This is a genomic window from Ferranicluibacter rubi, from assembly GCF_011603255.1.
GTDB lineage: Bacteria > Pseudomonadota > Alphaproteobacteria > Rhizobiales > Rhizobiaceae > Ferranicluibacter > Ferranicluibacter rubi.
The window spans coordinates 1-114,232 of the sequence record NZ_JAANCM010000014.1 but is presented as its reverse complement, the minus strand read 5'-3'; the positions used below and the strand labels follow the sequence as shown (position 1 = coordinate 114,232).

The following is a 114,232-nucleotide window of genomic DNA, read 5'->3' as shown; positions in this document are numbered from 1 at the left end:
CACCGAACCGGTGGTCTCCTCGACCGCGGCATCCAGGAACTCGATCCGTCCGGTGCGATCGTAGTCGGAGCCGTCTTCGAGCTTCAGCTTGACGCTGACATTCGCACCCGTCGTCTTCAGGCGGCCATCCTCGATCGCCCGGCGCAGCTTCAGCAGGTTCGCACTCGATTGCGTCACATCCACATTGATCGGGTCGATCTGGCGGATCGTGGTCAGCGATGTCGTCTGGTCGGCGGTCACCAGCGCCCCGACCGTCACGGTGGACGCTCCGACCCGGCCACCGATCGGCGCACGGATCTTGGTGTAGTCGAGATTGATGCGGGCCGTCTCGAGCGCGGCCTTGGCCGAGGCGACGTCGGCATTGGCCTGCGCCAGCGTGCCCAGCGCCTCGTCCAGATCCTGCTGGCTGACCGCATCGTTGCGGCTGAGGCCCCGGTAGCGATCGACCCTCGCCTGCGCGCTCGGCACCGCGCCATTGGCCTTGGCGACCGCAGCGACGGCGCTGTCATAGGCGGCCTGATAGGTGGCCGGGTCGATCTCGTAGAGCACGTCCCCTTCCCGAACCGATCCGCCCTCCTGGAAATTCCGCTTGCGCACGATGCCGCCGACCTGCGGCCGGACCTCGGCAATGAGCGAGGCGGCCGTGCGCCCCGGCAACAGCGCCGTAATCGCGACGGAGGTCGGATGCAGCGTCATCACGCTGACCTCCGGCTTCACCGCCGGTGCATTGGCAGGCTTCTGATCGGCATTCTCGCTGCATCCGGCAAGCGAAAGGAGCACACCGAAAACGATGGCGGGCAGGACGATGCGGATATGGGACACGGGGGAAATCTCCGGAGGTGACGGAACGGACATAGGCCGATGCTGGCGCCAGACATCCCTAACAATGCGGCAATCTTCGGCAGATCCCGTTATTTTTCGTCTAGACGCACGTCGTAGCAGAGATTGACCTGCAACCCGCACGCCAGAGCACGACACCCGGTGAGATAGAGAAGGTTAAGGCGCAGCTTCGGCCTCCATCCGCTTCGGCTCAAGCTGCGCCTCGATCGCCGCCTTGTCGATCACCGACCAGACGTCCCGTATCTTGCCCTGACGATAGGTATAGAACACGTTCTCGGTGAACTGCACCTTCCGCCCATTGACGGGCAGCCCGAGGAATTCGCCGATAGGCGTGCAAGCGAACGAGAGCCGGCTGGCGATGACGGGCGCGTCTGCGACGACAAGGACGATCCGGAAGGCGAGATCCGGGATCTCGCGGAAATCCTTCTCCAGCATGGCACGATAGCCGGAGACGCCGATCCGGCGGCCGTTGTGGCTGACATCCTCGCTGACGAAATTCGGCAGCGCATCCCAGTCCTGCTGGTTGAGACAATCGATATAGTCGCGATACAGTCGGGAAAGCTCCGTGCTCGCCATGACAAATCTCCTCTTCGCTCCACATAGGGAGACGCGGCCGGGGACGAGAGAACGAGCGCGCCCACGTGCCAGAGGAGTTAGAGCACCATGTCGTTTTTCGAAGCCGTCGATCCCGTGTTTTCGACCTATGTCCTTGGCAATGCGCCGGTAAAGCAACTGGCCACCGGCTTCGACTGGGTCGAGGGCCCCGTCTGGTTCGGCGACCTCAACTGCCTTTTGTTTTCCGACATCCCCAATGATCGCATCCTGCGTTGGTCGCCGGATGGCGGTCTCTCCACCTTTCGCGCGCCATCGAACTTCTCCAACGGCCAGACCCGCGACCGCCAAGGCCGCCTCGTCACCTGCGAGCACGGAACGCGCCGGGTAACGCGGACGGAATATGACGGCACCATCACCGTCATCGCCGACAGCTTCGAGGGCAAACGCCTGAACTCCCCGAACGACGTCATCGTCGCCTCCGACGACGCCATCTGGTTCACCGACCCGATCTACGGCATCTTCAGCGACTATGAAGGACACCGCGGCGAACAGGAACTGCCCTGCAACGTCTACCGTGTCGATCCTTCGGGCAGCATTCGCGCGATGCTCACCGATTTCGGCTCGCCGAACGGCCTCGCCTTCAGCCCGGACGAGCGCCGGCTCTACGTGGCCGATACGGGCCTGCCGGACAGCGACGATCCCCGCCATATCCGCGCGTTCGATGTCGCAGACGATGGCCGGCTTTCGGGCGGCGATGTCTTCCACGTCATTTCGCCCGGTGCGGCCGACGGTATCCGGCTGGATAGCGAGGGCAATGTCTGGTCGTCCGCCGGAGACGGCGTTCACTGCATCGCGCCGGATGGCCATCTGATGGGGCGCATCCTGCTGCCGGAGCGTGCCTCCAATCTCTGCTTCGGTGGCCGCGCCCGGCACCGCCTGTTCATCACGGCAACGACAAGCCTCTACGTGGTCGCCCTCAACCGGAACGGCGCGCTCTGAGGATCCGTCAACGCCGCGATCATCGCCTCGGTATCACCGACCGGACGAGGCCGGCCGAGAAGGTAGCCCTGCACCTCGGCGAAACCTTCCCGGCGGAGCGCCTGCAACTGCTCCTCGGTCTCAACGCCCTCGGCGAGCGTCGTGGCGTTGAAGCCCGAGCCAATGCCCACCACCGCGCGGATGATGGCAAGACTGCCCGCATCCGTCTCGATGCCGGAGACGAAGCTTTGGTCGAGCTTGATCTTGTCGAACGCGAAGGAGCGCAGATAGGACAGCGATGAATAGCCGGTGCCGAAATCATCGATGGCGATCCGCAGGCCCAGCGCCTTCATCGCCCGCAAAAGCGGCAGGCTCTGGCCGACATCGGTGAGAAACACGGATTCCGTGATCTCGATCTCCAGCCGTTCGGGCGCAAGTCCGTTGCTCTCGATCGCCCGGCGCACCGTATCCAGAAGGCCCGCATCGCGAAACTGGGAGACCGAGAGATTGACGGCAATTCGCAGGTGGGCAGGCCACCGGGCCGCCGTCCGGCAGGCCTCGTTCAGCGCCCACTCGCCGATCGGCACAATAAGCCCGGTTTCCTCGGCCACGGGAATGAAGTCCAGCGGGGCCACCAACCCCTGCTCCGGGTGGTTCCAGCGGATCAGCGCCTCGAAACCCGCAAGGTCAGGGCCGTCGATCCGGTAGATCGGCTGGTAATAGAGCTCGAACTGCCCCTCCTCGAGCGCATGGTGCAGCGCCAGCTTCATCTCGTGGCGGCGCTCGGCTTCCAGGCGCATTTCGGGACGATAGATCCGGAAGGTCGAGCGGCCGCCTTCCTTCGCGGCGTAGAGCGCAAGATCCGCATCCCGCATCAGCCCGTCATCATCCGTCGAATGCTCCGGAGCGCGCGCGATGCCGATGCTGCAGGTTACGTGCTCGGCAATGCCGTCGAGATCGAACGGGACACGCAGGGCGGCCAGCAGCCGGTCGGCCACCTCCTCCGCCGAGCGTCCGTCCTGAAGCTGCAGCACGATGGCAAACTCGTCGCCGCCGAGCCGGGCCACGAGGTCGCCCTGCCGCACGATAGAGAGGAGCCGGTCACCGACCTGGCAGAGCAGCGCATCGCCCGCCGCATGTCCTTTGCTATCGTTGATGGTCTTGAAGTGGTCGATGTCCAGATAGAGCAGCGCCACCGGCGCCTTCTCGGTCGCCAGAAGCGCCGCACGCCGGATGTGATCGCTGAAATAGGCCCGGTTCGCGAGGCCCGTCAGCGCATCGTGCATGGCCATGAAGGCAAACCGCGCCTCCGATTCCCGCTCTTCCGTCACGTCCTGGGAAATACCGAGAATATACCGCAGCCGCTCGCCATTGCGGGCCGGCAACACCCGTTTGGCCGTGCGCAGGATGCGCCGCGTGCCGGAAAGATCCTCGATCGTTTCCTCGAAACTGAACGTCCCATCCATTTCGAGCGCCCGCTGGTCCTGCTCGCGAAACAACTCCATCTGCCGTGCAGGAAACATGGTCCGGTCCGTACCACCGGCGATTTCCTCCGGCGTCGTACCGAAGATGCCGCCGCAGGCGGCGTTGAACAGCACATACCGGCCGTCATCGTCCATGTCTTTGACGAAAACCGCTACCGGCAGGTTCTCGATAATGCTGTCGAGCAGGGTCTGAGTTTCGCTGACCTGCTGGCGGGCGGCGTTCACCTCCGTCCGGTCCTGAACGATCGCGAGTATAGCCTGCCGCCCCTCGAACTGAAGTTCACGCCCATAAGTGAGAACATCGAGCGCCGTCCCGTCGGCCTTCAGATGCGTCCACCGCTCGGCCCGGTCCACATCGCTGCGCAGCGTCACGGCCTCGATCATCCGCCTGCGCTCCGACGGGGGCCGGATGTCGAGAACGGTCATCCGCTCGTAGGCTCGGCGGCTGTAGCCATAAAGCGCGACGGCGGCATCGTTGACGATGAGGAAGCGATAGGTCAGCGGGTCGTAGATCCACATCGGCGACGGATGGGTCTGGAACAACATGCGGAAATCATCCGTCTGCACAGGCAGGCGTGCGGATGCTCGTAAAGCGCTTACCATCGAGAGACCCTGAAACGTGTCGCGAAGACCTGACGATAACAAGAAAAGCTGAATGAAAACAAAATGATAGTTTCGTCTAAAGTTTATGCACACGCCGCAAGTTTGTGCAACGCGCAAGCCGCAACGTGAAGACCGGCGCCGATTTGCCCGGCGAGACCATGTCGAAGGGAACCTCCGGAAGACAGGCGCATTCCATGGTGGTATTTCCACCGGCAGGCCTCTCTTGCCCTGCGCCACCCCACCCCTGCCGGGAGACGACTTCCTTGAAATCCGTTGGACGTATTGCCGAACTCTGGCGCTACCCCGTCAGCTCGCTCGGCGGGGAGAAGGTCGATCACCTCGACATCGCGCAAGCCGGAGCCGCCGAAAGCGGTATTGCCGGCAACCGGGCCTTCCTTTTGTTCGATCCGGAAACACGCGCGCCGGCATCACCGGAATCGGCCGAGCGCTGGCGCAAGGCGCTGCATCTCGTTGCACGGCTACGGGCGGATGGTATGGCGGAAATCGGCTTTCCCGACGGAACATGGCTGCCGGTCGATGCGCCGGATGTGGAAGAACGCCTCTCCACCCATTTCGGCTTTCCCGTCGGCCTCGGCGAAACGCGCGGAACGGGACAAAGCTGGCCTGTGATCGCGCCGCGTTATGCCGCAAGCCCGCTCCACCTGCTCACGACGGCATCAATGAATGCCATCGGTGCAAGCGACCCGGCGCTGATGCTCGATTCGCGACGGTTCCGCCCGGATATTCTGGTGGAAACGGAGGCGGCACCGGGTTTCGTCGAAAACGACTGGATCGGCCGCAGGATCGTCATCGGCTCGCTGGAGATCACCGCGACCGAAGGCACGAAGCGTTGCGGGATGACAATGATTTCGCAACCGGGCGTGCCGGAGCAGCCGGATGTGCTGCGCAGCATCCTGCGCGGCAACCGGCGCAACCTCGGCATCTACGCCGACATCGCCGCCCCGGGTCGCATTTCCCTGGGCGACGAGGTCTGGATCGAGACCTGACCACTGCCGATCAGGCGGCGTTCACGTCGAAGCCGATAATTCCGTCAGATCGCTCGCCGCCAATATCGCGCAGGATCGCGGAGGAGACGACGCCGCCGAGTTCGTGGGCGCTGGTGATGCCCTGGATGAAGGGCAGCTTGTGCAGCAGGAACGCGATCGACACGCAATAGAGACGGCGCGTGACCGGCGCCTCGAACTTCGGCCGGAAGGCATCGTCGAGATCCACGCCACCGGTGCGGACCGTTGCCGGCTCGTCCGGCATGTCGATCAGCACGGATGAGACGGGTGTCTTCGCCTTGCGTACGAAACCGCGGCTGACGAGGCTCGGAAACGGGATGTCGCGTGCCGACAACGTATGCTGCCCGGTCGCGTCGATGAAGGAGTCGAAGACCTCCTTCTGCCCGTCGAAGGTCACGACGGCCCCACGCTCAACGCTCTCATTGTCGATATCGGAATCCCGGCCAAGACGCAGAACCTCCAGCTTGCCCGCGCGCCGGAGAGCGAGCAGACGCCGGATCGACTGGTGCGGCACCGTTGCGTAGTCGTCGATGAATACGGTCTTGAAGTGCTTGTGGAAACGCTCCAGATCGTCCTCGTTGAAATACGGCACCGCCCGCGCGATGACCTCGTGCATCCGCAGGATGGCGTAGCGCCAACCAATGGTGCGCTGTTCCAGCTCGTTTTTCTCAGCCTCCGCAAGGTTTGCGGCCGCCCAGACGAAGGCATCCGCCGCCTCGCGATCCGCAAAATAGGCCGGCGCCAGTGTCTCCACCGTCAGCATCCCCAACCCGATCCGCCCGGCATAGGCGGGATCGGCGGCGAGCAGTTCAGCGCGAAACAGATCGAAGATCGGATCGAGCAGATCGCCGCGGCCGCTGGCCACCAGCGCATCCACCGCCTGAGGCGTGCAGATGGAGAGAGGCAGATAGGGATAGGGACAATAGAAGTCGGCCTCCGGCAACACGCCCTTGCGCGACATCAGCGCCGCGGTGAAGGCTTCGCTGCCGGGCGACGGGAAATATTCGAGTGATCCCGCCGCATCGAGATAGAAGGCGCCATGTGCCGTCGCGACCGAGATCAGCGCATCGATGGCGCTGAGCGATGTGCCGAGAATACCGACACGGCCCGGCGGAATGGTCTTTAGCACCGGCGCCGGCCAGGGCGACATGAAATAGCCCGGACGCGTTTCCGTCGTCTCCGGCCAGTCGTGGCCGGTCGCCATGACGACATGGTCGAACGCGTAATGTTTCTCCCCGTCCGGCCCTGTGGCCTTCACGGCTATGTCGCTCGCATGGAGGTCGATATCATCGACCCGGTGCAGCGCCTTGATCTCGATCACATGCCCCGCCTTCCGGCCCTGGGTGACGCATTGGCGAAACTGGTCCTGAAAGAACTCGCCCAGCACGATGCGCGGGTAGAAGGCACGCTCGGCAATCGCGCTGCGCGTGACGTTCATCCGCTCAAGCTCCGCATCCGGCTGGCGGCGCAGCCATGTAACGAGCGTTTCGTAGATCGGCGGCAGCTCGATGCTGGCAATATTGGCAAGCATGGCCTGGTCGTTGATATCGGGATGATAGGGCGTCCCCTTCCCCGGATCGGCTTCGCTTTCGAACACGGTGATGTCGAGCGGACGCGGCGAGGCGACGAGGCCGTGCAGCGTGTAGATGCCGGTCGGGCCAGACCCGATGATCGCAATTTTGACTGTCATGAAAACACCGGAACTCGACGGTTGAGGAAGAAACGCGTTTGACGGACAGGACGCCCGGCGCCACGGCCGACGTCCGGGACGACAGGTAACCAAGCCCTGCGGGGAATGTTCCCGCGATGAGCCCATGCCGCCGCCCACGGCACTGACCCACAAGATAGAGCGGGTGGACAGAAAGAAAGGGATGCCTATTTCCGCCATGAACGCAAGGAGAATGCAAATGCAAAACAAGGCTTTGATCGTAGGCGCCAGCGGCGTGGTCGGCAATGCCACCGCGAGTGTGCTGGCAGAGGCCGGGTGGGACGTCACGGGGCTGGCGCGCAAGCCGGGCCGGCAGGAGAACGTGACGCCGCTGGTCGCCGATCTTCTCGATCCCGCCTCGCTCGGCACGGCGCTGGCGGATGTCGCGCCGACCCATGTCTTCATCGCAAGCTGGCTGCGTCAGCCGACGGAGGCGGAGAACATCCGCGTCAACGGCGCCATGGTGCGCAACCTGCTCGATGCCCTGCGCCCCGCCGCCAGCGTGCGCCACGTCGCGCTCGTCACCGGGCTGAAGCACTATCTCGGTCCGTTCGAGGCCTACGGAAAGGGCACGCTGCCGCAGACGCCGTTTCGCGAGGAGCAGGACCGCCTCGACATCGAGAACTTCTACTACGCGCAGGAAGACGAGGTCTTCTCGGCCGCCAGCCGAGACGGCTTCAACTGGAGCGTCCACCGCCCCCACACCATCATCGGCAAGGCCGTCGGCAATGCGATGAACATGGGAACGACACTGGCCGTCTACGCCGCGATCTGCCGCGAGACCGGCCGCCCGTTCCGGTTCCCGGGCGTGGAAACCCAGTGGAACGGCCTGACCGACATGACGAGCGCCAACGTGCTTGCCCACCATATGCTCTGGGCCTCCACGACGCCGGAAGCGGCAAACGAGGCCTTCAACGTCGTCAATGGCGACATCTTCCGGTGGAACTGGATGTGGCAGCGCATCGCCGCCTATTTCGGCATCGAGGCCGCGCCCTTCGACGGCACGGTCCGCCCGCTGGAAGAGCAGATGGCGGATGACGCCGCGATCTGGCGTGAGATCGCCGAGCGGGAAAACCTCGTGGAGCCCGACATCGACCGGCTGATTTCGCCCTGGCACACGGATGCCGATCTCGGCCGGCCGATCGAGGTCGTCACCGACATGTCGAAGAGCCGACGCATGGGCTTCACCGTCTATCAACCGACCGACGATGCCTTCACCGGCCTCTTCGACGAGCTGCGGAGCGAGCGCCTGATCCCCTGATGCGGGGTCGGCCATAGACGCAATGCTTTGAAACACGCGCCGGGCGTCGAGGATTGCCCTTGCCGCCCGGCGCTGGTAGCCTTTCCCACAGCGATCGCTCATATGCGGACGCCGAGCCTTGGGAGGGTGGATATGGACCAGCAGAAGACGCGCCTGTTTCTGGACGACCTCGTCGTCGGCATGCCGTTCAAGAGCGGCACCGTGGACATCACCGCCGACGAGATCCGCAGTTTTGCCAGCCAGTTCGATCCGCAGCCGTTCCATCTCGATGACGAAGCCGCGCGGTCCACGCTGTTTGGCGGGCTGGCCGCCAGTGGCTGGCATACCGCAGCCCTGACCATGCGCCTGATTGTGGACAGCCTGCCCTTCGACGGCGGGCTGATCGGCACGCGTTGCGAACTCACCTGGCCGCTACCGACCCGTCCGGGGGACCGGCTGCATGCGGAAGGCGAGATCGCCGAAATCAACCCGTCAAGATCAAAGCCCGACCGCGGCATCGTGGTCATGCGCAGCCGGACGCTGAACCAGAATGGCGCTGTCGTGCAGACGCTGAGCGCGAGCCTCCTCGTCTTCCGTCGGCCATTGACGGACAGGACCTAGAGAACAGCGCCGTCCACCCGCACGACATACCGATCCCGCCCGTTCGCCTTGGCCTCGTATAGCGCCCTGTCGACAGTCTCCAGCAGCTTTTCCCGGCTGGTGCCGCCCTCCGGTGCGGCAGCCGCGCCGACGCTCAGATGCGCCATCACCTCGATGCCGCCAATGGAGAACGGCGCCCGAAAGGCATCGACCAGACGGGCGGCGATGGTCGTCAGGGAATTTTCGCAGCCGCAATCGGGGAAGAAGATCGCAAATTCGTCTCCGCCCATGCGCAGCGGGATATCGCCGGAACGGATGACGGAACGAATGCGCACGGCCGCCTGCCGCAACACCTCGTCTCCCGTCTGGTGCCCGTGCCGGTCGTTGATACCCTTGAAGCCGTCCATGTCGAGATAGGCGGCGCCGAACGGACGACCCGCGGCAAGCGTCTCGCGCATTTCGCTATCCACGAGTTCCGGCAGAGCCTGCCGATTGTAGAAGCCGGTCATCGGGTCCGTCATCGCCGCCAGCCGCAGCGCCTTTTCGCCCTTCACCATGAGGAGATTGGACCGCTGCAGTCGGAAAAGCGCGCTGGCGATCCGGGCGAACTCGCTGAGCTGACGACGCTGGCGCGTGCCGAGATCGCGCGGATCCGTATGCATGATACAGAACGAACCGACCGTCAGCCCCGGCTCCAGCTCGATCGGCGCACCGGCATAGGAACGCAGGTGCGGCTCGCCTGCCACGTAGGGCAAGGTCGCCATATCCGGCTCCAGCGTCAGATCGGGAACGACGACGACATTGCCCTCATGGACGACGTACTGGCAGATGGATTCGTCGCGCGAGCATTTTTCGACCTGGATGCCGGACTGCGCGGCGATGCGCAGCCAGTCCTGATCCACGATATTGACCGCGGCAAAGGCACACTCGAACACGTCGCGGGCAAGAAAGGCGAGATCCTTCAGCTCGGGCATGGTTTCGATGGCACGGATCCCGATGGAGCGGACGGCAGCGAGACGATCGATCTCGTTGTCTGGAATGAGGCGCTGTGACAGCACCGTCCTGCGCCGGTCTTCCTGCATGATATGTCCTTTCCCGCCCAGAGGCGGCATTGCGCCGAAGCATGTCGTCCGAAACCCTGCAGCGGTTCGGGAGAACGACATGCGCCGACGTCAGGGCCTCAGGCGGCAAAACTCCTTCGCCCGGGTGTGGCCACGACGCGCGCATGGCGCGGCTGATCCAATGCGTCCGGCCCGCGCGGGGCGGTGCGCCGGTTGAGCTTGAACAGGCTGACCAGCGCCGCCAGCGAATCCGCGCCTTCCGCCAGCGCCCGGCTGATATCCGTCGTCCGCTCGCTCATGGCGGCGTTTTCCTGCGTCATCCGGTCGAGATCGTTGACCGCCTTGTTGATCTCGCGCAGGCCGATCGACTGTTCCTTCGCCGCGGTGGCGATCGCATCCACGTTCTGGTCGATCCGGCGCACGAAAACGTCGATCTCCTGCAGAGCCGCCCCCGTCTTGCCGACGAGGCGCACACCCTCCATCACTTCCTTGCCGGAATTGGTGATCAGCACCTTGATCTCTTTTGCAGCCTTGGCCGAACGCTGGGCAAGCTCGCGAACCTCCTGCGCCACGACAGCGAAGCCCTTGCCGGCCTCCCCCGCCCGTGCCGCTTCGACGCCGGCATTGAGGGCCAGAAGATTGGTCTGGAAGGCGATCTCGTCGATCACGCCGATGATCTGGCTGATCTCGCGCGAGGCCTGCTCGATCCGGTGCATGGCCGTCACCGTCTCCTCCACGACCGCGGCGGAAGCGCCGGTCGATAGGCGCGCGTTCTGCACGAGCGTGCGCGTCTCCTGGGTGTTCTCGGTCGAGGAGTTGACGGTCGCCGTCACCTCGTCCAGCGCCGCCGAGGTCTCCTCGAGCGCCGCCGCCTGCTGCTGCGACCGCTCGGCCAGCTGCTCGGCCGCCTGGCGCATTTCCTGGCTGCTGTCGTTCAGCGCACTGGTCTGGCTGAGCACGTTCGTCAGCGTCTTCTGGAACTCAGCAATCGACGTGTTGAAATCGAGGCGAAGCCTCTCGAACTCGCCGACGAAGGGCTCGTCGAGCGACATGCGGATATTGCACTGGGACAGGCGCTCGAGCGCGGCGCCCAGTTCCTCGACGGCGTGCATCCGATCGGTCACGTCGATCGCGAACTTCACCACCTTGAAGACGCGGCCGGCATCGTCGAAGATCGGGTTGTAGGAGGCCTGGATGAAGACCCGCTTGCCGCCCTTGCCGATGCGCATGAACTGGTCGGTCACGAACTTGCCCTGGCGCAGGTTCTCCCAGAAGGTCTGGTAGTCGGGCGATGCTGTGTAGGAAGGGTCGCAGAACATGGAGTGATGCCGTCCGGCGATCTCGGCGTGATCATAGCCGAGGGCAGCCAGAAAATTGTCGTTCGCCCGGATGATCTCGCCCTGCGGCGTAAACTCGATGATGGCCTGTGCCCGCGACAAGGCCAGAAGCTTGCCCCCATCCTCCGCACTCTGCATCTTGCTCGCGGTGATATCGGTCGCGAACTTCACCACCTTGTAAGGCTTACCGTTGCGCATGACCGGATTGTAGGACGCCTCGATCCAGACCTCGCGGCCGCCCTTGCCGAAGCGCTTGTACTGCTGGCGCTGAAACGCGCCGCCTGCAAGCCCTGCCCAGAAAGCCTTGTAATCCGCGGATGCGGCTTCCTGCGGCGACACGAACATGCTGTGATGACGGCCGACGATTTCGGAGAGGCCATAGCCGAGCGCCTTGCAGAAATTCTCGTTCGCGTCGAGGATTCTGCCCGTCAGGTCGAACTCGATGATCGCTTGCGACTGACTGATGGCCTGAAGGACGGACTTCGCATCAAACCCGAGTGATTGAGACAAACTGCGCATGTGCTTCTCCGAAGTGCCGTCCCGGCCGCTCTGGTCCGGTGGCTCGTCAGGATCGGACATAAACGTAAAGGAAGCTTTGCCTAACATAGAGGCATGGCGAAACTTCGCTACCTGCTGACGAAAATTGCACTGTGGACAAGAGCAAGATTTTCGCATTTGCCGCTTTCATTTGCAGTTTTCTTTCAATCCCTGGCGCCTATTTCCTGCGATGACAGTTCCTACCGGCCGATATGCCGACAGAACAGACCCCGCCTCAGAAGGACGAGAAGACCATGAACTGGCTCAAGACCATCGCCACTGCCGCCATCCTCCACGCCGCCGCCATCGCACCGGCACTGGCCGGCGAGAACCTGTCGGCCATTACCACGGCCGGCGTGCTGAAGATCGGCACCGAGGGCACCTATGCGCCCTTCACCTTCCATGATGCCAGCGGCAAGCTGGTCGGCTTCGACGTCGAGATCGGCGAAGCCGTTGCCGCCAAGCTGGGCGTCAAGGCGGAGTTCATCGAGGGCAAGTGGGACGGACTGATCGCCGGCATCGACGCAGGCCGCTACGATGCGGTCATCAATCAGGTCGGCATTACCGAGGCCCGCAAGCAGAAGTATGATTTTTCCGAGCCCTACATCGCGTCCAAGGCCGTGCTGATCGTCCGGCAGGACAATGACGACATCAAGGGCTTCGCCGATCTCAAGGGCAAGACCTCGGCGCAGTCGTTGAGCAGCAATTTCGGCAAGATTGCCCAGAGCGCCGGCGCCGAACTGGTCGGCACCGATGGCTTCGATCAGTCGATCCAGCTGGTGCTGACGCGCCGGGCCGATGCGACGGTGAACGACAGCCTGTCCTTCCTCGACTTCAAGAAGCAGAAGCCCGATGCACCGGTGAAGATCGCCGCCGAGCAGGAGAACGCCGATTATTCCGGTATCATCATCCGCAAGGGCGAGCCGGAACTCCTGGCCGCGATCAACAAGGCCTTGGCGGACATCAAGGCCGACGGCACCTACAAGACGATCTCGGACAAATATTTCGGCCAGGACGTATCGCGCTGAATGCAGTAGCATTTCCAGGCGGGGCATCTTGGCTCCGTTGCCGGATGATGCGGTCGTAACGATGAGACAGAGCATTTGCGGTGAACAGAGTTTCACGGCAAATGCTCTGTTTCTGCATCGCGCAAGCTGAGGAGATACCGTGCCGCACTGGCTGCAACTCATGATCGACTCGCTTCCGGCCCTGTTATGGGCAGGAGCGAAGTTCACGGTCCCCCTAACGCTTCTCTCCTTCTTTCTTGGTGCGATCCTCGGCCTGATCACCGCGGTGACACGCCTGTTCGGGCCGATGCCGCTGGCCCTGATCGCCCGGTTCTACGTCTGGGTTATCCGGGGTACGCCGCTTCTCGTTCAGCTCTTCGTTATCTTCTACGGCCTGCCGAGCGTCGGCATCCTGCTCGATGCCTTTTCCGCAGCACTGATCGGCTTCACCCTGAATGTCGGCGCCTACAGTTCCGAAATCATCCGCGCCGTCATTTCCTCCGTGCCCAAGGGACAGTGGGAGGCAGCCTATTCGATCGGCATGACCTGGAGCCAGGCCATGCGGCGTACCATCCTGCCGCAGGCAGCGCGCGTCGCGGTGCCGCCTCTGTCGAACACCTTCATCTCGCTGGTGAAGGACACGTCGCTCGCGGCCGCCATTACCGTTCCCGAGCTTTTCCAGTCGGCCCAGCGGATCGTCGCCACGACCTATGAGCCCCTGATCCTCTATATCGAGGCGGCGTTGATCTACCTCGCGCTCAGTTCCGTCCTCTCCTCGGTGCAGGTACGGCTGGAGCGACGCTTCGCGCGCTATGGCGGCATGATGGAGGCCAACCGATGATCGAGCTTCGCCACATCGAAAAGCGCTTCGGCGATGCCGTGATCCTCAAGGACATCAACCTCACCATTCCCGAAGGCAGCGTCACCGCGCTGATCGGCCCGTCCGGCGGCGGCAAGAGCACGCTGTTGCGCTGCATCAACCTGCTCGAGATCCCGAGCGCCGGCACCATCCGCATCGGCAGCGAGGAGACGGTGTTCGCGAAGGGCAAAAAGCCGGGTTGGAACGACATCCAGAAGATCCGCCAGCAGACCGGCATGGTGTTCCAGAACTTCCAGCTCTTCCCGCATCGCACGGCCATCGAGAACGTGATGGAAAGCCTGACGACCGTGCTGAAATGGCCGGCCGAAAAGGCCCGAACCCGCGCAATGGAACTGCTGACCAAGGTTGGCATGGCGGAGAAGGCTTCGGCCTGGCCGGCCACGCTTTCGGGCGGGCAGCAGCAGCGCGTGGCCATCGCCCGGGCCTTGGCGCCCTCACCCCGCGTTCTCCTCTGCGACGAGCCGACCTCGGCGCTCGATCCGGAGCTTGCAGCCGAAGTGGTGGACGTGCTCGGCACGCTGGCGCGCGAAGGCACCACCATGGTCATGGCAACGCATGACCTGCGTCTGGCCTCCAAACTCGCCGATCAGGTCATCTTCCTGCAGGCCGGCGATATCGTCGAGGCAGGCCCGGCACGAACCGTGTTCGACACGCCGCAACACCAGCGCACCCGTCAGTTCGTCTCCTCCATCAGCGCGGCACAGGTTCTGTGATATCCACACCCTGTTGCGACGCGATGGTCATCGCGCGTCGCACCTGCCGGCTGTTGAGGTGAAACGCCCGTGTCGAGGCCGAAGCGGCCTCCGCGAGGCGCGCGCGTGCCGCAACGACAAACGCCTCCGCATTGGCCTCGACGAACGCGACGCAAACCTCAGGCGCAGCTGCAGATCCCCTCAAGGTCCGGAAAACATTCCGATGCACCACGAAGCGATATCCGCCATCGACGTGAAACTCGACGGCGTCAATCTCAGCCCGCCAGAGGGCGCCCATTGCAGGCATGTTTTCATCCTTGCTCAAGGGCATGGCAAGCGACGGGCGCTGCCTAACGCTCCGACGCCACGAGCGAGAAGAACGCGCCCTGCGGATCGCGGGCGTTGACGATATAGGCCGGGCCCGGAACCTCCGTCGGACCGTTGATGACGCTGCCGCCGCCTGCCACGAGGCGGGAGATGGCGTCGTCGAGCCTGTCGACCGTGATGTAGGTGGCCCAGTGCGCCTTCGACATCTGCGGCAGGCGCGTCATCATGCCGCCGACCGCCTGTCCGTCATGGGCGAAGATCCGATAGATGCCGAGGTCGCCCATATCCATGTCGTGATCGACCGTCCAGCCGAAGACGTCCGCATAAAAGGCAAACGCCGCCTCGCAATCGTCGGCATTGAGCTCGTACCAGCCGAACTGTCCCGGTGTCGTGGAGGGAACGGCGCGCGGCGACACGTCCATCGGCAGCGGCGTCATGATACAGAGTACGGCCCCATGCGGATCAGCGATGACGGCGAAGCGGCCGATCTCCGGAATATCCTCCGGCGGCCGGCGGACCGTACCACCCAGAGCCTCGACCTTCGCCACCGTGGCATCGCAATCGGACACGGAGACATAGGCCGTCCAGTTCGGCGGCACCTTCTCCGCCAGCAACTCCGGCGGGATGGACATCATACCGGCAATGCCGACCCGGCCATCGCCTTCGGGCCGTGCGGTCTCGAAGACGGTGTAATCAAAGGCTGCCATCTCGACCGTGGTCCAGCCGACCACGGCGCTGTAGAACGCCCCAGCCGCCGCCCGGTCGGTCGTCATCAGTTCCGTCCAGATGAATTTTCCGTGTTCTTCCGACATCCTGCCTCCCCGCAATGGTCGTCTTTCGCGCACATCATGCCATCCTTCGCGGTCACGATCAAATGCGCACGCATGGCGGGAAAGCGGGATCCGAAGCATAAAAAAGGGTGGAGACGGACGCGCCGTCTCCACCCTCTGAAATGTCAGACGATAATGCTGGATGGCCCTATCAGGCGACCTTGACCGGCACTTCCGTCGAGGTGCGCATGGCGTGGCTGTAGGGGCAGACGATGTGAGCGGCAGCCACCAGCTTTTCCGCGGTTTCGCGGTCGAGGCCGGGGATGTCGACGAGGAGCGAGACTTCGATGCCGAAGCCGGTACCGTCATCGCGCGGGCCGATGCCGACCGTCGCGGTGACCTTGGTTTCTTCTGGAACCTTGATCTTTTCCTTGCCCGCTACATTCTTCAAAGCACCGAGGAAGCAGGCGGAATAGCCGGCTGCGAAAAGCTGCTCGGGGTTCGTGCCCGTGGCGCCATCGCCGCCGAGTTCCTTCGGAACGGTCAGAACGACGTCGAGCACGCCGTTCTCGGACACGGCGCGACCTGCGCGGCCGCCGGTGGCAGAAGCTTTGGTGGTGTAGAGAATAGCCATTGGGGTCTCCTGTGGTCGCTTTCGACGCGTTTCATGAAGAAGATCTGCTGTCTTCCCCACCTTCATATCGCGAAATTCAATTGTACGCAACTGAATTTCGCAAATTGCATTTCTGGCCAAACCGTGTAGGGTGCCGGACATGGAAAAGATGAAGGCGATGGCGAACGAAGATGTGGTGCAAACGGCGCCCTTTGCCGTCCCCCTGCCGGTGGACGACCAGCTTTGCTTCGCGGTCTATTCGCTTTCCCACGCGTTCAACCGGACCTACAAGCCGTTGCTCGACCGCTTCGGCCTCACCTATCCGCAATATCTCGTCCTTCTCGCATTGTGGGAGCACAAGATGATGACGGTGAAGCAGATCGGAGAACAGTTGGGGCTCGATTCCGGCACGCTCTCCCCTCTTCTCAAGCGCCTGGATACCGCCGGCCTCGTCAGCCGCACACGCGACCGCAAGGACGAGCGGCAGGTCAACATCGCCCTGACCGAAAAGGGCAAGGCCCTGCAGGCGGAGGCCGGCCATGTGCAAACAGCCATCGGCAGCGCGATTGGCTGCAGCACCGATGAGGCACGCGCGTTGCGGCGCGTGCTGGAAGCGCTGACCCAGAGACTTTCCCAACCGGAGCTTTCCGAGCCGGAAGAGACAATCGACGCCGGCTGACAAAGCCTGCCGCGCGCAGCCCGTTGCGTGATGATCCGTTGACGCCACCTGCATGCCGTGATCTCCTCGCTCAGGAGGGACGGAGCGGAGGGTGCCCCAAGGGAATGGTTCGCGCGCCAGCGAAGGAAGAACAGAAGACCCGACAAAGTGCGGGTGCGCAGCCGCACGACGGAAACCGATCTCGTTCGACGCCGGATCGGCAGCCACCGGCCCGCATGAGCTGGCACAAGGCTGGCATGGCGGCGGCCTGGTTCTGCGTCCTCGTCGGCACCGGCATCGGCAGTCTCTGGCTCCTGAAGTCCGGGCACGTCGCCGACACGCTGCCCATTCTCTTCCGCATGCAGTTCAACACCGCCATCAACTTTGTTCTGACCGGCCTTGCCGTGACCGCTCTCCTTTCCGGTGCGGGGCGGATCGCGACCGGCCTCTCGATCGCCGTCATGCTCATCGGCCTCGCCTTCCTGCTGGAGCCGCTCTTTCATGCCGGGCACCCGCTCGACACGCTGCTGATCGACCCCTTCCGCCAGACGTCGCCCCATCCCGGGCATCTGGCGAGCGGCACAGCGCTCTCTTTCCTCCTGATCGGGGTCTGCGTCCTCGTCAGCGCCGTGACAGGCAGACCGACGCTCCTGCGCGTCGTTCTCGCCGCCGTCGTGTTCATGGCGGCCGCTGCCACGCTGATCGGTTACGGCCTGCAACTCATCACCGAAAGCGACTGGCCGCGCTACGGCCATATGTCGCCGCACACCGCCCTTTGTTTCGCAGCTCTCGCCCTCCCCCTGATCTTCCTGCGCGTGGAAGAACTCGACTACAACGCCTCGACCATTGCCGCCATGCTCGGTGCCGCAAGCTATCTCCTGCTCCTGGCTCTCACGCTGCTCGACCTGCAGAACGCCTTCGAGGGCAGCAGCCCGACGGTCAGCATCGATCCGGACGGAAAGCCGGCATCGCAGGCGATCCTCGCCGGCCTGCTCGTGGTCTCCGGCATCGTCTATGCCGGCCTCATCGTCTACGCCTTTCGCAGCGCCCAGCGCTCTCGCGTCATCGCCCTGCAGCTGCGCGAAAGCCAGGAGCGCATGAGTGCGATCATCGACACCGCGGCGGACGGGATCGTCACCATCGATGCCCGCGGCACGATTCTCTCGACAAACCGCGCCATGGAAACGATCTTCGGCTATCGCAGCGAGGACATGCTCGGACGCGACGTCCGCACGCTTATTCCGGACCTTATACCGACAGCGGGAAACGACGATCACACCGCGGACATCGCCTGTGCCACGCGGGAGGTCGAGGGCACCCGCCGCAGCGGCATCCGCTTTCCCCTCGACCTCTCCGTCGCCCGGATCGAACTCGACCACACCGTGCTCTACAGCGGCATCATCCGCGATATCTCCCAGCGAAAGCAGCACGAGCAGGAGATCCTGGACGTCAATGCGGAACTCGAAGAGTTCGCATGGCGCACCTCCCACGACCTGCGCGCGCCCATCGCGTCCTCCATCGGCCTCACCGCCATCATGCGCGACATGATCGGCCTGCAAGCACCCACGACGCAGCTCGTCCCTGTCATCGGACGGCTCGAACGCGGGCTGCAGAAGCTCGACGGGCTGATCGAGAACATCATCCAGCTGAAACGCAGCCGCCTGCTGGACGAGGCGACGACCTCCGTACCGCTGGCCTCCACGGTGCAGGAGACCATCGAGCGACTGCGCTTCATCGACCCGGGACGGCAGGTCTCCTTAGCGGTCGACATTCCCGAAACGCTCGTCATCCAGACCAAGCCGGCCCGTCTCCGGATGATCCTCGACAATCTCATCTCGAACGCCATCAAATATGCCGATCCCGACGAGGAGGAGCGCCGTGTGATCGTGGATGCCGCGCTCACCGGCAACGGATGGCTGGAACTCCGCGTGTCCGACAATGGCCTCGGCCTCGGACAGGGTGACGAGAACGGCCTGTTCCAGATGTTCAAGCGCTTCCACCCGTCCCGGTCCGACGGCAGCGGCCTCGGTCTCTACATCGTCAAGACGACCGTCGAGCATCTCGGCGGCACCGTGGCTTACGTTCGGCTCGACAAGGGCAGCCGCTTCGTCATACGCTTGCCCCAGAGGAACGACGCATGACCATCGGCTCACTCCTGATCATCGACGACGATGAGACGGATCTCTTCATCTGCGGCTATACCATCCAGCGCTTCGACCCCGACATCAAGGTCGTGCAGGCGCTGAACGGCCGCGAGGGCCTGGATATGCTGCGCCGGGAGCGGCCGGACGCGATCATTCTCGACATCAACATGCCGGTCATGAACGGCTTCGAATTTCTCGAAAGCTACGCCCGCGATTTCGCCCGCCAATTCAGCGATCCCGTCCCGCTGGTCGTCATGCTCACCAGCTCGCACCTCGGAGCCGACCGGCGCAAGGCGCTGCAGTATGATTTCGTGAAGCGTTATTTCGAAAAGCCGCTGACATCGGACAATCTGAAAGCGCTGGCCGAGATCATCGAGACAGGCCGGCACTGAAATCTGGCACCGACGCACAGCAAAAAGCCGGCGGAAACCGCCGGCCATGCTTTTCGCAAGACATCCGTCGAATGTCAGACGACGAGGATCGGCGACTTCGTCCGCACACGATCGTAGAGATCGATGACGTCCTGATTGATCAGGCGGACGCAGCCGGAGGAGACCGCCTTGCCGATCGACTGCCATTCCGGCGAGCCGTGCAGGCGGTAGAGCGTATCCTGACCGTCCTTGAAGATGTACATGGCGCGCGCGCCAAGCGGGTTCGACAGGCCAGGTTCCATACCACCGTTCTCGATGGAATAGGCGGCGAGATGCGGCTGGCGCGCGACCATCTCGTTCGGCGGCTTCCAGCGCGGCCATTTCTGCTTCCACTGGATGACGCCCCGGCCGGACCAGGCAAAGCCTTCGCGGCCGATGCCGACGCCGTAGCGCATCGCGCGTCCGCCCGGCTCGGTCAGATAGAGAAACCGGTCCTGCGTATCCACGATGATCGTGCCCGGCGCTTCGCCGAAGGGATCGGCGACTTCCTGGCGGTAGAAGCGCGGGTCGATTTCCTGAAAGGGCACGGCGGGAATGGCATAACCACCATCGACGACCGGGCCGTAAATGCTGGCGGCATAGGCCGAGCGCGGCGGCAGGCCAGTCATGTAGGCGGCGTTCTGCGGCTGACCGAAGGGCGGATAGCTGCCGTTGGCCGGCGCAAAGCGGTTGTCGAATTCCGGGTTGCGGAAATAGGGCCGGGTTTCGGAGTTGAAGCTGGGGGTGTTGGACGTGCTGTTGCAGGCCGACAGCGCAGCCGTTGCAGCGGCCACGCCGGTCAGGTTCAGAAACTGACGGCGAGACAGAGGGGACGTCGGACGCTTGAGCGGGCTCATAAGGGGCGGACTTCCGGTTGACGCGACAATCATGATCCGTTTCGCCAATCGCGCCAGTCCGTTGGGAGGACGGGCCCGCGCATTCGGCTTCAACGAGCACAACAGCCAAGCTAGTGCGCGGCAAACGGAGGAAAAGCAGGCTCCACCGGGTTTTTGACGACCGTTGCAACTTTGCATCCATCCGCTGCCGGCGGTTGTCACCCTTTATGGCAGAGACGTGCTGGCGCGAGGCTTGCCGCGCGACGGGAGTATGGCAGAGCAACCGGCATCAGGTCGATCGCCGGATCAGGCACACACCGCGTCGAGAACCCTGCCCCTGTCGAGCTGCATCACGAACGCGGCCGGCGGCAGCGGACGGCTGACCCAGTAGCCCTGGATCTCGTTACAGCCGGCATCGCGCAGGAAATCGAGCTGTTCCTGCGTCTCGACGCCCTCGGCGATCACATCGAGCTTGAGCTTCTGCGCCAGCGAGATGATCGCCGCCGTGATCGCCATGTCGTCCTCGTCATCCGGGATGTCCTTGACGAAGGAGCGATCGATCTTCAGGCGGCGGACGGGAAAGCGCTTGAGCGCGCTGAGGCTGGAATAGCCGGTGCCGAAATCGTCGATGGCGAGCCGCACGCCGAGTGCCTCCAGCTCGTGCATGGTGGCGATCGCCTGCGGCACGTCCTGCATGATCAGGCTTTCGGTCAGCTCGAGCTCCAGAAACTGCGGGTCGAGGCCGGTCTCTGTCAGCGTCCGGGCGACGCGGGAGACCCAGGCCTTCTCCGCGAACTGGCGCGCCGACACGTTGACGCTGACGATCAGGCTCGGCAGGCCGGCATCCTGCCATGCCCGGTTCTGGCGACAGGCGGCATCCAGCACCCATTCGCCGATTTCCACGATCAGCCCCGTCTCTTCCGCGAGCGGCACGAATTCACACGGAGAGATCAGACCCTGTTGCGGATGGTTCCAGCGCAGCAGCGCTTCGGCCGCAAAGATGCGGCCTGATGCGAGATTGAGCTGCGGCTGGTAGTGAAGCACGAATTCGTTCTGTTCCAGCGCCTTCCGCAGGGCCTCGACGCGCAGCAGCTTCGCATGCGCGGCATCCGCCATCTCGGACGAGAAGAGCTTGAGGTTGTTGCGCCCGAGCGCTTTGGCCCGGTACATGGCAGCATCCGCATTGGCGAGCAGCTCACCGGTGCTTTCCCCCTGCTCCGGATAGCACACGACGCCCATGCTGCAGGTGACCTGCAAGGTCTGCCCGGCCAACGTCATCGGACGGGCGATCGCGCTGCGGATGCCTTCGAAGCGCGCCAGCACGACCTCCCGGTCGGCCTGGAGGCCCGTGAGGAGAATGATGAACTCGTCGCCGCCGACGCGGATGATCATGTCGCCCTTGCGCACGCACAGGCTCATGCGCTGCGCGACGTTGCGCAGCAGTTCGTCGCCGGCATTGTGGCCGAGGCTGTCATTGACGAGCTTGAAATTGTCGAGATCGAGGAAGGCAAGCGCCACCCACTCGCCCTTCTCCCGCGCATCCGTCATGGCCTTTTCCATGTGCCCGTCGAGCATGATGCGGTTCGGCAATCCGGTCAAAGCATCGTGATGCGCCATGAAGTGGATGCGTTCGGCCGCCTCGCGACGCTCGATGGCGATCCCGGCCAGACGCGCGGCCATGGCGATGAGGTCGCGGACCGGATCTGCCGGCAGGCCGACCGTCTTCGAATAGAGCGCGAAGGTGCCGAGCACCTTGCCATGGAACGACAGAAGCGGCGCCGCCCAGCAGGCGCGATACCCGAAAGGCCTCACGAAATCGACATAGGGCGCCCATAGCGGGTCGTTCAGGATATCCCCGACGAAGACGGACTCGCCGCGAAAGGCGGCCGTGCCGCAGGAGCCGTTGTTCGGTCCGATCGGAAAGCCTTCGAGCGCGGCCGCATAGGTGGGATCGAGACCGGGCGCCACGCCCTTCAGGAGCCGCTGCCCGTCCTCGGTCAGCATGTATACGGCGCCCTGCACGCCCGGCACATGCGCCTCGATCATCAGGATCAGCTCGTGGAAGAGATCCGGCAGCGGCGTGTCCTTGGCGATCATCTCCAGCACGCGCGTCTGCCCGATCATCAGCTGTTCGGCACGCTTGCGGTCGGTGATATCGCGAGAGACGCCGACGGTGCCGATCGTCCGGCCGAGCTTGTCGCGCAGCGGCACCTTCGACGTCATCAGCCAGCGCTCGCAACCCTTCTCGACGGCCGCGCGCTCCTCCATGCCGATGATCGGCTCGCCGCTCGCAATGACCTGCCGTTCGCCCTCGGTGATCCGGGCAGCGACCTCTTCGTCATGCAGATCGAAATCGGTCAGCCCGACGATCTGGTGCATCTCGGAAAAGCCGTTGTCCCGCACGGTCGCCTCGTTGGCGATGAGAAACCGGCCTTGCAGATCCTTGGCGTAGATGTAATCCGGAATATGGTTGACCATCGTTTCCAGCCAGTAATGGCGTTCGGCGATGTCGGTGCGCGGGCCGTAGAGGCGGGCGGCTTCACTGGCGAGCCGGCGCGTCGCCTCGATCAGGCGCTGCGTGTGGTCGCTGCCCGAAGAACTTTCGGAGATCGTGCTACGTCCGCGTGGGGTCGTTTTGCTCAAGGCTTTCTCCCGCCAGTCATTGGCGTGCGCTGTCCGATACGAAGTGCTAACGGAAAGAAGTTATTCTTCCCTAAAGATGCCCGATCACCAGCCCCCTTCAGCGAACACGACATGACGACCCGCCGCACCCTTCTTTTCGCCCTGGCGAGCCTGCCGGTTGCCCTCGGCAGCAGGCAGACAAGCGCGGCGTCCCTGCCGGACGGCTTTCGCGGCGCACTCGACGCGACCGACTTCGGCGTCCGGCCCGGCAGGCGTGCCGACCAGTCGAAGGCGTTCCGGGCTCTCCTTGCCGAGGCCGTCGAACGCCGCCTGCCCGTCATGCTGCCACCCGGCGACTACAGGCTGTCCGGGATCACCCTGCCCGACGGCCTGACACTGGCCGGCACGCCCGGCGCGACGCGGCTGATCGCCTCGGGTGAAGGCCCGCTCCTGACAGCCGAAAACCTGGCCCGGCTCACACTGACCGGACTGACCCTCGACGGCGACGGACAGACGAGCGACCCCGGCCGCGGCCTCGTCGACCTCGACGGCATCGAGCGGCTGACGATCGACAATTGCGTGATATCGGGCCGCACGGCAGGTCATGGCCTGAACCTCAGGCGCAGCAGTGGCCGCATCCGCGACAACGACATTTCGGGCGCCCAGGGTGTCGGCATCTTCGCCGTCGATAGCCGAGGCCTCTCGATCACGGGCAACACCGTCGCCGACTGCGGCAATGGCGGCATCCTCGTTCACAGGTCGGAAGCGGGCTCCGACGGAACACTGGTCTCGGGCAATCGCATCTCCCGCATTGCTTCCCGCGATGGCGGAACCGGTCAGAACGGAAACGGCATCAACATTTTTCGCGCCGGCGACGTCATCGTCTCCGGCAACCACGTATCCGATTGCGCCCTGTCCGCCATCCGCGCCAACGCCGCAAACAACGTGCTGATCTCGGCCAACCAGTGCCTGCGCTCCGGCGAGACCGCCATCTACTCCGAATTCGGCTTTCAGGGCGCCATCGTCACCGGCAACGTCATCGACACTGCCGCCAACGGCATTTCCATCGTCAATTTCGACGTCGGCGGAAGGCTGGCAACCGTCGGGCAGAACGTCATCCGCAACATCACCGGCATCGCTCCCTATGTCTCCGACGGCGCGGGCTTCGGTTTCGGCATTTCGGCCGAGGCCGACACGGTCGTGACCGGCAACGTTATCGAGCAGGTGGCGCGGTGGGCGCTGGTGCTGGGTTGGGGCCCGTATCTGCGCAACGTCTCCGTGACGGGCAACGTCATCCGCGTCGCCCAACTCGGCTGCGGCGTGTCTGTTGCGGACGGCGCCGGCACGGCTCTCATCACCGACAATCTCTTCGAAAACGTCGGAGACGCCATCCTCGGCTACCGCTGGACGGAGAAGGCCAGCGCAGACCTCGTGGACGGAACGGCGGAAGCGTTCCCGCATCTGACGGTGACGGGAAACCGCCGCGTGTGACGCGCAAACCATCAGCAAACTTCATGCCTTGCATCAGCGCGCCGGTCTTCCATCCCCCGGCCGAAACGTTAAGGCTCGTCTGCAACATCAAGGTCTGGAGACTATCATGCTGACCATCTACGGGGTCTATCGGTCGCGGGCATCGCGCAATTACTGGATGGCCGGCGAACTCGGCATAGCGTTCCGCGCTGTGCCGGTCATACAGGCGCGCCGGCTGGTCGACCCGCTGGCGAAGACGGCGCCGCTCAACACACAGTCGCCGGCCTTCCTTGCCATCAATCCCCGGGGCAAGATCCCCGCGATCGAGGATAACGGGCTGGTGCTGGCGGATTCGCTTGCCAACAACCTTTATCTTGCGCGCACATATGGCGGGCCGCTCGCCGGCGCGGATGCCGCCGAGGAAGGGCAGATCCTCGACTGGACGCTGTGGGCCGCAACGGAAATCGAGCCCTACGCGGTCAAGATCGTGCTGGCCTATGACGCCGAGCCGAACGGCCCGGCGCGCGGCCGGGCTATCGTGGACGCTGCGACACAGGCACTGGAAACGCGCTTCGGCGTTCTGGAAACCCGCCTTTCGCAACATGCCCACGTTGTCGGCGACCGTTTTACAGTGGCGGACCTCAACCTTGCGGAAGTGCTCCGCTACGCCCAGAGCCAGACGGCCCTGTTCGACAGGCATCCTGGCATCAACACCTGGATCGAGCGCTGCCAATCGCGCCCGGCGTTCCGTGAGATGATGCGGGTGCGCGAAGTCGAGCCAGCCTAAAGGGCGGATCCGTTGCGGGGATCAGGCCGGGATCGCGCGTGTCGCGAAGGCTGCGCAGCCCGGCACATCCTCCAGCCTCTCATAGACCGGAATGCCGCGCTCGCGCGCGATCCGCACATCGTTGTCGGCCCCTTTCGAGGCGCCGGGAAAGCGGAGCACGGCATCGCAGAGCGCGAGCAGCCGGCCGGCGACCGGGTGGAAGATCTCCTCATAGAGCGCATCCCCGACCGTCTTGCCGCCGGCCGCATGCCAGATCGGCAGCGCCACCCATTCTCCGATCATCGGCACATGCCCCGCCTGAAACAACGCGTGCGACGGCGCCTCGAGCACCTTCAGATTGGCTGCCATCTTCGCAGGATCGTCATTCGTGCCGGAACGATAGGGGGCGGCAATCAAAATCAACATGGGAAACGCCTTCATGGTTTTTCTGGTATTTTCTTGTTAATTCTTGTTTGATCACGTAATATCCAGAAGAGTCAAGAAGGAGATTTCGATGCTCACCAGTCAGCGGCACGCCCTCATCCTCGATCGCCTGCGCCGCGACGGGCAGATTGTCGCGACCGCTCTTGCCGGTGAACTCGGCCTGTCGGAGGACACGATCCGCCGCGATTTGCGGGAGCTAGCGGGCGCAGGCAAGCTGCAGCGCGTCCATGGCGGCGCCCTGCCGGTGGCCCCGCCCTTGCCCGATCTCGGCGCGCGAACGCAGATCGCCAAGGCGACGAAGCAGGCACTCGCGCTGCGGGCGGTCGAGCGGATCGCCGCGGGCCAGTTCGTCTTCCTCGACGGCGGCAGCACGAACGAGACGCTGGCCCGGGCCCTGCCCCGCGATCTGCGGATCACCATCGCCACGCACAGCCCGACGATCGCCGCAGCACTGGCCGGCCACGATGCCGAGGTGATCCTGATCGGCGGGCGGCTCTACAAGCACTCGATGGTCGCCACCGGATCGGCAGCGCTTGCCGCCATCGAGACGATGCGTTTCGACCTGTTCTTCCTCGGCGCAACCGCCCTTCATCCGACGCATGGCGCCACCACGGGCGATTTCGAGGAGGCCGCGATCAAGCGCGCCATTGCCCGCCAGTCTGCGGAAACCTTCATCCTTGCGGCAGGCGACAAGCTCGGCGCGGCGTCGCCGCACCGCATCCTGCCGCTTGCCGACCTGACCGGCCTTGTGGTTTCCGCCGATATCGAGGACACGACACTCTCGCTCTATCGCGAAGCCGGGCTGGAGATCCTTCAAGCCTGAGCCTCGCGCGAGCTACGATCAAACGGCGTCGGAAAGGTCCCATCGATGCGATCCCTCTTCCTCTCCTGGCAGGCCTGGGCCATGCTCTCGGCCGTCTTTGCGGCGCTGACGGCCATCTTCGCCAAGATCGGCATCGAGAACGTCAATTCGGACTTCGCGACCTTCGTGCGCACCGTGGTTATCCTCGCGGCGCTGGGGCTCCTGCTGGCGGTGACGGGACACTGGCAGTCGCCAGTCACCGTCTCGCCGAAAAGCTGGCTGTTCCTCGTCCTGTCCGGGCTTGCGACCGGCGCATCCTGGCTCTGCTATTTCCGGGCGCTGAAGATCGGGGACGCCGCGCGCGTGGCGCCGGTCGACAAGATGAGCGTCGTTCTCGTCGCCCTCTTCGCCGTCCTGTTTCTCGGCGAAAAGCTGTCGGCGCTGCACACGCTCGGCATCGGCCTCATCGCCGTCGGCGGCGTCCTTCTGGTGCTGTAAGTGCCTAACCTTTGACCCTGCCGCGAGATGCACTAGCTCTGGTATCAACCAAGCACAGGAGTTCCCATGCCGCTGCCGACGGAAATGACGTTCATCGACCTGCCCTCGCCCGGCGGACCGGAGGCCATGGTGCTCGCCAAAGGCCCGCTGCCCGAGCTCGAAGCCGGCCACCTGCTCGTGCGCGTCGAGGCCGCCGGCATCAACCGGCCGGATGTCATGCAGCGCAAGGGGCTCTATCCCGCCCCTCCCGGCGCAAGCCCGATCCTGGGACTGGAAGTCGCGGGCGAAGTCGTTGCCATCGGTGACGGTGCCGAGGGTTTTGCCGTCGGAGACCGCGTGACGGCGCTCGCCAATGGCGGCGGCTATGCCGAATATTGCAGCGTGCCCGCGACGCAGGCGCTGCGCTGGCCGACCGGCTACGACGCCGCCCGCGCCGCCGCCCTGCCGGAAACATTCTTCACCGTCTGGGCGAACGTGTTTCAGATGGCGGATCTGGTGGAGGGCGAATCCATCCTCATCCATGGCGGCTCGAGCGGCATCGGCACGACGGCGATCCAGCTCGCCGGCGCCTTCGGGGCGCAGGTGTTCGTCACCGCCGGCAGCGGGCCGAAATGCGAGGCCTGCCTGTCGCTCGGTGCCGTTAGGGCCATCGATTACAAGCAGGAGGACTTCAAGGAGGTCATTCTGTCGGAAACCGGCGGCCGCGGCGTCGATGTCATTCTCGACATGATCGGCGCCTCCTATTTCGAGCGCAACCTCGGATGCCTGGCCACCGACGGCCGGCTTTCCATCATCGCCTTCCTCGGCGGTGCCAAGGTAGAAAAGGCGAACATCGCGCCGATCCTCTCCAAGCGCTTGCGCGTCATGGGCTCGGCGCTTCGCCCGCGCACGGCAGTGGAAAAGGAAGCGATCCGCGACGATCTGGAGGACAATGTCTGGCCCCTGCTCGACGAGGGCACCGTGGCCCCGGTCATGAGCGCCGTCCTGCCCTTTGCCAACGTCGCCGAGGCGCACCGCCTGATGGAGGAGAGCGGCCACATCGGAAAGATCGTGCTCACCCTCTGACGTAAAATCGTCACCTCACGACGTGACAATGAACCGTCATTCTTCGTAATCGCGCAGACAGAAGTTTTGTGAAGGAAGGACTTGCGCTTCTTCGAAAATCGCCTATCTTTTCCTCATGTTCAACGTAATGAAAGGAAGGTGGTCCAATGTCTAATGAGATTTCGGTACTCGTAACGGACACGGGAAGCATGGTTGCAGAAATGAGGCAGCCCTCGCTCTGAGCCTTCCTTCTACGGACTGAGCCAGCAGCCAGTCCGGGCCGTTTACGGGCCGTATTTCGTGGAAAGGGTCGCTAACGCGGCCCTTTTTCCGTTTCTAGGATTTGGTGCAGGGAATGCGTGCTCTATACTCCAGCATGACGACCTCAGTGTAAGGAAGCACTGACTGTATGCAGGCTGGCCTCCTTACATCCCCAGCCGCCCAAAAGCGGGAATCTTGAGCGCGGGCCGCGCGACATCCACGCCGGCGACGAGGCCCATGAAGTGCAGCTCGAACCCGCTGCGCACGCCGGCCGAGATCCCCACGAGGCCGTAGAGCGTGGCGTGGATATCGCGGCCATCGGCATCGATCGAGAAGAGCTTGCCCTCCGGCAGATAGTCGCGCCCGACGGCATCCGGCGGCAGCACAGCACCCAGATCGGGCACGGTGCGCAGCACATGCGCAACGAAGGTGTTGGAGTTCGGCCCCGGCCAGATGCGGTAGGCGCCGGGCGTGGCATAGGGGTAAGACTGGATCGCCGCCTCGACCTGCGGGATGAGCCGTGCAGCCTCCGCGCCCGTGATGGCGACGACCACGTTCGGCCGGTTGGAATACCAGGCGCCATCGGCCTCGCGCATGTTGCGCCGGATGGGCGTGCCCCAGCCGACCTTGTCATAGCGGTTGTAGACGCGGTCCCCCGCCCCCTTCGTCACGATCCAGGCATGACTGGCGACCGACCCTTTCAGGCCGCCCGTGGCCGCGGAAAGCACATAGATCGCTGCGTCCGCATCCGCGGTCGCTTTCGGCAGGACGCCGGACGAGGACCAGTCGGCATTGCGCCAGCTTTCCGGCCGCTCCCGGACATACCAGAGCCCGGCTGATGCGAGCGCCGGCAGGAGATAGACGACGAGGATGGCGAGCAGGAGAATACGGATCAGATTCATGCAATGTCCGGGTTTGACGGGGAAGCGCGATCGGTTATGGCAGGGAATGGAAAGCGGCGGCGTCTCGTGAGAGAGATCGTCGTGCCGGGAACGGATGGCAAGATCCGCACCGAAATGTGATGACGAGAGGCTTGTGACATGACGAATCCGGTACTGGTTGAGGTGACGCGCGGCGCTCTGGTGGAAAGCCGCCATCGCGGCATGGTGATCGCGGTCGATGGCGACGGCCGCACCGTCTTCTCCCTCGGCGACGTCGATGCCGCCATCTTCCCGCGTTCCGCCTGCAAGGCGATGCAGGCCCTGCCGCTCATCGAGACGGGCGCCGCCGACGCTTACGGGCTCGACCAGCGGATGCTGGCGCTCGCCTGCTCCTCCCACAATGGCGAGCCGGAACATGCCGCCTTGGCTGCCGAGATGCTGGCGCGGGCCGGACGCGACGTCTCGACGCTCGAATGCGGCGCGCACTGGTCCTTCAGCCAGCCGGTGCTGATCGATCAGGTGCGGGCGATGGACAAGCCGAATGCGCTGCACAACAATTGCTCCGGCAAGCATTCCGGCTTTATCTGCGCCGCCTGCCACGCCGGCGTCGATCCCCAAGGCTATATCGGCTACGACCACTTCATCCAGCGTGAGATCCGCGATGCGATGGAAAGCCTGACGGGCGCCGCCCTCGGCCACGACAATTGCGGCATCGACGGCTGCGCCATCCCGACCTATGCCGTTCCCCTCAAGGGTCTCGCCCACGGCTTTGCCAAGATGGCGACCGGAACGGGCCTTGGGCTCGAGCGCGCCAAGGCCGCACGCCGCCTGATCGATGCCTGCATGGCCGAGCCCTTCTACGTCGCGGGAACGAAACGCGCCTGTACCCGTCTGATGCAGATAGCCCCTGGCCGCATCTTCGCAAAGACCGGTGCGGAAGGCGTCTTCTGCGCAGCCATCCCAGAACAGGGCATCGCCATCGCGCTGAAATGCGAAGACGGCACCACCCGCGCCGCCGAAGCCATGATCGCCGCAACGCTCGGCCGCTTCTTCCGCGATGAGCCCGAGATCGAAGCGGCGCTTTTGGCCGATGCGACGACGTCGATGTACAACTGGAATGGTATGCATGTCGGCGATGTCAGGGTGACCGAGGCCTTCGCCCGCACCTGAGGTCAAGCCGGGGCAAGGCATCCTCTTTTTTCTTGATTGATGGCTCAATCAAAATTAAGCTTTCTCCGACAACGGGAGATGCGGATGCCGAAAGTCGGAATGGAGCCGGTGCGCCGAAAGGCTTTGGTCGATGCCGCCATCAGCGCCATCGGAGACCAAGGCACGCTCGCCGTAACCATGTCGGACATCGCCCGCCGCGCCGGCGTCTCCCCCGCACTCGCCCATCATTACTTCGGCAGCAAGGACCAGCTGCTAACGGAGACCATGCGCTCGCTGCTGCGCGATCTCCGGCGTGATACCGTATCTGCACTGGCTGAGGCCGACGACCCCCGTGCCCGCGTCTCGGCCATCATCCGCGTCAGTTTCCACGCCGGACAATTCGCACCGGAAACGGTCGCCGCCTGGCTCGCCTTCTACACCGAGGCACAGCGTTCCGAAGCCGTCCGCCGGCTGCTGGTGCTCTACGCCCGCCGCCTGCACTCCAACCTGTCCGCAAGCCTGTCGCTGCTCTGCCCCAAAGCCGAGGCATCCCGCATCGCCGAGGCGACGGCCGCGTTGATCGACGGGCTCTACATCCGCCGCGCGCTGGGCGCCGCACCGCTGACGACCGAGCGGTCGATCGCGCTGGCGGAAGACGCGGTCGATGCCGCGCTCGCACGCCTCGAAAACCGCACAGAAAAAGGACCCGTTACGTGAGCCCCGCCGAGAGCAACAAGCCGAACATCCTGATCATCATGGTCGACCAGCTCAACGGGAAACTCTTTCCGGATGGCCCGGCAGAATGGCTGCACGCGCCGCATCTAAAGGCTCTCGCCGCCCGCTCGGCCCGCTTTGCCAACAACTACACATCATCGCCGCTCTGCGCGCCGGCCCGCGCCTCCTTCATGGCCGGCCAACTGCCGAGCCGCACCGGCGTCTACGACAACGCGGCGGAATACGTCTCCTCCATCCCCACCTTCGCCCATCACCTGCGCCGCGCCGGCTACTACACAGCGCTCTCCGGCAAGATGCATTTCGTCGGCCCCGACCAGTTGCACGGCTTCGAGGAACGGCTGACGACGGATATCTACCCCGCGGATTTCGGCTGGACGCCGGACTACCGCAAGCCCGGTGAGCGGATCGACTGGTGGTACCACAATCTCGGCTCGGTCACCGGCGCGGGCGTCGCCGAGATCACCAACCAGATGGAATATGACGACGAAGTCGCCTTTCTCGCGGAGCAGAAGATCTATCATCTCGCCCGCGACATCGGCACCGCCTGCCGCCGGCCCTGGTGCCTCACGGCCTCCTTCACCCATCCGCACGACCCCTACGTGGCACGCCGCCAGTTCTGGGATCTCTACGAAGACTGCGCCCATCTCTTGCCCGAGGTCGGCATGCTGGAGACGCAGGACCCTCATTCCGAACGCCTGATCGCGGCCTGCGACTATACCAGCTTCACTGTCACCGAGACCGACGTCCGGCGCTCGCGGCAGGCCTATTTCGCCAACATCTCCTATATCGACGAAAAGGTCGGCCGGCTCGTGGACACGCTGGAGCGAACGCGCCAGCTGGACGACACGCTGATCCTGTTCTGCTCGGACCATGGCGACATGCTGGGCGAACGCGGACTGTGGTTCAAGATGAATTTTTTTGAAGGCTCCGCCCGCGTGCCGCTGATGATCGCAGGCCCCGGCGTCACGCCCGGACTGCACGAGACGCCCGTCTCCAACCTCGACGTCACCCCCACGCTCTGCGACCTCGCCGGCATTTCGATGGACGAGATCATGCCCTGGACGGACGGGGAAAGCCTGCTGCCCGTCATCAACGGCACTGAACGCGTCTCGCCCGTGCTGATGGAATATGCAGCGGAAGGATCGATCGCCCCGCTCGTCGCCATCCGCGAGGGCAAGTGGAAATACGTCCATTGCGCTGATGATCCCGACCAGCTGTTTGATCTGGAGGCCGACCCCCTCGAACTGAACAACCTCGCTCTCTCGCCCCCGACCACCGCCATCGCCGCCACGCTGGAGGCCTTCCGCCAGATGCGCGAGGCCCGCTGGGACATGCCGGCCTTCGATGCCGCCGTGCGCGAAAGCCAGGCCCGCCGCTGGGTGGTCTACGAGGCACTGCGCAACGGCGCCTACTACCCCTGGGACCACCAGCCGCTGCAGAAAGCCTCCGAACGCTACATGCGCAACCACATGAACCTCGATACTCTCGAAGAGTCGAAGCGATTCCCGCGAGGAGAATGAGGCATGGCAAGAGCGACACCGCCGTTCACGACAGCCTGCACAAGTCGATCTTTCTCCAGGGACCATTTGGCCGAAGCATGAACAGTCCGGCCGACAATGGCCCTCTAAAATAAGAACCGCCCGGAAGGACAAGACCCCATGAGAGCCCAGCCGAAAGCCTCCCACTTCATCGATGGCGCCTATGTCGAGGATACCGCGGGCACGCCGTTCGACAGCATCTACCCCGCAACCGGCGAGGTGATCGCAAAGCTTCATGCCGCGACGCCCGCCATCGTCGAGCAGGCCGTGGCGGCGGCAAAGCGGGCGCAGCCGGAATGGGCAGCGATGAGCCCGACAGCGCGCGGGCGCATCCTCAAGAAGGCGGCCGACATCATGCGGGCGCGCAACCGCGAACTGTCGGAGCTGGAAACGCTCGACACCGGCAAGCCGATCCAGGAAACGATCGTCGCCGACCCCACCTCCGGCGCCGACAGCTTCGAGTTCTTCGGCGGTGTTGCGGCAGCGGCGCTGAACGGCGAACACATCCCGCTCGGGGCCGACTTTGCTTATACCAAGCGCGTGCCCATCGGCGTCTGCGTCGGCATCGGTGCCTGGAACTATCCCCAGCAGATCGCCTGCTGGAAGGCGGCACCGGCGCTGGTCTCCGGCAATGCCATGGTGTTCAAGCCGTCGGAGAACACGCCGCTCGGCGCGTTGAAGATTGCCGAGATCCTTATTGAGGCCGGCCTACCGAAGGGGCTCTTTAACGTCATTCAGGGCGACCGCGACACCGGCCCCCTGCTCGTCGGCCACCCCGATGTCGGCAAGGTGTCGCTGACCGGCTCGGTGCCGACCGGCCGCAAGGTCGCGGCCGCCGCGGCCGGCCAGCTGAAGCATGTCACGATGGAGCTTGGCGGCAAGTCGCCGCTGATCGTGTTCGAGGATGCCGATCTCGACAGCGCCATCGGCGGCGCGATGCTCGGCAATTTCTACTCGACCGGCCAGGTCTGCTCCAACGGCACGCGTGTATTCGTGCAGAAAAGCATCAAAGAACGCTTTCTCTCTAGCCTCAAGGCCCGCACGGAAAGGATCGTGATCGGCGACCCCATGGACGAGGCGACCCAGCTCGGGCCGATGGTCTCGCGGCCGCAACGCGACAAGGTGCTGGCCTATATCGAGGCCGGCAAGGCGGAAGGCGCGACGCTCGTCACCGGCGGCGCCATCCCCAACGACGTTCCGGCCGAAGGCACCTACATCCAGCCGACCGTCTTTGCCGATGTCACCGACACGATGACGATCGCCCGCGAAGAGATCTTCGGACCGGTCATGTGTGTGCTCGATTTCGACGATGAGGACGAGGTCATCACCCGCGCCAACGCGACCGAATTCGGCCTCTCCGCAGGCGTCTTCACGAGTGACATCACCCGCGCCCACCGCGTGGTGGATCGCCTGGACGCCGGTACGCTCTGGATCAACACCTACAACCTCTGCCCGGTTGAAATCCCCTTCGGCGGCTCGAAGCAGTCCGGCTTCGGCCGCGAGAACTCGGTTGCTGCTCTCCAGCACTATACCGAGTTGAAGACGGTCTATGTCGCGATGGGCAAGGTCGAGGCGCCCTATTGATGGGCGTCGCGCTCCATCACGAGATCGTCGAGATCGACGTTCAAAGCCGTGGCGATGCGCTTGAGCACATCGACCGACCCGGTCTTCTTGCCACCCTCGATCTCCGAGAGATAGGGCTGCGAGATCCCGGCGGACGCGGCGAGATCGGAGACGGTGAGGCCGCGATATTTGCGGAAGGTTCGTATACGACTGTCGGTTTCGAACAATTCGTAAACGAGTTCGGCCGGCCACGTCTCCTCTCCCGCGTTGATACGCGCCATGATCCGGTTGGCCTCGATCGTGTCGATCATGTCCTCGAACTCGTCTTCTGGGACGAGCACGAACGCCTTTCCGTCAATCACGGTTTTATCGAAAGCTCCCATGGTTCACTCCTTGTAGACGTCGCCGCGTGGCCCGACCTTGACGACGATAACGAGCGCGGTCAAAGAATCGACGATTGCACGATCCCCACCGATGCGGATCCGCACCATGGCGCCACCCTTCAGCGGCTTCGCATCCACGCTTTCGCCTCTAGCATACGCCTCGATCTTCTCGACGATCGCCTTTCGCCGTCGGGGCTGAACGCGCTTGAGATAACTTTCGGCCTGCTTGGAATAAGCGACGCGCTTCATGACCAAACGATACAGCACCCCGGTAGAGCTTTCAATCGCATCGCAGCCCCAAGCTATATAATAAACTTCTGATGGAGCCAGTAACATGACAGAAGCAGATTTCGTCATCATCGGCTCCGGCTCCGCCGGCTCCGCGCTCGCCTACCGCCTGTCCGAAGACGGCAAGAACACCGTGATCGTCATCGAGGCCGGAGGGTCCGATATCGGGCCGTTCATCCAGATGCCGGCAGCACTCGCCTGGCCGATGAGCATGAAGCGATACAATTGGGGGTATTACTCGGAGCCCGAGCCGAACCTTAACAATCGCCGCATCAGCGCGCCGCGCGGCAAAGTCATCGGCGGCTCCTCCTCGATCAACGGGCTGGTCTATGTCCGCGGTCATTCCGAGGACTTCAATCGCTGGGAAGCGCTCGGCGCCCGCGGCTGGGCCTATGCCGACGTGCTGCCCTACTTCAAGCGGATGGAGCATTCCCATGGTGGGGAAGAGGGTTGGCGGGGCACCGATGGACCGCTTCACGTGCGGCGCGGTCCGGTGACGAACCCACTCTTCCACGCCTTCATCAAGGCCGGCAGCGAAGCCGGTTTCGAGATGACGGAGGACTATAACGGCTCCAAGCAGGAGGGCTTTGGCCTGATGGAGCAGACGATCCACAACGGACGCCGCTGGTCGGCCGCCAACGCCTATCTCCGACCTGCCCTGAAGCGACCCAACGTCTCGCTGGTCCATGGACTGGCCCGCCGCGTCGTGATCGAGAACGGTCGTGCCATCGGCGTGGAGATCGAGCGCGGCGGCGCGGTCGAGATCGTCAGGGCGAAACGCGAGGTCATCGTCTCCGCCTCCTCGTTCAATTCGCCGAAGCTGCTCATGCTCTCCGGCATCGGTCCAGCCGCTCATCTCCAATCGATGGGCATCGAGGTCAAGGCCGACCGTCCGGGCGTCGGCGCGAACCTGCAGGACCATATGGAGTTCTACTTCCAGCAGGTCTCCACCAAGCCGGTTTCGCTCTATTCCTGGTTGCCCTGGTTCTGGCAGGGTGTCGCCGGGGCGCAATGGCTGATGACGCGAACGGGGCTCGGCAGCTCCAACCAGTTCGAGGCCTGCGCCTTCCTGCGCTCGGCGCCGGGGCTGAAGCAGCCCGACATCCAGTACCACTTCCTGCCTGTCGCCATCTCCTATGACGGCAAGGCCGCGGCCAAAAGCCACGGCTTCCAGGTGCATGTCGGCTACAACCTGTCGAAATCTCGCGGCGCCGTCACCTTGCGATCGTCCGATCCGAAGGCCGACCCCGTCATCCGCTTCAACTATATGAGCCATCCGGAGGACTGGGAGAAGTTCCGCCACTGTGTCCGCCTCACCCGCGAGATCTTCCGCCAGCCGGCCTTCGACACCTATCGCGGGCCGGAGATCCAGCCGGGCGAGACCGTCACCAGCGACGAAGATATCGACGCCTTCCTGCGCGAGCACCTGGAAAGCGCCTACCACCCCTGCGGCACCTGCCGCATGGGTGACGCGAACGATCCGATGGCGGTGGTCGATCCGGAAACGCGCGTCATCGGCATCGAGGGCCTGCGCGTCGCCGACAGCTCCATCTTCCCGCACGTCACCTACGGCAACCTCAACGGCCCCTCGATCATGACCGGCGAAAAGGCCGCCGACCATATCCTCGGAAAACAGCCCCTGCCTCGTTCCAACCAAGAGTCGTGGGTGAACCCGCGGGCGTAAACGGGCGGACGGTAGATCGCAACGGCTTCCGAAATCGCCCGGTATTCGGGTGGTTTTTCCCGATCCTGCGGGATCGGAGTGATATTTGCTCCGATCCCTTGCCATTGGAAATCCGTTTTTCTGTCTTTTATCACCTGAGACTGCGATAAAGGCGGTAACTCTACAGGATAACCCATGACATCCATGTCCCTTGAAACAACTGCTGCGGCGCTGGCCCGGCAGCTGGACTGTCTCACCCTTGGCGAGAGGCTGGCGCTGGTCGCGTCTCTCGACGGGCGTGCCGTGTTCACCACCAGCCTTGGCATCGAGGATCAGGTGATCACTGCTGCCATCGGCACGGCAAAGCTCGATATCGAGGTGTCCACGCTCGAAACAGGCCGTCTGTTCAACGAGACCGTTGCGCTGATCGACACGACCGAGGAGACCTATGGCATCCTCATCAAGCGCTTCCATCCTGAGCAGGCGGATATCGACGCCTATGCCGCGAGTTATGGCCTAAACGGCTTCTATGAGAGCATCGAGGCGCGCCATGCCTGTTGCGGCGTGCGCAAGGTGAAGCCCTTGGCGCGAGCGCTTGCCGGCGCGACCTACTGGGTCACGGGGCTGCGCCGTGGCCAGTCCGGCAACCGCGCCGAGACGCCCTTTGCCGAAGCCGATCTCGAGCGTGGGCTGATCAAGATCAATCCGCTTGCGGATTGGGATATCGACACGATCCGCGCTTATGTCGTGGCAGAAGCGATCCCCGTCAATCCGCTGCACAGTCGCGGCTATCCCTCGATCGGCTGCGAGCCCTGTACACGCGCCATCAAGCCCGGCGAGCCGGAGCGCGCCGGACGCTGGTGGTGGGAAAACGACGAAACCCGCGAATGCGGCCTGCACGTGGCGGAAGCCGCTTCGCAGCCGATACCCGACACGAAGAAGGTTATGGCCGGTAGCGCCGCCTGACGCGCGCCCCGCCTGACCCCGACCGAACGAGACTGGAGACGACCCGATGTCCCTCACGCTTCCGGAAACGGAACTTCACAATCCGCAGAGCGCCCGCCCGCCGCTCGATCCGCATCTCAAGGCGCTCGAAAACGAAGCCATCCACATCTTCCGCGAAGTGGCCGGCGAGTTCGAAAAGCCCGTCATGCTCTATTCCGTGGGCAAGGACAGCGCCGTTCTCCTGCACCTTGCGCGCAAGGCGTTCTACCCCGGCCGCGTGCCGTTTCCGCTGCTGCATGTGAACACCGGCTGGAAGTTCGCCGAGATGATCGCGTTCCGCGACGAGATCGTTAAGCGTTACGACCTCGACCTGATCGAGCACATCAACCCACGCGGTGCGGCCGAGAACGTCACGCCGTTCACCCACGGTTCGGCGCTTTACACCGACATCATGAAGACCGAGGGTCTGCGCCAGGCGCTGGATGCCGGCGGCTTCGACGCGGCCTTCGGCGGCGCGCGCCGCGACGAAGAGGCCAGCCGCGCCAAGGAACGGATCTACTCCTTCCGCACGCCCGACCACCGCTGGGACCCGCGCAACCAACGCCCGGAACTCTGGAACGTCTATAACGGCATGATCCGCAAGGGCGAGAGCGTGCGCGCCTTCCCGCTGTCGAACTGGACCGAAGTCGATATCTGGCGCTACATCCAGGCCGAGGAAATTCCGATCGTGCCCTTGTACTTCGCGGCGGAACGCCCGGTGGTCGAGCGCGACGGCATGATGATCCTGGCGGAAGATCCGCGGCTGGAACTGCAGCCTGGCGAGGCCAAGCGCCAGGAACGAATTCGCTTCCGCACGCTCGGCTGTTTCCCGCTGACCGGCGCGATCCGCTCCGACGCCACGACGCTGACCGACATCATCGCAGAACTCGAGACCGCGACCGTCTCCGAACGTCAGGGCCGCGCCATCGATCGGGACCAGTCCGGTTCGATGGAGAAGAAAAAACGCGAAGGATATTTCTGATGACCGTTTCCGCTTCCACAGGCAGTCACTCTACAGGCACTCAGGCCACAGGCAATCAGGCAAACCTGCAGAATGGCCCCCGTACCACGGCCGAAACCAAGGTCTCCTCCGGCAACGTCACGGCCTTCACCGGCTCCGAAGCGCGCGCGCCGCGCGACAGCCGTCCTCTGCGCCTCATCACCTGCGGCAGCGTGGATGATGGCAAGTCGACGCTGATCGGCCGGCTGCTCTGGGACACCAAGGCCGTCAAGGAAGACCAGGCGGCGACGCTGGCCCGCGATTCGAGCGGCAAGCAGAACGATCTCGGCCTGCCGGACTTCGCACTGCTTCTCGACGGTCTCCAGGCTGAGCGCGAACAGGGCATCACCATCGATGTCGCCTATCGCTATTTCGCGACCGAGAACCGCTCCTTCATCGTCGCCGACACCCCCGGCCACGAGCAATATACACGCAACATGGCAACCGGCGCCTCCACGGCCGACCTCGCCATCCTGCTGGTCGATGCTCGCGTCGGCCTGCTCGAGCAGACGCGCCGCCACGCGACCATCGCCACGCTGATGGGCATTCGCCAGTTCGTGCTCGCGGTCAACAAGATCGACCTCACCGGCTACGATCGCGCCCGCTTCGACGCGATCAGCCATGATTTCCGCGAACTCGCTCTGTCGCTCGGCGTGCGTCAGGTCACGGCCATCCCGGTGTCCGCGCTGAAGGGCGAGAACGTCGTCTATGACGGCAGCGCCTCCATGCCTTGGTATGACGGCCCGACGCTGGTCGAGGTTCTGGAGCTGGCCACCGTCCGCTCCGGCCAGACGACCGGCTTCCGCCTGCCGATCCAGCGCGTGTCGCGTCCGGGCGAAAGCTTCCGCGGGTATCAGGGCACCGTTGCCGGCGGCTCGGTGAAGCCCGGCGACAGCGTCGTCATCCTGCCTTCGGGTATGGTCGCCAACGTCACCAAGATCGTCACCTTCGACCTCGTGCGCAACGCGGCCGTGGCCGGCGATGCGATCACGCTCGTGCTCGATCGTCAGGTTGATGTGTCGCGCGGCGACATGATCGTCGCCATCGACAGCCAGCCCCAGACCGGCGTCGCCTTCGATGCGCAGATCGTGGCGTTGCAGCCGGATGGCATTCAGCCGAACAAGCGCTACTGGCTGAAGAGCGGCTCCCGCCGCCAGCGCGTCAGCGTCGAGCCGGTCAGCCAGCTGGACCTGAAGAGCGGCAAGTGGGGGCCCTCCGACGCGCTCTCCATGAACGCCATCGGCAAGGTGCATCTCGCCTTCGACGAACAGGCCATGTTTGACGCCTACGAGCAGAACCGCACGACGGGCGCCTTCATCCTGATCGACCCCGACACCAACAATACGGTGGCCGGCGGCATGATCACGGGCAAGCGCTCTTCGCTGGGCGGCATCCATACAGAGGAAACCCGCGTCCTCCTGTCCCTGCCCGCCGATCTTGCGGACCGGATCCTTGCTAGCGACCTCGTTGCTGGCCGCCGCGACGAATTGGAAGTCCGACGCATTACGGTCGCGCGCGCGCAGGATCTGCTGGATTCGCTCGACGGCTGATGCCGGGAGGCACCTCAAGGTAAGCCTTGACCTTCCAAGCGTTGGAAGCCCTATCATGGGGACGTATCTGAAAGGAGACGTCCCCATGACCGCGTTTGACATACCCGACATGACCTGCGGCCACTGCAAGAGCACGGTGGAAAGAGCCATCCACAGCGTCGATGGCCAAGCCAAAGTGCGTATCGACCTCGCGACGAAAACGGCGGATGTGGAAACCGACGCAAGCGCCGAAGAGATCGCCGCGGCCATCACGGCTGCCGGCTATACGCCCGGTCTTCGCGCCCCGCTCTGATCAATCCGTCTACCCCCGCCTCTTCACGCGATCATTCCCGTCATGCCCCTTGACCTTCCCATGATGGGAAGCACTACCTATATCGGCAGATGACACAAGGGATGCTCCCTATGACCGCCCATACCCCGCTTCAACAACCCCTTACCGCCTCGAAGACGACGACGCTTGCCATCGACGGCATGAGTTGCGCCTCCTGCGTGGCGCGGGTCGAAAAGGCCATTGCCGCCGTGCCCGGCGTGGTTGGCGCCAGCGTCAACCTCGCGACCGAGCGGGCAACCGTGACCCATGACGCAAGCCTTGAACCGAAACGGATTGTCGCAGCGATCGAGACCGCCGGCTATACGCCAAGGCTTGCCACCCAAGCGTTTCCCATCGAGGGCATGACCTGCGCCTCCTGCGTCGCGCGGGTGGAAAAAGCGCTGTCAGCTGTGCCGGGCGTGCAGGAGGCCAGCGTCAATTTGGCGATGGAGACTGCGACCGTCCGGCTGGTCGAGGGCACGGAGATCGCCGCGATCGAGGCCGCCATTGTCAAAGCAGGTTACGCCGTGCGGCCGCAGGCCGAGGGCCAGCCGGAGACGGACGCCGGCGACCGCCAGTCGCGGGAAGCCAGACGGCTCGCCCGCGCCTTCACCGTTGCCGCCGTGCTCACCCTGCCGCTCTTCCTCCTCGAAATGGGCTCGCATGTCGTGCCCGCTATCCACGACGCTGTGATGGCGACGCTCGGCATGGACATGAGCCGCCGCCTGCAGTTCGTGCTGGCGACGCTGGTTCTCTTCGGGCCCGGCCTCACCTTCTTCCGCAAGGGGGTGCCCAATCTGCTGCGGCTTGCGCCCGATATGAATGCGCTGGTCGTGCTCGGCACGTCGGCCGCTTGGTCCTACTCTGTTGTCGCCACCTTCCTGCCATCCGTGCTGCCGCCAGGCACCGACAATGTCTATTTCGAAGCCGCCGCCGTCATCGTCACGCTCATCCTGCTCGGCCGGATGCTGGAAGCGCGCGCGAAAGGTCGCACCGGTCAGGCGATCCGACGGCTGATGGGCCTTCAGGCGCGCACCGCGCGCGTGGTCCGGGCGGACGGCGTCGTGGAGGTCGCTATCGGCGCAGTCAAGCCTGGCGATCGTGTGCTGATCCGCCCCGGCGAGAAAATCCCCGTCGATGGCGAGGTCGTGGAGGGGCGCTCGCTGGTCGATCAGTCGATGATGACGGGCGAGCCTTTGCCCGTCGCGGTCTCCGAGGGCGCGTCCGTCGTCGGCGGTACGATCAACGGCACCGGCACTTTCACCTTCGTCGTGACGAAGACCGGAGCGGACACGCTGCTGTCGCAGATCATCCGCATGGTCGAGACGGCGCAAGGCGCGAAGCTGCCAATACAGGCGATGGTGGACCGCATCACAGCGCGCTTCGTGCCCGCGGTGCTTGCCGCCGCGCTCCTGACCTTCGCGGCATGGCTCATCTTCGGGCCGACGCCGTCGCTGGCCCATGCAACGATCAACGCCGTCGCCGTCCTCATCATCGCCTGCCCCTGCGCCATGGGGCTGGCGACGCCGACTTCCATCATGGTCGGCACCGGACGTGCCGCCGAACTCGGCATCCTCTTTCGCAAGGGCGATGCGCTGCAGGCCCTGCGCGATGTCGAGGTCGTCGCTTTCGACAAGACGGGAACGCTGACGCAAGGACAACCGGAACTCACCGACTTCGTGCTCATGCAGGGCTTTGAGCAAACCGAAGTGCTGCGGCGGATCGCGAGCCTCGAAGCACGATCCGAACATCCGATCGCCGCAGCCATCGTCGCCTCGGCCGAGCGTGACGGCATCACCCTGGTGAACGTGACCGATGTCGCCGCCCTTCCCGGCTCCGGCGTCAAGGGTGTCATCGATGGCGAAGCCGTGCTGGTCGGCTCCGACCGTGCCATGCGCGACGGCGGCATCGACGTTTCCGCGCTTGCCACGCAGGCGGCCGCCCTCGGCGATGCCGGCAAGTCGCCGCTCTATGCCGCCATCGGCGGCAGGCTGGCGGCCATGATCGCCGTGTCCGATCCGGTGAAAGACGGCAGCGCCTCCGCCGTCGCGGCACTAAAGGCCGATGGCCTCAAGGTCGTGATGATCACCGGCGACAACAGCCGCACCGCCCACGCCGTTGCCCGCGCGCTCGGCATCGACGAGGTGGTCGCGGACGTCCTGCCCGGCGGCAAGGTCGAGGCGGTGAAGGCGCTCCGGCAAAACGCCCGTGTCGCCTTCGTCGGCGACGGCATCAACGATGCGCCCGCTTTGTCGGAAGCCGATATCGGCATCGCCCTGGGGACAGGCACCGACATCGCCATGGAAAGCGCCGATGTCGTGCTGATGTCGGGCGATCTCGCCGGCGTGCCGCGCGCCATCGCGATCAGCAAGGCGACGATCCGCAACATCCGCCAGAACCTGTTCTGGGCCTTTGCCTACAATGTCAGCCTGGTGCCGGTCGCAGCGGGCGTTCTCTACCCCGTGAACGGCATGCTGCTGTCCCCGATCCTCGCCGCCTGTGCCATGAGCCTGTCCAGCGTCTTCGTTCTCGGCAATGCCCTGCGCCTGCGCCGTTTCTCACCCACGATCCACGCGGAAAGGACGCCATCATGAATATCGGCGAAGCCTCCAAGGCCTCCGGCGTTTCCACAAAGATGATCCGCTACTATGAGCAGATCGGCCTGATCGCCCCCGCGCATCGCAGCGAGGCGCAATACCGGACGTACGAAGACACCGACATCCACACGCTGCGCTTCATCCGCCGCGCCCGCGATCTCGGCTTTTCCGTCGAACAGATGAAAACCCTGCTGGCGCTCTGGCACGATCGCGCACGGGCAAGCGGCGACGTGAAGGCGATCGCGCTCGAACACATCGCCGAACTCGACCGCAAAGCTGCCGCCATCGCCGCGATGACCGCAACGCTGCGCCATCTCGCCAGTAACTGCCACGGCGACGGCCGCCCGGATTGCCCGATCCTCGACGATTTCGCCGATGCGCCACCGGAATCAGACCTGCCGGAGGTCTCCGCCCGCTTTGGACGGGCGAACATCGGCTAGCCCCTTTCGGACCTTGGGCATTGTCGAGCAGCCTTCACACGATATGATGGCCCCGCATCGAACGGGAGAGCATGCATGTTTCTGACGGAGAGGGATCTGGTCGAACTCGTGGCGTTCCGGCACGACCTGCACCGCCACCCGGAAATCTCGGGCGAGGAGCGGCAAACGGCAGCGCGGGTACAGGCGCATCTGGCGGCGCTGAAGCCCGATCGCATCATCACCGGCCTTGGCGGCCATGGCGTGGCGGCGGTCTTTTCGGGCACCGCACCGGGGTCAACGCTGCTGTTCCGTTGCGAGCTGGACGCCTTGCCGATTCCCGAAATCTCCGACGCCCCGCACCGCTCCGACATCCCCGGCAAGGGGCATCTCTGCGGGCATGACGGGCATATGGCGATCATGGCAGCGCTCGCTCGCGGCCTTGCACGCCGGCGGCCCGTCCGCGGGCGGGTCGTGCTGATGTTCCAACCGGCCGAGGAAACCGGCGCGGGCGCTGCCGCCGTGCTCGCCGATCCCGCCTTCACTGACATCCGGCCGGACCTGTCCTTCTCGCTGCACAACCTGCCAGGCCTGCCGCTCGGTCACGTCGCGCTCGCCTCCGGGCCCGTCAACTGCGCCTCGCGCGGCCTGTGCGTCATTCTCGACGGCAAGACGGCGCACGCCTCCATGCCCGAAACGGGCATCTCCCCCATGCAGGCCGTCTCCCGCCTGATGCCCCAGCTGACGGATCTGTCCAAAGGCACCTTTCCCTCGGCCGACTTCGCCATGGTCACGCTGACCCATGCCGTCCTCGGCGAACCGGCGTTCGGCATCGCGCCCGGCCGCGCGGAAGTCTGGGCGACGCTGCGCACCCTGACCGATGCCGGCATGGCCAACCTCTGCGCCCGCGCCGAAGCCCTGATATCGGAGACCGCAGCGCAGGAAAGGTTGACCCTGTCCTACCACTACGCGGATATCTTCCACCATTGCGAAAACGCGCCGGAAGCGGTCGCGCATCTCCGGCAGGCATTGACCGACGAGGACATCAGCCATGACGAGGCAGGGCTGCCAATGCGGGCCTCGGAGGATTTCGGCCGCTTCGCCGCCTGCGGCCCCTCGGCCATGCTGTTCCTCGGCAGCGGCGAGGCGCATCCGGCGCTGCACAATCCCGATTACGATTTTCCCGACGTTCTGATCGAGCGCGGCGCTCGCATCTTCCTGCGTGTCATCGACAACGTATTAGAACTGTCGTAAATAATGACGCGGGACCACCGGTGCCCTTGTCTCGCCATGATGGCATCCCATCTGTTGTGCACTGCACCATGCGCCACCCCACATGTCCCGGGTCCGGCCCAGAGCCTGGAGACGGCCCATGCGAAAACTATCCGATACGATCGAGCGTCTGGCACGTCTGAAAGCCCGCCCCGAAGGTCTGCAGCCTGCCGCGTCTGGATTGCAGCCCCTCGAGATCGTCGGCACCAATCCCGGTGCGCTCACCGCCTGGTACCGCACGCCTGAAAAGACGAAAGGCGCGCCGCCGCTGGTCGTCGTTTTGCACGGCTGCACGCAGAATGCGGCCGGCTACGATCGCGGCTCCGGCTGGTCGGCGCTGGCGGAGGATTACGGCTTCGCCGTCCTGTTTCCCGAGCAGAGCCGCAGCAATAACGGCAATCTCTGCTTCAACTGGTTTGCCAAACCCGATGTGACGCGCGGATCCGGCGAGGTCCTCTCGATCCGGGAGATGATCGCCACGATGATATCCGACCACGGGGTCGATCCGCGCCGCGTCTACGTCACCGGACTGTCGGCCGGCGGTGCCATGGCAAATTCGCTGCTCGCCACCTATCCCGAAATCTTCGCAGGCGGCGCCATCATCGCCGGCCTGCCGCACGCCGTTGCCGGCAGCGTGCCCGAAGCCTTCGACCGCATGCGCGGCCATGGCCTGCCGGACGCAGGCAGGCTGCAGGCACTGCTGTCCGCCGCATCCCCACATAAAGGCCCGTGGCCGACCGTCTCGATCTGGCAGGGCACGTCCGACAGCACGGTCGCCGACACCAATGCCGGCGCGCTCATCGACCAGTGGCGCGGCGCGCTCGGTGTCGTTGACCGTCCGGAGCGGGTCGAAACCGTGGATGGGCAGGAGCGGCACATCTGGGTCGACAGGTCAGGGCGTGAGGTGTTGGACCTTTTCCTCGTGCGCGGCATGGGCCATGGCACGCCGCTCGATCCGCAGAGCGGTTACGGCGAAGCGGCCCCCTACATGCTGGATGTCGGCATCTCCTCGACGGTTCACATCGCCCGCAACTGGGGCATCATCCCCTCCTTCGAGAAGAAGACACGCCCCGCAGCATCGGCCGGAACCGGGGCCTCTGCTGCCACGCCCGGCAGACCGGAAAACGTCAAGCCCGAAAGCGTCAAGCCCGAAAGCGTCAAGGACGTCATCGAAAACGCCCTCCGGGCTGCCGGCCTGATGAAATAAGCGCCCCCGCGTCAGCAACCTTTGCGCAAACTCTCTTTGCCGACATTCCCGCTCTGGACCACTGACCGCGGCTGAGGCAATGTCGGCGCTTCCCGTCACACGACGCCGGCAACGGGCGGTGGACGGTCTGCGGTGCAGAGGCGAGAGGAGACATCGGGGGATGACGCAAAACCGATGAACTTCTTCGAGAGCCTTCTCGTCCTCCTTCTCGTCGCCATCGCGCTGCTGCAGGTCTCGCGGCGGCTGTCGGTGCCGTATCCGTCGATGCTGGCCATGGCCGGCGTTGCGGCGGCGCTCGTGCCGGGCGTTCCCTATATCGCACTGGAGCCGGAAACGGCGCTCGCGCTGTTCATCGCGCCGGCCCTCATGGATGCCGCCTTCGATTTTCCGGTCAACACCGCGCGGCGCTACTGGGCGGCGTTGATCGTCTTTGCCGTCGGCGGGGTCGTGGCGACTGCCGCCGCCGTTGCCTTCATCGGCTGGTCCTATGCCGGCCTGCCCATCGCCGCCGCCCTCGTGCTCGGCGCCATCGTCGCGCCGCCGGATGCCGCGGCCGCGACCGCCGTTCTCTCCGGCATGTCCATTCCCCGCAGCACGGATGCCGTTCTGCGCGGCGAGAGCCTGTTCAACGACGCAGCCGCTCTGCTGATCTTCGGCGCGGCGCTTACGGTGCAGACATCGGGCGGGCTCGGGCCCACCGTTGCGCTGCATTTCGTCATCGCCGCGCCGGGCGGTATCCTGCTCGGCATGGCCACGGCTTGGTTTTCCGCTCGCGTCACCGGCTATGTCGCGGGAACGCTTGGCGGCAACCTCCTGCAGTTCGTCCAGACATTCCTCCTCTGGATCGTCGCCGAACATCTCGGCCTGTCGGCGGTGCTCGCCATCGTCGCCTTCGCCATGACCATCGCGGCCAGCAGCACCAGCCGCTCCTCGGCCCGCATGCGCGTGCAGTCCTATGCCGTCTGGAGCGCGGTCGTCTTCGTGCTCAACGTCATGGCCTTTCTGCTGATGGGCATGCAGGTGCGCGATATCATCGGCGGCATGACGACCGAGAGACTGATCCATGCATCAAGCTTCATCGCTGCCGTCGTGATCACCGTCATCGTGGTCCGTTTCGTCATCTGCATCGGCTTCAACCGCGTTCGCAATGCCTTGCTTAGCGGCGATGAGCAGACGGATGTGCGGCAGTCGGTTCTCGCGGCCTGGTGCGGCATGCGCGGCCTCGTCACGCTGGCGACAGCCTTCGCACTACCCTCCGATTTCCCGCAGCGGGATCTCGTTCTGCTGGCCGCTTTCGCCGTAGTCCTCGCAACCCTCGTCCTCCAAGGCTTGACCCTCGCGCCGCTCATCCGGCTGCTGGGGCTCGACAGGCGCGAAGAGGGAGCCCGCGACATGACCGGTTTCCGGCTCGAAATCGCCTCGGCCGGGCTCGACCGGATCAGCGACCGGACAGGACGGGAGGCCGAACTGGTGCGGACCAAGTTCGCCATCGAACGGGCCGCTCTGGCCGATACAGAAGGTGCCGATGCGCTGCAGACCTATCGCGCGCTGGCGCTGGAGGCGATCGACGCCCAGCGCACGGCACTGGAGCGACTGCGAACCGGCAACCGGCTCAATGTCGACGAGTACAATCTGCTCCTGGAAGAGATCGACTGGCGCGAACTCGCTGTCCTGCCCGACGACCAGCGACGCATCGAGGAAACCTGACTGTGCCGTGCGCGGTTACCTGGTCGGGAAGAACCGATTATCGGGACGTGGCAGGCCGAGGTGATCGCGCAGCGTCGTGCCTTCATATTCCCTACGGAACCGGCCGCGCCGCTGGAGTTCGGGAACGAGCCGATGCGCCACGTCGTCCAGCCCTTGCGGCAGGTAGGGGAAGACCACATTGAAGCCATCCGACCCTTCCGCGTCGATCCAGGTCTCCATCTCGTCGGCAACACTTTCCGGCGTTCCCACGAAGGCAAGGCCGGAATAGCCGCCATAGCGCTGCGCCAGCTGCCGCACGGTCAGTCCATCGGTTTCGGCAAGCTTCAGCACCTGCTGGCGGCCCGTCTTGCTGGCGTTGGTGTCGGGAAGGTCGCGCGGCAGCGGTGCATCGAGAGGAAAACCCGAGGCATCGAGGCCGAGCGCGATCGACAGGGAGGCGATGCCGCTTTCGAAATGCACTAGACTGTCGAGCAACGCGCGCTTGGCCTTCGCCTCCTCGATCGTATCACCGATGATGATGAAGGCGGCCGGCAGGATCTTCAGGTGGTCCCGTGACCGGCCGAGCGTTTCCAGTCGCCCCTTGATATCGGCAAAAAGCTCCTGCCCGCCTGCGAGATCGCGCGGCGCGGCGAAGATCACCTCGGCCGTTTCCGCGGCAAGCTGGCGACCGGGCTCGGATTGTCCCGCCTGCACGATGACGGGCCAGCCCTGCGGCGGGCGGGCGATGTTGAGCGGGCCACGCACATCGAGGCTCGGCCCGTGATGGTCGAGCACATGCGTCCGCTCGGGGTCGAAGAACAGTCCGCTTTCCTGATCGCGCAGGAAGGCATCGTCGGCAAAACTGTCCCAGAGGCCGGTGACGACGTCGAAGAACTCGCGCGCCCGGCGATAGCGCTCACCATGCTCCACATGCTCGTCCAGGCCGAAATTGAGCGCGGCATCGGGGTTGGACGTCGTGACGATGTTCCAGCCGGCCCGGCCGTCGCTGATATGATCGAGCGAGGCGAAGCGCCGGGCGATGTGATAGGGCGCATCGAACGTGGTCGAGGCGGTGGCCACGAGGCCGATCCGCTCGGTGACGGCGGCCAGTGCGGAGAGCAGCGTGAAGGGCTCGAACGAGGTCACTGTATGGCTGCGCTTTAGCGCCTCCACCGGCATGTTAAGCACGGCGAGATGATCGGCCATGAAGAAGGCGTCGAACTTCGCGGCCTCCAGCGTCTGCGCGAAGCGCTTCAGGTGCTTGAAGCTGAAATTCGCGTCCGGTGCGGACCCGGGATAGCGCCAGGCGCCGGTGTGCAGGCTGACAGGCCGCATGAAGGCGCCGAGATGCATCTGCTTGGACATGGGCACTTCCCTTGAGTTCGCCCGGCGATAACATCACGGGCCTTGAAGCGGAAACGGCGGCGGAAACAGCAAAGGTGTCAGCGATGGTCCAGGCGATCGACCAGACGGTCGCCGAGCCACTGGATGGCGCAGACAAGCACGATGAGCACCACGACGACCGCGACCATGACCGTAGTCTCGAAGCGCTGGTAGCCGTAGCGGATGGCGAGATCGCCGAGTCCGCCGGCACCGATGGCACCGGCCATGGCCGAGGCACCGATCAGCGTGACGAGCGTGACGGTGAAGCCGGCGACGATGCCGGGCAGCGCCTCGGGCAGCAACACCTCGCGCACGATCGTCCAGCGATTGCCGCCCATGGAGCGCACCGCCTCGATCAGCCCGCGATCCACCTCGCGCAGCGACACCTCCGCGATGCGCGCATAATAGGGCGTCGCGGCGATCGACAGCGGCACGATCGCCGCCCAGGTTCCAATCGAGCTGCCGACGATGAAGCGCGTGACGGGGATCAGCGCCACGAGGAGAATGATGAACGGCACCGAGCGGAAACCGTTGACGACGGCGCCGAGCACGCGGTTCACCCACAGGTTCTCCGAAATACCGCCCTTGCCGGTCATCACGAGGGCGAGGCCGAGCGGCAGTCCGGCGACCAGCGAGATGATGCCGGAGGCGAGCGTCATCAATACGGTCTCCCAGAGAGACCGCATCAGAAGATCAAACATGATCGGCGACATGACCCGTGGCCTCCACATGGGCGCCGTGGCGCGTCAGAAAAGCGATCGCCTGCGGCAGCGAGGCGCTGGCAGGAAGTGTGATGAAGAAGCGGCCGACCGACTGCCCCTGGATATGATCGATACCGCCATGCACGAGGCGAATGGGCGCACCCAGTTCGATGGACAGCGCGGGAAGCAGCGTCGCAGCCTCGGGGCCGACGAGATCGACGCTGAGCACCGTCTCTCCGCCTGCCGCAAGCGCCGTACCGATGGCCGGTGGCAGGCTGGGGCGGATGGCGCCGAGAAGGCTCTTCGTGGTCGCGGCCTTCGGATCTGAAAATACCGACCAGACCGGCCCATCCTCGACGATCTTCCCGGCATCGATCACCGCCACACGGTCGGCGACGCCGCGCACGACTTCCATCTCATGGGTGATGAGCAGGATCGTCAGGCCGAGCCGCGTGTTGATGTCCTTCAGGAGCGCGAGGATCGACGCCGTCGTTTCCGGATCGAGCGCGGACGTCGCCTCGTCGGAGAGCAACAGCGCCGGCCGCGCGGCCAGCGCCCGGGCGATGCCGACGCGCTGCTTCTGCCCACCCGAAAGCGCCGACGGATAGGCATCGGCCTTGGCCGAGAGGCCGACGAGATCCAGCAGATCCGCCGCGCGCTTGCGCCGTTCCGCCCGGGGCATGCCCTCGATCTTCAGCGGCAGCATGACGTTTTCAGCGACGGTCTTGGCCGAAAGCAGATTGAAGTGCTGGAAGATCATGCCGATGCGGCGGCGCAGGGGCTGTAGTTCGGCTTCCGACAGCCCCGTAATATCGCGGCCCTCGATCTCGATGGTCCCGCGATCAGGGCGTTCCAGCCCGTTCAGGCAGCGGATCAGCGTCGATTTGCCGGCACCGCTGCGGCCGATGATGCCGAGCACTTCGCCCTTGCGCACCGAAAGCGAAATACCGTCGAGCGCCGCCGTCTCGCCGAAATGCCGGAAGACGCCATCGAGCCGCACGACCGGCGCCTCCGCGGCACGCTGCCCGATATCGGATGTCTCCCGGCGGTCAGCGTCAGCCAAGACGTCCCTGGCTATCGCGCTGGCAGTGATTGTCATTATCAAGTCCTTCCTCGCCGCAACGGCGAACGGCTCGCGGCAGCCGGGGCCGCGAGCCGTTTTCTGTCTCTCACGCAGTGAGCGTTAGTATGCGCTGATGCCCGTGCCCTTGTACACACGGTCGAACTCGGCCTTCACCGTCTCGTTCTGGTAGGACGAGACCAGCGTCTTCACCCAAGCTGCATCCTTCTGATCTTCCTTCACCGCGATGAAGTTGCGGTAGGGGTTGCCGTCCACCGGCTCCTGCGCGATCCGGTTTTCCGGCGTCAGGCCGCTCTTCAACGCCCAGTCGGTGTTAACAACAGCCGCGTCGAGATCGTCGATGGAACGGCCGACGATGCCGGCATCCAGCTCCTTGATTTCGAGCTTCTTCGGGTTTTCCTCGATATCGGTGATCGTCGCGAGAATGCCCGTACCCTCCTTGAGCTTGATCAGGCCTTCGTTCTGCAGCACGCGCAGGGCACGCCCCTCATTCGACGGATCGTTCGGCACGCCGACAACGGCGCCTTCTGCCAGATCCGCGATCTTAGACGTCTTGCGCGAATAGACGCCGATCGGCCAGACGCCGGTATAGCCAGCCGGCGTGATCTTGTAGCCGTGCTGCTTGATCTGGTTTTCGAGATAGGGAAGATGCTGGAAGGCGTTGGCGTCGATTTCGCCGCGCTCCAGCGCCTCGTTCGGCTGGGTATAGTCGTTGAAGACGACGGTCTCGACCGACAGGCCCTTCTTGCCGGCTTCGGCAACGACGACGCGCCAGACGTCCTCGTCCTCACCGCTCATGATACCGACCTTCACGGAGGTCTTGTCCTGCGCCAGAACCGGCGTCGGCCCCACGGAGACGAAGGCGGCAACGGCTGCGGAAGCGGCAAGCGCCAGGCCGGCGCGCCGGGTGAAGGCGGTCTTTTCGATGAGGGCGGCCAGGGTTTTCTTCATGACGGGTCTGCTTTCGGTCTTGGGAGGAGGACGCTTTAGAGAGTGCCCTGAAAAATTGCAAATGCTGCCATATGAAGCAACGAAGGATGGCCTGCCGATCGGCACTGCGGGAGAAATTTGGTCCAAAGTCTCACGCAGTCACGCAAACTCATTCTGGAAGCTCGGTAAGCCGATGTTTCTATAGAGCACCGCCGTCTGCATGCGGGGCATCACGGTGCGGCGATGTCGAAGCGGCTCGTCATCGTGACCGAGGTGAAATCATCGACCAGCACGGTTACCCGAGCGTTCCAGACACCCCCGACCGGCAGCACGAAGCCATCCGCCTGAAAAGCACCGTCTCCGCCGCGCCGGGCCTCGCGCGTGAAGGGGCCGATGCCGTTGGCGGGATTGTCGAGTTCCACCGTGACCGACAGCGGATCGATCGAATGCCCGTCGAGCATCAGGTCCCGCAAAGAAACACGAACCGGACCTGTCCACGCCGGCGTGATCGAGAGCGTCGCCATCAGGCCCTGTTCCGCGACCTGCCGCTCCTGAACGAGCGGAAACGAAGACGCCAGTGCCCGGGGTGGCGGCGTAAAGCGCCAGAGGCCGAGGACCGCAAGCACCAGCGTGCCGAGCACGACCTCCGCGAGGATACTGCGCCGGAGAAGATGCAAGGCGTGGGGCGATCCCTTTGACGCGGGGCGGGTCCAGAGGAACCGATTGACGGCTGCCAGCAAGACCAGAAGTGAGACGATGGCAAGTTTGGCGAGGAGCACCTGGCCGTAAGCCGTCGCCCACAGGTTCGACAGCGTCTGCACCTGCACGACCGCGAGCAGCAGGCCCGAGCCGACGAGCACCGCCAGAACAAACGGGATGAGACGCGAGAATAGAAGAAGTGCCGCACGATCGGGAGACGGTCGGCTGGAACCGCCGAGCGCTGCCAGAAGCGGCAGGAGACCACCGATCCAGGCCATGGCGGCGAGCATGTGAAGCACGATCGCGGGAACGGTGGCGAGACGCGGCGGTGCCGTTGCGGCATGCCCCGCCATCGCCGCCGCAAGACCCGCCAGCGCGAAGGCAAGCCCGGAAAGCCCGAGGCGGAGACGAACATGGCGGACCCGAAGCGACACCAGTGCCGCGACCATGGCTGCGGCGCCGACCAATGCAGCCCGACCATAGGCGGTGGCCGTGAGGCCGGCGGACCAGACCGCGGCCGACATCCATCCGCCCGGCGCCTCTCCGAGGGCATCGAAGCCCTGAAACGCGATCCAGACCGGCGTGGCGGCAATGCCGAGCCAAAGGGAGAGCGCAATGAGCGAGGAACCGCCCGAAACGGCATGTCCGCGCAGATGACACGGACGGAAAAGCAGGGCCGCCCATCCCGCTCCGCCGACACCAATGACGAGACCGGTCATGGCGAACAGGCGGGACGCCCAGAGACCGGCCGCTGTAACCGGGTCGGTCGCCGACGCCAGGCTCGGCCCGGTTGCACTGGCTTTGCCGACGGAAAACAACAACCCACCGCCAATCGGATGCCCGTCCGCAGACGTCACGCGCCACGACAGGCTGTGCGTGCCGGGGACAAGCCCGGAAGGAAGCGTCACGACGAGCCGCGTCGTGTCGGAGCGGACCACAGGGAGCATTTCCATTTGTCCCACGGGGTCGCTCAACCGGAAAACGAGGGGATCCACCGGCTCGGAAAACGTCAGCACGATCTGACGTGGCGCCGCCACGAGAACCGCACCATCCGCCGGATCGGACGCAACGAGCTGCGCATGCGCAGAGGCGCCCCCCGCGCTCACCAGCAGAAGCAGCAGCACTGTTATGAACATGACGAGGCCGGACACGAGCGGCTTGCAACAGTCCGGCAAAGCCTTGGCGGCGATCATTTTGCTGATGCCTCCTACCTCGAAGCGCAGCAGTGGAAATGACGAACGCAGTCCGCTTCGCCCACGCTGGCGCGTCATCAAAGTGCGACCCTCCGCAATGCCGGTTCTCCGACCCGACACCGGCCAGTCAGGGCTTCACATCGAAAGCCGGAGCCGGCTTGCCGGGTTCGCCGGTGTCCGGACTTTCGGGAATTTCGATCCAGCGCTCGGCGGCATCGCCGCACTGCTGGACGATCGGCACATAGATCCGCCCCTTCGCATCCGCGGCGACCTTTGCCTTGAAAGCGAACTCCGCGTGATCGGCTGCAGCGATCGTGCCACCCGTCCAGGTGATCTGTGCCCGTTTCGCGCTTGCACCGGCTCCTCCGGCAGAAGGCGTCACCACCGCCGTCCAGCCGGCCTTGTCCTGTGGCGCGATGTCGGAAAGCTCGCCGGGCACGGCAACCCGCAGGCCGGTCGTCGCCGCGCCGGCGCAACCATGCGGAATCTTCAGCACGAAGGTCGTCGTCTGCCCGGCCTTCACGCCTTTCGCCGCGATGGTGACATGCGCCGCTGCCGGTCCTGCAGCGAGAGCGAGGCAGGCCGCAAGCCCCGTGACACACATGGACCGAATGCGGTGCCACGCGGCGCTTCGGGAAGTTTGCTCGAGATGCCTCATCGTCTGCCTCTTTCTGCGTCTTCGCATCGCAGACCACTGCCATATCGAGACGCACGACATCGACGGGAGCGCGACATCGGATAGGCGCAGATCTAGCGCGTGACCAGGCATCAGGGAAGACGAGCCGGGACCGAGTGCCTGCGGCTATCCGGCGCGGTGCGCCTGTTACCGGTAGGCGGCGGATCGCTCAGTGAAAGCTGGCTGCTCGTCCGCGGCCGCGCCTTGGGCGGATCGCGCGCTGGCCGAACGTCCCTCGACATCCGCCCTGAACGCATCGAACAGCGCATAGCCCTGGGCCCACCGGCCATAGCCGCTGGCGATGTTGATATGTCCGGCGGCGCCGATCGTATGAAGCGGCGCTTCGAGGTCGTCCCTCAGCCGATCGAGCTCGCCCGGCGTGATGTAGGGATCGTTGAGGCTGCCGATGATGAGGCTCGGAAAGGGCAAGGGCATGGCGGGGACCGCGTCGAAGGCGAGACGTCCCGGATGCAGCGCCTCGGTCCGCCGGAGATCGCAGGGTGCGACGAGAAAGGCGCCTTTGACGTTCCGGGCCGACCGGCACCGGCTGAGATGCGCCGTCAGCAGGCAACCGAGGCTGTGGGCAATGATGTAGGTCTCGCCGCCCGCCTCGATCGCGGCATCCAGCGCCGCGAGCCAGGTTTCGAGATCCGGATGCTCCCAGTCCGCCTGCTGCAGCATGCGCGTCTGCGGCCGGTCCTCGTGCCAGACCCTCTGCCAGTGCCCTTCGCCGGACCCGAAAAGTCCGGGAACGATCAGAGTCTGGACCGCACCGCCGGTGGGCACCTGGGTCTGGGTCGAGATCGGTCCTGCGCTCTCGACCCTCGTCATCCGGGATGCCGCCCGAAACAGGCGCTTTCCTGAGAACAGGAGCCTAGTACCATGGCCCACCAGCCATGCCCCAGTAGAACATCTCTTCGGAACGATGCGACGATCGCCGCTCGTCGCCGCCCTCATCCTGCCAGCTCCGCTCGGACGTCTCACGCTCGCTCGACGATAGGTGGGTCTGCGCCGCACCGGACCCGACACCGGGGATGCCGCCGCTTCGAAAAGCCTCGATGCTCGATTTCAGGATGGCCATCATCGCTCTTACCTCGTTGGGTTGGTGCCGAACACAGCCCCCGGGAAACGGGCCGGGCCGCAAGCAGTCGTGTTGAAAGCGACCACCTGCAAACCGGCGCCATACCGGCTGCTCTGCCATCAAACCCTTTAGTCTACAATTTTGGTAGAAAGGAATTGGCGTTGCACGCGCCTCATGGAAACTGTTTTTCCGCACAGGCGGCCAAACCCGGAACAGGAGGTTTATGTTGCGCTCGGCCAGCGATGCGAGGCCCCGACATGCGTGTCGGGCAGCCGGTCGCCCCGGCCGAACAGGCGGTTTCGAAACGAGCCCTCGCCATAGGCCGTCTTGTAAAGTCCACGCTCCTGCAAAACGGGCACGATATGGTCGATCACGTCCTCGTAGCTCTCCGGCACCACCGTGCGGGTGATATTGAAGCCGTCGATCTCGCCCTCCTCGACCCATTGGCCAAGAGCCGTGGCGACCTCCGCCCCCGTGCCCACCAGCACCGGATAGCGCCCGCCGAGCGCGGCCTCCTCCAGGATGCGCCGGCGCGTCCACCCGGCAGCCCGGGCGACCTCAACCGCCGACTGGCTGGCATTCGACACGCCATAGGTGATCGGCGCATCGAGGTCGTACTGCGCGAAATCGATGCCGGTGCTGGCCGAGAAATGCGCGAGCCCGGCCTCCGGATTGGCATGCGCCAGATAGTCCGCATGCTTCTCGCGGGCGATGGCGTCCGTCTCGCCGGTGACGATGGTGATGCCCACGAAGATGCGCAGTGCATCCGCGCCGCGCCCGGCATCGGCTGCCTCCTGCCGCAACTGCCGGGCCGTCTTCCGCGCCGCAGGGGGACTGGTGGCGGTGATGAAGATGCATTCTCCGTGACGGGCGGCAAAGGCACGGCCGCGGCCGGAGGTTCCCGCCTGGTAGAGAAGCGGCGTGCGCTGGCGCGACGGCTCGGCAAGGTGAATGCCATGCGACCGGTAATAGGGTCCATCATGGGCGATGGGCCGGACGCGGGCGGGATCGGCATAGATCCGCGCCGCCTTGTCGCGCCGCACCGCATTGTCCGCCCAGCTTCCCTCCCACAGCTTGTAGAGCACCTCCATATAGTCGTCGGCGCGGTCGTAGCGGCTGTCATGTTCGGAGAGGCCGGTATCCCCCAGCGCCCGCGCCGCGCTGTCGAGATAGCCGGTGACGATATTCCAGCCGATGCGCCCTTGCGTCAGGTGATCGAGCGTCGAGAAGCGGCGGGCGAACAGATACGGCGCTTCCGCGCTCTGGTTGGCGGTAACGCCGAAGCCGAGGTTCTCCGTCACCGCGGCCATGGCCGAGATCAGCATGGCGGGGTCGTTGACCGGCAGCTGGATCGCCTCTCTGAGGGTAAGATCCGCCGACCCGCCATAGACATCGTAGACCCCGATGATATCGGCAAGAAACAACCCGTCGAACAGCCCGCGCTCCAGCGTGCGGGCCAGCGACGTCCAGTAGGGCAGCGTTGTATAGAGATGCGACTGGTCGCGCGGATGGGTCCAGAGACCATGATTGATATGGCCGACGCAATTCATGCCGAAGGCGTTGAAGAGGATCTGCTTCTTGTCGGTCGTCATCGTGCGCTCCCGGTGGTGGCACGCGTTTTCGCCCGATGGCACGGCAAGATCAAGACGCAAGGGCTGCACAAGGCCCGAACGGCGAACGCACTGTCCTGCGAATGCGAGACTGTGCCTTCGGCCGTGAATATGCGAAAACCCCAACATCGCACGCAGACTGACATCGCACACGGATCAGCACGGGAATATCATGAAGAAGATCGGCTTTCTCTCCTTCGGCCACTGGACGCCCTCGACGCAGTCGCAGACGCGCAGCGCGGCGGATACGCTGCTGCAGTCGATCGACCTTGCCGTCGCGGCCGAAGCGCTGGGTGCGGATGGCGCCTATTTCCGGGTGCACCATTTCGCCCGCCAGTTGGCTTCGCCCTTCCCGCTGCTGGCCGCCGTCGGCGCGCGCACCAGCCGGATCGAGATCGGCACCGCCGTCATCGACATGCGCTACGAAAATCCGCTCTACATGGCCGAGGATGCCGGCGCTGCCGACATCATCGCCAGTGGCCGCCTGCAGCTCGGCATCAGCCGCGGCTCGCCCGAACAGGTCATCGATGGCTGGCGCCATTTCGGCTATGCCCCGGCGGACGGCGAAACCAGCGGCGACATGGCCCGCCGTCATGCCGAGGTGTTCTACGACGTGCTGCGCGGCGAAGGCTTTGCCGAGCCGAACCCCAACCCGATGTTTCCGAACCCGCCCGGCCTCCTGCGGCTGGAACCGCATGCGCCGGGTCTGCGCGACCGGATCTGGTGGGGCGCAAGCTCGAACGCGACCGCCATCTGGGCGGCAAAGCTTGGCATGAACCTGCAGAGCTCGACGCTCAAGGACGACGAGACCGGCGAGCCCTTCCACGTACAGCAGGCCGACCAGATCCGCGCCTACCGCGCCGCGTTCAAGGCCGCGGGCCACGCCCGCACGCCGCGCGTCTCCGTCAGCCGCAGCATCTTCGCCATCACCAGCGACCTCGACCGCGCCTATTTCGGCCGCTCGGGCGAAGCCGGCGACAAGATCGGCTTCATCGACGCCGACACCCGCGCCATCTTCGGCCGCGGCTACGCTGCCGAACCCGACGTCCTCATCGAGCAGCTGCGCACCGACGAAGCCATCACAGAGGCCGACACCCTCCTCCTCACCGTCCCCAACCAGCTGGGCGTCGAGTACAACGCCCACGTCATCGAAGCCATCCTGACGCAGGTGGCGCCTGCGCTCGGCTGGCGGTAAAGCGGCGTTCCCTCGACCGTCACCCCTCCGCCAGCATCGCAACAAGCACGTCCGATTGCGAAAGGATGCCGACGAGGCGGTTTTCCGCGTCGGTGACGGGCAGATGGTGGAGGCCGCCTTCAGCGAAGAGAAGGATGGCTTCGGAGAGGGAGCTTTCGGGTGAAACACTCCGCACAGGGCTGGTCATGATGTCCTTCACGGTGCCGTTCGGCGCCGTGGCGCCGGAAACGGCCAGCTGGTAGCGGCGACGAAGGCCGATGGTCGGGCGGCCACGGGTCCAGTCCGCCCGGTCGAGAATATCGGTCTGGGTGAGTATGCCGATGACGCGGGCATTGTCGTCGGTCACCGGCAGGGCTTTGATGTGGTGGGCGCGCAGGAGCGCGTGCGCCTCCGACAGCGAGGCATCCGGCGCGATCGCGATCACGTCGCGCGACATGATCTGCCCGCACGGCGTCTGGCCGGACCGACGCTGGAACGAGCGCAGTTCCGTGCGCTTGAGGATGGTAACGAGTTCGTCGCGCTGGATGTCGAGAACCCGGTCGTAATCCTTCAGCACGGCATCGAGATCCTCGGCGGCAAAGCCGATTCGTGCGGCCGGCGGCGGGTCCTTCGTCTGGTGGGCCCCGAGCGCCGGCGCGGCAACATGTGGATAGCGGCGGCCGGTGAGGTTGTTGAAGAGCAGCGCCGCGGCGAGCAGCAGCAGCGAGTTTCCCAGCACCGGCCACAGCAGAAAACCATAGCCGAGATCGTGGATGGCCGAGCCGCCGAGAACCGCGGTCAGCGCGATCGCGCCGCTCGGGGGATGCAGGCAGCGCAGGCTCATCATGATACCGATGGCAACCGCCCCGGCCAGCGCTGCGGCGAACACGGGATCAGGCACGAGCTTGGCCACGGTCACCCCGACGAAGGCTGCGACCAGATTGCCGCCGATCAGCGACCAGGGCTGGGCGAGCGGACTGGACGGTACGGCGAAAAGCAGAACGGCAGACGCACCCATCGGCGCGACCAGTGCCGGCGAAAGGGGAAAAGTCACGGTCAGAAAGGCGCCGAGGAGCCCCGTGACGAGCAGGCCGAACAGTGCGCCGACCGCCGAGCGAAGCCGCTCCTTCGGACTGACGGGCGAAACCGGCCAGGGCATGAAGCGGGCTGCGCGGGAAAGTGTGGTCGATGTCATGCCGTCTTCTCCGCAGGGCCGGCCCGCATGAGCGGCGGCCGTGTTGATCGCGAGGGCAGAGCCTCGCTGCGTGCGCAGTGCGGGGGTGGATCGTCCGCCGTTCCGCAGGGCTACCCCTCACCCTGCCCGTCCATGTCATGCTTGCGCGCCGCGATATCCGGCGGGGTCCAGCCGCGCTCGGTTCGGTCGTGCAGCGCGCTGCGGTCGCCCATCATGGCCTGTTCGAGAACCTCCGAGATCTCGCGGGCGCGCGCGATGTATTCCTTGTTCTCGAACACCGACACGTCGTCCTTCCAGAGAGGCGCGAGCTGCCGCAGGCCCCAATTGTCCTGCTTGACGAAGACGGCCTTGCTCTTTTCCACGTCGAAGGGATGCATGCCGAGGCTCTGCAGCGCATAGCCGGCCGCCCTGACCGAACTGTCGAACACCTCGCGCACGATGTCGTCGGCGCCGGCCTCGTAGAGCTGGTAGACATGGTTGCGGTCATAGGCACGCGCGATGATGTGGATATCGGGGTTCTCGTGCCTGGCGTGTCGGACGATGCTGAGGGCACGCTCGATATCGTCAATGGCCACCACCAGCAGCCGCGCCTGCCGCAGACCGGCGGAATGCAGGAGATCCGGCCGGCCGGCGTCGCCGAAGAACGAGCGGACGCCGAACTTGCGCAGCCCGTCGATGACATCGGAGCGGCTGTCGAGCACGATGGTCTTGTGGCCGTTGGCCAGCAGCATGCGGTTGATGATCTGCCCGAAGCGGCCGAGCCCGGCGATGATGACCGAGGCTTCCTCCCCGATCTCGTCGGCCTCCCGGATCTGCCCCCGCTCGAGCCGCGGCATGATGACCTTGTCGAACAGGATGAAGAGCGCCGGCGTCAGCAGCATGGAAAAGGCGATGACCAGCATGAGGATGGCGGCGAGTTCGGAGGGCAGCACGGCATTCTGAACGGTGAAGGAGACGAGCACGAAGCCGAACTCGCCCGCCTGCGCCAGCCCCAGCGCGAGCAGCCAGCGATCCGAACCGCGCAAGCTGTAGAGATGGCCGACCAGCCACAGCACCCCCGCCTTGATGACGATGACGCCGAGCGTCAACAACAGGACGAGGCCGAGATTGGCCGTCAGCAGCGAGAAATCGATGCCGGCACCGACGGTGATAAAGAACAGGCCGAGAAGCAGGCCCTTGAACGGCTCGATATCGCTTTCCAGCTCGTGGCGGAATTCGCTGTTGGCGAGCACCACGCCGGCGAGGAATGTCCCGAGTGCCGGGGAAAGGCCGACCATGCTCATCAGCAGGGCCGTGGAAACGACGAGCAGCAGGGCCGCCGCGGTGAACATTTCACGCAACCGCGAGGCCGCGATCAGCCGGAAGATCGGGCGCGAGAGGAAGTGCCCGGCGACCACGACGAAGGCGATGGCGAGAAGCGTGACCAGCGCCACCTGCCAGCCGGGAAGGTCGGAGACGAGCGTCGCGGCATTGCCCGCGCCATGCGCTGCATGCTCGCCGCCCTGCAGGGCGGGAAGTGCCAGAAGCGGCAGGACCGCCAGCATGGGAATAACAGCGATATCCTGAAACAGGAGCACGGAGAAGCTGGAGCGCCCGCCCTGCGACTTCAAAAGCCCCTTTTCGCTCAGCGTCTGCAGCACGATGGCCGTGGAGGACAGCGACAAAATGAGCCCGACGGCCACTGCCGTCTGCCAGGGCAGCCCGAACGCAAGCCCGATACCGGTGACGACCGCCGCCGAGCCCACCACCTGCAGGCCACCAAGCCCGAGCAGCCGGGCGCGCATGTCCCAGAGCGCTTGCGGCTGAAGCTCCAGCCCGACCAGAAACAGCATCATGACGACGCCGAACTCCGCGAAATGCTGCAGATCCTGCGTTTCATTGCCGACGAAGTGGAAGACGGGGCCGATGACGATGCCGGCGATGAGATAGCCGAGCACCGAACCGAGGCCGAGCCGGGACGCGATGATGACGGATGTGACGGCGGCCGCGAGATAGACGAAGGCCTGGAACATGAAGCCGCTCATTCGGAGATCCTCGCGGTGATGCCAATGGGAGACGGCGGCGTGTCGGAAAACGTCGAAGCGTGCGAAGTGCCGATCAACGGAAGATCGTCGTCGAGAAGCTCAAGCCTCGAGACAGCATCGAGATCCAGCGTCTCGTCGCGCAGGGCCGAGAGCAGCCGGAGATAGGCTGCAATATGCGTGTCCCCCCGGCCATCGGCTGCCGAATCATGAGCCGAAAAAAGGGCAAACGGCGGCAGGAAGCGCATGCCGCAGAGCGAGGCGGTCTGCTCCAGCGGCGAAAGCAGCGTGCGCAGCCGGAAATGGTTGGAGCCCTCCTCGCGATAGGCATCCTGAGCGCCGCCGGTGGTCACGACCGGCAGGAACAGCTTGCCCGCCAGCTTCGATCCGCTCTGCCCATAGGCAAAGCCGTATTCCAGCACGAGGTCCTGCCACTCCTTCAGCAGAGCCGGCACGGAATACCAGTAGATCGGAAACTGGAAGATGACGACGTCATGTGCCACCAGCCGCGCCTGTTCCGCATCGATATCGATGTTGAAGCGGGGATAGTCCGCATAGAGATCAACGAAGGTCACCCCGTCGAGCATTCGCGCCTCATGCGCCATGCGCACGTTGAGGCGCGAATGCCGCTGACCGGGATGGGCAAACAGAATGAGGACGCGCGCCATATGTCTTCCTCGGGGCCTTCATCACGGGGGGCGACCTGAGCCGGGACACGAGGCCGGGCGGAAAGATCGACACGACAGAGCAAGGGGAGAGCCGAAACGGGGTGATGGCCACCGCAATGACCGCTGCGACAATCGGTGTTGCGGGAAGATCTTGTCAAGCGGCAAGACGGATGCGATGGTGGGGCCGAGCGTAACGCTCCCGATGTGCACATCTTATTGCCGGCCGGCGCCCTTGCGGGGACCGTCAGTCGCCGGAGAGAATGAGATTTGGCACTTTTCTTCGCTATTTTTTCGAGCCAACCCCTTTTCATGACGGACGTGTGGTGAGATAAGGAGCGCCGAAGTCACCATACCACCGCCCCAGCGGGCGACAGAGATCAAGGTTCGAGATGCAGGTTCTGGTTCGAGACAACAATGTTGAGCAGGCACTGCGCGTGCTCAAGAAGAAGCTTCAGCGCGAAGGCGTCTTCCGCGAAATGCGTATGCGCGAAGCCTATGAAAAGCCTTCCGTGAAGCGTGCTCGCCAGAAGGCTGAAGCTGTTTCCCGCCAGCGCAAGAACGCCCGCAAGCAGCTGCAGCGCGAAGGCCTCCTGCCCGGCCCGAAGAAAAAAGTTGTTACCCGCTAAGATCTGAAAGGCGCCCGTCGGACGGTATCCGATGGCGCGCGGCTGGTCTTCGAAATCACCTCGGAACGACGCTCAGCGTCGCGCCGGGGTTTTCTGCGTTTTAGCTTGCTGTCGTGGAGCAAGGCGATCCGCAGGATGCGCTCTCGTGTGTTACGGTTTGCGACCGAGCCCGCTAAAGCCGTAACGTGGCGAGGAGACAGCCGTATCCTTATGAATGCGGCTGTCTTTCACCCGCGCATCGACCGCAAGGTGCAAACCGGTCACCGCGACCGATCTGCGCCAAGCGGCTCAGCGCCTCACGAAGCCTCGTCCAACAACGTCTTGTACTGCCGGGGTTGGCAGCGGAGATATTGTGGAGCGGCCTGCACCGTCACACCGAAATGCGCGGCCGCATGCCAGGGCCAGCGAGGATCGTAGAGAATCGTCCGGGCAAGCGCGATCATGTCGGCATCGCCCGTGCCGATGATGGATTCGGCCTGCTCGAACTCGGTGATCAGCCCCACGGCGACGACGGGAATCGAGACAGCCTGCTTCACATCGCGGGCGAGCGGCACCTGATAACTCGGACCAACGGGAATGTCCTGCGCATCGCTCAGCCCACCGCTCGAAACATGGATCGCCGCGCAACCGCGTGCTTCCAGCGCCTGCGCGAAAGCAACGGTCTGCGCGCTGTCCCAGCCGCCTTCGACCCAGTCCGTTCCCGAGACCCGCATGGTGACAGGTCGTTCCGCGGGAAAAGCCTGTCGGACGGCCTCGAAGATTTCGAGCGGAAACCGCATGCGGTTTTCGAGCGAGCCGCCATAGTCATCCGTGCGCGTGTTGGACAGCGGCGAAAGGAACTGGTGCAGGAGATAGCCATGGGCGCCATGGATTTGCACGGCATCGATACCGAGACGCGCGGCCCTGCGTGCGGCATCGGCAAAGCCGTTTCGGATCCGCTCGAGACCTTCGGCATCCAGCGCTTCCGGCTTATCATAGGACGGCTTGAACGCCGACGCCGAGGGCGCCACCGTCTTCCAGCCAAGCGCATGATCGGGCGCGAGCTGCGCCCCGCCCTTCCAGGGCAGATCGGTGGAAGCCTTGCGGCCGGCATGGCCGAGCTGAATCGCAACCGGCATATCCGACCAGCGGCGGACACCCTTCAGCACACGCGCCATCGCCGCTTCGCAGGCATCGTTCCAAAGCCCGACATCGCCGAAGCTGATGCGCCCCTCCGGCGTTACCGCCGTCGCCTCGATCGTCAGAAGTCCTGCGCCCGACTGTGCGAGCATGCCGAGATGCGTCAGGTGCCAATCGCTCATTTCGCCGTTTTCGGCGGAATACTGGCACATCGGCGCAATGACGATGCGATTGCGCAACGTCAGGCCACCGAGGTCGATGGGCGAGAAGAGTTTGGGTGAAGCCATGTCGATCTCCTGAAAACATCCGCGCGGCGCGGGAACAGCCGCTGCTGCCCGGCAGCATATAGGGTGGCAAATCGCCCGTTGCATACGGCCATACGGTTCAAGACCTGTCATCCCGTGCCGGAACGTGCGCCGCCGCTTGCGAAAACCGGGCGCGCGCGCGACAACAGGGGAACGACACCGTCTGCCGCGGCAGGTCAAGAGCATTTCCGGTGACCCCGTGTTCACCGGAAATGCTCTCTTCTATTGCTTTTACCGCATTGTCTGGCACCGAAGCGATTCCGCTTCGGCTGGAAATGCTCTAGGAGGAGTGCGTATGTTCGACCACGTTTCCATCGGCGTCCGGGACATCGACCGGTCGCGCATCTTCTACGATGCCGCTCTTACCCCGCTCGGCTATGGCCGGCTGACCAGCGGCGCGACGATGCTCGGTTACGGGGATGAGCAGGTGAGCCTCTGGGTGACGCAGGCCGAACATCCGGTCCGCCCGGATCTCCGCTCCGGCCTTCACTTCTGCTTCAAGGCCTTCAGCGAAGAGGCCGTCGAAGCCTTCCACGCCGCCGCCATTGCCTATGGCGGAGAGGACAACGGCGCCCCGGGCCTGCGCCCGGAATACGCCACCTTCTACTACGCCGCCTTCGTCATCGACCCCGACGGCTACCGGCTGGAAGCCTTCTTCCACAAGCCGGACCTGTAATCCGCGACCTCAAGGCGGCGAACCGATCAGACCGGAATCTGAGCGGCGACGTCCCGATCCGACGGCCGCTCGCTCTCGGAAAGGCCGTTGGCGACACCGAGGCGATCGGCCTCGTTCCGGTTCTGGCTCATCTTCCGCTTTCCCTCCAGATGCGTGATCTGCATGCGCAGGCCGACGATGCCGCGCAGCTGGGATGCGATGAAATCCGCCGGCGCGTCGTCCACCGCCCAGGCAACAGCCCTCGGCTCCTCGTGCAGCGTCGTCAGCCGTGTCACGACATCCAGCAGGCGCTCGGCATCGTCGAAGAACTCCACCGGCCCGCGCGCCTGAACCGTCACGTAATTCCAGGTCGGCACGACCTTTCCCGTCTGCTGCTTGGTCGCGTACCACGCCGGCGTCACATAGGCGTCCGCCCCCATGAAAATCGCCAGCCCATCGCCGATGGTCGGCGTCCGCCATTGCGGGTTTGCCTTGGCGAGATGCCCGTAGAGAACACCGTGCTCTCCTTCGCTTTCGTCCAGAAAGAGAGGCAGCGGCGTCGCGAAGGGCCCGTCGGTGGTAGCCGTGACAAAATTCGCCAATCGCGCCGCCCGTATCGTCGCAAACATGGCGCTGCGATCGTCAAGGCGAAAGGCGGGCGGTGTGTACATGGCGCGATCCTCGTTATGCCCCGGAGCCTAATGCAAAACGGGACGTCGAAAAACAGCATTTGGCTGCGGCGATCAGGAAAGCGATCGGCCTCAGCCAAAATCGACCTTCGTCAAGGCAAGCGCCTCCCGGCGCAGATCGACGGCGCGTTCCGGCACGAAGGATCGCTCCAACGCCTCCTGTGCCGCCCTCCACAGGGGAACCGCACTGTCCCGCACCCGCCTGCCCTCGTCCGTCAGCCTATAGGTATAGGCCTGCTCGCCCTTCGGTCGCGTGCTCACGATCCAGCCGGCGGCCAGCAGCGGCTTCAGCGCGCGTAGCAGCGTCGTGCGCTCCATCACCATGATCTCGCCGAGTTCGGCAATCCGGATATCCGGCCGGCGATTGATGATGTTGAGAAGAGAATATTGCGAGATCGACAGGCCGAGCGGCGCAAGATGGGCATCGTAGAGCCGCGTGACATGCCTCGAGCCCCGGCGAAGGGCAAGACAATGGCACTGACGGGATTCTTCGGACATCGACATGGGTTGAGAATAGATGTGTATTTACACATCGTCAATCCTCCACTACGAAGGATGGGCAGCGTCGGGCGGTTCGTCCGGCTTTGTCGGGTTCGCCTGCCCGCAATAGACTCGACGCCACCCACAAAGGTTCTCCCATGCTCTCCAACACCGTCTCCGCATGGCTTTCCGCCAGGAACATCCACTATGGTTGGGTCGTGGTCGTAACCACCTTTCTGACCATGCTGGCGACAGCGGGCGCGATGGGCTCGGCGGGCGTCCTCATTCAGCCGCTGCACCAGGAATTCGGCTGGGATATCGCCGATATCTCCTTCGCCATGGCGGTGCGCCTCGTGCTGTTCGGGCTGCTCGGGCCCTTCGCCGCGGCCTTTATGACGCATTTCGGAGTGCGGCAGGTCGTCTGTTCGGCACTTCTGCTCATCATGAGCGGCATCGTGCTCTCCTTCTTCATGCAGGAGGTCTGGCAGCTCGTGCTCCTGTGGGGCGTCGTCATCGGCACGGGGACGGGCATGACCGCGCTGGTGCTGGGCGCGACGGTCGCGACGCGGTGGTTTTCCAAGCGGCGCGGCCTCGTCATCGGCCTGATGACGGCGAGCAACGCCACTGGGCAGCTCGTCTTCCTGCCGCTGCTGGCCGCCCTGTCGGAAGCCTATGGCTGGCGCACGGCGCTGACCTTCATCACCGGCGTTCTCGTGGTCGCCATGGTGCTCGTGATGCTGCTCATGCGCGACCACCCGGCCGATCTCGGCCTGCCCGCCTATGGCGACACCCAGCCCGGCCCCGCGCCACGCCGGGACCAGGCCTTCCTCACCACGCTCGTCTCACCCCTGAAGACGCTGCGCGAGGTCTCCGGCCGGCCGGTGTTCTGGCTGCTCTTCGGCACCTTCTTCGTCTGCGGCCTCTCAACCAACGGGCTCATCCAAACACACTGGATCTCCATCTGCGGCGATTTCGGCATGACGGCGGTCACGGCGGCCGGCACGCTGGCCGTCATCGGCATATTCGATTTCCTCGGTACCATCGGCGCTGGCTGGCTGTCCGACCGGTACGACAATCGCTGGCTACTCTTCTGGTTCTACGGCCTGCGCGGCCTGTCGCTCCTCTACCTCTCGGTCTCCGGTTTCGGCTTCACCGAACTCTCCGTTTTCGCCATCTTCTACGGCCTCGACTGGGTGGCGACCGTCCCCCCGACCGTCAAGCTGACGGCCGACAGTTTCGGCCGCGAGAAGGCGCCACTCGTCTTCGGCTGGGTCTTCACCGGCCACCAGCTGGGTGCCGCGACCGCCGCCTTCGGTGCGGGCTGGCTGCGCTCGGATTATGAGAGCTACATGCCGGCGCTGCAGATGGCCGGCCTCATGTGCATCCTCGCAGCGCTGGCCGTGGTCATGCTCCGCCGGCCCACAGCCGCAGTCCCGGCCAGCGCTTGATCCGCGAGAAGACATCCTGAGCCCAGCAACATGCCGGCCGCGTGGAATAGCATTTCCCTTCGGCCGGCATCTTCGCGAACTTCTTCTTTGTCTATCAAATGACTGGGCAATAACGTGGCAGAGGCTCGGACCCTGAGCTGCCCGTTCGCCGGGCCCATCTGTCATGCCAAGGACGGGCAGCCGGTGTCGCCACATCGCGGCCCGCCTTCCCATCGAGGAAGACGCCATGAGCCCGCTTCACGCCCTGCGCTCCCCTGCTCCCACATCTATCGCGAAAGATGCGACCGCTCTGGCGGACGACCGCGAGCGCCTTTTTGCCCGTGCCACAGCCATCGCCGCCGATCTCCGAGCCCGGGGCGCGGCGCTCGACCGCGATGGCCGCCCGCCCTTCAGCGAGATCACCGAACTGAAGGCCGCCGGCCTGCTCAACGCCCTGCATCCGCCCGAGATCGGCGGCGGCGGGCTCGACTGGGTCGATGGGCTGCGTCTGGTGCGCATCCTTGCGCGCGGCGAAAGCTCCATCGGCCAGCTGCTCGGCTATCACTTCGTCAACAGCCAGTACATTTCCTGGGCAGCCGATGACAGCGACCTTGCCTGGCGGCTGTCGTCAGAAACCGTGGCGAAGAGCCTCTACTGGGGCGCCGCCGTCAATCCGCGCGACCCCGGCCTCGTGCTGACACGGCAAGACGATCACTACGTGCTGAACGGCCGCAAGACGTTCTCCACTGGCGCCCGGATTTCCGATCGCATCAACGCCAGTGCCGCCTTCGGCGACCAGATCGCCAGCCTTGTCCTCCCCACCGACAGGCCGGGCTATATCGCCCATGACGACTGGGACAATATCGGGCAGCGCCTGTCGGACAGCGGCAGCGTCGAATTCAAGGATTTCCCGGTCCATGACAGCGATTTCCTGTTGCCGCTTGCTGCCCCGGATGCGGCACCGAAGGTGCAGGCGACCTTCAACACGCCGTTGATCCAACTGGTCTTTGCCAACTTCTACATCGGCACCGCCGAAGGCGCGCTGGCCGAGGCGCTCGACTATGTCCGCGATACCACCCGCCCCTGGATCACCTCCGGCGTCGAACGCGCCGCCGACGACCCGCATATTCTGGAGCGTGTCGGCGAATTCCGCGCAGCGTTGAAGGCGGCCGCCGCCTTGGCCGACAGCGCCGGCCTTGCGGTGCAGAAAGCGCTGGCCCGCGGGCCTGGCGTCACCGAGCGCGAACGCGGAGAGGCCGCCATCGAGGCCTACGAATCCAAGGTCAACGCGACCCATGTTTCGCTGGATGTGACCGCCCGCGTCTTCGAACTCATGGGCGCCCGCGCCACCGCGGGCCATTACCGCTTCGACCGCTACTGGCGCAACGTCCGCACCCACACACTGCACGACCCGGTGTTTTACAAAGCACGGGAAGTCGGCGATTTCGCCCTGAACGACCGGATACCGACCCCAAGCCTCTACAGCTGAGACAACTGCGCAAAACGAAACGCCGCCATCCTGCACATACGGGATGACGGCGTTTTTTCGAGCTGAGAAACGGGAAGGACGGCGTGCCTTGCGCAGCCGCCCTCCTCCATCAGAACCCGTCAGTTCTGCCCGGAGGCGAGCTTCTGCTCCACGCGGCCGAGATCGCGATAGGCGGCACCCGGATGCGGCGCGACGAGGCGCGGGCCTTCTCCGAAAAGTTTTTCGCGGAGCGTCCCCTGCCGATATGCCGTCTTGTAGACGCCGCGCTTCTGGAGTTCCGGCACCAGCAGATCGACCGCATCCTCGAACGTTTCCGGCGTCACCGCATAAGCAAGGTTGAAGCCGTCCACGTCGGTCTCCTCGACCCATTCCTGCATGAGGTCGGCCACCGTCTGCGGCGAACCGACGAAGACGGGGCCGAAGCCGCCGATACCGACCCAGTCGGCCATCTCCCGCACCGTCCACTCCTTGCCGGGATCGATGGTGGTGAAGGTTTCCACGGCCGATTGCACGGCATTGGTATAGCGAAGGCGCAGGACCTCGTCCGGCGAGAACTGTCCGAAATCGATACCGGTCCAGCCGGAGATCAGCGTCAGCGCGCCCTCGTAGGAGACGTATTTGCGGTACTCGTCGAACTTCCGCTTGGCGTCGGCATCGGTCTCGCCGACGATGACGGTCTGCAGGTTGAAGGCGAGAATACCGCGCGGGTCGCGCCCTGCCTGCACTGCTGCTTCGCGAACATTGGCGACGTAGCGCTTAAGAACGGCTTTGGACGGCGCTGCGACGAAGATGCACTCGGCATGCTGGCCGGCGAAATCCTTGCCCCGGCTGGAGGCGCCGGCCTGGTAGAGCACCGGCGTGCGCTGGGGCGACGGCTCGGACAGGTGAATGCCCGGCACGTGGAAATGCGGACCCTGATGTCCGATCGCGTGAACCTTGGACGGATGCGTGAAGATCCCGGCCTCGCGGTCGCGCACGACCGCGTCATCCTCCCAGCTGCCCTCCCACAGCTTGTAACAGACCTCCAGATACTCTTCCGCCACATCGTAGCGGTTGTCATGCTGCATCTGCCCGGCCTGCCCGACATTCAGCGCGCCGCTGTTGAGATAGGAGGTGACGATGTTCCAGCCAACACGGCCCTTGGTCAGGTGGTCGAGCGTCGAAATGCGGCGGGCGAAGGTGTAGGGGTGCTCGAACGACAGCGACGCCGTCAGGCCGAAGCCGAGATGTTCGGTGAGGTAAGCCATGGTCGGAATGAGCTGCAGCGGATCATTCACCGGCACTTGGGCCGAATGCTTCAGCGCGGCGTTCACATTGCCGTTCAGTACGTCGTAGACGCCGAGCACGTCGGCGATGAACAGCCCGTCGAACTTGCCGCGCTCCAGCGTTTTGGCGAGGTTCACCCAGTAGTCGAGGTCCTTGTAGGACGCCGACTGGTCGCGCGGATGCCGCCAGAGGCCGGGCGACTGGTGGCCGACGCAGTTCATGTCGAAGGCGTTCAGCCGTATTTCGCGTGTCATGCTTGTCTCCTTGGCCTCAAAGGGCACCGCTTCTGGGCGGCGCTACATCGTTGAGGTGGTAATTTCCGGCCACATGGTATTTCCAGCGGACTGGGTCATGCAGCGTGTGGGTGCGGGCATTGCGCCAGTGGCGGTCGAGGTTCAGCCCTTCGCGGGCCGATGCCGTGCCGGCAAGCTCGAACAGCGTATTGGTGGCCTCGATGGCGATTTCGGTCGTCAGCACCTTGGCGCTTGCCACGGCGAGCGACGCGGCGACGGCGGTCTCCTCGGTCAGATCGACCTGAGCATGATCGACCTTGCGGCCGGCATACTCCACGATGGCGGTTGCCGCCTCGATGCGGATGGCGACCTGCCCGACCCGGGCGACCGTCAGCGGATCTTCCGACGCCCGTTCAACGCCGCTGTTCGTCCAAGGCCGCGAGACCGTGCGGATGAAGCGGACCATGTCGGCAAAGGCCGCCCGGGCAATGCCGAGGTCGATGCCGGCATGGATGATCTGCCCGACGGAGCCGATCGTGCCCGGACGCTCGAAGCCCTGGTGATGCCGCACCACGGCGCTGGGGGGAACGCGAACGCCATCGAGGATGGTGGTGCCGCTGCCGGTCGTGCGCTGGCCGATGCCGTCCCAGTCGTCGACGATCTCGACGCCTTCCGTGCCCCGCGGCACGAAGGACATGGTGATCTTCTCGTCCTCATCGAGCGCGAAGATGGCGATCCAGTCAGCAAAAAGCACGCCGGTGGAGTAGAACTTGCGCCCGTCGATGCAAAAGCCGGCGCCGTCCCGCGTCAGCCGCGTATTGTAGTGCCCGACCGTCTTGGTCCCCGTTTCCGACAGGGCATTGCCGAACCGGTCGCCGGCAAGCGCGCGGCCGTAGTAGAACCGCTTCTGGTCGTCGGTGCCGTCATGGCGCAGGGCTTCGAGAATGTAGAAATGGTTCTGCGGGATCTGCCCGATCGAGCCGTCAGCCTCCGACAGGATGGCCGTGACCTCGGCCAGCACAGCGTTGGAAACGTCGATGCCGCCATATTCGGCCGGCACCGTGATCGCGAGAAGGCCGGAGGCGGCGAGCCGGTCCATCTCCGCATGCGGCAGGATCCGGTCGCGATCCCGTTCGCTCGCGGTCAGGGCGAATTCCGCGGCCAGCGTCCGGGCGACGATAAGCGCTTCCTCCTCGCTCGCGATCCTGTCTGCCGTGCGGTCGGTGTCGTGGGTGCTGAGGCGTATCAGTTTGGTCATGGCTCTTCTCCCGAGAAGCACCGCGCGTCAGGCGCGGGCCACGGCCTTGCGATTGGCAAAGCTGATGGCGAGGACGGCAAAGATCAGGAGGCCGGTGCCCACCTGCTGCCAATAGAAATTGAGACCGGTCAGAAGCAGTCCATTGGAGACGATGCTGAGCAGCAGGACGCCGAGCACCGTGCCGGCGATATTCGGCCGCCCATGCGGGCTGAGCGTCGTGCCGATGAAGGTCGCGCCGATGGCGTTGAGCAGGAAAGCATTGCCGGAAGACGGGATGTAGACGGTGACGGTCGAGGTGAGCACCAGCCCGGCAATGGCGGCAATCACCGAGACGATAAGGTAGGTGACCGCCACATGCGCTTTCAGCGCAATGCCGGAATAGCGCACCACGTTCGCCTCGATGCCGGTCGCCAGCACCACGCGGCCGAAGCGGCTCTTCGTGAGAACGATCGCCGCGACCGCGATGACGAGACCCGCGACGATCAGCGGCACGGGCACGCCGGCAACGACGCCACGGCCAAGGAACCGAAAGCTTTCGGGAATGCCGGCCGGCGGCAGGTAGACCGGATTGCCGCCGTTGGTCAGGATCTGCTGGGCGCTGCGGCCGATGAACAGCGTGCCGAGCGTCGCCAGAAACGGCGAGATACCGATGCCGGAGATCAGCACCGCATTGAAGAGCCCCACCAGTGCACCACCGCCGATGCCGGCAAGGGCTGCGATCGGCACCGGTTGCCCGGCCAGCACCAGCGAAACGAAGGTGAAGCTGGAGAAATCGATCGCGGTGCCGACGGACAGGTCGATGCCGCCGGCTGCAACCGCAAAGGTCATGGCGATGGAGACGATGGCGAGCAGCGTGAAATTGTTGACGAGGATGCTCTGCAGATTGGCGAAGGTGAGGAAGCTCGGCGCTGCCGCAGAAAAGGCGGCAAACACCACGACCAAGGCCACGACCAGAGCATAGCGGGCAGAGCGGCGCAGCAGGCCATAGGGAAGCCGGGCCTGGGAACCGGACACGAGCGTCATGCCGACGTCTCCTGTTTGCGCAGCAGCGTGGTGGCGGACACGACGAAGAGGATCAGGAGACCCTGGATGCCGCTCACCAGCGTGCTGGAAAGGTTGAGAAGCTGGAAGCCGTTGACGAGGAAGCCGACGAATAGCGCCGAGAGCAGCGTGCCGGTGACGGTCGGCACCAGCCGGCGCGAGAAGACGGTGCCGAGCAGCGCGGTCACCACCACCGGCAGCAGGAGATCGCCCGCCCCCGTCGTGCTGCCGCTAAGGTAGGACACCGAGAGAATGCCGGCGATGCCGCCGCAAAACCCGCTGAAGACAAACGAACCGGCGATAAACGGCTTGACGGAAAGACCGGACGCCCGGGCAGCCTCGGGAAACTCGCCGACGGCATAAAGCCGCAGACCCAGCGGCGTTGCCTGCACGATGAGCGCTGCGACCAGCGTGAAGCCGATGAGCACATAAGCGAGAACGGGGATATCGAACGGACCGCCGCCCGACAGCAGCGTGAGCAGATCACCGGTTGCTGGAATGACGGTGTTCTGCGTCAGCACGAGTTCCAGTCCGGCCACGACGTTCATGACAGCCAGTGTCGCCAGCAGCGGCACGATGCCCGCAAGCGTGATGGCGAGCGCATTGACGACGCCGATGGCGAGCCCCGTCGCCAGCGCGCCGGCTACAGCCACGGCATCCCCAAGGCCCGCCTGTGATAAAACCGCATAGACGGCGGCGCTGAGACCCATATTGGCGGCGAGCGACAAGTCGATGCCGCCCGTCACCACATTGCCGCCGCCGGCAATCATCACGACCGTGAGGCCGATGGCCAGAACGCCTGCAATCGCCGACTGGCCGAGCACATTACCGATATTGCCGACCGACAGGAAATACGGTGCCGTGACGGAGAAGACGATCAGCACCGCAACGAAGACGGCGAGCGACCCGCCGCGCAGCAGCAGCGTCGCAATTCGCCGCCCCGCCGTGCCGGAGGCCGCACCGAAACCGCGTGCCGGGACAGGCGTGTTGTCGCCCTGTTGCGAACCGCCGAATGGCACCGCCTCAACCGACATGACGCAGCGCCTCCGAAGACCCCGTGACGTCGGCAAGGACGGCATCGACGCTGGTCTCGCGCGTATCGAGCTCGGCCGCGATGCGCCAGCGGAAGAGCACGAGGATACGGTCGGTGATGCCCAGCAGCTCCGGCAGGTCGGACGACAGCACGATGACACCGGCGCCGCGCGCGGCAAGATCGGCGATCAGTTGGTAGATTTCAACCTTCGCGCCGACATCCACGCCGACGGTCGGCTCGTCGAGCAGGTAGATTTCGGAATGACGGCTCAGCCATTTGGCGATCGCCACCTTCTGCTGGTTGCCGCCCGACAGGGTGCGCACCAGCGCATGGCTGCCATCGGTCTTGATCTGCAGGCGCTCGATCAGCTGGCTCGCTTCCGCCGTCTCCGTATCGGCATCGAGAAGCCCGAAGCGGGTGAAGCGATCGAGGCTCGCGAGCGTGATGTTCTCCGCCACGCTGAGGTCGAGCGCGACACCATGGCGGCGGCGATCTTCGGGCACGAGAGCGAGGCGGCGACGCGCGGCCTGCGCCGGGCTCTTCGTCCAGACCGTCTCGCCCTCCACCTCGACACGTCCCGACAACGGCTGCTCCAGCCCGAACAGGGTGCGCACGAGATCCTTGGCGCCGGAGCCGAGAAGTCCCGTCAGGCCGAGAACCTCGCCGCGGCGCAGGGCAAAGCTCACATCCTCGTAGCGCCCAGGCGCCGTCAGGCCCTCCACGCGCAGCAGCGTCGCGCCGAGCGCGGCGGTCCGCTTCGGGTAGAGTTCGCCGATCTCGCGATTGACCATCAGGCCGGCGATCTCGGTGGCCGAGGTCTCCGCCACCGGCTTCGTCGCGACGTCGCGGCCGTTGCGCAGCACGGTGACGGTGTCGCAGAGATCCTCGATCTCGCCGAGGTAATGGGAGATGTAGATGACGGTGATGCCGTCGTCGCGCAGGCGACGGATAAGCTTGAAGAGCATGTCGGCCTCGCGTCGGACGAGGGCTGCCGTCGGCTCATCGAACACGAGAACCTTCGGCGCATGCAGCAGGGCGCGGGTGATCTGGACGATCTGCTTTTCGGCCGTGGAGAGTTCGGCGATCAGCGCGGATGTCGGCAGACGGAGGCCGAAATAGCGGTCGAGAACCTCGGCGGCACGCCGCTGCATCAGGCGACGGTCGAGAAACGGCGTTCCCGCGATACGCGGCTCGCGGCCGAGAAAGAGCGATTCACCGACCGTGAAGGTCGGTACCAGCAGTCGATCCTGGTGAATGAAATGAATGCCGAGCGCCTCGACGTCATGCGGCGTCAGATGATCGTGGACGACGCCGTCGATCTCGATCTCGCCGGCATCCGCCCGGTGCAGCCCGGCGAGCAGCTTGATCAGCGTCGACTTTCCCGCACCGTTCTGCCCGACGAGGCCGTGGACCGAGCCGCGCGCGACCGTCAGCGACACGCCGGAGAGAGCCTTCGTCCCGCCGAAACTCTTTTCGATCCCGGTCAACCGGATAACCGGACGGATGATCTCATCCTCTTGCGGCGACGTCATTTCGCAAACTCCTGCCAGACAGTATCAACGACACACGATCGGGGACCGCGACCCGGATGGCCACGGTCCCCTCACACGGCTGGGGAGGATCAGCCGATACCGAGTTTCTTGGTCACGTCGTTGACGTTCGCCTTGTTGGCGAGAAGTGCTGGAACATAGGTCTCGCGCGGCAGCGTCTCACCGGCCAGCAGACGGGCGACGTTGCGGATGGCGGTGCGGCCGAGTTCGGCCGGCTGCTGGGCGACGTCTGCGGCGGCCGGCGACGCCGGGTCCGCCACGAGCTGCAGCACTTCGGGGCTGCCATCCACGCCATAGGTGCGGATCTCGGTGCGGCCGGCTGCGGTCAGCGCCTGCGTCGCGCCCAGCTGCGGAATGTCCCAGGCCGACCAGATGGCCTTGATGGAACCCTTCTCGGGATATTTGTTGAGAATGGCGGTGATCTGCGTGAAGGCGTCCTGCACTGTGTTCGGAATAACATCGCGCAGCTCGGGTTCGAGGATCTTGACCTTGGGGAAGTATTTCACCACATTGACCAGCTGGTCGTAGCGGATGGCGCAGGGTGTGACACCATAAAAGCCGTTGAACACGACGATATTGCCCTCGCCGCCGATGTCCGACACAAGCTGCAGCGCCAGATCCTTGCCGATGCCCCAGTTGTCGGAGGTCGAATTGTTCAGCGAGTTGGTCGAACCGACATCGATGGTCAACACGGGAATGCCGGCATCGCGCGCCTTCTTCAGCCAGGGATCGATGACAGTCAGCGTGCCGAGCAGCTGCACGATCGCATCCGGCTTCTGCGCGATCAGCGTCTGCAACTGCGACACGAGCTTGCCGTCGTTGCGGCCGGCATCCACCGCGATCGGCTCGCCGCCGAGCCGCTTTACTTCCTCGATCTGGGCGTTATAGGCCTGCAGGTCGAAGAAATGGTCCGTTCCCGCCGTGCTGATGCCGATGCGCTTGCCCTTGAGCGAGCCTTCGGCCGCCGAGGCGAAAGCCGACGTGCCGCTGAGAAGCGTCGTGCCAGCGGCAGCAACCCCCGCGACCGCCGACCACTTCAGGATTTCGCGCCGACCAAACCAGCCGCGTGCCCCGTTTTCACTCATTTTCCCCGTCTCCACATCCATGACTTCGATAATGTCTATCGTTTCAGTAGACTGGATGGCTTTCGAGGAAGGGCGTTTTGTTTGGGAGGCTTTCGGGAGAAACGATCACTCTTTTTCGGTCGCCCGGGAAAACGCCGCGGACGCACATCGGTCCTGTCCGAAAACGGGCGGACAGGACAGGTTCGTTGGCGCTCAGACGACATTGACGACCAGCTTGCCGAAGTTGCGGCCCTCCAGCAGCCCGATGAAGGCCTGCGGCGCGTTCTCTAGCCCCTCCACGACGTCCTCGCGGTAGCGCAGCCGCCCATCGGCGATCCAGCCGGCAGCCTCCTTCAGAAAGCTGTCGCGCTGGTCGCTGAACTCGGTCTGGATGAAACCGCGGATCTGCAGGCTGCGGCTGAGCACCTGGCGCATGAAGCCCGGCAGACGATCCGGGCCGGCAGGCGCCTGTCCGTCCTGGTTGTAATGCGCGATGAGGCCGCAGACCGGCACTCGCGCATAGGTGTTGAGCAGCGGGAACACCGCCTCGAAAACGTGACCGCCGACATTCTCAAAATAGACGTCGATGCCATCGGGGCATGACGCCTTCAGCTGCTCGGCGAAATCCGGCGCCCGGTGATCCACCGCGACATCGAAGCCAAGTTCGTCCCGCAGAAAGGCGCATTTGTCCGGCCCGCCGGCAATGCCCACGGCGCGCGCACCCTTGATCCGGGCGATCTGCCCGACGACGGAGCCGACCGCACCGCTGGCAGCCGCCACCACCACCGTCTCGCCCGGCTTCGGCTGGCCGATGGTGAGCAGCCCGGCATAGGCGGTAAAGCCCGGCATGCCGAGAACGCCGAGGGCCGTGGAGATGGGCGCGGCATCCGGGTCGAGCTTGCGCAGGCCCTTGCCGTCGGACAGCGCGTAGGACTGCCAGCCGGAATGGGAGAGGACGATGTCGCCGGGCTTGAAATCGGCATGGTTCGAGGCGACCACCTCGGCCACCGTACCGCCCTCCATCACGCCACCGATCTCGACCGGCTTGGCATAGGATTTTGCCGTGCTCATCCGCCCGCGCATATAGGGGTCGAGCGAGAGATACAGAACTTTCAGAAGGATTTCGCCCTGGGATGGCTGGGGGACGGACACCTGCTCGATGTGGAAATCCTCCGCCACCGGCGCGCCCTGTGGCCGGCGGGCCAGCGTGATCCGTGTGTTGGTAAGGTCTGTCATAGCGTCTTCCTCGCTGTCTCCGCCAACGCGGCGGATCGGCGGAACGTCCACCGATTGTCAGGCTCTGACATAGGCCGTCAAGCCGAAGGTGCAACGTTTTCACGTCACCTCATGCGCCAGCCACGGGATAGCCGAGGACCCGCGCGCCATCGGCAAGAACCGCCAGCGGCTCGTAATCCGCATCCTCAAGCCGAGCAAAACCGATAAGCCCGAGGTGATCGCGCACTGCCTCTAAAGCCGGATCGGTCGCGGCGGCATCAAGCACACGCCGGATAAGCGCGACCTCCGCATCGGGCGCGGACAGGCGGGTGATCAGCGGCAGGCCCGGCCCCTTCATCGTCTCGCCAAGTACCCGTATGCCGGAGAGACGGCGGGGGTCGAAGCGGAGGATGTTGGCGTAGGTGATACAATCGATGGCCGCGATATCCGCGGCACCATCGCGGACCGCATCGATACTGGCGGCGTGGCTGCCGGTCTGGAGGCAAGCACCGAAAAAGCGGCCGTCCGTGGCCAACGGCGCGACCATCGCGCGGAAGAGATTGGCACCCGAATTGCTGTCCGGCTGGTTGATAGCAGCGCGGGCACTTTTCAGGTCGATCAGCGCGGTCGCCGCGTTGTCGCTGCGCACGATAAGAAAGCTGCACATATCCGGGCCGTCGCAGCCGGGATGGCGATAGACCGGCGTCGCGACCAGCCGCACCTTGCCCTGTAGCCGGCTGACGAAGGGAAAGCCGCAGGTCTGCGCCAGCAGCAGATCCGGCTGCAACCAGGCCTCGTCATAAGGCAGCGTCGAGAGCGCCTCGGGCACGCTTGCCAGACCCTCGGCACGAAGCCTGTCACGGAGATACTGCCAGAGCTTTGCCGTTGCCGCCGCCACGGGTTCCGGGTTCGCATACATGGCGAGGCTGGCGAGACGCGGCGCGACATTCGAGATCTGCGGCATAGGCTCCCTTCGAATGGATGACCTCACATCATCCCCGCCTCAAACGGAATGATGCGGATGCGTGATGCGGTCGTGCGGGCGCAGCAGGAAGCGGCGGGCGACATCGAGATAACCATTGTAGACCAGACCGCCATTCGCCGCCACCAGGGCTTCCCGGTCGCGCCGGTAGATGGCCGGCAGGCGATACCAGGGAAGGCCCGGCTTGCGGTGATGCAGCACATGCAGGTTGTTAAACAGGAAGACCGGCCCGAAGATGCGGCTGTTCTCGACGATGGCCGTGCGTTCCGCCTCCGCCTCAGCAAAGCGGTGCTCGGCATAGGATCGCAGACGGGTGATGGCCGCGCCGGGATAGACGAAGCCGAAGAAGTAAAGCCAGAACGGCATGCCGCAGATGGCGACGACCCAGGTGAGGACGACCGCTACCCCCACCGTATGCAGCGCCCAGATGCGCCGGCGGCCGGCCTCGTTACGCCAGACAAGCCGCGCTTCGCCTGCCAGGAAGCTCGCCAGCATCACCGCGGGCCCGATCGTCAGCCGCCCGAGCAGCGTCAGGTTCCACTGCGCCAGCCGCTTGCCCGTACGCCCGAGGCTGAGCCACATGGCCTGCGTGAAATAGGAGGATTCCGGATCTTCCACCGGGTCGGTCAGGAACTCGTCGCGGTGATGGTCGAGATGGCTGTCCTTGTAGATCGGATATGGCAGCCAGAGAGACAGAGGCACGGAGCCGATCGCATCGTTGATGCGCCGGCTCCGTGTCGGGTGATGATGGATGACCTCATGCTGCAGCGAGGCGTGCCACGCGATCAACAAACCGCCGATGACGACCACCAGCGGCAGCGGCAGCACCGCCCACCACCACGTCACCGCCAGAAAGCCTCCGTGGATGCCGACGGCGAGAAGAACTGTCGGCCATTCCACCCTTACCGATCGGGAGGCGGGTGGTGGCGTGAAGCGGTGCGTGGCAGTCTCGGTCATCGGTATCCCCCTGCTGGTTGCTTGATCTTCAGGCTGCGTCGATCGCCTGGCGCAGATCGGCGATGATGTCGTCGGGATGCTCGATGCCGATCGACAATCTGACATATCCGGGGGTCACACCTGCCGCCCGCTGGTCCTCGACGCTCAGTTGCGAGTGCGTCGTGGTCGAGGGATGGATGGCCAGCGACCGGGCATCGCCGATATTCGCAAGATGATAGAAGAGCGTCAGCGCATCGATGAACCGGCGCCCCGCCTCGCGGCCGCCCTTCAGCTCGAAGCCCACAAGCGCGCCATAGCTTCCCGGAACAAAGTAGGCCTCGGCTCTTTCGCGTGCCTGACCCGTCTGGAACTTCGGGAAGATCACCGTGTCCACCTTGGGGTGGGAGAGGAGGAAATCGGCCACCTTGATCGCGTTGTCATTGTGCTGGCGCAGGCGCAGCGGCAGCGTCTCCAGACCCTGGATCAGGTTGAACGCATTTTGCGGGCTGATGGCGGCCCCGAGATCGCGCAGCAGCACGGCACGCGCGCGCAGGATGTAGGGGTGGAAGCCGATCGCATCCGCCTTCTCGATCCAGGTCTTGCCCTGATAGCTCTGGTCGGGCTCGTTGAGGTTCGGATGCCGCTCCGCGAGGTCCCGCCACGGGAAATTTCCGCCATCGATGATCGCCCCGCCGATCGAGGTGCCATGGCCGCCGATATATTTGGTGGTGGAGTAGACCACGATGGCCGCACCGTGCTCCAGCGGGCGGATGATCAGGGGGGCCGCCGTATTGTCCACGATCAGCGGAATGCCGAAGCGCCGCCCGATGGCCGAGACCTCTGCGATCGGGAACACCTCCAGCTTTGGATTGGGCAGGGATTCCCCGTAATAGGCCCGCGTCCGGTCGTCCGTCGCGCGTGCGAAAGCCTCCGGATCCGTCGCATCCACGAAGCGGGTCTCGATGCCGAAGCTCTTCAGCGTTGCGGCAAACAGCGCCCAGGTGCCGCCGTAGAGGCCTGCGGCACTGACGATATTGTCGCCGTGACGGGCGAGATTGAGAATGGAATAGGCGGACGCCGCCTGGCCCGAGGCAACGGCCAGCGCCGCAGCGCCGCCTTCGATTTCGGCGAGCCGCTGCTCGAAGGCATCCTGCGTGGGATTGGAGATGCGGGAATAGAGATGGCCGGGGGCTTCGAGCGCAAAGAGCTTGTCGGCCGTTTCCGTGTTGGAGATCTGGAACGACGAGGTCTGGTAGATCGGCACCGCCACGGCACCGGTCGTCGGATCGAACCGGAAGCTGCCGCCATGCAGCGCCAGCGTCTCCGGGTGCCGGCTTTTGAAGGTCGGTGCGCCCGTCGGCACGCTCGGTGCTTGGCGCACGCCCTGCTGTTCTGCGACGTCTGGTGGCTGGTGGATCGTCATGACGCTGTCTCCATGGGAAGTCGATGGGATGGGGAAGTCGGATGGGATCGGGATGCCGATGGAGACAGCGTAGACGCAGGCCTAAAAATACACAGTTTTAATAGACTATTTTTTCGCGCATATGTGAAATTGCTTTCTCAAGCGCGCCCTTCCGGCGAAACGGTGCCGGCAGGACGGCCACCCGCCGCGCGTCCTTGAACGCTCTACGGCCGATCATGGTCGATGCTTTGCGTAAGCGCTCGCATCGGCACAAACACATGCTCGCGAGGCCGTGAAAAAGAGCATGCGATATCTGTCATCGGCGGGCTCCACGCTTAGTCTACAGACCTACTCATTTTCCGGGGCCTGACCCTCGGGACTTTCGGACTTGCGACGGAGCACATCTCATGCTGATCACCAGACGTTCCCTCACCGCCGCTTTGGCCGGCACGGCGCTTCTTCCCCTTCTCGGCACCCTGCCCGCCCGCGCCGCCGACAAGGTCATCCGCGTCGGCTACCAGAAATACGGCACGCTGGTGCTGCTGAAGGGCAAGGGCATTCTGGAGGAGAAGCTGGAGGCGATCGGCTACACTGTGGAATGGTCCGAATTCCCGGCCGGGCCGCAACTGCTGGAAGCGCTGAACGTCGGCGCCGTCGATTTCGGCTCGACCGGCGAGACGCCGCCGATCTTCGCACAGGCCGCCGGCGCGCCCCTCGTCTATGTCGCCCACGAGCCGCCGGCGCCCCGCGGCGAAGCCATCCTCGTGCCGGCCGACAGCCCTATCAAGACGGTTGCCGACCTGAAGGGCAAGAACGTCGCGCTGAACAAGGGCTCCAACGTCCACTTCCTGCTGGTCAAGGCGCTGGAAGATGCGGGGCTTGCCTATACCGATATCAAGACCTCGTTCCTGCCGCCGGCCGATGCCCGCGCCGCCTTCGAACAGGGCGCCGTCGATGCCTGGGTGATCTGGGATCCCTTCCAGGCCGCCGCCGAAGCCGCGATCGGCGCACGCACCCTGCGCAACGGCGAAAACCTCGTGCCGAACCACCAGTTCTATCTGAGCACCAAGACCTTCGTGGACGCCCATGCCGAAGCGCTCGACGTCACGATCGCCGCCATCGGCGAGATCGACCAGTGGGCAAAGGCGAACACCGCAACGGCCGCACAGGAACTCGCCCCCATCGTCGGCATTCCCGGCGATGTCCTCGCCATCGCGCTCGAACGCCAGTCCTTCGGCGTCACGCCGCTCAGCGACGCCGTCGTCGCTCAGCAGCAGGCGATTGCCGATACGTTCCACACGCTCGGCCTCATCCCCGCACCGATCGTCATTGCCGATAACGTCCGCAAGGGTGGCGCCTGATGGCGGAAGCCTCTCTCGCCGGATCTAAAAACGACACCTCGAATGTGACGCGGAAAAGCCCGGTCTCGGACACGGCTTCCGGAGCGGGCGGCGTCCTCTGGCAACGCCTTGCGCCTTGGGCGCTGCCGATCGCGATCCTCATCCTCTGGGAGATTGCCTCGCGCAGCGGCCTCGTCACCGCCCGCCTCATTCCCGCGCCGACGTCGGTCGCCGCCGCCTTCTGGCGGCTGCTGCTCGATGGCTCGCTTCTCTACCACACGCTCGCCTCCACCCAGCGCGCGGTGATCGGCCTCCTCATCGGCGGCGGCGTCGGCTTTGTGCTGGGCGTGGTCAACGGCCTGTGGCGGCCAGCCGAAACCTTCCTCGACAGCACCATCCAGATGGTGCGCAACGTGCCGCATCTGGCGCTCATCCCGCTCGTCATCCTCTGGTTCGGCATCGGCGAGACGGCGAAGATCTTCCTCGTTTCCGTCGGCGTGTTCTTTCCGATCTACATGAACACCTTCTACGGCGTGCGCACCATCGACCCGCAGGTCGTCGAGATGGCCGAGGTCTACGGGCTCAACCGCCGCGCCATGATCCTGCGCATCATCCTGCCCGGCGCCCTGCCCTCCATCCTCGTGGGTCTGCGCTACGCGCTCGGCTTCATGTGGCTGACGCTCATCGTCGCGGAAACCATCTCGGCCACCAACGGCATCGGCTACATGACCATGAATGCCCGCGAGTTCCTGCAGACGGACGTCGTGCTGCTGGGCATCATCGTCTACGCCCTGCTCGGCAAGGTCGCCGATCTCGCCACGCGCGCCATCGAACGGCGCGTCCTCTCCTGGCATCCGGCCTATCAGGGCCAGGAAAAGGGAACGCCATGACCCTCGCACTGAAATCTTCCCATACGGCACAACGACTGGAAACGAGACAGTCGGCACCCCCGGTCAACGGCCTGCCTTTGTCGCTGTCGAACGTGGAAAAGCGCTTCGGCGCGCTCAGCGTCCTCGAGAAGTTCTCGCTGGATGTGCCCGCCGGCCGGTTCCTCGCCGTCGTCGGCCGCTCGGGCGGCGGCAAGTCCACGCTGATGCGCCTCATCGCCGGGCTGGACAAACCGACCTCCGGCACCGTCGCCATCGGCGGTGAGACGGTCGAAGGGCTCAATCCCGATGTGCGCCTCCTCTTCCAGGAAGCCCGACTGGTGCCGTGGCAGCGCGTGGGAGAGAATGTCGGTATCGCTCGCGGGCCCGACTGGCAGGAAACGGCCCGCGCCACGCTTCGGGATGTCGGCCTCGAAGGCCGGGAAAACGACTGGCCGAGCGTGCTCTCCGGTGGGCAGAAACAGCGCGTGGCGCTCGCTCGCGCCCTCGTCAGCCAGCCGCGCATCCTCCTGCTCGACGAGCCCTTCGGCGCTCTCGACGCCCTGACGCGCATCGAGATGCACCGCCTTCTCGAAACCCTGTGGACTGCGCGCGGTTTCACCACCGTGCTGATCACCCATGACGTCGCGGAAGCCGTGGCACTGGCCGACCGCGTCGTCGTACTGCGCGAAGGCGCCGTCGCACTGGACATCGATATCGATCTCGACCGTCCCCGCCGGGAGTTGGCCGATCCGCGTGCGGTGGATCTGCAACGGCGGATTCTGGAGGCAGTCTGAAGCCTTTCCAGTGAACCGGACTTCACCGGAAAAGCTCTCCACAGGCGATCGCCGTCTTGTCCGGCGGCAATACACACAGGTGGGGCGCTCGTTCATGAAAAGCACCATTGCGGCACGTCAAGCAATCGCTTCGGAGCGCGCCGGCTCCTCGAAACATTCTCCCGACCTCGCGCGTTAACCCGTCATAAAAATCATAAGACAAGCGGTGGGAGTGAAGCATGACCGAGCAGCAGAAAATGTCCTTCGACGCCAGCCTTCTCAAGATCATCGTCGCTGCCGGCGCCGCGCTCATCACCGTGTCCGCCCCGGTGCTGCTTTTGGTCTGATGGATCGTTTTACCGGTCTGACGCGTCGGATAGTGCCGTGGGGTCTGCAACACTGATCTGAACACCAAATGAGCAAGCAGTCAGCCGAAACGGCGGCAAGCGTCCTGTGAGAATAAGCGGATAACGGGAAAGAAAAGGTTGGCTTCGGGAAAGCCATTTTTCCGCTGGTCGGAGTGGCAGGATTTGAACCTGCGACCCCCACGTCCCGAACGTGGTGCGCTACCAGGCTGCGCTACACTCCGTGACCAGCGGCGTTTCTATAGAACAGCGTTTTTCATTCCACAAGCGGCAAATCATCGGTTCAGGTCAGTTTTTGACAGGATGATGTCGCAGAGCCCAAGTGGCGTGGCGGGTGATAGAGATTTTCGGCAACGCTTGGAAATTATTGCGCATCGGCAGGGTCCGACCGATTTTCTTTGAACACGATTGGCGCTAGAGGCGTGAGCGAACGGGCGGTGCGCCTCGATGTCGGCACGGGGCTGGCGGCAGGCGGCAGGGCGTCCGGTTTCAGGATCTTTCGAAGGGGACGATATATGACCTTGCGGGTTTTCGCCGCTGCCGGCCTTGCGCTGGTACTTGCCGGATGCACGACCATTGCGCCAATGCAGCAGAACGCGGTCGAAGCCCGCTGGGCCGGACAGCCGGCCGGCATCTTCTTCGCCCAGTTCGGCCCGCCGATCGCCGACGTGCAGAGCGGCGGCGATACGCTCTATTCGTGGAAGGGCGGCTACCGCAACCGCAAGGTTCCCGCGACCTACGCCAAGAAGGCGGACGGCTCGCGCGGCAAGCAGACGTCACCGGCCCGCACCGAATATCTCAGCTGCTCGGTACAGCTTACGGTGTCCTCCGACTACATCATCCGTTCGGTTCGCCTCGTCGGCGACCGCCGCCATCCGGGCGGCCCGAGCTGGTGCGAGGAAGTGCTGGCCGGCGCCAAGGCGTCCTGAGCCAACGCGCTCAAGACTTCGTCGAGACATCACACCGGAGCGATCGACGCTCCGGTGTTTTTCGTTGCGGCTCAGTGCAAACCGCAGCTCAGGCCCTCGCCCGCCCCTTGCGCCCATCCAGCACCACCAGCAGGACGACGCCCACGAGGCCAATGACGCCGCCGAGGATGGACGTAAAACTGTAATCCCCAAGCCGCGTGCCTGCGGCAAAGACGACGGCGCTGATGCCGGCGCTGAGGAACATGTTGACGGCGATCAGCGAGCTGCCGAGGCCGGGACGGTCGGCGATGAGGTCCTGCAGATAGGTGATCGGCAGGCTGATGATGGCGGCGGCGGCGATGCCGCTGATGATCGTCTGGGCATAGATATGCCAGGTCTGCGTCGCCATGCCCTGCAGCGCCATGTAGACTGCATAGAGCGTGGCGCCGATGACCAGCGAGCGCAGCGACGTGATCCGCCGCTCGGCCGCGCTCCAGAACAGGATAAAGACGATTTCCAGAAGCGCCACGACGCCGACGACGATACCGATGTCGCGCACCGTGCCGCCGGCCTTGCCCGTGATGATCAGCGACCGCACCGCATCGTTGACGAACAGCATGGAGCAAATGAGCGCGATAGCGAGAAGCCGCAGGGCGACGCGCGGCGATACGACCTCACGCAGCGAGGCGAGGACCCGGTAGCGCGCGACATCGTCCCGGGTCCCGAGCGGCAAAGGCCGCGGCAGATAGAAGGCGGCAAGGATAAAGCAGACGCCGGCGGCCAGCGCCGCGATCAGATAGGCCGGCAGCATGGATTGCGATCCCGCCAGCGCAATGCCGACGATGCCGGGCACCAGCACCCAGGAAAGCGAGATGGTGGCGCGCATCGTCGCGTTGACCGCCACCAGCTGCGATTGCGCCAGTCCGCCGGAGGCCGCGCGCACATTGGCGAAGATCAGCGAATTCAACGCGCCGAAGACGGGCAGAAGGACGAGCTTGGCGATAACGAAGGCAGTGATCGTCGCCGAGACGTAGACGAGCGCAAAGCCGGAGATGCCGAACAGCGCGACATAGAGGATGGAGGTGCGGTAATCGCCGAGCCGGTCGGCGAAGATGCCCATGAGCACGCTTGCCGTAACGCTGACGGCAGCCGCCGCAAACATCAGGCTGGCATAGCCGCTATCGGTCAACCCGAGTTCACGGATGCCGATGATCGACTGATAGGGCTGGGTCGCCGCCCCGGAGAACCCGAAGAAGAAGATGGCAAGCGCGCTGACGCGCAGCGACGGGTCCCGGAGGGCGGTCGCGATCGATAGGCTCATGGGGACACCAGGGCGCGGAACGGCCCAGCTGGAGGAGACGGCAAATCGCCGGGAATGTGAGAATGCGAACGATCTTATACGCCCGCACCCCAAGTGCAACGGTGCGAGAGGCGCCGTTGCCTATTTTTCAGCGATGACGCCTTGCAAAGATACGCCTACTTCCAGCGGGCGGACGACTGCGGCTCCGGCACGTAATCGAAGGCCCGGTCGAAAGGATAGGACGGGCGGCGGCGCCGCTCGTTGGGCAGACGCTCGATATCCTGATTGATGACGCCGTCCGTCAGGGCCATGAGGTTCGGCTGGGCGATGGGCGCAAGCTCGGGCGAGAGATAGCCGGACTTGACCACGAGCAGCCGCACGCCCTTCGGGTCGATGCCGTGGCGGGTGAAGTCGGCGATATCGTGGTAGGGCCGCCGGCGCGCCGCGAGAATGACCGTGATGCCACCGACCGTGACGACCGCCTGCCGCGCCTCAGCGCCTGCCGGGTCGTCGAGACGGACGACGGTGGCGGAAACCTCGGCCGAAGGGCTCGCGGGATCGAGCGCGCCGCCGATCCGCAGCGACAGGGTCGCGCCCTCACCCGCCGCAAAGCAGGCTTCCACCGCAGGCCGGTCGGTGATGCCGCCGATGACGGCGCCTTGAAAATCACGTGCGATCAGGGCGTTGAGCACATCCGCCCGGTCGCCCACGCCGCCGCCCGTGGGGTTGTCGCCGGAATCCGCGAGGATGATCGGCCGTGTCTCCGTCCCCTGAGCAATATCGAGCATCTCCTCGAGTGGCCCGGTGACGGGACCGAAGCGGAAGGCCTCGCGGGCATCCCAGTAGGATCTCGCGATCTCGGCGGCGACAGCTTCCGCCGCCGCCTTGTCCGTTCCAGTCACGACGGCGCAGGCCGTTCCGCGCGGCTCGTCCGCCCAGACATAGCCGACCATCAGGTTCGCGTCCCACACACCCGGCACCGCATCGTGCCGCGACAGCGCGCCGTAGAGGCTCTTCGCCGGCTCGTCTTCGGTGGAGGTGCGCTCGCCCGGCAGCAGCACCGGCACCGGCGCCCAGGCGACACCGGGCTTTTCGCCGGTCTGCAGCGTCTTTATCAGCATGGACCAGGCCCGCACCATGGTTTCGCGCGTGTCGATATGCGGCGCGGTGCGGTAGGCCGCGAAGATATCCAGCTGGTCGATGATGCGCTGGGTGACGTTGCCATGCAGGTCGTAGCTCGCCGCCACGGGGATGTCGGGCCCGACCACGCTGCGTGCCGCCGAAATCCAGTCCCCTTCCGCATCATCCATGCCCTCGACATTCACAGCGCCATGCATGGCGAGATAGAGGCCATCGAGCGGCAGGGACGCCTTCAGCAGATCGAGGAATTCCGCCTTGAACCCCTCATAGGTCTCCCGCGCCAGAGGCCCGCCGGGCACGGCGCGGGCGTGAAGCAGCGGCAGCAGCGCGACATCGGGGTTTGGCAAAAACGAAAAATTCTCGGCCGACAGCAGATCGGGACCGCGCAGGACGCGAAAATCCTCGGGCCGCATCAGGACCGGGGAAGAGGTGCTGCACTCGGTATGGATGCCGCCGACGGCGATACGGAAGGTCATGATTTCTGGCCCTTGGATGGGTTTCGGGTTGGGCGGGAGAAAGAAGAAAGGAAGGAAAACCCTCTCTGGCCTGCCGGCCATCTCCCCCACAAGGGGGGGAGAGGACTCGCGGTCGGCCCACCGCTTCACCCTTCAACGCCTGCTGAAGGAAAGAGAGGCCCGCCCCAGGTCTTCTCCCCCCTTGTGGGGGAGATGCCCGGCAGGGCAGAGAGGGTTTTTTTCCTAAAGCTTCGGGCTCAACGGCGCCAAGGCCGCAAACCGCTGCCAGTCCTTGCGCTCCCGTGGCGTCCACGCGGCCTCGGCAACCGCTGCGAGGCGGGGGAAAACGAGGTGGTTGAAATAGTCGCGGTTGAGGAAGTGCTCCGACCAGATGCAGGCCTGCACGCCGCGCATGCGGGCCTGCAGCGCTTCCGGGAAATCGCCGACCGCCTCGTACGTGTAGGTGTGCTGCGGCGGCACGGTGCCGGCCCAGCTTGCGCCCGGCTCCTGGAAGGCCTCGTCCTGCACCATATCGAGGTAATAGGCCTGCCCCGGCGTCATCACCACATCATAGCCTTGGCGTGCCAGTTCCACCCCGACCTCCGGCTTCTGCCAAGCCATCAGCAGGGTTCCCTCAGGATCGACGCCGCCGCCATGGGAAACCTCGTCCCAGCCGGCAAGACGGCGGCCGCGTGTCCCCAGCATCTGCTGGATGCGCTTCATGAAATAGCTCTGCAGCCCGAACGTGCCCTCGATGCCCTCGTCCGCCATCAGCTTGCGCGCGAGTGGAGACGCCATCCATGTGTTCGAGGCCACCTCGTCGCCGCCGATATGGAGGAGCTTCGAGGGGAAGAGCGTCACCATCTCGTCGAAGACTTTGCCAAGGAAAACGTAGGTTTCCTCGACCGCGGGGTTCAACGCATTGTTAGGAAAGCCTTGGACGGAGCGATAGCTGTCGGGCGCTTCCTGCCCGTCGGCAAGTTCCGGCAGGGCGACCAGCGTCGCGGTGCTGTGGCCGGGAATGTCGATCTCCGGCACGACCTCGACATGCAGCGCCAGCGCATGCGCGACGATCGCCTTCACGTCGTCCTGCGAGTAAAACCCGCCGACCGGCTCGGCGCCGTTGCCGAGCTGTGGCAGCATCGGCTCCTCCGGCCCACGCAGCACGCCGAGCGTCGTCAGCGTCGGATAGGCCTTGATCTCCAGCCGCCAGGCCTCGTCATCCGAGAGATGCCAGTGGAACACGTTCATCCGGTACCAGGCGAGAATGTCGATCAGCCTGTTAACATCGGCAACCGGATAAAACTGCCGCGACACATCGAGATGGCAGCCGCGCCAGACATAGCGCGGTGCGTCCGCGATTTCGCCGGCCGAGGGAAAGCGGAACATGGCCTTTTCGGTCCGGGCACCGTGCAGCATCTGGGCGAGTGCCGTCAGCCCGTACTGCCTGCCGGCAGGGCCGCCGTAGCCAAGCATGACGACATCGCCGAAGTCGAGTGTATAGCCTTCGGCTCCGAGATCTTCGGCCTGTTGGAATTGCAAGGCGCGCCCTTCATGAACCGGCGCTAGCGACAGCGGCACATGCCCCACGCTGAAAAGACGCCGGTAAAGCGCAATCACCGCGCTGACCGCCTTCAGATCCTCGACTCCCGTTCCCTCCGCGGGGTAGAGCGCGACAGGCACGGCATGCCCTGCCGTGAGGCTTGCGGCCTTCGGCCAGGGAAGCAGGTAGAACGGCTCCGTCACTTCGCCCTTCGGCAAGAGGTCGGGTGCAGGTTCCGCCGGACGCCCGCCGAGAAGCAGGTCGTCCACATCGACAGGCACATGGGCACCGTCACCGAGCGTCAGATAAGCGGATTTCGCGCCGTCCGTTCGGTGCTTTGCCGGACGCCAGAGACCGGACACGGTGAAGCGCCAGCTGCCACCCGGCGCCAGCACGAAGCCTTCCGGCGGGGCGAACTGGTGGAAATTGGCATTGCGCATCAGGAAGGTGGCATTGCCGCAGGCGGGATCGTCCATCACCCGTGTCAGCGACGTATAGGCGAGCTTGAAGCCGGAAACGGGCGCGTCCGACAGATTGAACAGCGTGAAAACGAAGCCGCCGCAGTCTTCTCCCTCGATCGGGTGCCAGCTGTTTTCGAGCCGGAAATTATGTGCCTTTGCCATGGTGGTTTCCCTTCTGGACGGTCGTGATGTCAATAATTGTCGGATTGCGAAAAGGTCCGCGCCAGCTCGGCCTGTCCGGCCGTCAGCCCGCAATCCACCGCGAGGCAGACGCCGGTGATGGCGCGGGCCTGCTCGCCGGCCAGGAAGAAAACGGCGTTGGCCACATCCTCCGCCGTCGCGATGCGGCGAAGCGCGTACCAGCGCTTCACATCCTCGAACACCTGGGGGTTGGCACTCGCGCGCACCTCCCAAGCCTGCGTGCGAACCGTGCCCGGCGCAACAGCATTGGCGCGGATGCCGAACTTTCCGTATTCGACAGCAATCGACTGCGTCAGATGGATCAACCCCGCCTTGGCAGCGCTGTAGGCGGGGTGGCCGAACACGGCGAGGCCGTTGACGGAGGTAATGTTGACGACGGAGCCCTGCGCTTCCTTCAGCGCGGCTTCCAGCGCGCGGAACACCAGAAACGGTGCTTCCAGATTGAGCGCCGCATCGGCCCGCCAGATGGCACCGTCCGTATCGTGCAGGCTGACGGCGCGCGCCGCGCCGGCATTGTTGACCAGCGTGCGCACAAGGCCGAGGCCGGCCGTAGCCTCCGCCATCGACCGAATGCTCGCCTCGTCGGTCACGTCGCAGACGATCGTCGCGAAGCGATCGGAGGGCCCAAGCGCGCCGGCAGCCGCATCGAGCGCCGTCGCGTCGATATCGACCAGCGCGACCACATCATGGCTTTCGGACAGGCGAGAGGCGATCGCACGGCCGATATCGCCGGCAGCGCCCGTCACGACGGCAACCGAGCGGCTCATCGGCAACCCCTTCTCGAACGGGCAGAGGTGCACGGCATGGTCAGTCTCCGAGGATCTGGCGGTCGTCACCATCGCGGTGTTCGACCAACTGTTGCTTGATATGGCGCAGCGTCACGGTGGAAAGCTTGCGGTTGCGATAAGCGACGAGGCTCGCGATTACATCGACGACGGCGAGGAAGGCGAAGCGCGTGGATGTGGGGCGGAAGATGTTGGCCCCCTCCGGCAGGTCGATGCCGACCACCAGTTCGGCCGCCCGGGCAACCGGGCTGTCCGATTGCGTGAGCGCGATGGTGGTGATGCCATTTTCGCGGGCGATCGTGAAGCAGCGCGCGAGGTCCGGATTGCGGCCCGAGAAAGACGAGCCGACGATCACGTCATTGGTGCGGGCGGCGGCCGTCAGCATCAGCTGCATGTTGTGATCGTTGCTGGCCGTCACCCGGGAGCCCAGGCGAAACAGCCGGTTCTGCATCTCGGTCGCGATCATCGAGGAGTTGCCGCCGGAGCCGAACGTATAGACCATCTCGGCGCGGGATACGCGGTCGGCCACCTTGTCCAGCAGCGCGGGATCGAGCGCGCGATGCATCATGAACAGCGCGTTCTGTGCCTTGGTGATGACATCCTCCGCCACATCCGCCGGCTCGGTGCTTTTCGCCTCCGGGTTGAGATAGCGCACGCCGATGAAGGCGGTCTTTGCAAGGTTCACCTTGAAGTCGGAAAAGCTCTGGCAGCCGACATTGCGGCAGAAACGGGTGACGGTCGGCGGCGATACCTCCGCACGTTCGGCAAGCTCGATGATGGAGGCGTTGACCGCGAACTCGAAGTCGCCGAGGAGAATATCGGCAATCCGCTGCTCGGACGGCGAAAACTGTGCCCGGCCTTCCTGGATCGTCGTGAAGATATCCATCCCGCCTCCCCCTGAAGCCCTTTAACGCGGACCTCTGCCGCGTTCCTTACACCAGCGCCTTGTAGGCGATGCAGTCGATCTCGACCTTGCAATCCACCATCATGGACGCCTGAACGCAGGCGCGGGCTGGCGGATGCTCGCCGAAATATGACTGGTAGATCTTGTTAAAGGTCCAGAAGTCACGCGGATCGTCCAGCCAGACGCCGCAACGCACGACATGCTCGACGCCGTAACCGGCCTCATCCAGAATGGCGAGTACATTGGCGATGGTCTTGTGGGTCTGCTCGACGATGCCGCCCGGAATGATCTCGCCGTCTTCCATGGCCACCTGGCCGGACACATGCAGCCAGCCGGCAGCCTCCACAGCGCGGGCGAAAGGCAGCCTCTGGCCACCGGCACCGGCTTTCTCAGTGCCATATCGCTTGATGGTCATCGCGGCCCTCGTGCAAATTATTTTCGTCGATGATTGACAATGGACCATAGAAAACCGAACTTGGCCAGAGTTTTTGAGCTTCCATGAAAATAATTTAGATTGAAGGTCATTCCATGCGTGATCCCCATGCCAATCCCTTTCCGGCGAGCGACGTGGCGCGCCATTCCATCTGGGAGATGCTGGTCCCCCGCGACATCGACGCCTTTCTCGCTGCGGACTGGTCGATGGTCTCGGGCGATTTCGTCGAGGACGGCTTTCTCGCCATCAGCGGCAATCACAAGCCGAACCCGGACGACTGGAACCTGGCGTTTCCGTCGCTCGCCGCTTATCGCGACGAATGGCTGAAGCAGGCTCGCGACTTTCAGGGCCAGACCTATGGCGAAGACCCACGCCAGGCGATCTTTGCAACGACGACGCTGGAAGAGATCGAGGTGAAGGGCGAAACGGCTCTTGCCCGCAAGAAATTCCAGGGCGGCATCCGCAAGACCGATGGCAGCCTCGACGTGATGCAGTGGCAGACGCTCTATACCTGCCGCCTGCATGAGGGCCGCTGGAAGATCTGCGGTTTCACCGGTTACCTGCCGAACCCGGCTGCCTGAGCGACAACAGATCGGGCGGCGCGCAGATCCGCGCCTTGCCCTGCCAACCTGCGGAAGGCCTAGCCCGTTGCGTCTCTTTACCGCCGCCCTCGCCACGGAAACCAACACCTTCGCGCCGATCTGCATCGACCGACGCGCGTTCGAGGAGTCCCTCTACGCCCCTCCGGGCCAGCATCCGGAAACCCCGACCCTGTGCACCGCCCCCATCACTGTGGGACGGAAGGTCTGCGCGGAAAAAGGCTGGACGCTGATCGAGGGCACCGCCGCCTGGGCGGACCCCGCCGGTCTCATCAACCGGCAGGCCTATGAGAGCCTGCGCGACGAGATTCTCGACCAATTGCGGGCCGCAATGCCCGTCGATGGCGTGGTCATGGGGCTTCACGGCGCGATGGTGGCCGACGGCTATCTCGATCCGGAAGGTGATCTTCTGACGCGCATCCGCGAGATCGTCGGCCCGGATATTCTCCTCTGCGCCGAAATCGATCCCCACAGCCACCTCACTGCAAAGCGCGTCGCGGCCGTCGATTTCTTCGTCGTCTTCAAGGAATTCCCGCACACCGACTTCGTCGATCGCGCCGAGGACCTCTGGCGGATCGCGGTGGACACGCTGGAGGGCCGTGTGAAGCCGGTCATGTCCGTGTTCGACTGCCGGATGATCGACGTCTTCCCGACCTCGCGGGAGCCAATGCGCTCTTTCGTGGACCGGCTGATGCGGATAGAGGCGGACGATCCCGACATCCTGTCCCTCTCCGTCATCCACGGCTTCATGGCCGGCGACGTGCCGGAGATGGGCACGAAAACCATCGCCATCACGAACGGACATCCCGACAAGGGCGAACGACTGGCCCGCGAACTCGGCCTCGAGCTGTTCTCCAAGCGCGGAACCTTCATGATGCCGCAGATCGACGAGGCGGAAGCGATCGACCGGGCGCTGGCCAACCCGCGCGGGCCCGTCGTCATCGCCGATATGTGGGACAATCCGGGCGGCGGCACGGCCGGGGATGCGACAGTCATCCTGGCGGCCCTTCTGGCGCGCGGAGCCAGCAATGTCGCGGTGGGCATGATCTGGGATCCGATCGCCGTGCAGATCTGCCTCGCGGCCGGCACAGGCGCCGAAATTCCGCTCCGCTTCGGCGCGAAATCCGCGCCCGGCACCGGTAGCCCGATCGACGGGCTCGTCACCGTCAAGCGCGTCGTCCGCAATGCCGAGATGCGCTTCGGCGAGAGCGTCGCGCCGTTCGGCGACGCCGCGCACATCCACCTCGATGGCATCGACATCATCCTGAGTTCGGTCCGCGTCCAGAGCTATGACCCGTCGCTCTTCACCGCGCTCGGCATCGACCCCACCGAGAAGCACGTGCTGGTGATCAAATCCACCAACCACTTCTATGCCGCTTTCTCGAAAATTGCCTCCGAGATCCTCTACTGCTCCGCCGGCTCGCCCTACCCGAACAACCCGGCAAAAACCCCTTATCGCCGAGCCTCGCGCGAAATCTGGCCGATCATCGACGACCCGCATGGACATGCCACGTTAGCGGCGGATGCGGGATAGGACGGCGCTTGCGGATCGGAGAGCCCGTTGCGCAAATCTCCGGCAACCGGCAGAAGACGAAGCACCATCAAAAACGAGACCACCGGGAGAGACGCCGATGACCACCCCGCCCCGGCCGCAGATCGGCCAGCCCATTCTGTCGCTGTCGACGCCACTGCCCCTCATCGACGAGGACCGGCTGGCGGCGAACATCGCCCGCGTGCAGACCTATCTCGACAGCCACGGCCTCGCCTTCCGGCCGCACATCAAGACCCACAAGATCCCCGCCATCGCCAAGGCGCAGGAAGCCGCCGGCGCGCGCGGCATCAACTGCCAGAAGATCACCGAAGCCGAGGTTTTCGCAGACGCCGGCTTCGACGATATCCTGATCACCTTCAACATTCTCGGGCCCGAAAAGCTCGACCGGCTGAAGGTGCTCAACGAGCGGATTGCAAGCCTCAAGGTCGTCGCCGACAGCACTGTCACGGTCGCCGGCCTCTCCGCCCGTTTTGCAGGCGCCAAGCCGCTGATCGTGCTGGTCGAATGCGACACTGGCGCCGGACGCTGCGGCGTGCAGGACCCGGCGGCAGCGGTGTTCCTGGCACAGGCGATTGCTGCTGCAGACGGCCTTACCTTCGGCGGTCTGCTGACCTACCCCAAGGCCCATGACGAAGCGGCCGTGGAAGCCTTCTTCTCCAGCGCCATCGCCAGCCTGAAGGCTCTCGGCATCCCCTGCCCGATCGTCAGCCACGGGGGAACGCCGAGCCTCTTCTCCGCCCACCACGTGCCCTCGGCCACCGAGCATCGGGCAGGAACCTACGTCTACAACGACCGCGCCATGGCCCGCTCCGGCCACTGCACGCTCGACGACTGCGCCATGCAGGTCCTGGCCACTGTCGTCGCCCGCCCGACGCCAGACCGCGCGGTCCTCGATGCCGGCTCCAAGGCGTTGACGTCGGATCTGCTCGGATTTTCGGATTACGGCGTGATTGTGGACTACCCGGATGCGGTCATCACCGGCCTGTCCGAAGAGCATGGCGTGGTGGACCTGTCACGGGTGACGGGCGCCCGACCCGAGATCGGCGACAAGGTGCTGATCGTGCCGAACCACACCTGCGTGGTGTCGAACCTGTTCGATGTCATGACGTTTCATCGGGAGGGTGTGGTGACGCGGGTCGAGGATGTTGCGGCGCGGGGGCTGGTGTGGTGAGGGGTTAAGAAAGAAAAACCCTCTCTGGCCTGCCGGCCATCTCCCCCACAAGGGGTGAGAAGACTTGTGGCCACCTCCCCATTTCCATCAGCTAGGTAGCGGGGCGTTGCTCCGGGTCTTCTCCCCCCTTGTGGGGGGAGATGGCCGGCAGGCCAGAGAGGGTCTTTCTTTACCGACCCTCAAGCCGCCGTCATAGCCGCGGGTATCTCCAGATTCCGCCAGTCCACCGTCCGCTCCAGCGCCTCGCCACTGGCTTCGAACAGATGGCAGTCCGCCGCCATGATGCCGGTGGAGACGGGTTGTTCCACGGCGAGCGGTGCGGAACCGGGCAGAAGCACGCAATAGGGCGTGCCGTCCGACAGGCTGGAATAGCCGACCGTGTTGATGCCCAGCCGCTCGATGACCGAGGGGATGATCGGGATGTTAAGGTCGCCGGGGGTCAACATCGTGTGTTCGGGGCGAATGCCGAGTGTCAGGGTCTGGCCGACCAGATCGGCGCGGCTTGCGACCGGGATCGTGACCGCCTGGCCCTGATATTCGACCGTGACGCCGGCGGGGCCGATGGCCGTGCAGGTGACCGGCACGAAATTCATCTTCGGATTGCCGATGAAGCCGGCAACGAACAGGTTCTTCGGCTTGTGGTAGAGCTCCAGCGGCGCGCCGACCTGCGAGATATCGCCGGCATTCAGCACGACGATACGGTCGGCCATGGTCATGGCTTCCACCTGATCGTGCGTGACGTAGATCATCGTCGCCTTGAGTTCGCGGTGAAGCTTGGCAAGCTCGATGCGCATATCGGCGCGCAGGGCCGCGTCGAGGTTCGACAGGGGCTCGTCGAACAGGAAGATCTTGGGCTCTCGCACGATAGCACGGCCGATGGCGACGCGCTGACGCTGGCCGCCCGAAAGCAGGCCGGGCTTCTGCTGCAGGCGCTGTTCGAGATGCAGGATGCGGGCCGCATTCTCGACCTTGGCCTTGAGCTTGCTCTCCTCCATCTTTTCCACGCGCAGGGGGAAGGCGATGTTCTCGAACACGGTCATGTGCGGGTACAGCGCATAGGACTGGAAGACCATGGCGATGCCGCGCTTGACCGGCGCAAGGTCGTTCACGCGCACGCCGTCGATGATGATATCGCCGCTCGTGGTGGAATCGAGGCCGGCGATCATGCGCAGCAGCGTGGACTTGCCGCAGCCCGACGGGCCGACGAAGACGACGAACTCGCCGTTCATCACCTCGAGCTGCACGCCCTTGAGCACTTCAAAGTCGCCGTAGAACTTCTGCACCTTGTTGAGGAAGAGCTGTATCACATCGGTCTCCGGTCGCCGAAGCGGGCGGCGTTGGTCAGGACGAAAAAAGGGGGACGGGTCGGCGCAAAAGGACCGGACCCGCTCCCGGGAAGGTGCTGTCGCAGCGGCAAAGGTCGCCGCGACAGCAGGCAGGGACTGGCTTATTTGTACTCTTCGATCGTGGCCGAAGCCTTCTTCAGAGCATCTGCCGGTTCGGCCTTGCCGGTCACGACCGACTGTACCATTTCGATGATGGCATTCTGGAAGCCCTTGTAATCCTTGAACAGGGGCTCAGGACCACCGAAGGCGATACCATCGATGAACGGCTTCCACGACGGGTCGGCCTTGACGAATTCGTCAACCTGCGCCGAAGGACGCAGCGGGGTGAGGCCAGCGCCGCCCTGCAATTCGTATTCGCCCTGCGGGCCCGGCGAGGTGATGAACTTGGCGAACTCGATCGCCTTTTCCTCGACGCCCGTACCCTTGAAGACGGCCAGGCTGTCGGTGATCAGCAGCGTACCTTCACCCTTGGCCGAAGGGCCGAGCGGCAGCGGCGCGACGCCCCACTTCATGTCGGTCTTCTTGAGAAGAGCCGCGGCACCGGAGGCGGACTGGATCATGCCGGCCTTGCCGTCGAGGAAGATGGCACGGATTTCGTTCTGCTCGTAGGCGGTCGCGCCTTCGACGGAATAGGGCGTGATGTCCTTGACGGCCTGTAGGGCTGCCAGAACTTCCGGGCTGTCCATGACGATCTTGTCGCCATCGATGACCTTGCCGTTATTGGTGTAAACCCAATGCATGAACTGGTGCATGGTGTTGTCGAAGGTCTTGGCCGGCAGACCATAACCGGCGATCCCGGTCTTTTCCTTGATCTGCTTGGCGAAGGCGATTTCTTCGGCCCAGGTCTTCGGCGGGGTTTCCGGGTCGAGGCCGGCCTTCGCGAAGAGGTCCTTGTTCCAGTAGAGCGCCTTGGTCGAGAAGGCGACCGGCACGCCCCACTGGTTGTCGTCGAAGGTCACGGTGTCGACGATGTTGGGGTAGTAGCTCTTCTTTTCCTCATCCGTCATCGGCACGGGAACGATCAGGTCGTTCTCGGCGAATTCCTTCAGCGTGCGCGAACCGACATAGGCCATGCCGACCGGATTACCGGCAGCCGCCAGCGTCGTTGCCTTGTCCTGGCACTGCTCCCAGCCGACCAGTTCGGGCTTCACGGTCCAGCCGGCGTTCTTGCCTTCCCATTCCTTGATGTACTTCTGGTGGATCGGGTCGATCTTGTCGCCGCAATAGATCCAGCTGATTTCCTGGTCGGCAGCCTGTGCCGTCACAGCGGTGCCGAGCAGGCCGAGCGCGGTCGAGCCGAGCAGCGACAGGGCCAGCAGCCCGGTTTTGAAGTGAAATGTCATGTTTTATGCTCCCGTTTGTTCTCTGGTGGTTGGTCTTATTGTTTCACCGCGCCGGCGGTCAGGCCGCTGACGAGATAGCGTTGCAGGAAGAAGATGATGATCATGGCCGGGGCGATGCCGACGAAACTCGCCGCCATGAGCTCGTTCCAGACGACTTCCTGACGTCCGAAATAGGCAAACAGTCCCACCGGGAGCGGCGCGTATTCGGACTTCGAATTGAAGGTGAGCGCATAGATGAACTGCTGCGCGTAGGAGCCGATGAAGGTGGTGATGGCCACAACGACGATGCCGGGCATGGCGATCGGCAGGATGACGCGGCGCAGCGTATAGAAATGACTGGCGCCATCCACGAAGGCGGCTTCGTCCAGCTCCTTGGGGATGCGCATCATGTAGGTGCGTAGCAGCCAGATGGCCGTGGGGATAAGGAAAGCGACGCCCGGCACGATCATCGCGAAATAGGTGTTGAGCACGCCGAGCGAGCGCATCAGCCGGAAGAGCGGAATGAGCAGCACGGCACCTGAGAACATGTTGACCGCGAGGAAGGCGCCCAGCAGCTGGCCCGAGCCCTTGAACTCGAAGCGCGCAAAGGCATAGGCCGCGGGCACCACGAGGATCAGGACGGCGATGGTGACGACGCTGGAGATGAACAGCGAATTGAAGATGTAGCGTGCGAAGCCGGGAACGCTGACCCACATGGTTCGGTAGGCCTCGAACGAGCCGTTTTCCGGAATGAAGCGGTATGGCGAGGAGAACAGCTGGCTCAACGGCTTCAGCGACACCAGGAACCCCTCGACGAAGGGCGCCAGTAGGAAGGTGAGGAAGACGAAGATCCCTGCATAGATCCCGATGATCTCGTACCAGGCATAACGGTTGATCAGGACGGACGGCTCTTTCATCGCTTGTCTCCGGAAGAAAGGCGGCTGGTCATGCGGAAGTAGAAGACGCAGAAGATCGACAGGAAGATGCAGATGAGAACCGCCCGCGCAGCACCCTCCCCGTATTTGTTGGAGCCGATCGCCGTCCGGTAGGTGTCGATGATCATCGTCGTCGTCTCGCCGGTCGGCCCGCCGCGCGTCAGAATCCAGATGATGTCGAAGGAATTGAAGGTGGAGATCATGGAAATCATCGACATCGTGATCATCGACGGCACCAGCAGCGGCAGGGTAATGCGGCGGAAGCGGTAGAGCCGGCCGGCACCGTCCGTCCAGGCGGCCTCGTAGAGATCCTGCGGGATCGATTGCATGGCCGCCAGCATATAGAGCGTGACCATGGGAACGCCGATCCACACATCCGTAATGACCGTCGCCCAGAAGGCGGTGGAGCCCTGCGCAAGGAAGGCGATCGGGCTGTCGGACAGGCCGAAGCGCTGGAGCAGACCCGAAATCATGCCGAATTGGCCGTTATACATCCAGCCCCACATGAAGATGCCGATGGCCATGGGCACGATCCAGGGCGGCATCGTCAACACGCGGAAAAGCGCCCGGCCGGGCACGGCCGCATTCAGCATGGAAGCGCCGAACGTGCCGATGATCATCTTCAGCGACACCGAAAAGAACGTCCAGATGAAGGTCCGGATGATGACTTCGGCGAAGGTGGCGTTGAAGATCTTGCTGTAATTTGCCCAGCCCACCCAGTTCGTCGTCTTCTTCAGGGATGCATCCGTGAAGGACAGGATGAACGTATCCACGAGCGGATAGGCGACGATGACGGTGACGTAGAGAATAGCCGGCGCCATAAGGAGCCAGGCGAAGAGGACGGTGCTTCGTTTGGCTTCCATGACCTGTCCTCTCAAGCAGACTTGGTCTGTGCGGCGGATGACGCAGCGGCTGTGCCATGCAGGCAGGCATCGTACTCGGCCCAGACAGGCGCGAGGTCGACGACCTTGCGGGCAAACCGGGCCTCATCCATCGCCAATGCGAGAATGCCCGCTTCGATGGCGTTCAGCGCCGACACAGGCAGCGTCTGGCCTTCCGTAATGAACTTGAACACGTCTTCGGCCATCTGCTCGTCGGCACCGTAATGATGCGACATCTCGGACGGCGCCTGATAGGTCTTGGCGACAACCTTCTCGTTGTTGCGCGCACTGTGCACATCGAGATAGCCGCGCACGAAATCGCCTTCCGCCATGCCCTTGGACCCGATGACGCAGAAGCGGCGGAACTGGTCCGGCACGTTCAAATTGGTGTGGAACGTCATGGCCGCACCGTTTTCATATTCGACGATCGCTGTCTGATAGTCGATCAGGTCGCCATCGCTGTCGAACACCTTGTCGGAGCCTTCCCAGCCGCTCGGCTTGCGGTGGTAGACTTCCATGTCGTTGGCGCCTTCATTGCGCGGATCGTTGGCGGGAATGAAGCTCTTGCGACCGCCGAAGGAGGACACGTAGCGCGGACGCGCACCGACCACGCCATTATAGAGGTCGAGGTCGTGGCAGCACTTTTCCAGCATGAAACCGCCGGCATAGCGGCCGTAGCGGCGCCAGTCGCGCATGAAGAAGGCGCCGTGATAGGGCTCGATATGCTCGGACGCCTCGATCGACACGATCTCGCCGAGCCGTCCTTCGGCCTGCGCCTGCCGCAGGTCGCGGTAGAGCGGCGAATAGCGCAACACGAGGCCGACCAGCAGACGGTCATGGCCGTGACGATGGAGAAGACGCGCCAGCTCGAGGCTTTCCTCGATGGTGACGACGATCGGCTTTTCGGTGAAAACCGTCAGCCCGGCCTCGAGCCCGATGCGGATATGCTCGAGATGCATATGATTGGGAGAACCGACCATCAGGAGATCGAAGGTCTCCGAGGCGATCATCTCCTGTGGCGTCGCATAGGCCTTGCCGGCGGAAATGCCCGCTTCGTCAAGACCCGGCAGACCTGCCGGCGCCGGATCGACATGACCGACGATCTCAAACGTCGGATCCATGTCCCTGAAAATGCGGCCCAGATATCCCAGCCGAAACCCAAGCCCGATAATGGCGACCTTCATATCGGCCTGCTCCCCGTTTTTTCGTAATTTATTTTCGCAGCCTGTGTCAGATCAGCGATCTCGTCAACATAAATTCCGTCTTCGTGAACAATCGTGAAATTCATTTTCATGAACGATCGAACCGCACTGCGATACAGGACTGCAAACCGGCAATTCTTGTATCCTGCCACCACATCGATCGACCTTTTCCCGGGATCGTTCGACGGTATCGACAGGTCCGTATCGCGCCGGATTTCGTCCTTGAAATGGACAATACCAAAAACAGGCCAATCGTCCAGCCCTCCAGCAGGCGATTTTTAACGATTGTCTTAAGACATTGAATTATCGATAAATATAAATGAATGCAACTTTTGGAAGAGTCGTTCTGCAATTTGGGAATTGGTTTTTTTTGGTATTGCCGTGACACCACCCGGATGAACCTGACGCCAAGGATGCACCGGACAAAGCTGGAGCTTGCACCTCTCATGGCCGACCAACCGCCATGCGGCCTCGGGACGCAGTGCGCCCGGTCAGCGACAAGGGCACTTTCGCTGTTCGTGAATTAGGAGTAAGTTGGATTCCGTTAACGTATACGTCAACGGGAGGAACCGATGGCACTATTTGACTATAAGGGAAGAGACGCGAGCGCAGAGGTCTCGGAGGCCTTCAACCTCGCGCGCTATGGACAATTGCGAGCGTTCGGAGCCTTGGGAGAGCTCGCGACGACGGTAACGGGAACGAGCGGCAATTTCTCGCCACCGGCGGGCTGGCATGACCTGACAGCCGCGGATGTGAACCTGCCGGCGGATGACGTCGACAGTTTCGGCTTCTTCCATGGATCGACCTCGCTCAGCGCGCAGGTAAAGATCCTCGCCTATACCGGCGCCAGCGGAGCGATCGAACGCCTCGGCATCTCCTTTGCCGGAACCAGCGATATCGGCGACCTGCCCGATTATCTCACACTGGCCAAGGGTCAGTATCTCGATCAGTTCGTCTACGTCCTCGAAGCCGCCGCGCGCTTCGCCTCGGCTCATGGACTGACCGGGGAGGATGTCGTCGTCACCGGCTACAGCCTTGGCGGCGGTGCGACCAACATCATGGCGGAGCGGTCACCCGCCGTCGCCGGCGGCTTCTATGAAAACGCGAATTACTTCGGGTTCGACTCGCCGAATATCTATGACAACAGCGAGAAGATCATGAATTTCGGCGGCGAGAACGATCTCGTCTACCGGGCGCTGGGGACATCGACCGACAGCATCATCGACGGCGTGACGGAAGCCCTTGTCCACAAGGACCGCGAGTTCGGCAGTTCGAACGACAACACCGTTCTCTTCAACGACTTCTACGCCAACCCCCTCTCGCCTTTCGGACCGACAAGCGTCTTCAACATCGTCGGCGGCTGGAATTCGCACGTCACCAACATCTTCTCGGACGCGTTCGCGACGATGGCCCGGTCGAGCTTCGCACCCATCATGGAGAAGGACAGCGCGATCGTCGTCTCGCAACTGAGCGATCTCCTGCGCCCCGTCACCTGGGTGGAGGACGTGGCACGCGACACCTCCAGCCATTTCGGAGCACCGGCCTTCATTCTTGGCTCCGATAAGGCCGACCTGCTGCGCGATGGCAAGGCCAGCGATTTCCTTGAAGGCTTTGCCGGAAACGATCGCTTCAGCCTGTCCACGGGCAACGACACGGTTGTCGGCGGCGACGGCACGGACACGGTGCAGCTGGCCGGCGCCATCGGCAATTACGAGGCCATCCGCCTGTCGGACGGTACACTCGTGATGCATGCCCTGTCGGGTCAATACGGGCTGAAGGAAATGACCTCGGTCGAGCGGGTCGAGTTCGGCTCAGTCATTCCGACGAGCTACACCGTCACGAAAACCAAGCTCGACACCCTGCTCTTGAGCGACAAGACCTATGTCGGCCATGTCGAAGGCACGGGCGGCGATAACAACCTCGGCGGCACCGCGGGTGTCGACCGCATCTTCGGCCTTGCCGGCAACGACGTCATTCGCGGCGGCGCCGGCAACGATCTTCTGCACGGCGGCACCGGCAACGATCAGCTCTTCGGCGATGCCGGGGATGACGAACTCTTCGGCGGCATCGGCAATGATGTGCTGTCCGGCGGTGCGGGCAATGACCGCCTGTCCGGCGGGGTTGGCAGCGATGTCTTCGACTTCTCGAAGATCGCCTCCGGCCGTGACGTCATCACCGACTTCAACAAGGGGGTGGAGGGGCACGATACGCTTCTCTTCAGCGCCTCGCTCTTCAAGACGGCCGATGCGGCACTCTCGCATTTCGTGCAGTCCGGCGCGGATGCCGTCCTCTCCTGGCTCGGCGGCAGCGTCGTCCTGGCGGATACGAAAATCGCGGATCTTCACCACGGCGATATCCTGATCGTCTGATCGGCGCTTCCGTTTGAAAAAGCAGGCGGCGGATCCTGTGCCCTATCAGGGGACGCACGATCCGCCGCCTGCCACCCGGCTTGTCAGGCCCACCCGCTTTTCGGTCGAGAGCGTCAGCAGGACGCTGCCGGATCAGGGAAGAGGAACCCGGATCAGACAGCGAATGCCGTCGTCGAGAAACTGCAGTTCGGTTTCCGCATTCAGCTGATACGGCAGCGCCCGCTCGATCAGCTCGCGGCCGTAGCCCTTGCGGCGAGGCGCGTCGTCCCTCGGCATGCTCACACCCTCTTCCTGCCATACCAGCCATACGGCCCGCTCTCCCGCATGGTCTTCGATTGTCCAGGAAATGCGTAGCACGCCGCTTTCCTGGCTGAGCGCGCCGTATTTGATGGCGTTGGTCGCAAGCTCGTGCAGCGCCAGGCCGAGCGCCTGCACGCCCGGCGTCGGCACCGTCACCGGCGGCCCCTCCACATGGACCGCCTCTATACGGGACGCGGCACCATGCGCCCGCAACTCGCCCTCGATCAGGTCCCGCAGCGAAATGGTCTCCGCCGCCCGCGCCACGATCCCCTGAACCCGGCTGAGCGCCCGCAACCGGCTCGAAAACTCGGCACCGAAACATTCCATCGAGGTACTGCTGCGCAACGTCTGGCTGGCGACCGACTGGACGACGGCAAGAAGATTGCGCGTACGGTGCTGGAGTTCGGCCACCAGCACGTCCTGCCGATCCTTCATCGCGCGCAACTCGTGAATGTCGGTCATGGTCCCGATCCAGTCGCCCGTCTGCTCGCCGAACGCCGTCAGCACCGGCAGCGCCCGCATCTGGTGCCAGCGATAGGCGCCATCGGCGGCGCGGCGAAGGCGGTGCTCGACATAGCACTCACCGGTATCGGCCGCCGCCTGCCAGGCCGAAAGCGTCAGGGCGCGATCCTCCGGATGCACCGCATTCAGCCAGCCGAGCCCGAGGCTCTGCGGTTGGTCGAGGCCGGAATAATCCACCCATTGCGGACTGCCCCACGTGCGCGACCCATCCGCCACGCAGCGGAAGACGAGCTGCGGAATAGTGGTGGCGAGCAACCGAAAACGCTCTTCGTTCTCCGTCAGTCTTTGGCCGGCAAGATGCGATTCCGTCCGATCGCGCAGGATCCTGACGAAACCCGACCGGTCGCTCAGCGGCATGGTGAGCCCGGATGCCCAGAAGCGAGTGCCATCCTTGCGCATCTGCCAACGCTCGTCCTCCGCCCGGCCATGGGCTGTGGCATCCGTGCGCTCCAGCGCCGGCACGCCGGCCGCCCGGTCTTCGGCAGTGAAGATGACGTCACCCGACCGTCCGAGGATATCGGCTTCCGTGAACCCCAGCACGCGCTCGGCGCCGGTGTTCCAGCTCGTCACGCGCCCCTCGGGGTCGAGCGAGAAGATCGCGAAATCGACGGCGCTTTCGAAGACGACCCGCAGCAGGTCGTCGCTCTCAGGTGCAAGGAGCGGAGGTCGAGGCGCGTCATGAGAGGTCATGGCCTTTGTCCTCTGTCTATGGGCCGATCTACAACCGGCTCAGGAGTTGCAGCAGTTCGTCGGGATCGACCGGTTTCTGAAGAAAAGGCGCCTCGCGGAAACGCTCCGGCAGGTCGCCCCGGTCATAGGCCGTCAGGAAGGCGAACGGCACATTTCGCAGGGACAATGCATCCGCCACGGGATAGACCTCCGCGCCGCGCAGATGAATGTCGAGAACGGCGGCATCGATCTGCTCCGCCTCGTCCACCAGCTTTAGGGCACCTTCGAGGCTCGATACCGGCCCGATGACATCCGCCCCGGCCCGGCCCAGCACGTCCAGAATATCCGCCGCCACCAGATATTCGTCCTCCACGACGAGAAAGACTTTGTCGAAAATGTCGGCTTCCTCGCTCACCACCCGTTCCTCGTCATCCTGTCGTTTCCTCCATATGTCGGTATCATCGGCCCAGCCTCGCAGGCGGGCACCCGGCTTTCGGTCAAGATCCCGAACCCGTATCGCGCTGTTCGGTTCCGCGGAAGATCGCGATAGAATCAATCGCCTCTCCGGCGCAAGATCCGGTCGTCCGGTATCCCAAGTGTTTGCGGCGCAAAGGCGACAGGCGGCAAAGTCGTTTCCGCGCATCTGCGCATTCATGGCGAGAGCCGATAGGTCCATGCGGTTTTCATGGCCTAATCCTACTTCCCCGAGACCCTACCTGCCTCATGCCGTACCTTCCTCCCATCCATCCGGTGCGGCACTATCGACAGGAGGTTCTCTTGAAGACCATAGCCGCCACCATCGCCCTTTCGGCCCTTGCCACCACGGGGGTCGAAGCCGAGGAAACCCGGCGAACCCGTGTCGCGCCCGCAGCCGTCTACGATGTCGCGCCCGGGCTCGGCCATTTTACCGATGACGTGCTGTTCGGCGACGTCTGGCTTCGCCCGCAGCTTGCCGCCCGCGATCGCAGCCTCGTCACCGTCGCCGCGCTGGTTGCCACCGGCAAATCGGCGCAGATCGGCAGCCATGTCGGCCGCGCGCTCGACAACGGCGTCGAGCCGCGCGAGATCGGCGAACTCATCACCCATCTCGCTTTCTACACAGGCTGGCCAAACGCCATATCCGCCGTCACCGAAGCAAAGACCGTGTTCGAGTCCCGCAACATCGCATCCGTGAGCGACAGCGACGCGGCGCGCATCGTGCTCGATGCGAGCGCCGAGGCCGCACGAAGCCGGACGGTGGACACCACGGTTTCCCCGACAGCGCCTGCCCTTGCCGAACTGACGAACAAGGTCCTCTTCGGCGATCTGTGGACGCGACCGGACCTCAGTCCTCGTGACCGCAGCCTCGTCACCATGGCCGCGCTCGTCGCCATCGGCCAGCCCGAACAGTTGCCATTTCACGCCAACAGGGCCATGGACAACGGGTTGACGGAGACGGAAGCTGCGGAGGTTCTGACCCATCTCGGTTTCTACGCCGGCTGGCCCCGGGCCATGTCGGCCGTTCCCGTCCTGGAGCGCGTGCTCGCCACCCGTCACGAAAAGAAAGCCGAAGCCATGCCCGAAGAAACCCAGCCCGAAAAAGCCGATATCACCCTGACCCGTGCCGGCACGGCCGCCACAAGTGGACCTGAAGCCTATTTCACCGGCAAGGTTGAGATCTCGACCCCATACAAGGGCGATGCCCCGGCGCGCATCAGCGGCGCCACCGTCTCCTTCCCCGCCGGTGCCCGCACCGCATGGCACACCCATCCGCTCGGGCAGACGCTTTACATCGTCTCCGGCAAGGGCTGGGTGCAGAAGGAAGGGGCCCCGCGCGAAGCCTTCGGTCCCGGAGACGTCGTCTGGATCCCGCCTCTGGTCAAGCACTGGCACGGCGCAGCCGCCGACACGCCGATGGTCCACTTCGCCGTCGCCGAAGCCCTCGACGGCAGCGCCGTGACGTGGCTCGACAAGGTGACCGATGCGGAATACGGCGGCGAAGCTGCGATTTACTAAAAGATGCTTAGCGTCGCGGGTTCGAAAGAACGCGATCCCGCGAGCCTGGAATCCCTTGATCGACACTCCCGAAGGCCGGTGCCCCCGCACATCAAGGCACCGGCCTTATCCCCATGCGAAAGTCCAACGCCTCTCGGGCGCCGTATGCTACACCGGACCCATCCTCATCCTCACATCCGGCGCCGCATGTTTCATCTCATCTTCGGACTACCCTGGCTGGTCGTCCTCGTTCGTTTCATCCAGCCACTCCCTTGGCTCTGGTCGGTCAAGGCACTGCTGGCGATCGTCCTGCTGCTTGCCTCCCAATACCATTTCTTCAGCCGCCTCTCCTCGGGCTCCGTTTTCTCGCCGGAGTTCCCGCGCTGGCTGGTGATCGGCTTCAACCTGCTCTTCGGCGCCATCGCGCTGCTGGCGGTCCTGCAGATCGCGCTCGATCTGGTGTCGCTGCTGCTCGCCCTCATCAAGGGCCGGCTCATCACGGTTCCCCCGGGGATTCGCTATGCCATGGGCGCAACGGCACTGGCTGCGGCGGCCATCGGCGTCTCCCAGGCCATCCGCGTTCCCCCGCTGAAATCGATCGAAATCGCCATCCCCAATTTGCCGCCGTCCTTCGATGGGTACCGGATGCTGCAGCTGACCGACATGCATATCAGCCGGCTGTTCCCGCAAGCCTGGGCGGAGGCCGTCGTCGAGAGATCCAATGCACTCGCGCCCGACGTGATCGTCATCACCGGCGATCTGATCGACGGCAGCCTCGAGGATCGCCGGGCCGATGTGGCGCCGCTTGCAAAGCTGAAGGCCCGCGACGGGGTGATCGCCATTCCCGGCAACCATGAATATTTCTTCGGCTATGCCGAATGGATGGCGCATTTCGCCTCGCTCGGCATGAGGCTGCTCGAAAACCAGCACACTACCGTAACGCGGGACAATGCCTCGATCACCATCGCCGGCGTCACCGACCTTTCCGCGAGGGCCCATGACCTGCCCGGCCCCGATCTCGCAAAGGCCCTTGAGGGCGCGCCGGCAGATACGCCCATCATTCTTCTCGACCACCAGCCCCGCGAGGCGGCACGCGCCGCCGCCGCCGGCGTCGCCTTGCAGCTCTCGGGCCACACCCATGGCGGCCTGATTCTGGGTCTCGACCGTCTCTTCGCACGGCCGAACAACGGCTTCGTCTCCGGCCTCTACACGGTCGGCGGCCTGCAACTCTACGTCAACAACGGAACCGGCCTCTGGCCTGGCTTCGCACTGCGCCTCGGCCGACCCTCGGAACTCACGGTCATCACCTTCCGACGGACGTCATAGCGCCTGGAGTTTGTCAGGGATAAGTGGAAACCGGTCCCTCAGCCCCGCGCTCGAAGCGCGGCGGTCAGCGGCAACCGCGTGGCCACGAAGGCCGGGATGAGGCCACCGAGCGCACCGATCGCAAGACCGAGCAGGCCGGCGACGATCGCGACATCGGATGTCACCGACAGCTGGAAGGACAGCCGCGCATTGTTGGCCCCGATCGTGCTCGCCTGCCAGCCATTGAAGCCGAGCCAAGAGACAACGAGACCCAAGGCGACGCCGACCGCGGCAAGGCACATGGCCTCGACCCAGGTTCCGACGAAGGCGGCAAACCGCTGGAAGCCCAGCGCCCGGACCGTGGCGATTTCGACCGTTCTGTCGGAAACGGAACTCATCATCGTGTTCAGCGCCCCGGCCGTCGCGCCGATGGCCATCAGCAGCGCCAATGGCCAGGCAAACAGCCGGATGAGCCGCGCCGTGCGGCCGGATTGCGCCGCATAAAGATCCGCCTCCGTCATCGCTACGAGAGGTACGGTGCCGAGCGTCGAAAGCCGGGCCTGCAAGCGTGTCAGGCCAGCCGGATCCATCAGCCGGAGGCGCAGACTCTGCACCGTATTCTGCCGGTCGAAGCCGGCACGCACCGCATCGAGATCGGCCCAGACCTCGGATTCGAACGCGCTGCCATGGGCCGAAAATCGCCCGACGACCATCCAGTCGACAGCGCCGAGACGCACGCTTTGGCCGACCGTGAGGCCGAGTGTCGTGGCAAGCTGGTCACCCACCACGATCTCCCGCGCACCCGGTGTGAAAAGGCGTCCCTCCGACACGGCGATCTGATCGCGCATCGACGCCCCCGCAGCATCCATGCCGCGGACCGCAATCGTGCGAACCGCATCATCGCCGACCATATCGACATCAACGGCGACGATGACCTCGCGCGACGAGACAAGCCGCCCCGCACTATTGCGCACCGCACCGATATCGCCCGTCGTCGCTTCCAGCGAGCGGATGATGTCAGGGGGAATATCCGAGCCGTTTTCCTGCTGCGCGCCTCCACCGAGAATGACCGCGACCATCGGCGAACCCGCCCCGGCAAGGGCGCTTTCGAAACCCTTGGCCAGAGCGAGAAAGCCCGCAAGCACACAGACGACCAAGGCAATGGACAAGGCCATAGATAGGGAAATGGCGAGGCGGCGTGGCAGGCTGAGAAGATTGACCCGGATCATGATGCCGGTCTGTCGTACGAGCGTGGACATGGAGATCACCGTGTTCTGAAGGCGTTGATGACGGGAATGCGCAGGGCTGCGATGGCGGGAAGCGCGCCGGTCGCAAGGCTGAGGCCGACCATGATCGCCGCGCCCTTGACGAGGACCGCAGGCGAAAACACGAGCCCGAGTTCTGGGCCGGCAAACTGCGCCGCAAGCCACGCCAGAAGCAGCCCGATCCCGCCGCCAAACAGAAAGACGAACGACGTCTCCACCAGGATGAGGGTGACGATATGGACGCTTGAGAAACCCAGTGTCTTTAGGACGCCGATCTCGAAGGTGCGTTCCCGAATGGCGAAGATCATCGTGTTGACCACGATCATCAGGAGCGTGACGAAGGCCGCACCCACGACGAGGTTCACGATGAGGCCGACATCGGCATATTGCCGCAGGAAGGCTTCGAGGAACTGCTTTTCCGACTGCGTGCGCGTGGGGCTGGCGGAATTGGCAAACCGCGCATCGATACGGGCGGCAAGCACGGCCGGAGACACCTGCGCCGAGGGCCGGACGACAAAGGCATCGACAGTGTCCCGTCCCCGGGCACGTGCGGCGTTCACATAATCATAGCGCGCGATCATGAAATAGGTGTCGGTGGAGGCCGTCTCACCCTCGAAAATGCCAGCGATCTCGAACCGCCAGTCACGGCCGCCATCCTGTTTGGCGACGTCGAACGCCGTGACCGCGACCCGCTGCCCGACCGTCCACCCTTGAGCATCCGCCAGTGCCCGCCCGACGAGCACCCGGTCGCGCGCCATATCCATGGCCGAGAGAAGTGCCGGCGTCAGCCCCAGGCTTTTGCCGTTGACGTCCATCAGCCGCGCCATGTCGGCCGCACTCACCGCAACGACATTCTTCTCGACGTCCACAAAACCACGCACGCGCGTCACATAGGCAACCCCGGCGACTTCGGGAATGGCGGCGAGAGGTGAGAGAGCAGCCATCGGCAGCGCCTGCGTCCGCCCGCCGGCGCTCGTCACGCCGAGGATATCCTCGCTCGCCGCCGAGGTACCCTGCGCCCCGGCGAGAAAACTCGTCGTCAGACCATAGATCAGGAACGCGGTGGCGATGCAGACCATGAGAAGCACGGCGCGCAGCGGTTTGCGCAAAGCGTTTCGTCTTGCAAGATGAAGGAAGGTCATTCCGCAGCCCTCGCCTCTTCGACGAAAACGCCCTTGTCCAGATGCAGCGTGCGCTTCGCACAACGCGCCGCCTGCGGGTCGTGCGTCACCATGAGGATCGTCTTGCCCAGCACCTGATTGAGCGTCTGCAACATCTCCAGAATATCATCGGCAGAGGCGCGGTCGAGATCGCCGGTCGGTTCGTCGCAGAGCAGCAAGCCGGGATCGGCAACGATGGCGCGGGCAATGCCGACGCGCTGCTGCTGCCCGCCCGACATCATGCCGGGATATTGCCGCTCGCGTCCGGCAAGCCCGACGAGATCGAGCACGCGCTCCACCCGAACACGCCGTTCACGGGCCGACAAGGGCTTCAGCAGAAGCGGAAGCTCGACATTCTCGGCGGCATTCAGCATCGGCAGAAGGTTATAGAACTGGAAGACGATGCCCATATGATGCGCCCGCCAGGACCCGCGCGCCGCCTCGCCCATCTGATCGAGGCTATGCGTGCCGATGCGCACGCGCCCGGCATCGGGCCGGTCGATCCCCGCCAGCATGTTGAGAAGTGTCGATTTGCCCGAGCCCGAAGGCCCCATGACGGCCACGAAGTCACCCTTGGGAATGGCGAGATCGAGGCCGGAGAAGATCGGAAGCGTCTGCCCGGCGACGCGATAAGCTTTGCTGACGCTCTCGAGTTGGATGTAGATGTCCTGTGCTTCGGTCATTGCGCGATGTCTCCTGCCGGGGTGATGGGAATGCGAATGCGCGCCGCCATGTTGGGCCGCAGGCCTTTCGGCGGGTCGATGAGATCGAGGCGAAGCGTCACCGTGCCCTTCTCGACCGAGGCCACCGGCGCAAGACGCCGGATCGCGACCCGAAAGGGCTGATCCGGGAAAGCGTCCAGCACCGCCTCGCCGACAAGCCCCGGCTTCAGCGTTGCGATATTCGCCTCCGCCACATCCGCATCGATCGCCAGGCGGTCCATGTCGGTCAGCGTCAGCAGGCTCTGGTCTTCGCGAACGCTGTCGGCACGGGCGAGAACCGTATCCCCGACATGCACGGAGAGGCCTGTCACCACTCCGGCAAAGGGCGCGGAGACCGTCTGCTCATCGAGGCGATCCTGTGCCATCCGAAGCGATATGTCCGCACTCTCGACGGATTGCCGCCCTTGCGCTGCTGCGTTCTCGGCCTGTTGCTGCCGAACACGGGCCAGATCAAGCACTTGTCTCGAAACCGCATCGCTGACGAACAGACGCTCCATGCGGTCACGTTCCGTCTCGGATTGGACAAGGTCGATGCGCCGGGCGACCTCCTGCAGGTCCGCCGCGGTCTTTGCAGCCTGCGCCTGTTCAAGCCCGAATCGGGCATCGCGATCCTCCAGCACGACGAGCGCCTGCCCGCGCGTTACGAGATCTCCGGCCTCGACCGCAACCCTGACCACCCGGCCCTCATATTTGGAAAAGACGCGTGTGCCTTGCTCCGGAATGACGAAGCCGGACCCGGTGATCTCCCGTGCAGGAGAGGAGACGATCGGTGAGGAAACGTGATTCTCAGCCACGCCCGGAGAGGGTTCCGCTGGTCGACTATCTTCACCTAGCGGTTGAACCGCTGTGGCTTCCATCCAAGGCAGTGTCCACCCGGAGGCCAAAATAACCCCGCCACCGAGACCGGCCGCGATCATCAGGAGACCAGGAGCGAGAATGAACCGACGCGAGCGCTTTCGCGGCGGAAGATGAGCAGGTTCGAGCTCGAGAGAAAGCGAACCGAGTGTCTCGGCAAGCGAGAGCGTGTGTTTGGTGGGACGTTCGATATGTTGGTTCATACCGCCAGTCTCGACCTCTGCCGGCCTTTGCGAGACCGGAAACAGGATCGAGACCGTGCTAGATCGCGATCGAGGACGCCCGTTCCCGCCATTGCAGCGGCGTCATCTCTGTTACGCGCTTGAACTCACGGTTGAAATTCGACTTCGTCTGGAAGCCGACATCGAACATGATTTCGGTCACCGACCGCTCGGTTTCAGCAAGCAGCTGGCACGCCTCGGCGATGCGCTGCTCGTTGACATATTGCGAGACGTTCTTGCCCGTCGCCCGGTTGATCGCGATGGAGATCTGCCGCGCCGGAATACCGGCTTTGCGCGCCAGCCGATCGAGATTGAGATCGACGTCGCGATACACACGCCTCGCCCGCATCAACGCATCGATCGCCGCCATCGTCCCGGCATCCTCGGCAACATCAACCTGCGGAGGCGGACTGACGACCACGACCGGCTCCGACGGGGAGCCCGTGGACGCCGCAGCAACCGACAGAATCGTAAGCAGAAAGAGATTGCTGATCGCAATCACCGGCCGCGCATATTCGCCGTGCGTCCAGATAAGATCGAGGAAGACGAACGTATCGCCAGCCGCGGACAGGAGAAGAGAGAAAGCCGTAAACAGAATGGCCCGATAGGCCGGCGCCGCGCCCTCGAACGGCGCCAACCGCAAGGCATCCGCACCCGGCCGCATGAGCAGCAGAATGGCAAGCGCGTACCCGACGAACTCGCCGACGAGAAGGACGTCGATCAGATCCCGCGATGCGAGGAGGAAGAGAACGACAGTCAAAGCAGGAATGGCATGAAGTCCAAACTGCCACGTCTTGAAACGCCTGCTTCCCCGCACGAGTTGGACGACGCCGGCATAAGCCAAAGGCGGCACGATCGCGGCCCCCACAGGCGCGAGAAACATCATCGTGCGAATATCATATCCCCAACGCAAACCCGACAAAACCGACTGCCAGATGCTCAGAATGATCAACGCCAGCAGAGGAAAGTTTTGCGATGATCCCCCGTCACGTCGAAGCACGACGGTGAGAAGAATGAGCAACAGGAGGGCAACGACAAAGGGAAGCGGGATGAAGGGCATGGGGGGGACGGATTTCGAGATGCGGATGAAGACGCACCATCATGGCCGATTTCCACGCTCACCGCGACCTCGATCATGTTCGAGGTCGGACGCTCGGAGCGGATCGGGCCAAGTTCATCCGTCGCGTCTGCGTCTCCGGAAACCGACGGAGAACACAAGCCACGTCATCTGGAAGACGGAAGCAAAAGGGTGAAGACGCTGGTGCGATAGGGTGGCGAGCAGAACCCCGTCCGCCGGGCGGATGGCTTGGGCCGCCCGTGGTGGAACTCCATTATGAGCCTGCAGAGTTTCCAAGATGTGCCTGACGGGACGCGCTTTAATGGTGTTGGATGGAAAGTGGCTCCCGCTTCGGGTTACGCCCGGGAAGAAAGATTTTCAGCATGCATGATCCCCCTCCCCCGGCAGATTTTTAGCGGCAAGCCTCTACGACGGAGAGGTGTCATCGGAGACGAGAGGCGTGGATGCGCCAGGTTATCATCTCTCGCCCTACCGGCGCGGATGCTTGATAAAACCGGCCGAATCCCCCAAACGCACACCCCCCCCCCGCACGCGAGCGCGCCGGGGGTTTTGTGCGTTTGTGACCGTGTGCGATGATTTGGTTGCGGGGGCAGGATTTGAACCTGCGGCCTTCAGGTTATGAGCCTGACGAGCTACCGGGCTGCTCCACCCCGCGGAAGGGATTGGGACTGAGGATGTGTGAGAAGATGGA

At 64.4% G+C, this 114,232-nt stretch carries 102 protein-coding genes and 2 tRNA genes (1 of these 104 cut by a window edge); 44 read left to right on the top strand and 60 right to left on the bottom strand.

Annotated features, from left to right (window positions below):
• Nucleotides 1–855: the 5' portion of an efflux RND transporter periplasmic adaptor subunit gene (locus G8E10_RS22230; protein ID WP_167130722.1), read on the bottom strand. It extends 438 nt beyond the left edge of the window; the window shows 855 of its 1,293 coding nt (coding positions 1–855); the start codon lies at nucleotides 853–855; its stop codon lies beyond the left edge, outside the window.
• A 141-nt stretch (nucleotides 856–996) separates the two neighbouring features.
• Complete coding sequence (locus tag G8E10_RS22225) at nucleotides 997–1,416, bottom strand: ester cyclase (RefSeq protein ID WP_167130721.1); 420 nt, start codon at nucleotides 1,414–1,416, stop codon at nucleotides 997–999.
• An 87-nt stretch (nucleotides 1,417–1,503) separates the two neighbouring features.
• Here G8E10_RS22225 and G8E10_RS22220 point away from each other — a divergent pair, with 87 nt between their 5' ends.
• Nucleotides 1,504–2,394, top strand: a complete 891-nt coding sequence (locus G8E10_RS22220) for an SMP-30/gluconolactonase/LRE family protein (RefSeq protein WP_167130720.1) — start codon at nucleotides 1,504–1,506, stop codon at nucleotides 2,392–2,394.
• Here the strand turns inward: G8E10_RS22220 and G8E10_RS22215 are convergent.
• Complete coding sequence (locus G8E10_RS22215) at nucleotides 2,358–4,460, bottom strand: putative bifunctional diguanylate cyclase/phosphodiesterase (protein WP_167130719.1); 2,103 nt, start codon at nucleotides 4,458–4,460, stop codon at nucleotides 2,358–2,360. The genes G8E10_RS22220 and G8E10_RS22215 overlap by 37 nt on opposite strands.
• Before the next feature lie 263 nt (nucleotides 4,461–4,723).
• Here G8E10_RS22215 and G8E10_RS22210 point away from each other — a divergent pair, with 263 nt between their 5' ends.
• On the top strand, nucleotides 4,724–5,467 hold the full coding sequence (locus G8E10_RS22210; protein WP_281517741.1) for an MOSC domain-containing protein: 744 nt from the start codon (nucleotides 4,724–4,726) through the stop codon (nucleotides 5,465–5,467).
• Between the two features lie 10 nt (nucleotides 5,468–5,477).
• On the opposite strand, the gene G8E10_RS22205 is transcribed toward G8E10_RS22210, so the two are convergent.
• The gene (locus G8E10_RS22205; RefSeq protein WP_167130717.1) at nucleotides 5,478–7,175 is read right to left on the bottom strand and encodes an FAD/NAD(P)-binding protein; all 1,698 of its coding nucleotides are present in this window, start codon (nucleotides 7,173–7,175) and stop codon (nucleotides 5,478–5,480) included.
• A 217-nt stretch (nucleotides 7,176–7,392) separates the two neighbouring features.
• On the opposite strand from G8E10_RS22205, the gene G8E10_RS22200 reads away from it, so the two are divergent.
• Both G8E10_RS22200 and G8E10_RS22195 read left to right on the top strand, forming a co-directional pair.
• Entirely contained in the window at nucleotides 7,393–8,454 is a 1,062-nt protein-coding gene (locus tag G8E10_RS22200; protein WP_167130716.1) for an SDR family oxidoreductase, read from the top strand.
• 132 nt (nucleotides 8,455–8,586) lie between these two features.
• Nucleotides 8,587–9,054 (top strand): MaoC family dehydratase, encoded by a 468-nt coding sequence (locus G8E10_RS22195; RefSeq protein ID WP_167130715.1) that lies wholly within the window; start codon nucleotides 8,587–8,589, stop codon nucleotides 9,052–9,054.
• Here the strand turns inward: G8E10_RS22195 and G8E10_RS22190 are convergent.
• Nucleotides 9,051–10,115: a GGDEF domain-containing protein gene (locus tag G8E10_RS22190; RefSeq protein ID WP_425530865.1), complete on the bottom strand. Its 1,065-nt coding sequence runs from the start codon at nucleotides 10,113–10,115 to the stop codon at nucleotides 9,051–9,053. The genes G8E10_RS22195 and G8E10_RS22190 overlap by 4 nt on opposite strands.
• 98 nt (nucleotides 10,116–10,213) lie before the next feature.
• Complete coding sequence (locus tag G8E10_RS22185; RefSeq protein ID WP_167130714.1) at nucleotides 10,214–11,950, bottom strand: methyl-accepting chemotaxis protein; 1,737 nt, start codon at nucleotides 11,948–11,950, stop codon at nucleotides 10,214–10,216.
• A gap of 272 nt (nucleotides 11,951–12,222) precedes the next feature.
• Here G8E10_RS22185 and G8E10_RS22180 point away from each other — a divergent pair, with 272 nt between their 5' ends.
• The 3 genes from G8E10_RS22180 to G8E10_RS22170 all read left to right on the top strand — a co-directional run bounded on the left by G8E10_RS22180 (nucleotide 12,223) and on the right by G8E10_RS22170 (nucleotide 14,568).
• Nucleotides 12,223–12,996 (top strand): amino acid ABC transporter substrate-binding protein, encoded by a 774-nt coding sequence (locus G8E10_RS22180; protein ID WP_167130713.1) that lies wholly within the window; start codon nucleotides 12,223–12,225, stop codon nucleotides 12,994–12,996.
• Between the two features lie 139 nt (nucleotides 12,997–13,135).
• Nucleotides 13,136–13,816 carry an amino acid ABC transporter permease gene (locus G8E10_RS22175; protein WP_110801881.1) on the top strand — a complete coding sequence of 227 codons (681 nt, stop codon included), beginning with the start codon at nucleotides 13,136–13,138 and terminating at the stop codon, nucleotides 13,814–13,816.
• Nucleotides 13,813–14,568: an amino acid ABC transporter ATP-binding protein gene (locus tag G8E10_RS22170; protein ID WP_110801882.1), complete on the top strand. Its 756-nt coding sequence runs from the start codon at nucleotides 13,813–13,815 to the stop codon at nucleotides 14,566–14,568. The genes G8E10_RS22175 and G8E10_RS22170 overlap by 4 nt, the downstream gene beginning before the upstream one ends.
• On the opposite strand, the gene G8E10_RS22165 is transcribed toward G8E10_RS22170, so the two are convergent.
• The 3 genes from G8E10_RS22165 to G8E10_RS22155 form a co-directional block, all read right to left on the bottom strand.
• Nucleotides 14,546–14,854 (bottom strand): hypothetical protein, encoded by a 309-nt coding sequence (locus G8E10_RS22165; protein WP_167130712.1) that lies wholly within the window; start codon nucleotides 14,852–14,854, stop codon nucleotides 14,546–14,548. The two genes, G8E10_RS22170 and G8E10_RS22165, sit on opposite strands and share 23 nt — an antisense overlap.
• 43 nt (nucleotides 14,855–14,897) lie before the next feature.
• Nucleotides 14,898–15,686, bottom strand: coding sequence for a VOC family protein (locus tag G8E10_RS22160; RefSeq protein WP_167130711.1), 789 nt, complete (start codon nucleotides 15,684–15,686; stop codon nucleotides 14,898–14,900).
• Nucleotides 15,687–15,855: 169 nt separating this feature from the next.
• On the bottom strand, nucleotides 15,856–16,278 hold the full coding sequence (locus G8E10_RS22155; RefSeq protein WP_110730476.1) for an organic hydroperoxide resistance protein: 423 nt from the start codon (nucleotides 16,276–16,278) through the stop codon (nucleotides 15,856–15,858).
• Between the two features lie 148 nt (nucleotides 16,279–16,426).
• Between G8E10_RS22155 and G8E10_RS22150 the strand changes: the two genes are divergently transcribed.
• The 3 genes from G8E10_RS22150 (at nucleotide 16,427) to G8E10_RS22140 (ending at nucleotide 19,451) form a co-directional block, all read left to right on the top strand.
• A complete protein-coding gene (locus tag G8E10_RS22150; protein ID WP_425530866.1) occupies nucleotides 16,427–16,936 on the top strand; it encodes a MarR family winged helix-turn-helix transcriptional regulator in 510 nt (169 codons plus the stop codon).
• Between the two features lie 215 nt (nucleotides 16,937–17,151).
• The gene (locus G8E10_RS22145) at nucleotides 17,152–19,056 is read left to right on the top strand and encodes a sensor histidine kinase (protein ID WP_167130710.1); all 1,905 of its coding nucleotides are present in this window, start codon (nucleotides 17,152–17,154) and stop codon (nucleotides 19,054–19,056) included.
• Nucleotides 19,053–19,451, top strand: a complete 399-nt coding sequence (locus tag G8E10_RS22140) for a response regulator (protein WP_110801886.1) — start codon at nucleotides 19,053–19,055, stop codon at nucleotides 19,449–19,451. Before G8E10_RS22145 ends, G8E10_RS22140 begins: the two co-directional genes overlap by 4 nt.
• A 74-nt stretch (nucleotides 19,452–19,525) precedes the next feature.
• Here the strand turns inward: G8E10_RS22140 and G8E10_RS22135 are convergent, their stop codons facing one another.
• Nucleotides 19,526–20,326, bottom strand: coding sequence for a L,D-transpeptidase (locus G8E10_RS22135; RefSeq protein ID WP_167130709.1), 801 nt, complete (start codon nucleotides 20,324–20,326; stop codon nucleotides 19,526–19,528).
• Nucleotides 20,327–20,611: 285 nt separating this feature from the next.
• On the bottom strand, nucleotides 20,612–22,948 hold the full coding sequence (locus tag G8E10_RS22130; RefSeq protein WP_167130708.1) for a putative bifunctional diguanylate cyclase/phosphodiesterase: 2,337 nt from the start codon (nucleotides 22,946–22,948) through the stop codon (nucleotides 20,612–20,614).
• 111 nt (nucleotides 22,949–23,059) lie between these two features.
• Between G8E10_RS22130 and G8E10_RS22125 the strand changes: the two genes are divergently transcribed.
• Together G8E10_RS22125 and G8E10_RS22120 are read left to right on the top strand one after the other, a co-directional pair.
• Complete coding sequence (locus G8E10_RS22125) at nucleotides 23,060–24,418, top strand: TIGR03808 family TAT-translocated repetitive protein (protein ID WP_167130707.1); 1,359 nt, start codon at nucleotides 23,060–23,062, stop codon at nucleotides 24,416–24,418.
• Between the two features lie 106 nt (nucleotides 24,419–24,524).
• Entirely contained in the window at nucleotides 24,525–25,184 is a 660-nt protein-coding gene (locus tag G8E10_RS22120) for a glutathione S-transferase family protein (RefSeq protein WP_167130706.1), read from the top strand.
• Nucleotides 25,185–25,205: 21 nt separating this feature from the next.
• On the opposite strand, the gene G8E10_RS22115 is transcribed toward G8E10_RS22120, so the two are convergent.
• Complete coding sequence (locus G8E10_RS22115) at nucleotides 25,206–25,589, bottom strand: DUF4406 domain-containing protein (RefSeq protein WP_167130705.1); 384 nt, start codon at nucleotides 25,587–25,589, stop codon at nucleotides 25,206–25,208.
• Between the two features lie 88 nt (nucleotides 25,590–25,677).
• On the opposite strand from G8E10_RS22115, the gene G8E10_RS22110 reads away from it, so the two are divergent.
• From G8E10_RS22110 to G8E10_RS22100, 3 genes are all read left to right on the top strand, one after another.
• Nucleotides 25,678–26,430, top strand: a complete 753-nt coding sequence (locus G8E10_RS22110) for a DeoR/GlpR family DNA-binding transcription regulator (RefSeq protein ID WP_132713436.1) — start codon at nucleotides 25,678–25,680, stop codon at nucleotides 26,428–26,430.
• A 45-nt stretch (nucleotides 26,431–26,475) separates the two neighbouring features.
• A complete protein-coding gene (locus tag G8E10_RS22105; RefSeq protein WP_167130704.1) occupies nucleotides 26,476–26,907 on the top strand; it encodes an EamA family transporter in 432 nt (143 codons plus the stop codon).
• A gap of 66 nt (nucleotides 26,908–26,973) precedes the next feature.
• On the top strand, nucleotides 26,974–27,972 hold the full coding sequence (locus G8E10_RS22100; RefSeq protein ID WP_167130703.1) for an NAD(P)H-quinone oxidoreductase: 999 nt from the start codon (nucleotides 26,974–26,976) through the stop codon (nucleotides 27,970–27,972).
• 404 nt (nucleotides 27,973–28,376) lie between these two features.
• On the opposite strand, the gene G8E10_RS22095 is transcribed toward G8E10_RS22100, so the two are convergent.
• The gene (locus tag G8E10_RS22095; RefSeq protein WP_167130702.1) at nucleotides 28,377–29,114 is read right to left on the bottom strand and encodes a DUF3750 domain-containing protein; all 738 of its coding nucleotides are present in this window, start codon (nucleotides 29,112–29,114) and stop codon (nucleotides 28,377–28,379) included.
• Nucleotides 29,115–29,252: 138 nt separating this feature from the next.
• Between G8E10_RS22095 and G8E10_RS22090 the strand changes: the two genes are divergently transcribed.
• The 4 genes from G8E10_RS22090 (at nucleotide 29,253) to betB (ending at nucleotide 34,099) form a co-directional block, all read left to right on the top strand.
• Nucleotides 29,253–30,263: an asparaginase gene (locus G8E10_RS22090; protein WP_167130701.1), complete on the top strand. Its 1,011-nt coding sequence runs from the start codon at nucleotides 29,253–29,255 to the stop codon at nucleotides 30,261–30,263.
• A gap of 84 nt (nucleotides 30,264–30,347) precedes the next feature.
• Nucleotides 30,348–30,959 (top strand): transcriptional regulator BetI, encoded by a 612-nt coding sequence (gene betI, locus G8E10_RS22085; protein ID WP_167130700.1) that lies wholly within the window; start codon nucleotides 30,348–30,350, stop codon nucleotides 30,957–30,959.
• Nucleotides 30,956–32,497, top strand: coding sequence for a choline-sulfatase (betC, locus tag G8E10_RS22080; protein WP_343289854.1), 1,542 nt, complete (start codon nucleotides 30,956–30,958; stop codon nucleotides 32,495–32,497). The genes betI and betC overlap by 4 nt, the downstream gene beginning before the upstream one ends.
• A gap of 138 nt (nucleotides 32,498–32,635) precedes the next feature.
• The gene (gene betB / locus G8E10_RS22075; protein WP_167130699.1) at nucleotides 32,636–34,099 is read left to right on the top strand and encodes a betaine-aldehyde dehydrogenase; all 1,464 of its coding nucleotides are present in this window, start codon (nucleotides 32,636–32,638) and stop codon (nucleotides 34,097–34,099) included.
• On the opposite strand, the gene G8E10_RS22070 is transcribed toward betB, so the two are convergent.
• Both G8E10_RS22070 and G8E10_RS22065 read right to left on the bottom strand, forming a co-directional pair.
• Nucleotides 34,093–34,461 (bottom strand): helix-turn-helix domain-containing protein, encoded by a 369-nt coding sequence (locus tag G8E10_RS22070; protein WP_167130698.1) that lies wholly within the window; start codon nucleotides 34,459–34,461, stop codon nucleotides 34,093–34,095. The genes betB and G8E10_RS22070 overlap by 7 nt on opposite strands.
• Before the next feature lie 3 nt (nucleotides 34,462–34,464).
• A complete protein-coding gene (locus G8E10_RS22065; protein WP_281517740.1) occupies nucleotides 34,465–34,821 on the bottom strand; it encodes a type II toxin-antitoxin system RelE family toxin in 357 nt (118 codons plus the stop codon).
• Between G8E10_RS22065 and betA the strand changes: the two genes are divergently transcribed.
• The 10 genes from betA to G8E10_RS22015 all read left to right on the top strand — a co-directional run bounded on the left by betA (nucleotide 34,796) and on the right by G8E10_RS22015 (nucleotide 47,455).
• A complete protein-coding gene (gene betA / locus G8E10_RS22060; protein WP_167130697.1) occupies nucleotides 34,796–36,433 on the top strand; it encodes a choline dehydrogenase in 1,638 nt (545 codons plus the stop codon). The two genes, G8E10_RS22065 and betA, sit on opposite strands and share 26 nt — an antisense overlap.
• Nucleotides 36,434–36,607: 174 nt before the next feature.
• Nucleotides 36,608–37,378 carry a phosphoadenylyl-sulfate reductase gene (locus G8E10_RS22055; RefSeq protein ID WP_167130696.1) on the top strand — a complete coding sequence of 257 codons (771 nt, stop codon included), beginning with the start codon at nucleotides 36,608–36,610 and terminating at the stop codon, nucleotides 37,376–37,378.
• A 46-nt stretch (nucleotides 37,379–37,424) separates the two neighbouring features.
• Entirely contained in the window at nucleotides 37,425–38,378 is a 954-nt protein-coding gene (gene cysD / locus G8E10_RS22050; protein ID WP_167130695.1) for a sulfate adenylyltransferase subunit CysD, read from the top strand.
• Entirely contained in the window at nucleotides 38,378–39,946 is a 1,569-nt protein-coding gene (cysN, locus tag G8E10_RS22045) for a sulfate adenylyltransferase subunit CysN (protein ID WP_167130694.1), read from the top strand. Before cysD ends, cysN begins: the two co-directional genes overlap by 1 nt.
• An 85-nt stretch (nucleotides 39,947–40,031) precedes the next feature.
• The gene (locus G8E10_RS22040; protein ID WP_132447859.1) at nucleotides 40,032–40,238 is read left to right on the top strand and encodes a heavy-metal-associated domain-containing protein; all 207 of its coding nucleotides are present in this window, start codon (nucleotides 40,032–40,034) and stop codon (nucleotides 40,236–40,238) included.
• 110 nt (nucleotides 40,239–40,348) lie between these two features.
• Entirely contained in the window at nucleotides 40,349–42,850 is a 2,502-nt protein-coding gene (locus G8E10_RS22035; protein WP_167130693.1) for a heavy metal translocating P-type ATPase, read from the top strand.
• Entirely contained in the window at nucleotides 42,847–43,293 is a 447-nt protein-coding gene (cueR, locus tag G8E10_RS22030; protein WP_167130692.1) for a Cu(I)-responsive transcriptional regulator, read from the top strand. Before G8E10_RS22035 ends, cueR begins: the two co-directional genes overlap by 4 nt.
• Before the next feature lie 75 nt (nucleotides 43,294–43,368).
• Nucleotides 43,369–44,523 carry an amidohydrolase gene (locus G8E10_RS22025; RefSeq protein WP_167130691.1) on the top strand — a complete coding sequence of 385 codons (1,155 nt, stop codon included), beginning with the start codon at nucleotides 43,369–43,371 and terminating at the stop codon, nucleotides 44,521–44,523.
• Nucleotides 44,524–44,641: 118 nt separating this feature from the next.
• A complete protein-coding gene (locus tag G8E10_RS22020) occupies nucleotides 44,642–45,748 on the top strand; it encodes an extracellular catalytic domain type 1 short-chain-length polyhydroxyalkanoate depolymerase (protein WP_167130690.1) in 1,107 nt (368 codons plus the stop codon).
• A gap of 174 nt (nucleotides 45,749–45,922) precedes the next feature.
• Entirely contained in the window at nucleotides 45,923–47,455 is a 1,533-nt protein-coding gene (locus tag G8E10_RS22015; RefSeq protein ID WP_167130689.1) for a cation:proton antiporter, read from the top strand.
• Nucleotides 47,456–47,470: 15 nt separating this feature from the next.
• Here the strand turns inward: G8E10_RS22015 and G8E10_RS22010 are convergent, their stop codons facing one another.
• The 9 genes from G8E10_RS22010 to G8E10_RS21970 form a co-directional block, all read right to left on the bottom strand.
• Nucleotides 47,471–48,799, bottom strand: a complete 1,329-nt coding sequence (locus G8E10_RS22010; RefSeq protein WP_281517739.1) for an LLM class flavin-dependent oxidoreductase — start codon at nucleotides 48,797–48,799, stop codon at nucleotides 47,471–47,473.
• 77 nt (nucleotides 48,800–48,876) lie between these two features.
• Nucleotides 48,877–49,530 carry a methionine ABC transporter permease gene (locus G8E10_RS22005; RefSeq protein ID WP_110730504.1) on the bottom strand — a complete coding sequence of 218 codons (654 nt, stop codon included), beginning with the start codon at nucleotides 49,528–49,530 and terminating at the stop codon, nucleotides 48,877–48,879.
• A complete protein-coding gene (locus tag G8E10_RS22000; RefSeq protein WP_281517738.1) occupies nucleotides 49,511–50,581 on the bottom strand; it encodes a methionine ABC transporter ATP-binding protein in 1,071 nt (356 codons plus the stop codon). The genes G8E10_RS22005 and G8E10_RS22000 overlap by 20 nt, the downstream gene beginning before the upstream one ends.
• 120 nt (nucleotides 50,582–50,701) lie before the next feature.
• Nucleotides 50,702–51,550 carry a MetQ/NlpA family lipoprotein gene (locus tag G8E10_RS21995; protein WP_132447866.1) on the bottom strand — a complete coding sequence of 283 codons (849 nt, stop codon included), beginning with the start codon at nucleotides 51,548–51,550 and terminating at the stop codon, nucleotides 50,702–50,704.
• Nucleotides 51,551–51,759: 209 nt separating this feature from the next.
• Nucleotides 51,760–53,421, bottom strand: coding sequence for a copper resistance CopC/CopD family protein (locus G8E10_RS21990; RefSeq protein ID WP_167130686.1), 1,662 nt, complete (start codon nucleotides 53,419–53,421; stop codon nucleotides 51,760–51,762).
• 127 nt (nucleotides 53,422–53,548) lie between these two features.
• Entirely contained in the window at nucleotides 53,549–54,025 is a 477-nt protein-coding gene (locus G8E10_RS21985; RefSeq protein WP_167130685.1) for a YcnI family protein, read from the bottom strand.
• A gap of 219 nt (nucleotides 54,026–54,244) precedes the next feature.
• A complete protein-coding gene (locus tag G8E10_RS21980; protein WP_167130684.1) occupies nucleotides 54,245–54,928 on the bottom strand; it encodes an RBBP9/YdeN family alpha/beta hydrolase in 684 nt (227 codons plus the stop codon).
• A 43-nt stretch (nucleotides 54,929–54,971) separates the two neighbouring features.
• Entirely contained in the window at nucleotides 54,972–55,181 is a 210-nt protein-coding gene (locus tag G8E10_RS21975) for a hypothetical protein (RefSeq protein ID WP_167130683.1), read from the bottom strand.
• A gap of 218 nt (nucleotides 55,182–55,399) precedes the next feature.
• Complete coding sequence (locus tag G8E10_RS21970; RefSeq protein WP_167130682.1) at nucleotides 55,400–56,770, bottom strand: LLM class flavin-dependent oxidoreductase; 1,371 nt, start codon at nucleotides 56,768–56,770, stop codon at nucleotides 55,400–55,402.
• A 190-nt stretch (nucleotides 56,771–56,960) separates the two neighbouring features.
• Here G8E10_RS21970 and G8E10_RS21965 point away from each other — a divergent pair, with 190 nt between their 5' ends.
• The gene (locus tag G8E10_RS21965; protein ID WP_132665422.1) at nucleotides 56,961–57,983 is read left to right on the top strand and encodes an LLM class flavin-dependent oxidoreductase; all 1,023 of its coding nucleotides are present in this window, start codon (nucleotides 56,961–56,963) and stop codon (nucleotides 57,981–57,983) included.
• 19 nt (nucleotides 57,984–58,002) lie between these two features.
• On the opposite strand, the gene G8E10_RS21960 is transcribed toward G8E10_RS21965, so the two are convergent.
• The 3 genes from G8E10_RS21960 to G8E10_RS21950 form a co-directional block, all read right to left on the bottom strand.
• Nucleotides 58,003–59,157, bottom strand: a complete 1,155-nt coding sequence (locus G8E10_RS21960; RefSeq protein WP_281517737.1) for an HPP family protein — start codon at nucleotides 59,155–59,157, stop codon at nucleotides 58,003–58,005.
• Nucleotides 59,158–59,267: 110 nt separating this feature from the next.
• Entirely contained in the window at nucleotides 59,268–61,181 is a 1,914-nt protein-coding gene (locus tag G8E10_RS21955) for a monovalent cation:proton antiporter-2 (CPA2) family protein (RefSeq protein ID WP_167130681.1), read from the bottom strand.
• Nucleotides 61,178–61,846, bottom strand: coding sequence for an NAD(P)H-dependent oxidoreductase (locus tag G8E10_RS21950; RefSeq protein WP_167130680.1), 669 nt, complete (start codon nucleotides 61,844–61,846; stop codon nucleotides 61,178–61,180). The genes G8E10_RS21955 and G8E10_RS21950 overlap by 4 nt, the downstream gene beginning before the upstream one ends.
• A gap of 389 nt (nucleotides 61,847–62,235) precedes the next feature.
• Between G8E10_RS21950 and rpsU the strand changes: the two genes are divergently transcribed.
• Nucleotides 62,236–62,472, top strand: coding sequence for a 30S ribosomal protein S21 (rpsU, locus tag G8E10_RS21945; RefSeq protein WP_092935191.1), 237 nt, complete (start codon nucleotides 62,236–62,238; stop codon nucleotides 62,470–62,472).
• Nucleotides 62,473–62,768: 296 nt separating this feature from the next.
• Here rpsU and G8E10_RS21940 read toward each other — a convergent pair whose 3' ends face one another.
• The gene (locus G8E10_RS21940) at nucleotides 62,769–63,878 is read right to left on the bottom strand and encodes an NADH:flavin oxidoreductase/NADH oxidase (RefSeq protein WP_167130679.1); all 1,110 of its coding nucleotides are present in this window, start codon (nucleotides 63,876–63,878) and stop codon (nucleotides 62,769–62,771) included.
• Nucleotides 63,879–64,191: 313 nt separating this feature from the next.
• Here G8E10_RS21940 and G8E10_RS21935 point away from each other — a divergent pair, with 313 nt between their 5' ends.
• Complete coding sequence (locus G8E10_RS21935; RefSeq protein ID WP_132447877.1) at nucleotides 64,192–64,572, top strand: VOC family protein; 381 nt, start codon at nucleotides 64,192–64,194, stop codon at nucleotides 64,570–64,572.
• A gap of 26 nt (nucleotides 64,573–64,598) precedes the next feature.
• Here G8E10_RS21935 and G8E10_RS21930 read toward each other — a convergent pair whose 3' ends face one another.
• The gene (locus tag G8E10_RS21930) at nucleotides 64,599–65,222 is read right to left on the bottom strand and encodes an FMN-binding negative transcriptional regulator (protein WP_110801923.1); all 624 of its coding nucleotides are present in this window, start codon (nucleotides 65,220–65,222) and stop codon (nucleotides 64,599–64,601) included.
• A gap of 90 nt (nucleotides 65,223–65,312) precedes the next feature.
• Complete coding sequence (locus tag G8E10_RS21925; RefSeq protein WP_165929861.1) at nucleotides 65,313–65,738, bottom strand: MarR family winged helix-turn-helix transcriptional regulator; 426 nt, start codon at nucleotides 65,736–65,738, stop codon at nucleotides 65,313–65,315.
• A gap of 140 nt (nucleotides 65,739–65,878) precedes the next feature.
• Here G8E10_RS21925 and G8E10_RS21920 point away from each other — a divergent pair, with 140 nt between their 5' ends.
• Both G8E10_RS21920 and G8E10_RS21915 read left to right on the top strand, forming a co-directional pair.
• Nucleotides 65,879–67,168 carry an MFS transporter gene (locus G8E10_RS21920; RefSeq protein ID WP_110801925.1) on the top strand — a complete coding sequence of 430 codons (1,290 nt, stop codon included), beginning with the start codon at nucleotides 65,879–65,881 and terminating at the stop codon, nucleotides 67,166–67,168.
• A 226-nt stretch (nucleotides 67,169–67,394) separates the two neighbouring features.
• Entirely contained in the window at nucleotides 67,395–68,636 is a 1,242-nt protein-coding gene (locus G8E10_RS21915) for an acyl-CoA dehydrogenase family protein (RefSeq protein ID WP_167130678.1), read from the top strand.
• 119 nt (nucleotides 68,637–68,755) lie between these two features.
• On the opposite strand, the gene G8E10_RS21910 is transcribed toward G8E10_RS21915, so the two are convergent.
• From G8E10_RS21910 to G8E10_RS21865, 10 genes are all read right to left on the bottom strand, one after another.
• Nucleotides 68,756–70,156: an LLM class flavin-dependent oxidoreductase gene (locus tag G8E10_RS21910; protein WP_167130677.1), complete on the bottom strand. Its 1,401-nt coding sequence runs from the start codon at nucleotides 70,154–70,156 to the stop codon at nucleotides 68,756–68,758.
• Between the two features lie 16 nt (nucleotides 70,157–70,172).
• Nucleotides 70,173–71,393: an SfnB family sulfur acquisition oxidoreductase gene (locus G8E10_RS21905; protein WP_167130676.1), complete on the bottom strand. Its 1,221-nt coding sequence runs from the start codon at nucleotides 71,391–71,393 to the stop codon at nucleotides 70,173–70,175.
• A gap of 27 nt (nucleotides 71,394–71,420) precedes the next feature.
• Complete coding sequence (locus tag G8E10_RS21900) at nucleotides 71,421–72,416, bottom strand: ABC transporter permease (protein ID WP_167130675.1); 996 nt, start codon at nucleotides 72,414–72,416, stop codon at nucleotides 71,421–71,423.
• Nucleotides 72,413–73,468 (bottom strand): ABC transporter permease, encoded by a 1,056-nt coding sequence (locus G8E10_RS21895; protein ID WP_167130674.1) that lies wholly within the window; start codon nucleotides 73,466–73,468, stop codon nucleotides 72,413–72,415. The genes G8E10_RS21900 and G8E10_RS21895 overlap by 4 nt, the downstream gene beginning before the upstream one ends.
• Complete coding sequence (locus tag G8E10_RS21890) at nucleotides 73,458–74,999, bottom strand: sugar ABC transporter ATP-binding protein (RefSeq protein ID WP_167130673.1); 1,542 nt, start codon at nucleotides 74,997–74,999, stop codon at nucleotides 73,458–73,460. Before G8E10_RS21890 ends, G8E10_RS21895 begins: the two co-directional genes overlap by 11 nt.
• Nucleotides 75,000–75,088: 89 nt before the next feature.
• A complete protein-coding gene (locus G8E10_RS21885) occupies nucleotides 75,089–76,102 on the bottom strand; it encodes a sugar ABC transporter substrate-binding protein (protein WP_422038893.1) in 1,014 nt (337 codons plus the stop codon).
• Nucleotides 76,103–76,294: 192 nt separating this feature from the next.
• Nucleotides 76,295–77,317 (bottom strand): NADP-dependent oxidoreductase, encoded by a 1,023-nt coding sequence (locus G8E10_RS21880; protein WP_167130672.1) that lies wholly within the window; start codon nucleotides 77,315–77,317, stop codon nucleotides 76,295–76,297.
• Nucleotides 77,318–77,426: 109 nt separating this feature from the next.
• Complete coding sequence (locus tag G8E10_RS21875; protein WP_167130671.1) at nucleotides 77,427–78,260, bottom strand: phosphate/phosphite/phosphonate ABC transporter substrate-binding protein; 834 nt, start codon at nucleotides 78,258–78,260, stop codon at nucleotides 77,427–77,429.
• 39 nt (nucleotides 78,261–78,299) lie between these two features.
• Entirely contained in the window at nucleotides 78,300–79,235 is a 936-nt protein-coding gene (locus G8E10_RS21870) for a fatty acid desaturase (protein WP_110801935.1), read from the bottom strand.
• Nucleotides 79,236–79,263: 28 nt separating this feature from the next.
• Nucleotides 79,264–80,637: an O-acetylhomoserine aminocarboxypropyltransferase/cysteine synthase family protein gene (locus tag G8E10_RS21865; RefSeq protein ID WP_110801936.1), complete on the bottom strand. Its 1,374-nt coding sequence runs from the start codon at nucleotides 80,635–80,637 to the stop codon at nucleotides 79,264–79,266.
• Nucleotides 80,638–81,023: 386 nt separating this feature from the next.
• Between G8E10_RS21865 and G8E10_RS21860 the strand changes: the two genes are divergently transcribed.
• From G8E10_RS21860 to G8E10_RS21850, 3 genes are read left to right on the top strand one after another with little or no spacing between them, the layout of a single operon-like run.
• Nucleotides 81,024–81,977 (top strand): sulfonate ABC transporter substrate-binding protein, encoded by a 954-nt coding sequence (locus G8E10_RS21860; RefSeq protein WP_167130670.1) that lies wholly within the window; start codon nucleotides 81,024–81,026, stop codon nucleotides 81,975–81,977.
• Complete coding sequence (locus G8E10_RS21855; protein ID WP_167130669.1) at nucleotides 81,977–82,846, top strand: ABC transporter permease subunit; 870 nt, start codon at nucleotides 81,977–81,979, stop codon at nucleotides 82,844–82,846. The genes G8E10_RS21860 and G8E10_RS21855 overlap by 1 nt, the downstream gene beginning before the upstream one ends.
• The gene (locus G8E10_RS21850) at nucleotides 82,843–83,619 is read left to right on the top strand and encodes an ABC transporter ATP-binding protein (RefSeq protein WP_167130668.1); all 777 of its coding nucleotides are present in this window, start codon (nucleotides 82,843–82,845) and stop codon (nucleotides 83,617–83,619) included. The genes G8E10_RS21855 and G8E10_RS21850 overlap by 4 nt, the downstream gene beginning before the upstream one ends.
• A 491-nt stretch (nucleotides 83,620–84,110) precedes the next feature.
• Here G8E10_RS21850 and G8E10_RS21845 read toward each other — a convergent pair.
• Nucleotides 84,111–84,187 (bottom strand) — tRNA-Pro (locus G8E10_RS21845).
• 291 nt (nucleotides 84,188–84,478) lie between these two features.
• Here G8E10_RS21845 and G8E10_RS21840 point away from each other — a divergent pair.
• Complete coding sequence (locus G8E10_RS21840) at nucleotides 84,479–84,892, top strand: hypothetical protein (protein WP_167130667.1); 414 nt, start codon at nucleotides 84,479–84,481, stop codon at nucleotides 84,890–84,892.
• Between the two features lie 88 nt (nucleotides 84,893–84,980).
• Here the strand turns inward: G8E10_RS21840 and G8E10_RS21835 are convergent, their stop codons facing one another.
• From G8E10_RS21835 to G8E10_RS21810, 6 genes are all read right to left on the bottom strand, one after another.
• Nucleotides 84,981–86,192 carry an MFS transporter gene (locus G8E10_RS21835; protein WP_132665402.1) on the bottom strand — a complete coding sequence of 404 codons (1,212 nt, stop codon included), beginning with the start codon at nucleotides 86,190–86,192 and terminating at the stop codon, nucleotides 84,981–84,983.
• Between the two features lie 155 nt (nucleotides 86,193–86,347).
• A complete protein-coding gene (locus tag G8E10_RS21830) occupies nucleotides 86,348–87,787 on the bottom strand; it encodes a M81 family metallopeptidase (protein WP_167130666.1) in 1,440 nt (479 codons plus the stop codon).
• A gap of 222 nt (nucleotides 87,788–88,009) precedes the next feature.
• A complete protein-coding gene (locus G8E10_RS21825; protein WP_167130665.1) occupies nucleotides 88,010–89,932 on the bottom strand; it encodes a beta-N-acetylhexosaminidase in 1,923 nt (640 codons plus the stop codon).
• 29 nt (nucleotides 89,933–89,961) lie between these two features.
• Nucleotides 89,962–90,738: an SDR family oxidoreductase gene (locus G8E10_RS21820; protein ID WP_167130664.1), complete on the bottom strand. Its 777-nt coding sequence runs from the start codon at nucleotides 90,736–90,738 to the stop codon at nucleotides 89,962–89,964.
• 40 nt (nucleotides 90,739–90,778) lie between these two features.
• The gene (locus G8E10_RS21815) at nucleotides 90,779–91,642 is read right to left on the bottom strand and encodes a MurR/RpiR family transcriptional regulator (RefSeq protein ID WP_167130663.1); all 864 of its coding nucleotides are present in this window, start codon (nucleotides 91,640–91,642) and stop codon (nucleotides 90,779–90,781) included.
• Nucleotides 91,643–91,688: 46 nt separating this feature from the next.
• Nucleotides 91,689–92,075 (bottom strand): RidA family protein, encoded by a 387-nt coding sequence (locus tag G8E10_RS21810; RefSeq protein WP_167130662.1) that lies wholly within the window; start codon nucleotides 92,073–92,075, stop codon nucleotides 91,689–91,691.
• 113 nt (nucleotides 92,076–92,188) lie between these two features.
• Between G8E10_RS21810 and G8E10_RS21805 the strand changes: the two genes are divergently transcribed.
• The 3 genes from G8E10_RS21805 to G8E10_RS21795 all read left to right on the top strand — a co-directional run bounded on the left by G8E10_RS21805 (nucleotide 92,189) and on the right by G8E10_RS21795 (nucleotide 95,415).
• Nucleotides 92,189–92,674 carry a hypothetical protein gene (locus G8E10_RS21805; protein WP_110801946.1) on the top strand — a complete coding sequence of 162 codons (486 nt, stop codon included), beginning with the start codon at nucleotides 92,189–92,191 and terminating at the stop codon, nucleotides 92,672–92,674.
• 67 nt (nucleotides 92,675–92,741) lie between these two features.
• Entirely contained in the window at nucleotides 92,742–94,226 is a 1,485-nt protein-coding gene (locus G8E10_RS21800) for a M81 family metallopeptidase (protein ID WP_167130661.1), read from the top strand.
• Between the two features lie 97 nt (nucleotides 94,227–94,323).
• Nucleotides 94,324–95,415, top strand: a complete 1,092-nt coding sequence (locus tag G8E10_RS21795; protein ID WP_167130660.1) for a D-TA family PLP-dependent enzyme — start codon at nucleotides 94,324–94,326, stop codon at nucleotides 95,413–95,415.
• 179 nt (nucleotides 95,416–95,594) lie between these two features.
• Here the strand turns inward: G8E10_RS21795 and G8E10_RS21790 are convergent, their stop codons facing one another.
• The 5 genes from G8E10_RS21790 to G8E10_RS21770 all read right to left on the bottom strand — a co-directional run bounded on the left by G8E10_RS21790 (nucleotide 95,595) and on the right by G8E10_RS21770 (nucleotide 101,083).
• A complete protein-coding gene (locus G8E10_RS21790) occupies nucleotides 95,595–96,722 on the bottom strand; it encodes a sn-glycerol-3-phosphate ABC transporter ATP-binding protein UgpC (protein WP_167130659.1) in 1,128 nt (375 codons plus the stop codon).
• Between the two features lie 140 nt (nucleotides 96,723–96,862).
• Entirely contained in the window at nucleotides 96,863–98,104 is a 1,242-nt protein-coding gene (locus G8E10_RS21785; protein ID WP_110801950.1) for an extracellular solute-binding protein, read from the bottom strand.
• Nucleotides 98,105–98,139: 35 nt separating this feature from the next.
• A complete protein-coding gene (locus G8E10_RS21780; protein WP_110730547.1) occupies nucleotides 98,140–99,000 on the bottom strand; it encodes a carbohydrate ABC transporter permease in 861 nt (286 codons plus the stop codon).
• Complete coding sequence (locus tag G8E10_RS21775) at nucleotides 98,997–99,881, bottom strand: carbohydrate ABC transporter permease (protein WP_110801951.1); 885 nt, start codon at nucleotides 99,879–99,881, stop codon at nucleotides 98,997–98,999. Before G8E10_RS21775 ends, G8E10_RS21780 begins: the two co-directional genes overlap by 4 nt.
• 11 nt (nucleotides 99,882–99,892) lie before the next feature.
• Nucleotides 99,893–101,083, bottom strand: coding sequence for a Gfo/Idh/MocA family protein (locus G8E10_RS21770; RefSeq protein ID WP_132447906.1), 1,191 nt, complete (start codon nucleotides 101,081–101,083; stop codon nucleotides 99,893–99,895).
• Nucleotides 101,084–101,673: 590 nt separating this feature from the next.
• Between G8E10_RS21770 and G8E10_RS21765 the strand changes: the two genes are divergently transcribed.
• The gene (locus G8E10_RS21765) at nucleotides 101,674–103,470 is read left to right on the top strand and encodes a calcium-binding protein (RefSeq protein WP_167130658.1); all 1,797 of its coding nucleotides are present in this window, start codon (nucleotides 101,674–101,676) and stop codon (nucleotides 103,468–103,470) included.
• 132 nt (nucleotides 103,471–103,602) lie between these two features.
• On the opposite strand, the gene G8E10_RS21760 is transcribed toward G8E10_RS21765, so the two are convergent.
• Both G8E10_RS21760 and G8E10_RS21755 read right to left on the bottom strand, forming a co-directional pair.
• Entirely contained in the window at nucleotides 103,603–104,982 is a 1,380-nt protein-coding gene (locus G8E10_RS21760) for a sensor histidine kinase (RefSeq protein WP_167130657.1), read from the bottom strand.
• A gap of 28 nt (nucleotides 104,983–105,010) precedes the next feature.
• Nucleotides 105,011–105,376, bottom strand: a complete 366-nt coding sequence (locus G8E10_RS21755) for a response regulator (RefSeq protein WP_343289850.1) — start codon at nucleotides 105,374–105,376, stop codon at nucleotides 105,011–105,013.
• Nucleotides 105,377–105,738: 362 nt separating this feature from the next.
• On the opposite strand from G8E10_RS21755, the gene G8E10_RS21750 reads away from it, so the two are divergent.
• The gene (locus G8E10_RS21750) at nucleotides 105,739–106,956 is read left to right on the top strand and encodes a (R)-mandelonitrile lyase (protein ID WP_167130656.1); all 1,218 of its coding nucleotides are present in this window, start codon (nucleotides 105,739–105,741) and stop codon (nucleotides 106,954–106,956) included.
• 186 nt (nucleotides 106,957–107,142) lie between these two features.
• Complete coding sequence (locus tag G8E10_RS21745; RefSeq protein WP_167130655.1) at nucleotides 107,143–108,261, top strand: metallophosphoesterase; 1,119 nt, start codon at nucleotides 107,143–107,145, stop codon at nucleotides 108,259–108,261.
• A 38-nt stretch (nucleotides 108,262–108,299) separates the two neighbouring features.
• Here the strand turns inward: G8E10_RS21745 and G8E10_RS21740 are convergent, their stop codons facing one another.
• The 6 genes from G8E10_RS21740 to G8E10_RS21715 all read right to left on the bottom strand — a co-directional run bounded on the left by G8E10_RS21740 (nucleotide 108,300) and on the right by G8E10_RS21715 (nucleotide 114,196).
• Nucleotides 108,300–109,499, bottom strand: a complete 1,200-nt coding sequence (locus G8E10_RS21740) for an ABC transporter permease (RefSeq protein WP_167130654.1) — start codon at nucleotides 109,497–109,499, stop codon at nucleotides 108,300–108,302.
• Nucleotides 109,500–109,504: 5 nt separating this feature from the next.
• Nucleotides 109,505–110,647, bottom strand: a complete 1,143-nt coding sequence (locus G8E10_RS21735) for an ABC transporter permease (protein ID WP_167130653.1) — start codon at nucleotides 110,645–110,647, stop codon at nucleotides 109,505–109,507.
• Nucleotides 110,644–111,348: an ABC transporter ATP-binding protein gene (locus tag G8E10_RS21730; RefSeq protein WP_132665387.1), complete on the bottom strand. Its 705-nt coding sequence runs from the start codon at nucleotides 111,346–111,348 to the stop codon at nucleotides 110,644–110,646. Before G8E10_RS21730 ends, G8E10_RS21735 begins: the two co-directional genes overlap by 4 nt.
• On the bottom strand, nucleotides 111,345–112,181 hold the full coding sequence (locus tag G8E10_RS21725) for an efflux RND transporter periplasmic adaptor subunit (RefSeq protein WP_343289849.1): 837 nt from the start codon (nucleotides 112,179–112,181) through the stop codon (nucleotides 111,345–111,347). Before G8E10_RS21725 ends, G8E10_RS21730 begins: the two co-directional genes overlap by 4 nt.
• A 322-nt stretch (nucleotides 112,182–112,503) precedes the next feature.
• On the bottom strand, nucleotides 112,504–113,523 hold the full coding sequence (locus G8E10_RS21720; RefSeq protein ID WP_167130651.1) for a helix-turn-helix domain-containing protein: 1,020 nt from the start codon (nucleotides 113,521–113,523) through the stop codon (nucleotides 112,504–112,506).
• A gap of 596 nt (nucleotides 113,524–114,119) precedes the next feature.
• Nucleotides 114,120–114,196 (bottom strand) — tRNA-Met (locus tag G8E10_RS21715).
• Nucleotides 114,197–114,232 lie beyond the last annotated feature (36 nt).

Coding starts and splice junctions, on each gene's coding strand:
- G8E10_RS22225 (WP_167130721.1), bottom strand. CDS start 1,416: ATGGCGAGCACGGAGCTTTCCCGACTGTATCGCGACTATATCGATTGT.
- G8E10_RS22220 (WP_167130720.1), top strand. CDS start 1,504: ATGTCGTTTTTCGAAGCCGTCGATCCCGTGTTTTCGACCTATGTCCTT.
- G8E10_RS22215 (WP_167130719.1), bottom strand. CDS start 4,460: ATGGTAAGCGCTTTACGAGCATCCGCACGCCTGCCTGTGCAGACGGAT.
- G8E10_RS22205 (WP_167130717.1), bottom strand. CDS start 7,175: ATGACAGTCAAAATTGCGATCATCGGGTCTGGCCCGACCGGCATCTAC.
- G8E10_RS22200 (WP_167130716.1), top strand. CDS start 7,393: ATGCAAAACAAGGCTTTGATCGTAGGCGCCAGCGGCGTGGTCGGCAAT.
- G8E10_RS22195 (WP_167130715.1), top strand. CDS start 8,587: ATGGACCAGCAGAAGACGCGCCTGTTTCTGGACGACCTCGTCGTCGGC.
- G8E10_RS22190 (WP_425530865.1), bottom strand. CDS start 10,115: ATGCAGGAAGACCGGCGCAGGACGGTGCTGTCACAGCGCCTCATTCCA.
- G8E10_RS22185 (WP_167130714.1), bottom strand. CDS start 11,950: ATGCGCAGTTTGTCTCAATCACTCGGGTTTGATGCGAAGTCCGTCCTT.
- G8E10_RS22180 (WP_167130713.1), top strand. CDS start 12,223: ATGAACTGGCTCAAGACCATCGCCACTGCCGCCATCCTCCACGCCGCC.
- G8E10_RS22170 (WP_110801882.1), top strand. CDS start 13,813: ATGATCGAGCTTCGCCACATCGAAAAGCGCTTCGGCGATGCCGTGATC.
- G8E10_RS22165 (WP_167130712.1), bottom strand. CDS start 14,854: ATGCCTGCAATGGGCGCCCTCTGGCGGGCTGAGATTGACGCCGTCGAG.
- G8E10_RS22160 (WP_167130711.1), bottom strand. CDS start 15,686: ATGTCGGAAGAACACGGAAAATTCATCTGGACGGAACTGATGACGACC.
- G8E10_RS22155 (WP_110730476.1), bottom strand. CDS start 16,278: ATGGCTATTCTCTACACCACCAAAGCTTCTGCCACCGGCGGCCGCGCA.
- G8E10_RS22150 (WP_425530866.1), top strand. CDS start 16,427: ATGAAGGCGATGGCGAACGAAGATGTGGTGCAAACGGCGCCCTTTGCC.
- G8E10_RS22145 (WP_167130710.1), top strand. CDS start 17,152: ATGAGCTGGCACAAGGCTGGCATGGCGGCGGCCTGGTTCTGCGTCCTC.
- G8E10_RS22140 (WP_110801886.1), top strand. CDS start 19,053: ATGACCATCGGCTCACTCCTGATCATCGACGACGATGAGACGGATCTC.
- G8E10_RS22135 (WP_167130709.1), bottom strand. CDS start 20,326: ATGAGCCCGCTCAAGCGTCCGACGTCCCCTCTGTCTCGCCGTCAGTTT.
- G8E10_RS22125 (WP_167130707.1), top strand. CDS start 23,060: ATGACGACCCGCCGCACCCTTCTTTTCGCCCTGGCGAGCCTGCCGGTT.
- G8E10_RS22120 (WP_167130706.1), top strand. CDS start 24,525: ATGCTGACCATCTACGGGGTCTATCGGTCGCGGGCATCGCGCAATTAC.
- G8E10_RS22115 (WP_167130705.1), bottom strand. CDS start 25,589: ATGTTGATTTTGATTGCCGCCCCCTATCGTTCCGGCACGAATGACGAT.
- G8E10_RS22110 (WP_132713436.1), top strand. CDS start 25,678: ATGCTCACCAGTCAGCGGCACGCCCTCATCCTCGATCGCCTGCGCCGC.
- G8E10_RS22105 (WP_167130704.1), top strand. CDS start 26,476: ATGCGATCCCTCTTCCTCTCCTGGCAGGCCTGGGCCATGCTCTCGGCC.
- G8E10_RS22100 (WP_167130703.1), top strand. CDS start 26,974: ATGCCGCTGCCGACGGAAATGACGTTCATCGACCTGCCCTCGCCCGGC.
- G8E10_RS22095 (WP_167130702.1), bottom strand. CDS start 29,114: ATGAATCTGATCCGTATTCTCCTGCTCGCCATCCTCGTCGTCTATCTC.
- G8E10_RS22090 (WP_167130701.1), top strand. CDS start 29,253: ATGACGAATCCGGTACTGGTTGAGGTGACGCGCGGCGCTCTGGTGGAA.
- betI (WP_167130700.1), top strand. CDS start 30,348: ATGCCGAAAGTCGGAATGGAGCCGGTGCGCCGAAAGGCTTTGGTCGAT.
- betB (WP_167130699.1), top strand. CDS start 32,636: ATGAGAGCCCAGCCGAAAGCCTCCCACTTCATCGATGGCGCCTATGTC.
- G8E10_RS22070 (WP_167130698.1), bottom strand. CDS start 34,461: ATGGGAGCTTTCGATAAAACCGTGATTGACGGAAAGGCGTTCGTGCTC.
- betA (WP_167130697.1), top strand. CDS start 34,796: ATGACAGAAGCAGATTTCGTCATCATCGGCTCCGGCTCCGCCGGCTCC.
- G8E10_RS22065 (WP_281517740.1), bottom strand. CDS start 34,821: ATGATGACGAAATCTGCTTCTGTCATGTTACTGGCTCCATCAGAAGTT.
- G8E10_RS22055 (WP_167130696.1), top strand. CDS start 36,608: ATGACATCCATGTCCCTTGAAACAACTGCTGCGGCGCTGGCCCGGCAG.
- cysD (WP_167130695.1), top strand. CDS start 37,425: ATGTCCCTCACGCTTCCGGAAACGGAACTTCACAATCCGCAGAGCGCC.
- cysN (WP_167130694.1), top strand. CDS start 38,378: ATGACCGTTTCCGCTTCCACAGGCAGTCACTCTACAGGCACTCAGGCC.
- G8E10_RS22040 (WP_132447859.1), top strand. CDS start 40,032: ATGACCGCGTTTGACATACCCGACATGACCTGCGGCCACTGCAAGAGC.
- G8E10_RS22035 (WP_167130693.1), top strand. CDS start 40,349: ATGACCGCCCATACCCCGCTTCAACAACCCCTTACCGCCTCGAAGACG.
- cueR (WP_167130692.1), top strand. CDS start 42,847: ATGAATATCGGCGAAGCCTCCAAGGCCTCCGGCGTTTCCACAAAGATG.
- G8E10_RS22025 (WP_167130691.1), top strand. CDS start 43,369: ATGTTTCTGACGGAGAGGGATCTGGTCGAACTCGTGGCGTTCCGGCAC.
- G8E10_RS22020 (WP_167130690.1), top strand. CDS start 44,642: ATGCGAAAACTATCCGATACGATCGAGCGTCTGGCACGTCTGAAAGCC.
- G8E10_RS22015 (WP_167130689.1), top strand. CDS start 45,923: ATGAACTTCTTCGAGAGCCTTCTCGTCCTCCTTCTCGTCGCCATCGCG.
- G8E10_RS22010 (WP_281517739.1), bottom strand. CDS start 48,799: ATGTCCAAGCAGATGCATCTCGGCGCCTTCATGCGGCCTGTCAGCCTG.
- G8E10_RS22005 (WP_110730504.1), bottom strand. CDS start 49,530: ATGTCGCCGATCATGTTTGATCTTCTGATGCGGTCTCTCTGGGAGACC.
- G8E10_RS21995 (WP_132447866.1), bottom strand. CDS start 51,550: ATGAAGAAAACCCTGGCCGCCCTCATCGAAAAGACCGCCTTCACCCGG.
- G8E10_RS21990 (WP_167130686.1), bottom strand. CDS start 53,421: ATGATCGCCGCCAAGGCTTTGCCGGACTGTTGCAAGCCGCTCGTGTCC.
- G8E10_RS21985 (WP_167130685.1), bottom strand. CDS start 54,025: ATGTGTGTCACGGGGCTTGCGGCCTGCCTCGCTCTCGCTGCAGGACCG.
- G8E10_RS21980 (WP_167130684.1), bottom strand. CDS start 54,928: ATGACGAGGGTCGAGAGCGCAGGACCGATCTCGACCCAGACCCAGGTG.
- G8E10_RS21975 (WP_167130683.1), bottom strand. CDS start 55,181: ATGATGGCCATCCTGAAATCGAGCATCGAGGCTTTTCGAAGCGGCGGC.
- G8E10_RS21970 (WP_167130682.1), bottom strand. CDS start 56,770: ATGACGACCGACAAGAAGCAGATCCTCTTCAACGCCTTCGGCATGAAT.
- G8E10_RS21965 (WP_132665422.1), top strand. CDS start 56,961: ATGAAGAAGATCGGCTTTCTCTCCTTCGGCCACTGGACGCCCTCGACG.
- G8E10_RS21960 (WP_281517737.1), bottom strand. CDS start 59,157: ATGACATCGACCACACTTTCCCGCGCAGCCCGCTTCATGCCCTGGCCG.
- G8E10_RS21955 (WP_167130681.1), bottom strand. CDS start 61,181: ATGAGCGGCTTCATGTTCCAGGCCTTCGTCTATCTCGCGGCCGCCGTC.
- G8E10_RS21950 (WP_167130680.1), bottom strand. CDS start 61,846: ATGGCGCGCGTCCTCATTCTGTTTGCCCATCCCGGTCAGCGGCATTCG.
- rpsU (WP_092935191.1), top strand. CDS start 62,236: ATGCAGGTTCTGGTTCGAGACAACAATGTTGAGCAGGCACTGCGCGTG.
- G8E10_RS21940 (WP_167130679.1), bottom strand. CDS start 63,878: ATGGCTTCACCCAAACTCTTCTCGCCCATCGACCTCGGTGGCCTGACG.
- G8E10_RS21935 (WP_132447877.1), top strand. CDS start 64,192: ATGTTCGACCACGTTTCCATCGGCGTCCGGGACATCGACCGGTCGCGC.
- G8E10_RS21930 (WP_110801923.1), bottom strand. CDS start 65,222: ATGTACACACCGCCCGCCTTTCGCCTTGACGATCGCAGCGCCATGTTT.
- G8E10_RS21925 (WP_165929861.1), bottom strand. CDS start 65,738: ATGTCCGAAGAATCCCGTCAGTGCCATTGTCTTGCCCTTCGCCGGGGC.
- G8E10_RS21920 (WP_110801925.1), top strand. CDS start 65,879: ATGCTCTCCAACACCGTCTCCGCATGGCTTTCCGCCAGGAACATCCAC.
- G8E10_RS21915 (WP_167130678.1), top strand. CDS start 67,395: ATGAGCCCGCTTCACGCCCTGCGCTCCCCTGCTCCCACATCTATCGCG.
- G8E10_RS21910 (WP_167130677.1), bottom strand. CDS start 70,156: ATGACACGCGAAATACGGCTGAACGCCTTCGACATGAACTGCGTCGGC.
- G8E10_RS21905 (WP_167130676.1), bottom strand. CDS start 71,393: ATGACCAAACTGATACGCCTCAGCACCCACGACACCGACCGCACGGCA.
- G8E10_RS21900 (WP_167130675.1), bottom strand. CDS start 72,416: ATGACGCTCGTGTCCGGTTCCCAGGCCCGGCTTCCCTATGGCCTGCTG.
- G8E10_RS21895 (WP_167130674.1), bottom strand. CDS start 73,468: ATGTCGGTTGAGGCGGTGCCATTCGGCGGTTCGCAACAGGGCGACAAC.
- G8E10_RS21890 (WP_167130673.1), bottom strand. CDS start 74,999: ATGACGTCGCCGCAAGAGGATGAGATCATCCGTCCGGTTATCCGGTTG.
- G8E10_RS21885 (WP_422038893.1), bottom strand. CDS start 76,102: ATGAGTGAAAACGGGGCACGCGGCTGGTTTGGTCGGCGCGAAATCCTG.
- G8E10_RS21880 (WP_167130672.1), bottom strand. CDS start 77,317: ATGACAGACCTTACCAACACACGGATCACGCTGGCCCGCCGGCCACAG.
- G8E10_RS21875 (WP_167130671.1), bottom strand. CDS start 78,260: ATGCCGCAGATCTCGAATGTCGCGCCGCGTCTCGCCAGCCTCGCCATG.
- G8E10_RS21870 (WP_110801935.1), bottom strand. CDS start 79,235: ATGACCGAGACTGCCACGCACCGCTTCACGCCACCACCCGCCTCCCGA.
- G8E10_RS21865 (WP_110801936.1), bottom strand. CDS start 80,637: ATGACGATCCACCAGCCACCAGACGTCGCAGAACAGCAGGGCGTGCGC.
- G8E10_RS21860 (WP_167130670.1), top strand. CDS start 81,024: ATGCTGATCACCAGACGTTCCCTCACCGCCGCTTTGGCCGGCACGGCG.
- G8E10_RS21855 (WP_167130669.1), top strand. CDS start 81,977: ATGGCGGAAGCCTCTCTCGCCGGATCTAAAAACGACACCTCGAATGTG.
- G8E10_RS21850 (WP_167130668.1), top strand. CDS start 82,843: ATGACCCTCGCACTGAAATCTTCCCATACGGCACAACGACTGGAAACG.
- G8E10_RS21840 (WP_167130667.1), top strand. CDS start 84,479: ATGACCTTGCGGGTTTTCGCCGCTGCCGGCCTTGCGCTGGTACTTGCC.
- G8E10_RS21835 (WP_132665402.1), bottom strand. CDS start 86,192: ATGAGCCTATCGATCGCGACCGCCCTCCGGGACCCGTCGCTGCGCGTC.
- G8E10_RS21830 (WP_167130666.1), bottom strand. CDS start 87,787: ATGACCTTCCGTATCGCCGTCGGCGGCATCCATACCGAGTGCAGCACC.
- G8E10_RS21825 (WP_167130665.1), bottom strand. CDS start 89,932: ATGGCAAAGGCACATAATTTCCGGCTCGAAAACAGCTGGCACCCGATC.
- G8E10_RS21820 (WP_167130664.1), bottom strand. CDS start 90,738: ATGAGCCGCTCGGTTGCCGTCGTGACGGGCGCTGCCGGCGATATCGGC.
- G8E10_RS21815 (WP_167130663.1), bottom strand. CDS start 91,642: ATGGATATCTTCACGACGATCCAGGAAGGCCGGGCACAGTTTTCGCCG.
- G8E10_RS21810 (WP_167130662.1), bottom strand. CDS start 92,075: ATGACCATCAAGCGATATGGCACTGAGAAAGCCGGTGCCGGTGGCCAG.
- G8E10_RS21805 (WP_110801946.1), top strand. CDS start 92,189: ATGCGTGATCCCCATGCCAATCCCTTTCCGGCGAGCGACGTGGCGCGC.
- G8E10_RS21795 (WP_167130660.1), top strand. CDS start 94,324: ATGACCACCCCGCCCCGGCCGCAGATCGGCCAGCCCATTCTGTCGCTG.
- G8E10_RS21785 (WP_110801950.1), bottom strand. CDS start 98,104: ATGACATTTCACTTCAAAACCGGGCTGCTGGCCCTGTCGCTGCTCGGC.
- G8E10_RS21780 (WP_110730547.1), bottom strand. CDS start 99,000: ATGAAAGAGCCGTCCGTCCTGATCAACCGTTATGCCTGGTACGAGATC.
- G8E10_RS21775 (WP_110801951.1), bottom strand. CDS start 99,881: ATGGAAGCCAAACGAAGCACCGTCCTCTTCGCCTGGCTCCTTATGGCG.
- G8E10_RS21770 (WP_132447906.1), bottom strand. CDS start 101,083: ATGAAGGTCGCCATTATCGGGCTTGGGTTTCGGCTGGGATATCTGGGC.
- G8E10_RS21765 (WP_167130658.1), top strand. CDS start 101,674: ATGGCACTATTTGACTATAAGGGAAGAGACGCGAGCGCAGAGGTCTCG.
- G8E10_RS21760 (WP_167130657.1), bottom strand. CDS start 104,982: ATGACCTCTCATGACGCGCCTCGACCTCCGCTCCTTGCACCTGAGAGC.
- G8E10_RS21745 (WP_167130655.1), top strand. CDS start 107,143: ATGTTTCATCTCATCTTCGGACTACCCTGGCTGGTCGTCCTCGTTCGT.
- G8E10_RS21740 (WP_167130654.1), bottom strand. CDS start 109,499: ATGTCCACGCTCGTACGACAGACCGGCATCATGATCCGGGTCAATCTT.
- G8E10_RS21735 (WP_167130653.1), bottom strand. CDS start 110,647: ATGACCTTCCTTCATCTTGCAAGACGAAACGCTTTGCGCAAACCGCTG.
- G8E10_RS21730 (WP_132665387.1), bottom strand. CDS start 111,348: ATGACCGAAGCACAGGACATCTACATCCAACTCGAGAGCGTCAGCAAA.
- G8E10_RS21720 (WP_167130651.1), bottom strand. CDS start 113,523: ATGCCCTTCATCCCGCTTCCCTTTGTCGTTGCCCTCCTGTTGCTCATT.